Origin of the sequence: Streptomyces sp. GbtcB7 (assembly GCF_019091445.1) — a bacterium.
GTDB lineage: Bacteria > Actinomycetota > Actinomycetes > Streptomycetales > Streptomycetaceae > Streptomyces > Streptomyces mirabilis.
In genome coordinates this window covers 92,170-207,512 of the sequence record NZ_JAGXJM010000002.1, presented here as the reverse complement: position 1 = coordinate 207,512, position 115,343 = coordinate 92,170, and the positions used below count along the sequence as shown (strand labels likewise).

Below are 115,343 nucleotides of genomic sequence, written 5' to 3'. Positions count from 1 at the left end.
TGCCCTTCACCGGTCAGCGCGGTGTGCAACGCGTGGTGGAAGTCGTCGTTCCACTGCGCGTGCAGCCCAAGACCGCCCTCCGCGCGCGCGGTGACGAGCCGCGGGTCGTTCAGATCCGACTCCGCGATCAGGAACAGCGGCCGACCCAGGTCGTCGGCGAGGGCGTCCACGGCCGTCGACAACTCCTCCAGGAAGTGCATCGCGCGGGTGTCCCGCAACGCGTGTACCGCGTCCAGGCGCAGCCCGTCCAGCCGGAAGTCCCGCAGCCAGGCCAGGGCGCTGTCGACGAGATACGCGCGCACCTCGTCCGAACCCGGTGCGTCCAGGTTCACCGCGGAGCCCCAGGGCGTCTGATGGGTGTCCGTGAAGTACGGCCCGAACGCGGGGAGGTGGTTCCCGGACGGGCCGAGGTGGTTGTGCACGACGTCGAGGACCACACCCAGGCCGAGTTCGTGCGCCCGGTCGACAAAACGCTTCAGTGCCTCCGGGCCCCCGTACGGCTCGTGCACGGCCCACAGGGAGACCCCCTCGTACCCCCAGCCGTGCCGCCCGGGGAACGGACACAGTGGCATCAACTCGACGTGGGTGACGCCCAGTTCCGCGAGGTGCTCCAGCCGCCCGGCGGCCGCGTCGAGCGTTCCTTCGGGGGTGTACGTCCCCACGTGCAGCTCGTAGAGGACCGCGCCCGGCAGCGGGCGCTCCGCCCACTCGGTGCGCCAGCCGTACCGGGCCTGGTCGACCACCGCGCTCAGTCCGTCCGGGCCGTCCGGCTGCCGCCGCGAACGAGGATCGGGCAGCACGGGGCCGTCGTCCACCGCGAACCCGTACCGCGTGCCGTCCTGCGCGTCCGCGTCGCCCGTCCACCATCCGGCGCGCTCCGGATCGCGCTCCAGCGCGCGTGTGGCGCCCGCGCAGTGGAGCGTCATCCGGTCGGCCTCCGGTGCCCACACCTCGAACCGCACAGACGGTTCCCCCTTGTCCGCTCTCCGTTGCCCGTTGCCCATTGCCTGTTGTCCGTTGTCCGCTCTTCGTGACAGAGCGCGACGTGAGTGACGCAACATGTCGTGACGTAGCACGTCCATGGTGCTTCACACGAGATCAATTCGCTTTCGAATCCACCCTTTTGCCGCGTGTTTGCCACGTGATGGACGCGTGGAACCCACCTGTCGGCGGCAGCGGCCCTTTCCGGGTCTTCTGGACACCCCGCTCCTACTGACCGACAATCACCTCCGTGACGTCGTCTTTCGAGTTCCACACGTACCCCGCGCGGCTGTCGGACGCGGAGCGCGACCGGGCGCTGAAGGCGCTCAGTGACGGCGTCGCCCTCGGGCGCCTCTCCCACGACACGTTCGTCCGCCGGATGGAACTGGCGCTCGCCGCCCGCCGCTCCGACGAGCTCGCCGTGCTCATCGCCGACCTGCCCACCGAGGGACGCTGGTCGAAACTGGTGTTCGGCACCGTCGAGGCGATCTCCGGCTTCACCGTACGACTGCGCAGGGCCTGGCAGGCCGAGCGGCTCCCCAAACTGCTGCTGCCCCACCCGGGCAACAACTACCCCCTGCGGATCGGCCGCGACCCCGCGAGCGGACTGCGGCTCAACCACGAGACGGTCTCCCGCGTCCACGCCGAACTGAGCCGCCAGGGCGGCCTGTGGGTGCTGCGCGACCTCGGCTCGACCAACGGGACGACCGTCAACGGACGGCGGGTGATCAGCGCCGCCGTCGTCAAAGAGGGTGACCAGATCAGCTTCGGACGCATGTCCTTCCGCCTCTCTTCCTCCTGAGCGACCGACCCGCACCCGCATGAGCCTTGGCCTCGGTTTCACTCAGCGATTTCCTTAAATTCCCTTACGTTCGACGGTGTTGACGTACCTCCACAGCCGTGACTGACTGTGCGTACACCATGTACATCAGGTGAATCGACGGCACCACATTTGTGGAGGTGTGCCCTGCCGCCACTCCTCCGCTACCCGACCGTGGACGAGCTGGGCGCCCGTGCGGCCGCGCTCGTCGCCCGCCGGCCGCGCGACGCCCGACTGCGCCGTGTGGGCACCTCACGGGCGGGTACCCCGCTGTGGCTGCTGTCCGTCGGACACGGCGGCCGCCAGGCCCTCGTCGTCGCGGGACCCCACGCCAACGAACCCGTGGGCGGTGCCACGGCCCTGCGCCTGGCCGAACGGGCGCTCGCCGACCCCCGGCTCCGCGAGGGCGCCGACGCCACCTGGAACCTGCTGCTCTGCCTCGACCCCGACGGCGCCCGCCGCAACGAGGCCTGGCTGTCCGGCCCGTACACCCTCGGCCACTACTTCCGGAACTTCTTTCGCCCCGGCTTCCTCGAACAGCCCGAGTGGCTGCCCGAGGGCGCGGCGGGCGTCACCCTCCCCGAGACCCGCGCCCTCCTCGACCTCCAGGACGAACTGCGGCCGGTCTTCCAGTGCTCCCTGCACGGCGTCGACGTCGGCGGCGCCTTCGTCGAACTGACCCGCGAGCTGCCCGGACTCGCCCAGCGCGTCGCCCACACCGCGGCCCGCCTCGGCATCCCGCGCGAACTCGGGCCCTACGACACCCTGTACTGGCCGAGGCTCGGCCCCGCCGTCTACCGCATCCCGCCGCCGCACCCCGGCGACCTGGCCGCCGCCATCACCGAGGCCGCCGTCGAGTCCACCTGGTTCCACCCGCACCGCTACGGCACCGTCACCGCCGTCGTCGAGGCCCCCATGTGGGGCGTGGCGGCCGTGGAGGACGCCACCCGGCCCACCGACGCCGACGCCGTGCTGCGCTCCGTCAGCCACACGCTGCGCCACGACACACGGCTCCTGGAAGGCATCCTCGGGCGGATCCGCCCCGGCCTCGACACCTCCCCGGACGCGGCCTGCCTCCTCGCACCCGTCGACGACTATTTACTCGTCGGCCCCGGCCTCGCCGACTCCTGGGACCCCGACGTGCACGACGCCGGGGCGCGCCCCCTGCCACCGCTCGACACGGCCCGCCTGACCGCCCTGCGCCTCGCCGGACGCCGGGTCGCCCTGCGCACGGCCGGGCTGCTGCACCAGCTCGTGACCGGCTCCGGGCGCGACCCGAGCGGGGCGCTGCCGGAGCTCGACCGGCTGATCGACGCATGGTGCGCCGACTACCGCGAGGGCTGCGGGGCGCGCTGGATCCCGGTCGCCCGCCAGGTCGAGTACCAGGCGCGCGTGGTGATCGCCGCGTTCGAACTCGCCGGGCGGTACTCGCCCGTGCGCTCCCATTCGGGTGAGACGGGGTGGGGTTCGCAGGCCGCGCTGCCGATGCACCGGGAATGACGAGAAACATCCACGCGGTACGCAACGCTCTCCTCGCGACCGTCGCCCTGCTCACCCTGGGCGCGACCCCGGCCCAGGCGACGTCCCACCAGGCGATCCCCGGCAACTGGCTCTACCTCACCCTCACCACCGGTGACGCCCACACCAGCAGCATCCGCGGCACGCTCCTGCTCTGCGACCCGCCCCAGGGGCACGCCCACGCGGCCGAGGCCTGCGCCGAACTCGCCACCGCCGGGGGAGACATCTCCCGGATCCCGCCCAGGCCCGACACCATCTGCTCGATGATCTACGGCCCGGTCACCGCCTCCGCGCGCGGGGAGTGGGAGGGGCGGCAGGTGACGTACTCGCACACATTCTCGAACTCGTGTGTGATGGGGGCTGAGACGGGGGCGGTGTTTGCGTTGTCGGGCTGAGGTGACGTCAGATGACAGATGACGATATCTGTCATCTGAAATCTGTCATCTGAAATCTGCCATCCGTCACGTGGGATCCGTCAGACGCGATCTGTCAGGCGCGATCCGTCATCCGACATCTGCTATCTGTCATCTGTCATCTGTCATCTGTCAGACGTCAAGCCGCGCCGTCCCGCGCATGCCGCGCCGCCGCGACCACCGTGCGGGACTGGTGCTCGACCTGGTGCTCCAGGGGAACCCAGCGGGCCCGGAAGCGTTCGGCGAAGGCGTCGCTCCACGCGGCGACCAGGCGCTCGAGGCGCGGCGCCGCCCGGTCGTCGGCCTCCTGGAGGACCCGCAGCAGCATCGCGGCGGCCCGCAAGGGGAGCCGGCGCCCGAACGCGTCGACACTGCCGACGTACGCCATCGTCGGATCGGCGGGCGGCGTCCGCACCCAGTCGTGGGCCAGGCCCGGCACCAGCTCCAGTGCCCACTTCGCGGCGCGCAGGAGGGGCCCGTCGGGGCCGGGGAGTCTCGGCAGGACCTCCGTGAGCACCGTCTGCACCTGGAGCGCGTCGCGCAGCAGCCGGTGTGCCAGGCGTCGCATCGCCGCATCCGGTGCGGGATGCGGCGCCGGGTCGTCCACGAGGTCGCTGGCCCACATCGGCACCTCGACGACCGCGGTCAGACCGCCGTACCGGTGAGTGTGGTACCAGGTGCTGTGCCGGGCGTCGTCGGGCATGCTCGGGTACGCCGCGTCCGAGCCCGGCGCCGGCATCACATGCACCCCGGGTCCGGAAGCGGGCCAGCCGGCGGCGTCGGAGGCGCCCGTCTCCACGGGGATGTGCAGTTCCGCCGCGGACTTGGCGAAGGGTTCGGCGAGGCCCGGGATGTCCTTGGTCAGCTGCACCCAGCTGCCGCCGAGATCGGTGCCGTGCAGGGTCACCTGGAGGTAGGGCCGCAGCTCGTCGATGACCCGGGTGAGGGCGCGGGTCTCCGGGGGCAGCCGGTCGGGCGGCAGGACGGAGGGCGACCACTCGGGCTGCTCGGGGCCGGCCGGACGGAAGAACCCGAGGTGGTAGTCGAACAGCGTGCGCGGGGCCGGTGTCACATGGAGGCTCGCGCCGTCCGGGTCCGCGCAGAGGAGGAAGTGCCAGGAGGTGTCGGCCCGCAACTCCCGCTCGTGCAGTACACGTTCGGCCAGGGCCTGGAGCGTCGAGCCGCCGGTCGGCTCGTTCGCGTGGGCGCCCGCTACGACGAGGACCGCGCGCTCGGCGTGACCGACGGACAGCAGATGGAGGGGTCTGCCCGCGCGCGAGACGCCGATCTGTCTGAGGGCGCACAGCCCGGGACGGTGAGCCGCCAACGTCCGAGCGGACGAGACGATTTCGGTCACACTGGGGTAGCGCAACTCCGGCAGGAGACTCACCCCCGACTTGTCCGCCCTGCGTCGCTTTCCGCAGTACTCCACGGTCTGGGGGAACTGTCAAGGAGAAGGAGGGGCAGCACCCCCGGGCGCCAGGTGGCAATGATCTCCGCCAGGACGGGCGGACGGCGCCCGAAGAGGCGTACGCGGCGCCGCTCGTGCAGGTCCGAGGGCCGGAGCCGACCTCGGGAGTCCCGGCGCGGCCCGCTCGTCGTCGCCCACCCCACACACCGTCGTCCGTCCGGTGCGAGCCCTGGGAGCGTGCGCGGTCGCCAGCCGGTCCCAGGGGCGAGCCTCGGCGTCACCCGTACGGGGGTACGAGGACTGCGGTCCGGGGGCCGCGGTGGTCCGCTGGGAACAACCACGTGCCGCTCCTCGGCGCGCAGACCCGAGGTGGGAGGCCCGCGGTGTTGTGTCCTCATGGCCTTCCCGCAGAAGGCGCTTCGATCGCGCCCACCGCTACGGTCCCGCCCGTCGCCCCCGTCGCCCCCGTCGCCCCCGTCGCCCCCGTCGCCCCCGTCGCCCCCGTCGCGCCGCTCGCGACCTCGACAGGCCCGCCCGTCGTACGACGGCTGCCCGACCCCCCGAGCCTGCTCACCCCCGGCATCGAACGCGACCCGTACCCCCTGTACCGCACCCTGCGCCAGAAGTTCCCGCTCGTGTACGACCGGCCGTTCGGCGCGTGGCTGGTCAGCCGGTACGCCGATGTACGCGCCGCCCTCGCCGACCCCCGGCTCGTCGCCGCGCCGCCCGGACGCACCCTGGCCCACCTGGAGGGCGGCACGCACAGCACGCACCGGGCGCTCGTCTCACCGGCGTTCCGCGGGCACGCCCTGACCGCGCTGACCGCCGGGGTCGAACGGACGGCGTACGTCCTCGCCCGCCGCCTCGCCGACCGCCAGGAGGCCGACCTCGTCGCCGAGTTCTGCCACTGGCTGCCCACCGCGGCGGCCGTCGCCGCGCTCGGACTGCCGTACGAGGACACCGCGCGCGTGCACGCCTGGTGCCGCACGGGCCTCGACCACCTCGGCGGCCACCACCCCGAGCTCGACGCCTTCCTGCTCCCGTACATCGCCCGTCGGCGCGCCCACCCGGGCGACGATCTGCTCTCCGCGCTGTGCACGGCGCGGGCGGACGGGCGCCCGCTGTCCGACGAGACCGTGGCGGGGATCGCCGGGACGCTCCTCGGCGCGGGCGGCGAGGCGACCGCGCACGCGCTGGCGTCGTTCCTCGCCAACCTCCTCGACCACCCCGGCCAGCTGGCGCTGGTCCGCGCCCGCCCCGAGCTGACGGCCGGGGCCTGGGCCGAGTCGCTGCGCCGCGATCCCCCGCTGCACATCGTGCTGCGCCGGGCCGTCGAGCCGATCGGCGCGGTACCCGTGGGCGCCACCGTGGCGTGTCTGCTGGGAGCCGCGGGCCGCGACCCGGCCCGGTTCGCCGACCCGGACCGCTACGACGTCTTCCGGCCCGACCCCGGGCAGCTCGCGTACGGTTCCGGACGGCACTTCTGCCCGGGCGCGTTGCTCGCCCGGCTCACCGCGGAACACGGCCTGCGCGCCCTGTTCGCAGCCCTCCCGGAGCTGCGCAGGTCCCCGGGCTTCCGCCCCGTCGCGGAGGGCCTGATCAGCCGCTCGCCCCGGAGCCTGCTGGTCCGTCTGCGCTGACCCGCTCCAGAAGGACCACCGGCAACGGCTCGAAAAGCTCCGCCACACGTGTGTGCCCCGCGAATTCCCGCTCCGGGGCGAGCACGTCCACCCACCGCCCCGCCGGGAGCCCGAGCCGGGTGTCGCGCCAGCCGCCCGCCTCCGCCAGGCGCAGCGAAAGCCGGGTGACGGCGGAAATCACCTCCCCGGAGCGGACGAACGCCGTGCAGTGCGCGGCGCCCGGCCCCTCCGCCGCCAGCGGCACGTACGTCGCCGCGTCGCCGAAGACCTCGGGGCGCCGCCCGCGCAGCCGCAGCGCCGCCGTGGTGAGCGCGGCCTTCGTCGAAGCCTGCTCCAGGGGCGCGAACGGCTCCCGGTTGTCCGGGTCCACCAGCGCCAGGTACTCGCCCTCGGTGCCCTGGTAGACGTCGGGCACCCCGGGCATCGTCAGCTGGACCAGAGCGGCCCCCAGGACGTTCGCCCGGACGTGCGGGGCGAGCGAGGCCCGGAAGTCCGCCACGTGCCGCCCGGGCGGCCCGCAGGGGCCCGCCGCGACGAAGGACGCCACCGACTCCTCGTACGCGGGGTTCTGCTCGGTCCAGGAGGTGTGCAGCCCTGCTTCCCGGACGTGCTTGAGCAGTGCCCCCTGGACGCGTTCCGCGTCGGCCGGACCCAGCCCGAACACCGTCTGCCACGCGGCCCACGCCGGCTGGGGGTCGGGTACGCCCGTCGTCCCCTCGCGGGTCACCTCGGCCAGCACGTCCGCCCACCGCTCGGGGCACTGGGTGAGCACCGAGAGGGCGGCGCGGACATCGGCGCTGCGTTTGGTGTCGTGGGTGGACAGGGCGGTGCCGGTGGCGGGCCAGTCGCGCTGCACGCGCGCGCAGTAGGCGTGGAAGTCCTCCGGGGACACGGCCGGAGCGCCCGGGTTGCCGCCCACCTCGTTGGCCGACAGCAGGGGCACATAGCGGTAGAACGCGGTGTCCTCCACGGACTTCGCCCGCAGCGCGGACGAGGTCTGCGCGAACCGGGCCCGGAACTCCGCGTGCTCGGGTCCGTCGCCGGCCCGCCCGAGCAGCAGGTCCCGCACGACGTCCACGGCGTGCGCCTCCTCCGGCACCGTGAAGACCGCCCGGGCCTCTTCGGCGGCCTCCTCCGTCACGACCAGGGAGGCGTCCGTGGACGGATACGGCCGGTACACCTCGACGCGTACCAGGAGCTCCCGCAGCGCGGTGCCCAGGGCCCACGGGGCGTGGTCGCGCGGTTCCGGGTCGGGGGAGGCGGCGCACAGCCGGCTCGCCACGCGCGTGAGGCGGTCGAACTCCGTGGCCAGCTCGTGCGTGATCACCTTGTACGCCGCCCGGCGCACCGTCGCCTCCCAGCGGCCGCCCCGATCGGCCTGGGGGGCCGCGAACCGCCGGTACTGGCCGAGGAGTTCCCCCGCGCCCGCCGGGTCCGTGAAGAGGCCGTCGACGTGCCGCAGGGCGTCGTAGCCCGTGGTGCCCGCGACGGGCCAGGCGGCGGGCAGCGGCTCGCCGTCCGCGAGGATCTTCTCGACCACAGTCCAGCGCCCGCCTGTCGCCTCGTGGAGGCGGCGCAGATAGGCGTCCGGGTCCGCCAGGCCGTCCGGGTGGTCGATGCGCAGTCCCTCGACCACACCCTCGTCCAGCAGCTCCAGGATCTTCGCGTGGGTCGCCGTGAACACCTCCGGGTCCTCGACGCGCACTCCGATGAGCTCCGAAATGCTGAAGAAGCGACGGTAGTTGAGGTCGGTGCGGGCCAGCCGCCACCAGGCCGGGCGGTACCACTGGGCGTCGAGGAGCTCCGGCAGCGGCAGCCCCGCGGTGCCCTCGCGCAGCGGAAACACGTGGTCGTAGTAGCGCAGTACGTCGCCGTCCACCTTCAGGTGGTCGATTTCCGCGCCGAGCCGGCCCCCGAGCACCGGCAGCAGCAGTCGGCCGCCCCCGGCGTCCCAGTCGATGTCGAACCAGCGCGCGTACGGCGACTCGGGGCCCTCGCGCAGCACCTCCCACAGGGCGTGGTTGTGGCGGGGGGCCATCGCCATGTGGTTCGGCACGATGTCCACGACCAGGCCGAGCCCGTGTTCCCGTGCCGTGCGGGCGAGGGCGCGCAGCCCGTCCTCGCCGCCCAGTTCACCCCGTACACGCGCGTGGTCCACCACGTCGTAGCCGTGCGTCGAGCCGGGGACCGACTCCAGGACCGGGGACAGGTGCAGATGGGAGACGCCGAGCGAGGCCAGGTACGGCACGGCGGCCTCGGCGGCCCCGAAGGGGAACTCCGGCTGCAGCTGGAGCCGGTAGGTGGCGGTGGGCGCAGCGGGTACCACCGGGGCCGGGATCTCCCGTTCGGGACGCTCAGGTGTCATGGAAACCTACGTACCCGCCTCGCCCTCTTTCGTGTCATCGACGTACGTCCGAATGACCGGCTACGCGGGCCGTTGCAGCACGGTCAGGCTCCGGTCGAGCAGGGTCAGCCGGTCGCCGGCCTGGACCTTCGCGCCCGTGCCCGCCGCCACCCCGTCCGGGAGAGCCGTGTCGACGACCACCTGCCATTGCCGCCCGTGGTTGACCGGAACCACGAACTCCAGGGGCTTGGGCGAGGCGTTGAACATCAGCAGGAAGGAGTCGTCGGCGATGTGCTCACCGCGCGGGCCCGGCTCGGAGATCGCGTTGCCGTTGAGGAAGACCGACAGCGCCTGCGCCTGCGTGGACCCCCAGTCGCGCTGGGTCATCTCGGTGCCCGCCGGGGTGAACCACGCGATGTCGGACAGCTCGTCGTGGGTGCCCTGGACGGGTCGGCCGTGGAAGAACCGGCGCCGTCGGAAGACCGGGTGGTCGCGGCGCAGCCACACCATCGCGCGCGTGAATGCCAGCAGCTCGCCGTCGTCCTCGGGCCACGGCACCCAGGCCAGCTCGCTGTCCTGGCAGTAGGCGTTGTTGTTGCCGTTCTGGGTGCGCGCGAACTCGTCGCCGTGGCTGAGCATAGGCACGCCCTGGGAGAGCATCAGCGTCGCGATGAAGTTGCGCTTCTGACGGGCCCGCAGCGCGAGTACGGCCGCGTCGTCGGTGTCGCCCTCGGCGCCGCAGTTCCAGGACCGGTTGTGGCTCTCGCCGTCGCGGTTGTCCTCGCCGTTGGCCTGGTTGTGCTTGTTGTTGTAGGAGACGAGGTCGTTGAGCGTGAACCCGTCGTGGCAGGTGACGAAGTTGATCGAGGCGAGCGGACGGCGGCCGTCGTCCTGGTAGAGGTCGGAGGAGCCGGTCAGCCGGGAGGCGAACTCCGCCAGCGTGCGCGGCTCGCCGCGCCACAGGTCCCGTACGGTGTCGCGGTACTTGCCGTTCCACTCGGTCCACAGTGGCGGGAAGTTGCCCACCTGGTAGCCGCCCTCGCCGACGTCCCAGGGCTCGGCGATCAGCTTCACCTGGGAGACCACCGGATCCTGTTGGACCAGATCGAAGAACGACGACAGCCGGTCCACCTCGTGGAACTGGCGGGCCAGCGTGGCCGCGAGGTCGAAGCGGAAGCCGTCGACGTGCATCTCGGTGACCCAGTAGCGCAGCGAGTCCATGATCAGCTGGAGCACGTGCGGGGAGCGCATGAGGAGCGAGTTGCCGGTCCCCGTGGTGTCCATGTAGTAGCGGGGGTCGTCCGCGAGGCGGTAGTACGAGGCGTTGTCGAGGCCCCTGAAGGACAGCGTCGGGCCCAGATGGTTGCCCTCGGCGGTGTGGTTGTAGACCACGTCCAGGATGACCTCGATCCCGGCCTCGTGCAGCGCCCGGACCGCGGACTTGAACTCCAGGACCTGCTGGCCGCGGTCGCCCCAGGACGCGTAGGTGTTGTGCGGGGCGAAGAAGCCGATCGTGTTGTAGCCCCAGTAGTTGTTGAGGCCCATCTCCACCAGCCGGTGGTCGTTCACGAACTGGTGTACGGGCATCAGCTCCAGCGCCGTGACACCCAGCTCCGTCAGGTGTTCGATGATCGCCGGGTGGGCGAGTGCCGCGTAGGTGCCGCGCAGTTCCTCGGGCAGCGCCGGATGCTGCATCGTCAGGCCCTTCACATGGGCCTCGTAGATCACCGTGTGGTGGTACTCGGTGCGCGGGCGCCGGTCGTCGCCCCAGTCGAAGTAGGGGTTGACCACGACCGAGGTCATGGTGTGCGGCGCCGAGTCCAGGTCGTTGCGCTTGTCGGGCGCCCCGAACGGATAGCCGTACACCTCCTCGCCCCACTTGACCGAGCCACTGATCGCACGCGCGTACGGATCAAGCAGCAGCTTCGCGGAGTTGACGCGCTGTCCGCGCTCGGGCGCGTACCGTCCGTGCACCCGGAAGCCGTACCGCTGCCCGGGCATGATCCCCGGCAGATACGCGTGCCGTACGAACGCGTCGCTCTCGCGCAGTTCCACCGCCGTCTCCGAGCCGTCGTCCTGCAGCAGACACAGCTCGATCCGGTCGGCGGCCTCCGAGAAGACCGCGAAATTGGTACCGGCGCCGTCGTACGTGGCACCGAGTGGATATGCCTCTCCAGGCCAGACCTGCATGGATATGACTCTTCCAGTAGTGCCGCGCCCCTGGGGGCAACTCGGAGTCGAGTCTCCCCGAAACTGAGGGAACCTCCTATGACTTATGTCCCTCTTACCCGCTGACCAGGCATACGTCGTATGCCGAACCAGTGGGGCTCAGATCACTCCTGGAGAAACAGAGGGAGTAGGGGGAAATGTGCGCAAGATAGTGCACCGCCATCTGGGAAAGGTGGTGGCGGGTGCGGCCGTCGCGGTGGCCGGGACGGCCGTGATGGTCGGGATCACCCTTCCGGGCTCGGCGGGGGCCGATGAGAGCTCGGGCGGCCTGCGCGGCGGCAGCCAGGCCGCACAGCAGGCGGGACAGGGACAGGGGCAGACGGCCGTCGAGCCCGGTGTCGTCGAGCGGGCCCCGGCCGAGGGCGACAAGGGCACCGGTCGTGACCCGCTGACCGACGACGAGACCAAGCGGGTCGAACAGATCGCGCTGAACCGGCAGTTGTTGACCTTCGGTGAGAACGTCGAGGGGCAGCGCGGCCCGCAGCGCATCGGTGTCGACCTCGCCGACCCGGAGGAGAACGAACTCGACGACCCGAACGCGCCGCGCCGCGCCGACGTCACGTTCTACGACTACAAGGACGACACGCTCGTCACCAAGACGGTCAACCTCGGCAGCGGGAAGGTCGAGCGGACGGACACCCAGCACGGTGTCCAGCCGCCCATCAGCCGCGACGAGATGGTCGAGGCCGCGAAACTGCTGATCGCCGACCCGCTCGGCGCGGGCCTGCGGGCCGACTACAAGGACGCCACCGGCAAGGAACTCACCTCGCCCGACCAGCTGACGCTGAACAGCATGGTCTACCGGGCGACCTCGGGCGCCCAGCCCGCCCTCCTCGCGAAGTGCGGCGAGCACCGCTGCGTGAGGCTGTTCCCGAAGGTCAGGAACGGGTCCTGGATCGATGCCCGTCAACTGGTGATCGATCTGAGCGCTCGCAAGGTCGGCAAGCTCGGCTGAGCCGCGACCGACGCGCTCCCGGCGGCTGAGCCGCCTCCGTTCACTTTTCCAACTCACCTCCTTCTTTCGCATGCTTTCGCAAGGAGTCTCTTCGTCATGCGCGTGAACAGAATCAGTCGTGCCCGCAGCCGGACGGCGGTCGGTCTCTCGGTGGCCGCACTCGCCGTCGGCGCGACGACGGCCGCGGGTCCGGCCGTCGCCCAGCCCAAGGCCGCGCCCGCGGCGGCCCCGAGCTGCAGCGCGGCGTACAAGATCGAGCAGAAGCTCTCCACCGGCACCACCTGGCGCATGTGCTGGCACTACGAGAGCGAGGCCGGGCTCGTCCTGGAGAACATCTCGTACCAGCCCAAGGGCGAGGCCCAGCCGATCAAGGTCCTCACCAGTGCCAAGCTCGGCCAGATCCACGTCCCCTACGACGACGGCAAGGCCGAGTACGACGACCTCACGGGCGCCGGCTTCGGCCAGGGCCTGATGAAGATGGCGCCCGGCGAGTGTCCCGGCGGCACCATCAAGACCGTGAAGATCCCCAACGCCTGGGACCCGCAGCACCCGAACGTCAACGGCCTGTGCACCACCACCCGTTCGCGCGGCCACGCCTACCGCATGGAGGCCGACACCGGCAACAAGGTCTTCCAGACCCAGGGCAAGGACCTGCTGATCTACACCGTCAACAAGGTCGGCTGGTACGAGTACATCAGCGAGTGGCGCTTCCAGGACGACGGCACCATCAGCATGAACATCGGGGCCACCGGCAGCCTCTCGCCCGGCGACTACGACGCGGGCGACGGCCGCGGCTGGCCCATCGGCAAGGGCGCCAAGGCCTACGCCACCAGCCACAGCCACAACGTCTTCTGGCGGCTGGACTTCGGCCTCGACGGCTCCTCCAAGAACAAGGTCGAGCAGTACGACTCCGTGGTCAGCCCGCCCCGCAACGGCAACGAGGGCCCGACCAACAAGACCACCCTCACCAAGGTCACCAAGGAACTCGCGGGCGACGCCCAGAACATGCGCTGGTGGCGCGTCGTCAGCGACACCGGCAAGAACAAGGACAACCACGCCCGCAGCTACGAGATCGTCCCGGGTGCCACCACCAAGTACCTCGGCCGCCCCTTCACCAAGCACGACGTGTACTTCACCGAGTACAAGAAGTGCGAGCAGTTCGCCACCAACAACCTGCTCAACTGCGGCGTCGGAGCGGGCAAGTCCGTCGACAAGTACGTCAACGGACAGACGCTCACCCACCCCATCGTGTGGGTCAACGTGGGCTTCCACCACATAGCGCGCGACGAGGACCAGCAGCCCATGCCCGTCCACTGGCAGGGCTTTTCCATCGCCCCGCGCGACGTCACCGCTATGAATCCGCTCACTCCGCCGGAGCTCGCCGACCAGAACGGACATGTGGAAAACGGTAGTTGAGAAACGACCTGTCCATCGGGCTGCACCGCCCGCCGCTCCCGGAGTACCCTTCCTTGATCGTTGAGTGGGGCTGACCCACGGAAGAGCTCGGGGGAGCGGAAGGCGGTGCGCGGGTGGGCTCGGGAGGGCTGGAGTTGCCTCCTGGTGACGAGGGTCACGAGGGGAACTCCACAGATGTCCCACCCGGCGCGGTGTCCCTGGCACGGCCGATGGAGATGGGATCCATTGGACCGGAACTGGACTGGGGCGCCGACGCCTGGCGTGAGGTGCGTACGCGCGCCCAGCGAGCCGGCCGTGCCTACATCTGGCTGAACCTGGTCGAACAGCGGCTGCGCGCGGTCGTGGCCGCTGTTCTGCGTCCCATCTACGAACCCGTCCACGGCGACGACTGGGTGGTCGCCGCCGCCGGCCCCGCCGGGCAGGAGTGGGTGCAGCGCGCGGTCGCCGTCCGCGAAGTCAGCCGCCGCAAGGGCTACCTGCTCGACCCGGCGGACGACAACGTGCTCAGCTTCCTCACCCTGCCGCAGCTGCGCGAGCTGATGGTGCAGCACTGGCCGTGCTTCGAGCCCTACTTCGACGAGCGCCGGGACGTCGAACTCGCGCTGGACGAACTGGAAGTCACCCGGAACGTGGTCTCCCGCAACCGCGCCCTGTCCGAGGCGGTCCTGGGACAGGCCGAGCGCGCCGCGGCCAAGCTCCTGGAGATCCTCGGCGCCGGCAGCGACGTGCCCTCCGCGCGCCGGCTGCCCGTCGACGCCGTCGAGGACCTGGTCGGCGACCGGTACGCGGACGTGGTCGGCGTGCACTCCGACCGGGTGCGGCTGCTGCGCCAGTTCCCCGCCGAGGACCTCTTCGGCGGCGCCCGCCGCCTCGACGCCATCGGCATCGGCCTGAACCTGCTGGTGCAGAACTTCTCCGGGCGGCGGCTCGTACGCCTCGCCGAGACGGGCTGCCGGGTGCGGCTGCTCTTCCTGAACCCGGCATCCAGCGCGGTCAAGCGGCGCGAGCGCGAACTCGGCCTCAAGCGGGGCGAGTTGAGCCGGGCCGTGGAGATGAACATCCTGCACATGCGGCGGGTGCGGGCCCGGCTGCGCGACCCCGGCGCGTTCGAGATCCAGGTGTACGACGAGACGCCGCGCTTCACGGCGTACCTCGTCGACGGGGACGGCTCCGACGGCATCGCGATCGTGCAGTCGTATCTGCGCCGCGCCCGCGGCATGGAGGCACCAGTGCTGGTCCTGCGCGGCGGCGGCCGGGTGGTCAAACCAGACGAGATCGGCGAAGAGGGCCTCTTTCCGACATATCGCGAGGAGTTCGAGGTGGCCTGGGCGGATTCGCGCCCGGTGTCCTGAAGTGTCGCCCCGACCGGGGTCGTGACGTGGTGTCCGGCGCGGGAAGCGGAACGCGGTCCTCGGACTGTCAGTGGCTCGTGCGATCGTGGAGACCACTGGGGGAAAGCACCACGAAGAAGGGGGGCCGCCCATGGGCTGGCACCGGGAGCTGCTGATCGGCTTCGACCTGGAGACGACCGGGACCGATCCGCGCGAGGCGCGCATCGTCACGGGTGCCGTGATCGAGGTCAAGGACGGAGAGCCGATAGGGCGCCGTGAGTGGCTGGCCGATCCGGGCGTGGAGATTCCGGCGGACGCGGTGGCGGTGCACGGGATTTCGAACGAGCGGGCGGCAGCGGAGGGCAGGCCCGCCGACCAGGTCGCCGACGCGATCGCCGGCGTCCTCACCGGGTACTGGAAGAGCGGCGTCCCGGTCGTGGCGTACAACGCGGCCTTCGACCTGACCCTGCTCTCCGCCGAACTGCGCAGGTACGGGCTGCCGTCGTTGCGCGAGCGGCTCGGCGGGACCGACCCCGCCCCGGTCGTCGACCCGTACACGATCGACCGCTCCGTCGACCGCTACCGCCGAGGCAAGCGCAACCTCGAAGCGGTCTGCACGGAGTACGGCGTGTCGCTGGACTCCGCCCACGACGCCTCGGCCGACGCCCTCGCCGCGGCCCGGCTCGCCCGTGCGATAGCCGACCGCCACCCGAAGGTCGCGGGCCTCGGCCCGGCGGAGCTGCACCGCCGGCAGATCGAGTGGTACGCCGAGTGGGCGGCCGACTTCCAGAGCTTCCTGCGCCGCAAGGGGGAGACGGACGCGGTGGTCGACGGGACATGGCCGATGCGGGATCTGGCGGACCAGAAGGTCTGACCGGACCCGCGCCGGACCGGACCCGCGCCGGACGGCCCCGCACTGCCCGGGGAGCCCGGAAAGGTCAGCCGGGAAGCGTCAGAACGGGTACCAGCGCACGGTCTCGTCCCCGTCCCGCAGCGACGCCACCCGTCGCTCGAACTCGGCCAGGGCCTTCGGGTTGCTCGGCGCGTGCTGGGCCACCCAGGCGCAGCTGGCGGTCTCGCGGGCGCCCCGGAGCACGGAGCAGCCCTCCCACGCGCGCACATCCCAGCCGTAGGCCTCGGTGAAGGAGTCGTACGCCTCGGCGGGCAGCCCGTAGCGGTCGCGGGAGAGGGCCATGACCACCAGGTCGTGCTCGCGCAGATCGGCGGAGAACGTCTCCAGGTCGACCAGGACCGGGCCGTCGGGACCCACGTGCACATTGCGGGGCAGCGCGTCGCCATGGATCGGGCCCGGCGCGAGACGCGGGGTGAGCGCGGCCGCGGCGTCCGCGAAGCCGTCGCGCCGCGCCCGCAGAAATGCCGCGTCCGCGGGGTCGATCGCCTCGCCCGCGAGCCGCAGCCAGCGCTCCACCCCGCCCAGCAGCTCGCGGGGCGGCAGGGGGAAGGAGGGGGAGGGCAGCGCGTGCACCACCCGTAGCAGTTCGGCCAAATCCCGCGGCTCGGCGGGGCGTACGGGATCGGGCAGCCGGTGCCACACCGTCACCGGGTGGCCGTCCACCAGCAGAGCCTCGGTCTCGGCCGCCCGCACCGCGGGAACGCCCGCCTCGGCGAGCCACGCGGCGATGTCCAGTTCCCGCCGGGCGCGGTCGAGGAGTTCGGCATCGCGTCCCACCTTGACCACCAGGTCACCGGCGGCGAACACCGCGTTCTCGCCCAGGGCGAGGAGCGTCGCGTCCCGCGCCGGCCCGGGCAGCACCTCGGCCGCGGCCAGTACGTCCCGCGCCCGTGCCTCGTCCATCCTTCGCCTCCGTGTCCTCGCGCACAGCCCGTGCACGACCCTCGTGTACGGCCTTCGGGTAAGGCGTCGCGTTCCCGCCATCCGTCGGCCAGTGTCGCATTCGCACAGGTCGGACCGCGTGCGCGGTGTCTTGACGACCTCCGTCTCCGTCAGGACCATGACGGGGGCCGCCGGGACGGCCAGACCGCCACGAGTCGCGCAAAGGAGCCGATTCCATGACATTGGCGAGCGCGACCAGGCGGCCGGCGACGCGCACCCCCGACGCGGGCGGGAGGCGGCGCCCCGTCGATCACGGGGCCTGGTTCCTGGTGCTGCCCGCGCTGATCCCGATCCTGGTGCTCAGCGTCGGACCGCTGCTCTACGGGATCGCGCTGGCGTTCACCGACGCGCAGTCGGGCCGGACCGCGCCCACACAGTGGATCGGGGCGCTCAACTTCCAGGACCTGCTGCACGACACCCTGTTCTGGGACTCGTTCCGGATCGGACTGCTGTGGGCGGTCGGAGTGACCGTGCCGCAGTTCCTCCTCGCCCTGGGCCTCGCGCTTCTTCTCGACCAGGACCTCCGCCTCCGTCCGCTCGCCCGCGCCCTCGCGATCATTCCCTGGGCCATGCCCGAGGTCGTCGTCGGCATCATGTGGCGGCTCGTCTACAACCCCGACGCGGGCATCCTCAACGAGACCCTGCGCGACCTCGGCCTCGGCGACGGCCACGACTGGCTGAGCGGTCTCGGCACCGCCCTGCCCGCGGTGATCGTCGTCGGCGTCTGGGCGGGCATGCCGCAGACCACGGTCGCGCTCCTGGCAGGGCTGCAGAACACCCCGCGCGAACTCCACGAGGCGGCCGCGATGGACGGCGCGGGCGCCTGGCGCCGCTTCCTGACCGTCACCTGGCCCGCCCTGAGACCGATCGCCCTGGCCATCACGGCGCTGAACTTTATTTGGAACTTCAATTCCTTCGCCCTGGTCTATGTGCTGACCAACGGCGGACCCGGCGGCCGGACCCGGCTCCCCATGCTCTTCGCCTACGAAGAGGCCTTCCGCTACGGGCAGTTCGGCTACGCGGCGGCCATGGGCTGCGTGATGGTCGCGGTCATCTCGGTGCTGCTCGCGATCCGGCTGGCAGGCCGGCTGAAGGGAGACGAGGACGCGTGAAGACCCGCAAAGGGGCCCGCGCGGGCCAGTACCTCGCCCTGCTCGGCTATCTCGTCTTCCTGGCCTTCCCCTTCCTCTGGCTGATCTCCACCGCGTTCAAACCGGCCCGCGAGCTGGCCAGTCTCCACCCCACCTGGATCCCCCGGAGCCCCACCCTCGCCAACTTCCGCCAGGCCTTCGACGAGCAGCCCCTGCTGCACGCCGCGCTCAACTCGCTGCTCGCGGCCCTCGGAGCGGCGGTCGTCGCCGTACTGATCGCGACCCCCATGGCCTACGTCATGGCGCGCCACCGCACCCCGATAGCGAAGGCCGCCACGGGGTGGGTCGTGGTCAGCCAGGCGTTCCCGTTCGTGCTCGTGATCATCCCGCTGTTCCTGGTCCTGAAGAACCTGCGGCTGATCGACTCCTTGCCCGGGCTGATCATGGTGTACGTGGTGTGGGCGCTGCCGTTCGCGCTGTGGATGCTGGTGGGGTACGTACGGGCCGTGCCCGCCGAGCTGGAGGAGGCCGCGGCGGTCGACGGCGCGGGAAGGACGCGGACGCTCGTCTCCGTCACCGCTCCGCTGCTCGCGCCCGGCATCGTGGCGACGGCGCTGTTCGCGTTCATCAGCGCGTGGAACGAGTTCTTCTTCGCGCTCGTGCTGCTCAAGACCCCGGAGAAGCAGACCCTCCCGGTCGTCCTCACGCACTTCATCGGGGCGGAGGGGGTCGCGGACCTCGGCCCGCTCGCCGCGGCGGCGACCCTCGCGACGCTGCCGTCCCTGGTCGTCTTCGCGATCATCCAGAAGCGGATCACGGGCGGCATGCTCGCCGGGGCGGTGAAGAGCTGATGCGCGGGAAACCGATCCGCAGGAAGCCGATCTGCAGGAAGCCAATGCGCAGGAAACCAATGCGCAGGAAGCCGATGCGTGGGAAGCCGGTGCGCGCGAGAGGATGCGTCGCGCTGGTCATGGGGCTGCTGCTCCTGCTGGGCACGGGCTGCTCCGGTGGCGGCGGCGGATCGCAGGGCGGCCGGATCACCCTGCGCTTCCAGTCGCTGGCCTGGCAGCAGGAGTCCGTCGCCGCGAACAAGGCGCTGGTGAAGGAGTGGAACGCCACCCATCCGGACGTCAAGGTCGAGTACGTCCAGGGCAGTTGGGACAGCGTCCACGACCAGCTGCTCACCTCCTTCGAGGGCGGCGAGGCGCCGGACATCATCCACGACGCCTCGGACGACCTCGCGGACTTCGCCTACGGCGGCTATCTCGCCGATCTGCGCACGCTGCTGCCCGCGCGGCTCAAGTCCGACATCCCGCAGCACAGTTGGGACACCACGACCTTCGGGGACGGGGTCTACGGCGTGCCCTTCCTCCAGGAGCCACGCGTCCTGATCGCCAACGCGGGATGGCTGAAGGCCTCCGGCGCCCGCATTCCGACGCCCGAACGGCCGTGGACCTGGGACGAGTTCCGTGCGATCGCGAAGCGGCTGAGCGGCAAGGGCAGGTACGGCGTCGCCTGGCCGCTCAGGGAACCCGTCTCGGCGACGCTCAACCTCTCCCTCTCCACCGGCGGACAGCTGTTCCACCGGGGCGCCGACGGCAAGGTGACCGTCCGCTTCGACGCGGCCGACGCGGTGGTGCCGCGGACCGTGCACGACGAGGTGAACACGGACCGGAGCGCCTCCAGCGCCACGCTCGGCATGGGCGGCTCCGACACGCTGCCCGGCTTCTTCGGCGGGAAGTACGCGATGGTGCCGCTCGGGTTCTCCTACCGCCAGCAGATCGTGCAGCAGGCGCCGAAGGGCTTCGACTGGCAGGTGCTGCCCGCCCCGGCCGGTGCGGACGGGCTCACCCAGGGCGTCAGCCCGCAGACCCTGTCCATCGCCGCCGACAGCCCGCACAAGAAGGAGGCCGCCGCGTTCATCGACTTCCTGCTCCGGTCAAAGAACATGGTCCGCCTCGCCCTCGGCGACTGGATGCTGCCCACGGGGACCGAGGCGCTCAAGGACCCCGCCCTGCACACCGCCAAGGACGGCTGGGCGACCGGCGCCGCCCTCGCCTCCCACCTCCGCCCGGCCCCCGCCCAGTCGGTGCGCGGCTATCCCGAGTGGAAGGACAAGGTGGCGACCCCCGCGTTCCAGGAGTACTACAGCGGGGCGATCGGGTTCGCCGAGCTGAGAAAGCGGCTGGTGAGGGACGGGAACCTGGTACTGGCCCGCTATCAGAGGTGACAAAAACAGGTTGGACGAGACGTCTCGTCTTGTCTAGGGTCGTCGCATGACCACCCGCCCCGCCCACATCGCCATGTTCTCCATCGCCGCCCACGGGCACGTGAACCCGAGCATCGAGGTGATCCGCGAGCTCGTGGCGCGCGGTCACCGTGTGACGTACGCGATTCCGCCCGCCTTCGCCGAGAAGGTCGCCGAGACGGGGGCCGAGCCGAGGCTGTGGCACTCGACCCTGCCCACGGACGACGACCCGGAGGCATGGGGGACCGAGCTGATCGACAACATCGAGCCGTTCCTGACGGACGCCCTGCAGGCCGAGCCGCAACTCGCGGCGGCCTACGAGGGTGACGAACCGGACCTTGTGCTCTACGACATCACCGCGTACCCGGCCCGGGTGCTCGCCCACCGCTGGGGCGTCCCGATCGTGCAGCTCTCCCCGAACCTCGTCGCCTGGGAAGGGTACGACGAGGAGGTCGGCAAGCCGCTGTTCGAGCCGCTCAAGCGGACCCCGCGCGGCAAGGCGTTCTACGACACCTTCGCGCGCTGGATCGCGGAGAACGGCATGGACCTGAGCGTCGAGGACTTCATGGGCCGCCCCGACCGGTGCCTCGTCCTCATCCCCAAGGCCCTCCAGCCGAACGCCGACCGCGTCGACGAGAAGCGGTACACCTTCGTCGGCGCCTGCCAGGGCGACCGCGCCGCGCAGGGGGACTGGCGGCGGCCCGCGGACGCCGAGAAGGTGCTGCTCGTGTCGCTGGGTTCCACCTTCACCAGGCAGCCCGCCTTCTACCGCACGTGCGTCGAGGCCTTCGGCGGGCTGCCGGGCTGGCACGTCGTGCTGCAGATCGGCCGCTTCGTCGACCCCGCGGAGCTGGGGGAGGTGCCCGGCAACGTGGAGGTCCACCCATGGGTGCCCCAGCTGGCGATCCTCCGCCAGGCCGACGCGTTCATCACACACGCCGGTGCGGGCGGCAGCCAGGAGGGGCTGGCCACCGGCACCCCGATGGTCGCCGTACCGCAGGCCGTCGACCAGTTCGGCAACGCCGACATGCTCCAGGCGCTGGGCGTGGCCCGCCACCTGCCGATGACGGAGGCCACGGCCGAGACCCTGCGGGAGGCGGTCCTCGCCCTGGTCGAGGACCCGGAGGTGGCGCGTCGCCTACGGGAGATCCAGGAGCGCTCGGCGGGAGAGGGCGGCACCGGGCGGGCGGCCGACCTCATCGAGGCGGAACTGCGCCTGCGCCAGGCGTAGACCGACGCACGGCAACGTGGCCGAGGCATGTGCGCCCCGGCCACGTACGACCTCACCGTGCGGAGATCAGACGCCCACCTTCTCGCCCTCGACCGCCGGCGGTCCGGACGCGGCCTCCGGCGACTCGTCGTGGGTGAAGTCCGGCAGCCGGTTCAGCCACTTCGGCAGGTACCAGTTGCGCTCGCCGAGCAGCGCCATCACGGCCGGCAGCAGCACCCCGCGGATGATCGTCGCGTCGATGAGCACCGCGGCCGCCAGGCCCACACCCATCTGCTTCATGGACTGCATGGACAGCGTCCCGAAGATCGCGAAGACGGCGACCATGATGACGGCGGCGCTGGTGACGACACCGGCCGTCGTGACCACCCCGTGCCGGATCGCGTCCTTGGTGTCCCGGCCCCGCAGCCGTGCCTCACGGATCCGCGAGACCACGAACACGTGGTAGTCCATCGAGAGCCCGAAGAGGATCACGAAGAGGAACAGCGGCAGCCAGGTGATGATGGCGCCCACGCCCTCCGCGCCGACCAGCGAGGCGACCCAGCCGTGCTGGAAGACGGCGACCAGGATGCCGTAGGCCGCCGCGACCGACAGGAGGTTGAGCACGATCGAGGTGATCGCGATCGTCAGCGAGCGGAACGAGAGCAGCATCAGCAGGAAGGCGAAGACGACCACGAACGCGAAGACCGGAGCCACCGAGCCCAGCAACTGGTCGCTGAAGTCGTGCGATCCGGCGACCTGTCCGGTGATCGGCGCCTGGACGCCGTCGACCTTGCCGAGCGTGTCGGGCCGCACCTTGTCGCGCAGCAGCTGAAGGCTCTTCTCCGCCTTGTCCTGGTCGGAGCCGCCCACGAGGGGCACGTACACGAAGGCGACGTTCTGCGCCGCGTGCACCTTGATGTCGACCGGGCCGCGCGAGGCACCCGAACTGATGGCCTGCGTACGGAAGTCGGCGAGCGCGGACTTCACGTCGGCGGCGTTGATGTCGTGCGCCTTGACGACCACCTCGGCCGGCTCGGAGCCGCCCGGGAAGGCGTCGTTGACCCGGTTGTACGTCCCCACGATCGGCAGCGAGTTGCCGAACTCCTTGTCCAGTGTCAGCTGTTGTGTCTTCATGCCGAGGGCGGGAGCGGCGATGGCCAGCAGCGTACCGGCCGCGACGACCAGCGAGACGGCGGGCTTGGCGAGTACGACCCGCAGCACCGCGCTCCAGAACCGGCTGCCCTCCTCGGCGGACCGGACGCGCTTGCCCCTGGCCCGCCGCTTGTCCGGGTGCAGGAACGGCAGGCGGCCCTTCTCGACCCGCTCGCCGAGCAGCGAGAGCAGCGCGGGCAGCACGGTGACCGAGCCGACCATGGCGACCGCCACGACCATCAGCGAGGCCAGCCCCATCGCCTCGAACTCGGCGAGCCCGGTGAAGAGCATGCCGGCCATCGCCACGCACACCGTGACACCGGAGACGACGATGGCGCGGCCACTGGTGGCGGCGGCGATCCGCAGCGCGGCACCGGCGTCCCGGCCGGCCTCGCGCTCCTCGCGCTCACGGCGCAGATAGAACAGGCAGTAGTCGACGCCGACGGCCAGACCCACCAGGAGCATCACGGAGTTGGCGGTGTCGCTCATCGGCTGGAGGTGGCTGACGATGCCCATCAGGCCCATCGTCGCCATGATCGCGGTGAGCGCGAGCGCCACCGGGAGCAGCGCCGCCACCAGGGCGCCGAAGGCGATCAGCAGAATACCGAGGGCCACGGGCACCGCGGAGTACTCGGCCTTCTTGAAGTCGTCGCCGAACGCGTCCGAGAAGGTCTTCTGCATGCTGGCGCCGCCGATCTCCTCGATCCGCAGCCCCGCATGGTCCTTCTGGACGCCCTTGACGGCGTTCAGCACCGGCTCGACTCGGTCGCCCGCGGTGTCCGCGTCGCCCCGGATGTCGAACTGCACGAGCGCGCTGCGCCCGTCCCTGGAGATCGTCTTCGTGTCGTACGGGGAGGTCACGTCCGTGACCTTGCCGGTCCCCTCGACGGCCTTGACGACGGCGGTGACGGCGGCGCGGAAGTCGGCGTCCGTCGCCTTGACGCTGGCGTCCTTCCCCTGGATCAGGACGCTCTCACCGGCCGGGGCCTTGATCCCCGAGTCCTCGATGATCTTCGCGGCGGTGTGTGTCTCGCCCTTGAGCTGATCGCTCTCCTTGACGTCGACGCGGCCCGCCGCCGAGCCGAGCCCCATCGCCAGGACGACGAACAGCACCCAGATTCCCACGGCGGCCCATCGGTGCCGGGCGCTCCAGCCGCCTGCCCGCGCGGCGATGCCCCGCACCCGTATGTCTCCGTTCCCCATGACGGGCCAGCCCCCTTGTGCACGGTGACAGCCCCCTGCCGTCACCTCTGCTTATGAAGGTAGGGGCCGGATAAGAACGTCTCCTCGTGCTGCCCGGTGAACCCCGGGACCTCCGGCTCCTCCCCGCGGACCCCGTCGCCTCCGCACTGGGGAGGACAGGGGCCCCTTACACCTATCCGGGCCTCTCGGGGATTCGGATCAGGGTGCGGTCGCCGATCGGGCCCGGGGTGCGGGTGTTGATCCGCCTGGGCCCGACGGCCGTCCTATGGTGTGCGGATGACGACGACGTACGCGGCACTGCTGCGCGGGATCAACGTGGGCGGCAACAAGAAGGTGCCGATGGCCGAGCTCCGCACACTGATCGAGGAACTCGGCCACGGGGACGTACAGACGTATCTCCAGAGCGGCAACGCCGTCTTCTCCACCGACCGCGGGGACGAGGACTCCCTGGGCGCCGAGTTGGCCGAGGCCATGGAGAAGCACTTCGGCTTCGGCGTCGGCGTACTGGTCCGCGACCACGCCTATCTGAGGGCCGTACGGGAGGCGTGCCCGTTCCCGGCCGCCGAACTGGAGGCCAAACAGCTGCACGTCACCTACTTCTCGGGCCCCGTCGACGCCGAGCGCTTCGCCTCCGTCGACCCGGCGGTGTTCCTGCCGGAGGAGTTCCGCCTCGGCGACCGGGCGCTCTATCTGTACGCACCCGACGGCCTGGGACGCTCCAAGCTGGCCGAGTCACTGTCGAAGCCGCGGCTCCTCAAGGGGGTCACCGCCACCACCCGCAACTGGAACACGGTCGTCAAACTCGAGGAGCTGACCGGTGCCTGAGCACAACCCCGCCGTGGAGGCCGCCATCATGGGGGAACTGAGGCTGCTCGACGCGGAGGTCCGCCGCTCGCCGGAGCGGCTCGGAGCACTGCTCCACCCCGACTTCTACGAGTTCGGCAGTTCCGGGCGGCTGTGGGACCGCGCCTCCGTCCTCGCCGAACTGACCGGCAAGGCCGTGCCCGGGTCGCGGCCCCTCACCACCTCACGGATGAAGGGCGTCCAGCTCGCACCGGACCTGGTCCACCTCACCTTCGACACGGAGGAGGACAACGGCCGCCGGGTGCACCGGAGTTCGCTGTGGCGGCGGACGGAGGACGGCTGGCGCCTGTACTTCCACCAGGGCACACCGTTCACGTCCGACCCAGAGTGACCTTTCGTACGCCGCCATAGGTGGTGTACGAGACGATCTCGTCCGGGACCGTCAGCCTCGGGTCCCGGTACAGGCGTCGCAGCTCGTCCTCGCCGCCGGCCGCGGCGACTGAGTCGATCAGGGCGAGCTCGTCCGCGTCGAGCGCGGCGTCGTCGAGGATCTCCGGGCCCCAGGCGTCCCAGGGCAGTAGTTCGACGCCGTTGAGGGCGGCCAGGTCGCGCAGGACGTCGGCGCGGACGAACCACAGGCCGTGATACGACAGGCCCTCGATCCCGTTGAGGTCGAGCACGCCGAACCTCCGGGGGTCGGCTCCTCCCTCGCGGCACGCCCGCCAGGCGTCCGTGGCCACCAGGAACTGGTCGCGGGGCACGTCCATCGGGTCGAAGTCGATGTCGTACTCGTGGTGGACCTGCGGGTCGGCCAGCCGCCAACTGCCGTCCGGCAGGCGGTATTCGGTGACCCAGTGGTCGGCGTAGTACGCGTCGAAGTACCGGGCGAAGCCACAACGGAGCCGGGCGGCCGTCCCCGTGGCCCGCAGGAGGGAGCAGTGCAGCAGCGCGAAGTCCCGGCACGTGCCCACGAACCGCTCCGCGGGCGCCCGCCGTTCGGTGAGCGGCGCGTCCCCGCGCTCCGCGAGGATCCGCAACAGCCGCGCCGCGTACCGCGACTCCGCGTCCTCGTGCACCCGCTCCTCGGGGATGGCGTAGGCGAAGCGGGGGCCCTCGCCCCGATGGATGATCAGATCTCTGACGACACGGGCGAGTTGCCCCGGATCACGGGGCAGTCCGCCGAGGTCCAGGGCGTCGCCCGGATCGCTGTACGGCGTCTGCTTCAGGTACTGGTCCATGCCCGGGATCCTCGTCCTTGCCCCAGGGGCAGGGTCAACCCAGCGCCGCCATGTCCTCGGCGGTGAGCCGCACCGCGCCCGCGTCGAGGTTCTCCTCCAGATGAGCGAGGGATCCCGTGCCCGGGGTCGGGCACAGCACCGGGGAGCGGTGCAGCAGCCAGGCCAGGGCGATCTGCCCCGGTGTCGCCCCGTGCGCGGCGGCGATCCGGGCGCACTCCGGGTCGGCGGTGAGGGAGCCGTTGCCCAGCGGGAACCAGGGCAGGAAGGCGATGCCGCGCGCCTCACACAGCTTCAGCAGCGGCTCCGAGTCACGGTCGAGCAGGTTGAAGCGGTTCTGGACCGAGGCGATGTCCGTCAACCCCAGTGCCTCTTCCAGTTGTTCGACGGTGACGGAGTCGAGCCCGATGTGCCGGATCTTGCCCTCCGCGCGCAACTCGTCGAGGGCGCCCAGCTGTTCGGCCATCGGCACGGCCGGGTCGAGCCGGTGCAACTGGTACAGGCCGATCGCCTCGAGCCGCAGCCGCCGCAGGCTCGCCTCGCACATCGCCCGCAACCGCTCGGGCCGCCCGTCGATGTGCCAGGCGCGGTCGCTGGTGCGCACGACACCGCCCTTGGTCGCGATCAACAGGCCCTCTGCGTACGGGTACAGGGACTCGGCGACCAACTCCTCGGCGATCGAGGGACCGTAGTTGTCGGCGGTGTCGACGAGGGTGACCCCGCGCTCGACGGCCCGCCGCAGCACGGCCACCGCGTCCCGGGCGTCCCCGCGCGGCCCCCAGTAGCCGGGACCGGTCAACTGGGCGGTGCCGTAGCCGAGCCGCCGCCCCGGCGGCTCCCCGCCGAGTGCAAAGTCCGGCGAGAAGCCTGCCGCGGAGTCGGTGGCAGATCTTCCCGGAACCATTTCATGGAGGGTACACGCGACTGTGCGAGGCTCGTTTCAGGCGCTACCTGGATTCATCCGCAGCGTACCGGTCTTGAGGCGGGTGGTGAAGCGGATCACGTGATTGCGGTGCGCAGCGCCGCGGAAGTGTCTCGGCGGAGTTGGGGGAGCGCTCCGTCCAGGCTAGCGAATCGTTGCGGCAGATCCGGATTCGACCGATCGGGTACTGAGTGTCGGTGGTGGGTGTTAGCGTCCGGATCATGCAGCTGCGGTATGCCTTCCGTCTCGACCCGGGTCCGCGCCAGCGCGTCGCGCTGGCGCGGGCGTTCGGGTGTGCGCGGGTGGTGTACAACGACGCGGTCGACGCCCGTGAGCGGGCCCGGCGGGAGGGCGCCGCGTACCCGGGTGCGGGTGAACTGTCGAAGGCGCTGATCACCCGGGCGAAGACCATGCCGGAGCGGGCTTGGCTGTCCGAGGTGTTGGCGGTGGTGTTGCAGCAGGCATTGCGGGATGTCGAGCGTGCTTACACCAACTTCTTCTCCTCCCTCAAAGGCGCGCGGCAGGGGGCGCGGGTGGGGGCGCCGCGTTTCAAGTCGAAGCGCGATGCCCGACAGACGATCCGGTTCACTGCCAATGCCCGCTGGAAGATCACCGAGGCGGGGCGGCTGCTCCTGCCGAAGATCGGCGAGGTGCGGGTGAAATGGTCCCGCACTCTGCCGTCCGTTCCTTCGAGCGTGACGGTGATCCGCGATGCGGCTGGGCGGTTCTTCGCATCCTTTGTGGTGGCGACCGACCCGAACGCGGATCTGGCGCGGATGCCCGGGGCCGATGACCTGCCGAGTGTCGGGATCGACCTGGGACTGACCCACTTTGCGGTCTTGTCCGACGGGACGAAGATCGACAGCCCGCGATTTCTGCGGCGGGCGGAGAAGAAGTTGAAGAAGACCCAGAAAGAGCTGTCCCGCAAGCAGAAGGGCAGCAGGAACCGGGAGAAGGCCCGCCTCCGAGTTGCCCGCGCGCATGCGCAGGTGGTCGATGCCCGCCGGGAGTTCCACCACCAGCTCTCCACCCAGTTGATCCGCGAGAACCAAGCGGTCGCGGTGGAGGACCTGGCGGTCAAGGGGCTCGCGCGCAGCCGGCTCGGCAAGTCCGTCCATGACGCCGGATGGGCGTCTTTCCTGGCGATGCTGGAGTACAAGGCGCAGCGGTACGGGCGCGCGTTCGTGAAGGTCGGCCGGTTCGAGCCGACCAGTCAGGTGTGCTCGGTCTGCGGCATCAAGGACGGGCCCAAACCTCTACACGTACGGGAGTGGACCTGCACGTACTGCGGTGCCCGGCACGACCGGGACCACAACGCCGCCAAGAACGTCAAACAGGCCGCCGGACTGGCGGTGACAGCCTGTCGAGCGCAGGTAAGACCAGAACCTAAGGTTCCGGCGCAGCGCGAAGAAGCAGGAAGCCACGGAATCCGGTCCGGTGCCGTGCCGCTATGTGGCACGGCACCGGACCGGAAGGCCGGAATCCTTGGGCTTTAGCCCGAGGAGCAGGTCAAATCATCATCGGAGCGGGAGTGGTCGGTGGCGCCATCGAGGCCGACTACCTCAACGGCGAGATCGCCCTCCTCGGCCGGCTGCACGGTGTGCCGACCCCGCTCAACGAGCTGCTCCAGCGGCTCGCGAACACCTTCGCGCGCGAGCGCAGGGCGGCGGGGTCGCTGCCGGTCGCGGAGCTCGTACGCCTGGTCGACGACGCTGTCGCGTTTGTTCAAGAGGAGCGCGCGCCGCGTCCCTAGCGTGGAGCGCATGAGCAATCCGTACAAGAACGTGCACCCGTACATGGTGGAATGCGCCGCCGAGGCCGCCCGGGTGGCCGGCGGTGTCACGGCGGCGCAGCTGGCGGAGCCCGGTCCCACGCACTGCCCGGACTGGGACCTGCGCGCCCTGGTGAACCACTGGGTCCTCTACACCTCGCACGGCCTGGAGCACCGTGCGCTGCGCAAGCAGCTCTCCGAGGAGCTGACCAGCCGCGACTTCACGGCGGATCCCGGCTGGGCGCGGGCGTACGGCGAGCAGCTCGACCGTGCCGTGGCCGCTTGGGACGACCCCGAGGTGTGGGAGGGCGAGGTCGACCTCGGGATGGCGAAGATGCCCGCCGCCGACATCGCCTCGATGATCGTCAAAGAGATGGCGGTGCACGGCTGGGACGTGGCGACGGCCACCGGCCAGGAGTTCCGGATCTCGGACGGCGCGGCCCCGTTCGTCCTGGACGTCGTCGACACGCACGCCGAGCTCTACCGTCAGTACGACGGCTTCGCCGACCCGGTCCCCGTACCCGACGACGCACCCGCGTTCGAGCGGGCGCTGGCGCACAGCGGCCGGGACCCACGCCTGGCCCGACGGTAGGGCTCGCCGTACAGGGACCCGGGGGAATTGGACCAGTGAATTACCGTCGGATTGGATCCAGATTCTGTGCCACTGTCTGGCTAGCCTCGACGGTATGACGAACCCGAGCACGGACGACTCACCCACCCGCGTCGACTTCTACTTCGACCCGGCCTGCCCCTTCGCCTGGATCACCTCACGCTGGATGCTGGAGGTCGAGCGCGCACGCCCGCTCGACCTCCGCTTCCGTGTGATGAGCCTCTACCTGCATAACCTCGGCAATGAACTACCCGACTGGTACCGGGAGTTGGTCGACAAGTCCGTCGGACCCGTACGGGTCGCGGTGGCCGCCGCCGAACAGCACGGCGCGAAGGTGCTGCGCGACCTCTACACCGCCTTCGGTACCCGCATCCACGACCGTGGTGTCGAGGACTTCGACGCCGTGGTCGCCGACTCCCTCGCCGAACTGGGACTCCCGGCCGAGTTGGCCGCCGCGGCCCACGACTCCGCGTACGACGAGGCGGTACGCCGCAGCCACGAGGCGGGCCGGGAGCCCGGCTCGGACGGCTATGTGGGGACCCCCACCCTCCATGTGGACGGAACGGTGTGGTTCGGCCCCGTCCTGCGGGCCGTCCCGCGAGGCGAGCGCGCGGCGGAGCTCTTCGACAGCTTCCGTGTTCTGGCCGCCCACCCGGACTTCTTCGAGCTCAAGCGGACGAGGACCGGAGGGCTGTCTTTCGACTGAACAGCGGTCTGGAATATGAACGCTGCTCGGATGTATAGGTGTCCAGTAGAAGGGAGTTACGCCGTTCTCTGTCGCCTTCATTGACGGTGACGCGCCATAGATCCTACCTTTCTCGGCGTTGGGTACAGGCTGATCCCACGGGAGGGGAACATGCCCATGCGCCGAAGAGCCGCCCTAGTCACCCTGATCTCCACGGTCCTGGCCCTCGGAATTCCGGGTGCCGTGTCCTCCGCCCAGCCCGCGACCTCCGACCTCTACGTCTCCCCGAGCGGGAACGATCACGCGAACGGCACCGCCCGCCACCCCGTACGCACCCTGGAACGCGCCCGCGACCTCGTCCGCGAGCGCGTCACGGGGATGAAGGGCGACCTGACGGTCCACCTCGCCTCGGGTACGTACCGGCAGACCGCACCCCTCACCCTCGACGCCCGGGACTCGGGCACCGGCGGCCACCAGGTGATCTGGCAGGGCACCGGGAACACCGTCGTCAGCGGTGGCCGGCAGGTCCAGGGCTGGCGCCCGGTCGCCGGGAGGGCGGGCCTGTGGTCAGCGCCCGCTCCCCAAGGCCTCACCGACACCCGGCAGTTGTACGTCGACGGGGTGCGCGCCCAGCGCGCCCGCGGGGCCGTGCCGGTGACCCTCACCCAGACCGCCACCGGATACACGGCGTCCTCCGACACCCTCGCGCACTGGAAACACCCCTCCGACGCCGAGTTCGTCTACACCAGCGGCGAGTCCCTGTGGAACGTCGAGCGCAACGGCCTGGGCCAGTGGACCGAGCCGCGCTGCCGCATCGCCGCCGCCGAGGGCACCACGATCACGATGGTCCAGCCGTGCTGGGACAACTCCAACAAGCGGGTCGAGTTCCCGGACATCCCCGGCCGCACGGTCAGCATGGTCGGGCCCGGCCACCTCACCAACGGCGGCAGGGCGACCTACGTCGAGAACGCCTACGAACTCCTGGACCAGCCCGGCGAGTGGTACCTCGACCGCACCGCGCACCGGGTCTACTACCTGCCCCGCAAGGGCGAGAACCTCGCGCGCGCCGACGTCGAGGCGGCACAGGCCGAGAAGCTGATCGACGGACGGGGCACGGCCGCCGCGCCCGTCCACGACCTCGCCTTCCGCGGCCTGCAGTTCAGCTACGCCACCTGGCTCACCCCCTCGGGGCCCGAGGGCTTCTCCGAGATCCAGGCGGGCTACACCATCACCGGCGACAAGGGCTGGGCGACCCAGGGCCTGTGCCAGTACGTCGAGGGCGGCACCTGCCCCTTCGCGTCCTGGACCAAGATGCCGGGCAACGTCTCCTTCACCCACGGGCAGCGCATCGCGTTCAGCGACGACGTCTTCGCCCATCTCGGCGCGTCCGGCCTCGACCTGGGCACCGGCTCGAAGGACTCCACGGTCAGCGCCAGCGTCTTCACCGACATCTCCGGCAACGGACTGGAGATCGGCGGAGTGGACGGGCAAACCCCGGCCTCCGGAGTCCAGGTGACGGACAATCACCTCTACGGACTGCCCCGCGAGTACCACGGCGGCGTGGCGATCCTCGACGGCTGGACCCAGAGCACCACGATCGCCCACAACCAGATCGACCACGTCGGCTACAGCGCCGTCTCCCTCGGATGGGGCGGCTGGCCCGACAAGATCGGCGACCCGGCGACCCCCAACCCCAGCCACGACAACACGGTCCGCGACAACCTGATCTTCGACTACATGCAGATGCTCGACGACGGCGGCGGCATCTACACCCAAGGACTGACGGGCACCTCCCTGGCCGACGGCGAGAAGGTCACCGGCAACGTCATCCACGACCAGTGGGGCCTGGGCAAGAACGTCTACACCGACAACGGCTGCACCTACGAGACGGTCGAGGGCAACGTCCTCTACAACGCCTCGTACGCCAACGTCGCCTCCCGCCACACCGACTACCGCGACACCCTCGGCAACAACGACCCGACCCTCGTCAAGGACAACTGGTGGGAGGAGGGAACCGCCGACGGCGACAACAAGGGCCTGGTGACGACCGGCAACAAGATCATGGCGGCCCCGTCCGACGTACCGTCGGAGGTCATCGGCAACGCGGGACTCGAACCCGCCCACCGCGGACTGCTGAACCGCCGCGTCGGCGCCGCCTCCACCCCGGAGGCACCCTCTCGCGTCGGTACGAGCACGGCGGGAGTCGACGCCCTGTACGTCACCTTCAACCCGAGCTTCGTGGACGGCGGTTCACCGGTGACCGGCTACACGGCGCGGGCGTACGACGCGTCCGGACGCCAGGTGGGCGAACAGGCCATCGGCGCGGGCGAGTTCAAGCGCACGGCGATCGTACGGATCGGTGGACTGCCCGCGTCGGCGGGCCCGCTCACGGTCACCGTCACCGCGAGCAACGCCCACGGCACCAGCGCCCCGTCGCTCGCCTCGCTCCCGCTGACCCCGACCGCCGTGACCGCGCTGCCGGGCGCGCCGACCGGCCCCAAGCTGCGTACGGCGGCCACCGCGGCCACCGTGGCCTGGACCCCGCCGACGGCGACCGGCGACGCCAAGGTCGTCGGCTACCGCGTCACCGTCTCCGACGGCCGCGCCCCGATCGACGTCACGGGCCGGGACGTGCTGGTCGGCCAGCCCTCCGCGAAGGGCATGTTCCGGGTGATCGGAGGCCTCAGGCCGGGCACCTCGTACACCGTCACGATCGCGACGGTGACGGCGGCGGGCACGGGACCGGCGGCCACGGTGACGGCCACCACCAAGGCGTGAGCGTTCAGGCGCCGAGCGCCGCCGGCACCGGGACGCGTGCCTCGTCGTACCGCTCCAGCAGGACCCGTGCCACCTCCGGTGCCGGGCCCAGTACGTCGGCCAGTACGTCCGCCTCGGCGGAGCCCCGGGCGATGCGGTCCGGGAGGAAGCCGGGGGCGAGGACGTAGGGGGCGACGGCGACACGTGCGCAGCCGAGGGCGCGCAGTTCGCGCACCGCGTCCTCGGTGCGCGGAAGGGATGCGGAGGCGAACGCGGGCCGCACGGCGCACCAACCGGTGTGCCGCCACTCCCGCGCGATTTCTGCGATCACCGCGATCGCCTCCGGGTCGGTGGACCCCGCGGAGGCCAGCACGACCCCCGTCGAGGACTTGTCGGCGGGGGTCAGCCCCGCCTCGTACAGCCGGCGTTCGAGCGCCGCCGTCAGCAGGGGGGAGGGGCCGAGCACCTCCGCCTGGTGGATGCGCAGGCGCGCCGGGGCCTCCCGCAGGACCGCCGGGATGTCCGCCTTCGCGTGGAAGGCGCGGGTGAGCAGGAGGGGGAGGGCGACCACATCGCGTACGCCCTCCGCCGCCAGGGACTCCAGCACCCCCGGCACCGAGGGGATGTTGAAGTCGAGGAAGCCGGTCTCCACGCGCAGGCCCGGACGCCGGGCCCGCACACGCCGTACGAGGGCGTGCACCGTCGCGGCATGACGCGGATCGCGGCTGCCGTGGGCGATGACCAGGAGGACCGGACGACTCGTCATGACGGGTTCAGCTCTTCACCAGGAGACCGCGGCTGCGCAGCACCCACCGCTCCAGCGGGCTGAAGATCAGCAGGTCGATGGCGATACCGACGAACAGGATGAGGAAGATGGCGAGGAAGACCATCGACATGGAACTGGCGGTGCGGCCGTTCTCCAGCAGCTGACCGAGGCCGATGCCCAGGTCGGGGGAGGAGGCGATGATCTCCGCCGCCATCAGGGAGCGCCAGGAGAACGCCCAGCCCTGCTTCAGACCGGCCAGATAGCCGGGCAGCGCGGCCGGCATCACGATGTGCCAGGTCCCGCGCAGGCCCGTCGCGCCCATCGTGCGGCCCGCCCGCAGGAACAGCGGCGGCACCTGGTCCACGCCCGACACCAGGCCGTTGGCGATGGAGGGGACGGCGCCGAGCAGGATCACCGCGAACATCATCGAGTTGTTCAGGCCCAGCCAGATGACGGCCGGCGGCACCCAGGCCACGGAGGGCAGCGACTGGAGCCCGGAGAGGATGGGGCCGATCGCGGCGCGGACGAACTTCACCCGGGCCACCAGCAGACCCAGCGGGGTGCCGATCGCCAGGGCGAAGAGGAACCCGAGCAGACCGCGCGAGACACTCGTCCAGATGTAGCCGAGCAGCGTGCCCTGCAGCCAGGCGTCCTTGACCTCGCCCCAGACGTCGGACGGTGAGGGCAGCTTGCTCGGGTCGGTGACGACCTTGAACGAGATCAGCGCCTGCCACACCACCAGCACCAGCGCGATGGCGACGAGCGGCGGCAGTATCTTCTCGACGAAGGTCTGACGGAAGGCCGGCCGGCCCGAATGCGCGGTCGTCTCCAGGGCGTCGAGGCCCGCTTCCAGACCCGCCATGTCGTTGCCGGGGCTGTCCTTGACGGGCCGGTCGGCCGCGTCGGCCTTCGTCTCAGTGCTGGCCATGGCGGCGGATCTCCCCACGCAGTTGTTCGGTGATCTCGACGGACAGCTCCGCCACGGCCGCGTCCTCGATACGACGCGGCTGCGGGATGTCGACCCGCCACTCGTGGGCCACCCGGCCGGGGCGCGAGGACAGCAGGACGACCCGCTCGGCCAGCCGCACCGCCTCACGCACGTTGTGGGTGACGAAGAGGACGGACAGCTGGGTCTCGCGCCAGATCCGGGTCAGTTCGTCGTGCAGGACGTCCCGTGTGATGGCGTCCAGCGCCGCGAACGGCTCGTCCATCAGCAGGATCTGGCTGTCCTGGGCGAGCGCGCGGGCCATCGCGACGCGCTGGCGCATACCGCCGGACAGCTCGTGCACCCGCTTCCCGTACGCGCCCTTCAGCCGGACGAGTTCGAGCAGCTCCTCCGCCCGGTCGCGGCGCTCGGACTTCGCGACGCCGCGCAGCCGCAGGGCGAGTTCGATGTTCTTGCCCGCGGTCAGCCACGGGAAGAGGGCGTGCTCCTGGAACATCAGGGCCGGGCGCCCGTTGGTCGTGATGCTGCCCGCGGTCGGGGCGTCGAGGCCCGCGACCAGGTTGAGCAGCGTCGACTTCCCACACCCCGAGGCCCCCAGGAGGGTGACGAACTCGCCCGGTGCGACATCGAGGGTGATGTCGTCGAGGACGAGCTGCTGCCCTGCCGGTCCGGCGAAGGACTTCGAGACATGCTCGATCCGGGCGGCGTGCTCCACCACTTCGGCGCCGTCGGCGGCCTTGGCGAGGGTCGTGGCCATGGTCGTCACCTCCTGGGAACTCATCGGTGTGGGTTCTTACTTGACGCCGAGACCGGCGTCGGCGACCGTGCTCTCGCCCGCGGCCCCCAGGACCTTGTTCAGGAGCGTGAGGTCGTAGATCCCGTTCAGGTCCGGCTTCTCCAGCAGGCCCGCCTTGACCGCGTGCTCCGCCTCGGTGTTGAGGGTGGAGGCCAGCGGGTCATTGGTGATCTGGATGGACTTCCAGGCCGGGTCGAGCACCTTCGCCGGGAGCTCCTTGCCGGAGTCGACCTTCAGCTGGGCGTTGGCCGCGGCCTTCGCCTGGTCGGGGTTGGCGTTGATCCACTTGTTGGTGTCGACCGAGCCCTTCAGCACGGCCTCGACGACCTTCGGGTGCTCCTTGAGGAACTTCTGCGACACGATGATGTTCGTGATCACGAACTTCTTGTCGGGCCACAGGGAGGCCTCGTCGAGCAGGACCTTGCCGCCCTCGGCGACCAGCTTGGACGCGGTCGGCTCCGGCACCCAGGCGCCGTCGATGGAGCCGGACTTGTAGGCGTCCGGGGTGATCTTGTTGTCCGTACGGACGACCGAGACGTCGCCCTTGCCGCTCTGCGCGTCGACCTTCCAGCCCTGGTCCGCGATCCAGTTGAGGAACGCCACGTCCTGCGTGTTGCCGAGCTGCGGGGTCGCGATCTTCTTGCCCTTGACGTCCTTCAGGGACTTGATCTTCTTCGGGTTCACCACGAGCTTCACGCCACCGGACGCCGAACCGCCGATGATGCGCAGGCTCTTGCCCTGGGACTTGGTGAAGCCGTTGATCGACGGCGAGGGGCCGATCCAGCCGATGTCGATCGAGCCCGAGTTCAGGGCCTCGATCTCGGAGGGGCCCGCGTTGAAGATGGAGTACTCCGCCTTCGTGCCGCCCAGTGCCTTCTGGAAGAGGCCTTCCTGGCGGCCGACCAGCGCGGTCGCGTGGGTGAGGTTGCCGAAGTAGCCGATCTTCACGGTGTCGACACCGTCGATCTTCGAGGATCCGGCGGCGACCTTCTCCTTCGAGGAGGAGGAGTCCTTGGAGTCGGAGCCGTAGCTGCACGCGGCGAGCGCGAGCAGGGGGAGTGCGACGGCGGCGGCTATGCCGCGGCGTACGAGGTTCGAGCGGATGGCAGGCACGGGAGGGGTTCCTCTCGTTGGCCCGGCGGTCACGTTTTCAGGTCGTGGCCGGGAGGTCGGCAGGTCTTCGTCGTCGCAACCGGGACGTCGGGTGGGGGGACGGGGCGCGCAGGCAGTGCGCGTACGTCATTCCGCACATCGCGCCACTCCGCCCTGCCCGCTGCCGAGGGCGCCGCTGCCGACGCGGCCGCCCTCCTTGGCGAACGTGGAGTAGAAGTCGGTGGGTGTCATGTCAGAAGTCCCACCCGTCGTCGTCGCCCTCGTCCTTGACCGGCTGCGGCGCGGCGAACGACTCGCCGACCATGCCCGCGGTCAGCGTGGTGCCGTCCGCCGGATCGATCAGGATGAACGCGCCGGTGCGCCGGGAGTCGGCGTACGAGTCGAGCGGAAGCGGTTCGGCGGCACGGATCTTGACGCGGCCGATGTCGTTGGCGACCAGCTGACCCGGGTGCGGGTGCAGCGACAGGTCGTCGAGCGTCAGCCGGGACGGGATGTCCTTGACGATCGCCTTCACCGTGCGGGTGCCGTGCTTGAGCAGCACCCGGTGGCCGACGGTGAGCGGCTGGTCGGCCACGTGGCAGACGGTCGCCTCGACGTCCTGCGTGGTCGGGGGCGCGTCCTTGCTCGGCACGATCAGGTCGCCGCGCGAGACGTCGATGTCGTCCTCCAGCAGGAGGGTCACCGACTGCGGGGTCCACGCCACGTCGACCTGCTTGCCCAGCAGATCGATCCCGGCGACCTTCGTGGTGCGCCCGGAGGGCAGCACGGTCACACTCTCGCCGACCCGGAAGCTACCGGCGGCGATCTGACCGGCGTACCCCCGGTAGTCGGGGTGCTCGGCGGTCTGCGGGCGGATCACGTACTGCACGGGCAGACGGGCGTGGCAGTGCCCCAGGTCGTGGCTGACCGGGACCGTCTCCAGGTGCTCCAGGACCGTCGGGCCGCCGTACCAGTCCATGTTCGCGGAGGCGTCCACCACGTTGTCACCGGCGAGCGCCGAGATCGGGATCGCGGTGATCTCGGGAACGCCCAGCTCGGAGGCGTACGCCGTGAACTCCTCGGCGATCGCGGCGAAGACGGACTCCTTGTACTCGACGAGGTCCATCTTGTTGACGGCGAGGACCACGTGCGGGACACGCAGCAGCGCGGCGACGGCCGCGTGCCGGCGGGTCTGTTCGATGACGCCGTTGCGGGCGTCGACGAGGACGACGGCCAGGTCGGCGGTCGAGGCGCCGGTGACCATGTTCCGGGTGTACTGCACATGCCCGGGGGTGTCGGCGAGGATGAACCGGCGGCGCGCCGTCGCGAAGTAGCGGTAGGCGACGTCGATGGTGATGCCCTGCTCGCGCTCGGCGCGCAGGCCGTCGGTGAGGAGGGCGAGGTCGGGGGCGTCCTGGCCCCGGCTCGCCGAGACACGCTCCACGGCCTCCAACTGGTCCGTCAGGACCGACTTGGAGTCGTGCAGAAGACGTCCGACCAGCGTGGACTTGCCGTCGTCGACGGAGCCGGCGGTCGCGAAGCGCAGGAGCGTGGTCGCCGACAACTGCTCGACCGACAGCGGCTCGGTGGGTTCGGTGGTGCTGGTCATGTCTAGAAGTACCCCTCGCGCTTGCGGTCTTCCATCGCGGCCTCGGACATCTTGTCGTCGGCGCGGGTGGCGCCCCGCTCGGTGAGCCGGGAGGCGGCGATCTCGGCGATCACGGCGTCCAGCGTGGTCGCGTCGGAGTCGACGGCGCCGGTGCAGGACATGTCGCCGACGGTCCGGTAGCGGACGAGCCGCTTCTCGACCGTCTCGCCGTCCTTCGGCCCGCCCCACTCACCGGCGGTCAGCCACATGTTCGACCGCTGGAAGACCTCGCGCTCGTGCGCGAAGTAGATGTCGGGCAGTTCGATGCCTTCGCGGGCGATGTACTGCCAGACGTCCAGTTCGGTCCAGTTGGAGAGGGGGAAGACGCGGACGTGTTCGCCGGGTGCGTGGCGGCCGTTGTAGAGCTGCCACAGTTCGGGGCGCTGGCGTCGGGGGTCCCACTGGGAGAACTCGTCGCGCAGGGAGAAGACGCGTTCTTTCGCGCGGGCTTTCTCCTCGTCGCGGCGTCCGCCGCCGAAGACGGCGTCGAAGCGTTCGGACTGGATCTTCTCGGTGAGGGGCACAGTCTGCAGGGGGTTGCGGGTGCCGTCGGGGCGTTCGCGCAGGACTCCGCGGTCGATGTAGTCCTGTACGGAGGCGATGTGCAGCCGAAGTCCGTGCTTTTCCACGGTCCGGTCGCGGTATTCGAGGACTTCGGGGAAGTTGTGTCCGGTGTCGACGTGCAGCAGGGTGAAGGGGATCGTGGCGGGGGCGAAGGCCTTCAGGGCGAGGTGCAGCATGACGATGGAGTCCTTGCCGCCGGAGAAGAGGATCACCGGCCGTTCGAACTCGCCCGCGACCTCACGGAAGATGTGGACGGCCTCCGACTCCAGGGCGTCCAGGTGCGAGAGCGCGTACGGGCTGCTGTCCGTCTCCTCGGAGACACTGGCGACGGTCGTCATGCGAGACCCCTTTCGGTGAGCAGCGCATGGAGCGCGGCCGCGGACTCCTGCACGGACTGGGTGTGCGACTCGATGCGCAGATCGGGCGACGCGGGCTCCTCGTACGGGTCGTCGACGCCGGTCAGCCCCGAGATCTCCCCCGCGGCCTGCTTGGCGTAGAGGCCCTTCACATCGCGTACGGAGCAGACCTCGACCGGCGTCGCCACGTGCACCTCCAGGTACGGCGTGCCGCCGCTCTGGTGACGCCCCCGGACCGCCTCGCGGCTGTCGGCGTACGGCGCGATCACCGGGACGAGCGCCTTGACGCCGTTGCGGGCGAGCAGCTCGGCGAGGAAACCGATCCGCTGCACGTTCGTGTCGCGGTCCTCGCGCGAGAAGCCGAGACCCGACGAGAGGAACTCGCGGATCTCGTCGCCGTCGAGCACCTCGACGCGGTGGCCCTCGTCGCGCAGCCGGCCGGCCAGCTCGTACGCGATGGTGGTCTTGCCGGCGCTCGGCAGACCCGTGAGCCAGATGGTGGCTCCGGTCGTCACTTGCTGCTCCTGGGAGATCTGGGTGGTCGTGGTCATCCGTGCAGCCCGCACTCGGTCTTGGACCGTCCCGCCCAGCGGCCGGCGCGGGCGTCCTCGCCCTCCAGCACACGGCGGGTGCAGGGCGCGCAGCCTACGGAGGCGTAGCCGTCCATCAGCAGCGGGTTGGTGAGGACGCCGTGCTCGGAGACGTACGCGTCCACGTCGTCCTGCGTCCAGCGGGCGATCGGCGAGATCTTGACCTTCTGCCGCTTCTCGTCCCAGCCGACGACCGGGGTGTTCGCCCGGGTCGGGGACTCGTCGCGGCGCAGTCCGGTCGCCCAGGCGTCGTACCTGGTCAGGCCCTCTTCCAGGGGCTTGACCTTGCGCAGGGCGCAGCACAGGTCGGGGTCGCGGTCGTGCAGCTTGGGGCCGTACTCGGCGTCCTGCTCGGCGACGGTCTGGCGCGGGGTGAGGGTGATGACGTTGACGTCCATCACGGCCTCGACCGCGTCCCGGGTGCCGATGGTCTCGGGGAAGTGGTAGCCGGTGTCGAGGAAGACTACGTCGACTTGGCTGTCGCCCGGCTGAGCGCGGGAGGCGAGGTGCGCGACGACCGCGTCCTCCATGGAGGAGGTCACGCAGAACGCCTTGCCGAAGGTCTCGACGGCCCACTGGAGGATCTCCAGGGCCGAGGCGTCCTCGAGGTCGCGCCCCGCCTGCTCGGCGAGGCGCTTCAGGTCTTCGGCCGTACGGCCTTCCCGGTCTTCCCGCTCTTCCTGGTCTTCCTGGTCTTTCTGAATCGTCGTCATATCTCGTCCCCTCCACCTTCGTTGCGCCGAACCCCACGGGCGAGCAGCCCGAGGAACTTCAACTGGAAGGCTCGGTTGCACGCCGCGCATTCCCACGCGCCGTGGCCCTGCTCGCTCGGACGGAGGTCTTCGTCGCCGCAGTAGGGGCAGTAGAAGGGAGCCGCTCGCTCGCTCACGACAGCGACTCCTCGCTGGCACGGGCGGCCCAGGTGGCGAAGCGCTCGTCGTCCTCGCGCTCCGCCTGGAAGCGCTTGAGGACCCGCTCGATGTAGTCGGGAAGCTCGTCCGAGGTGACCTTCAGGCCACGGACCTTGCGGCCGAAGCCGGCCTCCAGGCCGAGCGCGCCGCCCAGGTGCACCTGGAAGCCCTCGACCTGCTCGCCCTGGTCGTTCAGGACCAGCTGGCCCTTGAGACCGATGTCCGCGACCTGGATACGGGCGCAGGCGTTCGGGCAGCCGTTGATGTTGATGGTGATGGGCTCTTCGAACTCGGGGATGCGGCGCTCGAGTTCGTCGATCAGGGAAGCACCGCGCGCCTTGGTCTCGACGATCGCGAGCTTGCAGTACTCGATGCCGGTGCAGGCCATCGTGCCGCGCCGGAAGGTGGAGGGCCTGACGGTCAGGTCGAGGGCTTCGAGGCCCTCCACCAGCGAGTCGACCTGGTCCTCCGTCACGTCGAGCACGACCATCTTCTGCTCGACGGTGGTGCGCAGCCGACCCGAGCCGTGTGCCGCGGCCAGCTCGGCGATCTTCGTGAGGGTGGTGCCGTCCACGCGGCCGACGCGCGGCGCGAAGCCGACGTAGAAGCGGCCGTCCTGCTGGCGGTGCACACCGACGTGGTCGCGCCAGCGGGCGACCGGCTGGTCGGGGGCCGGGCCGTCGACGAGCTTCCGCTCGAGGTACTCGTCCTCCAGGATCTGGCGGAACTTCTCCACGCCCCAGTCGGCGACCAGGAACTTCAGACGGGCGCGGGTGCGCAGGCGCCGGTAGCCGTAGTCGCGGAAGATCGAGATGACGCCCTCGTAGACGTCCGGGACCTCGTCCAGCGGGACCCAGGCGCCGAGGCGCTGGCCGATCTTCGGGTTGGTGGAGAGGCCGCCGCCGACCCAGAGGTCGAAGCCGGGGCCGTGCTCGGGGTGGTTCACGCCGACGAAGGCGATGTCGTTGATCTCGTGCGCCACGTCGAGCAGCGGCGAGCCGGAGATCGCGGACTTGAACTTGCGGGGCAGGTTCGAGAAGTCCTTGTTGCCGATGATCCGGCGGTGGATCTCGTCGATGGCCGGGGTGCCGTCGATGATCTCGTCCTCGGCGATGCCGGCGACGGGCGAGCCGAGGATGACGCGGGGCGTGTCACCGCAGGCCTCGGTGGTGGACAGCCCGACGGCTTCGAGCCGGTTCCAGATCTCGGGGACGTCCTCGATGCGGATCCAGTGGTACTGCACGTTCTGGCGGTCGGTGAGGTCGGCGGTGCCGCGCGCGAACTCCTGCGAGATCTCGCCGATGACGCGCAGCTGGTCGGTGGTCAGCCGGCCGCCGTCGATGCGGACGCGCAGCATGAAGTACTTGTCGTCCAGCTCCTCCGGCTCCAGGATCGCGGTCTTGCCGCCGTCGATCCCGGGCTTGCGCTGGGTGTACAGCCCCCACCAGCGCATACGTCCACGAAGGTCGTTGGGGTCGATCGAGTCGAAGCCGCGCTTCGAGTAGATCGTCTCAATGCGTGTCCGCACATTGAGACCGTCGTCGTCCTTCTTGAACTGTTCGTTTCCGTTGAGCGGGGTGAAGTGACCCACGGCCCACTGACCCTCGCCGCGGTGACGACTCACCTTGCGGCGGGGCGCGGCGGCGGGATTCTGCGGGGTGGCGGCCATGGTTGATACGTCCTTCGGGACTGCGGGACAGGAAGGAGAGCGGCTCTCGACTGCGCATATGGGCGCATACGGAAAGTACGCGCGCGTCATTGCGCAGAGCGAGGCAAAAGGGAGAATGTCGGCTGGGCCGGGGCTGTCAGCTCGCCGGACAGATGGCGCTGGACATGCGGCCGAGGTCGACGTGCCGCCGACTCACCAAGGCAATTCCAGTTCCAGACATGACGGAAGCGTGTCACGGGGATCTCGGGCCAGTCCACCGTCATCCATCATGTGGACACCCTTGTCCCGAATGGCGAGACGAAAGTGTTGTCGGTCACACGGCTGGGCAGGAATGGACGATCCGGCGGCCCGGTGACCGCCCGATGGCGGGCCGAGGGCCGGCCCGCGGCAGGTCAGACCGCTCGTGCGCCCGGCCAGGGCCCGGGCGCGGCGACCTCCGGCTCCTCCTCCACCTTGGTGTCGAAGAGCTTGAAGCCGCGGCGCAGGTAGTTGTCCATCGCGTGCTCCCCGTCCTTGCTGCATGTATGCAGCCAGACACGCTTCGTCTCGGACCGCCCCGGCCAGCGCTCCGCCAGGTCCCAGGCTCGCGCCACCCCGTACGAGAGCAGGTGCCCGCCGATTCGGCGGCCCCGGAAGGCGGGGATCAGCCCGAAGTACATGACCTCGACAACGCCGTCGTCCTGTGGGTCCAGCTCGACATAGCCCGCGGGCGTTCCCCGGTCGTAGGCGACCCAGGTCTCCACGCCGGGGCGGTCCAGGACCTCCTGCCACTGCGCGTACGTCCAGCTCAGGCGGTCGGTCCAGCGGATGTCTCCGCCCACGGAGGCGTACAGGAAGCGGTTGAACTCGGGCGAGGGGACTTCGGAGCGCACGATCCGGACGTCGCCGTCGGGCGTGATCGCGGGGAGCAGGTCGCTCGACGCGGTCTGCTCCAGGGACCAGGTGGTCACAGTGACGGTGCTCATGGGGGCCAGGGAACCACGGGCTCGCGGCCCGCTCCAAAGCGGGCCAGTGTTTTCGCCCCCGCCGCCCCTACCCGTCCCATCCCCGGGGGCTCCGCCCCCAGACCCCCGGGGTGTGTTCTTCGACTGCGGGTGGGTGGGGGCCGTTCGCGCAGTTCCTCGCGCCCCTGAAGACCCCCTGCGGGGGTCCAGGGGGCGCAGCGCCCCTGGCGGGGTCTGGGGCGGAGCCCCAGAAGGGTGGGACGGGTAGGGGCGGCGGGGGCGAAGAACCCCCGGGGTCCCTAGCCCAGGGACTTGTTCACCGCGGTCAAAGGGACCGCGTACAGGACGCGCTCCGGTGTCGTGTCCGGGTCGGCGCCGGTGAGGGTCCACAGTTCGCCGGTCTCCTGCCAGTAGGACAGGGAGGCGGTGTGCTGGCCCCAGCAGGCGTAGGACTGGTCCCCCGTGCACTGCACCGCCTCGGCGGTGTGCCCGCTCTGCCGCCACAGCGTGCCGTGCCGGCCACCGCTGGCCGGTGCGTGGCCGACGTACCAGTCGGCCCTGCGCGCCCCGGCCGGCGTATAGGAGAGGACGCCCGAGAGCGCGGCGGCCTTGGTCGTGTAGGCCTCACGCGCGTCGACCCGCCCCAGGGAGTCGCTGCCGAGCAACCCCGCCCGGCCGGCGACGGTGCTGTACGAGTACCGCCAGATCCGGGTCCGCTCCGTGCCGTCGGCCGGCGCCGCCTCGGTGGCGACCAGGCTGTCCGGCGTCGAGGTGCGGTCCAGCGACAGGGAACCGAAACAGGGGTTCGCCCGGGCCTCGCCCGAGCCGCACGTGCCGCCCGCCGGGCTGTACGAGCCGACGGCCGGCAGCACGTACTGGTAGCCGTGCGCGGAGTAGCCGCCGCGCACCTTGCCGATCGCCCCGCTGTCCACGCCCGCCTTCAGGAGGTGGTGCAGGTCGAAGACGAGCAGGGAGTCGTCCTGCCCCGCGCCGTTCTGCGCGGTGACGATCAGCTTGCCCTGGTACCAGACCATGCCGCCCATCCGGGAGCGGACCGCGCCGAAGTCCTTGCCGCCGTCGCGCGGCGCGACCAGCAGCACCCAGCGGTACCTGAGCGCCGCCGGGTCGCTCGCGTCGATGAAGGCGACCCGGGCCAGACCCCGGTCGGTGGCGGAGGCGCCCGCGGCCCGGTCGTCGTGGTTCCAGCCCGCCAGGATGACCCGCCGATCGCCCCACCGGCCGTCCTGGTCGGCGTCACCGGAGGTGGTGACGGAGGCGGGCGCCCACTGCTGGGTCCGCGCGTCGTCCGAGGCCCAGCAGTACGCGCGGGTGGCGACCGGTTCGAGCGGCAGCGCGGCCCGCTCGGTCCCGGAGCAGTCGGCCTCGTCGCGCATCGTGTGGTCGGCGCTCGCCAGGACGCCGGAGACCCCGACGTTCCCGCCCATGTTCCGGCTGAGCGTGCTGAGAGTGTCCCCGGCGACCAGGTTCTCGTGCAGTTGGAGCCTGCTGGTCTCGGCGGCCGAGGTGAGCGGGGTCAGCGCGCCCGGACTGTTGCTGCCCGTGGCCTGGGAGGTGCTGATCAGCGTGGCGGCCGCGGTGAGCGCGAGAGCGGTTCCGGCCAGTGTGGCGCGCAGCGCCTGTCCCCTTCGCCTACGACGGTGTCTGCCGCGGTGCTTCATGCGTCCTCCCGAGGAAGGCCAACTGCCCCTCATGATCAGAACGTTGACGGAGAGACGGGTGGGGTGGCCTGTGGAGGGATGCTACGTCAGAGAGCCACGTGCCTGGTCAAGGACCCCGGAAGACGGTCCCGAAATACGCTCCTTGCCTCTCGCAGGGGGCATATTCGGCCGGTCGGGTGACGCGTCGGGCCCCGGTGCGGTACAAGGGGGCCCGGGATTCCGCGCCCTGCGCACCGCCGGCGCCGTCGAGTGGGGGAGGAGGTCCCGGGGGTCCTCCGGGAGCACCAACTCGACCTCCGCGGCCTCGCAGAAACGATACGGCCGGTGTTCCAGAAAAGCCCCGAGATACCGCCGTACGCGCGACATCTCGGCCCGCACCGTCACCGTACGACCGGGGTCGTCGAACAGGTCGTCGGCGAGCCCGGAGGCGCTGCGCCCGACGGGTCGGACGGCCAGCAGGTACAGCAACTCGGCATGGCGGGGGCTCAGTTCGTGGCACCAGGAGCCCGCTTCGGACGAGACGGTCACCGAGGAGCGCCGCGGGTGCGCCAGATCCAGGACGATCCGCGCGGCCCGCCGGGGCCCCGGCTCGTCGGCGGCCCGCAGCAGCCAGCCGCCGGGCAGCGGCTCCACCACGCACAGCCCGAGCGTCGGCAGCCAACTCCGCCCGGGAGCGAGCGCCTTGGGCAGCGCGAGCCGTCCGGTGTACGGCATCCCGGTGACCGCGGCCGTCCAGCCGTCCTGGTCCACGGCGAGGGCGCGCCCGCCGAGCCGGGCGAGCACCGGCGCCGCCACCGCGCGCAGCCCCTCCAGCGAGGTCAGGTGCAGCTCGCGCAGGTGCGCCTCGGCGAGTTTGGCCACCGAGCCGACCAGGGCGAGCGTCGCCGGGTGCAGGGTGTCCAGCGGCCCGCTCACGTCCACGACGCCGATCAGACTGCCGTCGCGCGGGTCGGTGATCGGGGCGCCGGTGCAGGTCCACGAGTGGTGGGTGCGCACGAAGTGCTCGGCGGAGAAGACCTGGACGGGGCGCCGGGCGACCAGCGGGGTGCCCACACCGTTCGTACCGACCACACCCTCGCGCCAGTCCGCCCCGAGCTCGAAGCCGAACCCGTCGGCCTTGCGCAGCACGGACGCGCTGCCCTCCCGCCACAGCACCCGGCCGTCCGCGTCCGCGACCACCATGATGTGGTGCGCGACGTCCGCGACCGAGAGCAGGCCCTCGCGCAGCACCGGCAGGACATGCCGCATCTGTGAGGTCTGGCGCCGCCGCTCGACCTCGTCACGGACCAGCAGCCCGGCCCGGAAGTCGTGGTCGGGGTCGACTCCGCTGCGCAGCATGCGCTCCCAGGACTGCTCGATCACCGGGCGTGGCGCGAGGCGGGCGGGCTGTCCGGAGAGCGTGGCGTCGCGCACCTCGCGCAGGACACGGGCCGCCTGGGCGGCGTCCAGGGCGGCGAGCCGCGTCACGTCGATCGGCGTGTGCGCCACGGAATCCTCCCCATCCTCCCCGGACGGACCGACGGACCGACGGGTTCAGGGCGTGTGTGGCCCACCACTGCCCGGCCCTTTTCGGCCACGGTCGCCCGGGCCCGTACTGACTGCTGTTCTCATAGTGCCGCTCGGCGCCGACGGAGGGACACAGTCCGGCCACAGAGGCCGGAAAAGTTGCAACCCCCTGCAACCCTGGCGAACAGCCGTACGGGGTCGGAAACTTGAGCAACGCCGCCCGTGCGGCGTTCGCGCTCCTCACAACGGGGCCAGAGAGCGGGGGTGGTGCCGTGTCGGCGCAGCACCACCCCCGCGCCCGGTGCGGAGACCGGATCAGGAAACAGCTCAGGAAGCAGCTCAGGAAACCGGTCGGGCCCGTTCCACCACCGTGGCCAGATCGAGACTGTGCGGCAGGGTGCCGAAGGCCGAGCCCCAGTCGCCACCCAGCCGTGAGGCGCAGAACGCGTCGGCGACCTCCGGGGGCGCGTACTGCACGAGCAGTGACCCCTGCAGCACCAGCGCGACACGCTCCGCGAGCCTGCGCCCGCGACCCTCGATACCGTCCAGGTCGGCGAGTTCGCCCAGCAGGTTCTTGATCGCGCCGTCGAGCCGGTGGTCGGCGCCTCGGGCCCGGCCCACCTCCTGCAGGAACGCGTTCAGCGCCTGCGGCTCCCGCTGGATCGCGCGCAGCAGGTCGAGGGCCTGCACATTGCCCGCTCCCTCCCAGATGGAGTTGAGCGGTGACTCGCGCAGCAGCCTCGGCATGCCGGACTCCTCGACGTACCCGTTGCCGCCCAGGCACTCCAGCGCCTCCACCGCCACCGGGGTGCAGCGCTTGGTCACCCAGTACTTGGCGGCCGGCACCGCGAGCCGCAGGAAGGCCCGCTCGTCCTCGCCGCCGTCGTCGTACGCCGCCGCCAGACGCATCGCCAGCGTCGTCGCCGCCTCCGACTCCAGCGCCAGGTCCGCCAGCACGTTGCGCATCAGCGGCTTGTCGATCAGCTTGCCGCCGAAGGCCTCCCGGTAGGTGCAGTGGTGCACGGCCTGCGCCACGGCCTGCCGCATGACGGCGGCGGCGCCGAGCACACAGTCCAGCCGGGTCACCGCGACCATCTCGATGATGGTGCGCACCCCGCGCCCCTCGTCCCCGACCCGGCGCGCCCAGGTCCCGTCGAACTCGACCTCGCTCGACGCGTTCGACTTGTTGCCGAGCTTGTCCTTGAGCCGCTGGATGCGGAACACGTTGCGGGTCCCGTCCTCCAGCACCCTCGGCACCAGAAAACAGGTGAGCCCGCCCGGCGCCTGCGCCAGCACCAGGAACCCGTCCGACATCGGCGCCGAACAGAACCACTTGTGCCCGGTCAGCTCGTAGGTCCCGTCCTCGGCGAGCGGCCGCGCCTCGGTCCTGTTCGCCCGTACGTCACTGCCGCCCTGCTTCTCCGTCATGCCCATCCCGAAGAGCACACCGGCCTTCTGGGAGGCGGGCCGCAGCCCCTGGTCGTAGACGGTGGACGTGAGCAGTGGTTCCCAGAGGGCGGCGAGCGCCGGGTCGGTGCGCAGGGCGGGCACCGCCGCGTGGGTCATCGAGAGCGGGCAGCCGTGGCCCGCCTCGGCCTGCGACCACACGACGAAGCCGGCCGCGCGCCTGAGGTGACCGCCGGGACGGCTCCAGGCCGCCGTCAGCCCCGCCGAGACCCCCTTGCCGAGCAGTCGGTGCCAGGCGGGATGGAAATCGACCTCGTCGACGCGGTTGCCGTAGCGGTCGTGGGTGCGCAGCTTCGGCGGGTTCTCGTTGGCCAGCACCCCCCACTCCTGCACCTGCGCGGAGCCCGTCGTACGCCCGAGCAGCGACAGCTCCTCGTGTGCCTCGTCGAGAAGTCCTGGATCCAGGTGCCGCTCGACCGCCTCCACGAGGGCCCGGTCGGCGGCAAAGACGTCATATCCGACCAGGGGCGGAGCCTGGTTGGTCACGGTGTGGGTGCTGGCTGCCATACGGATACGGTAAGGACGTGCACCAGGCAAAAGAAACACCTGAACGGTCTCCCGTGGGCCGCTTTCACCGCGCTCGCGCGCTGTACAGGAACGTGTCGAAGCGCAGGACCGCCTGGCTGCTGCTCAAGGACACCGTCAACTCCTGCATGGAGTACCGGATCCTGGGGCTGGCGGCCGAGGCCGCCTTCTTCACACTCCTGTCCGTGCCGCCCCTGCTGCTGAGCCTCATCGGGCTGCTCGGGTACGTGGACGACTGGACCGGCGCGCACTCGATCGCGAGCCTGGAGTCCAACATCATGGAGGCCTCCCGCACGGTCCTCACGGACAAGGGCGTCCACCAGATCGCCGAACCGATCCTTCACGACGTGATGAAGGGCGGCAGGCCCGACATCATCTCCCTCGGCTTCCTCTTCGCCCTGTGGTCGGGCTCGCGCGCGGTGAACGTCTTCGTCGACACCATCACCGTGATGTACGGCCTCGACGGCACCCGGGGGATCGTGGCGACGCGCGTGATGTCGTTCCTGCTGTTCATCGTGGCGCTGCTGATCGGCTCGATCGCGCTGCCGCTGATGGTCGCGGGCCCGGACGCGGTGGTGCAGATCGTGCCGTGGTCGGCGACGCTCGTGCAGGTCCTGTACTGGCCTGTCGTCATCGTGCTCTCGGTCGTCTTCCTGACCACGCTGTACCACGTGTCGGTGCCCGTCCGCTCACCCTGGGTGGAGGACGTGCCCGGCGCCCTGGTCGCCCTCGCCATGTGGGTCTTCGGCAGCTTCCTGCTCCGTATCTACCTGACCAGCACGGTCGAGGGCCCGACGATCTACGGCTCACTCGCCGCCCCCGTGGCCGTCCTGCTGTGGATCGGTGTGTCCGCGTTCGCCGTCCTCGTCGGCGCCGCCGTCAACGCGGCCATCGACCGGGTCTGGCCGGCCGCCGCCACGGCCGCGGCCCGCGCCGCGAACGAGCGCCTGCGTCAGGAGCAGGCCGCCGAGTACGTCGCCCGCGCCGCCGCCCACCGCGCCGCCGACCCCGACCCCGACGACCCGGACATGCCCTCCGAGTTCCCGGAACGCTGGTCCCGCTTCCTCCCCCCGGAGGACGTGACCTCCCGCCTCCGCACCCACGTCAAGAGCCCCCACCACCCCCGCAAGCACAACGACGACGACCACTGCGCGGACGAGTAGCACGGGATGCGGGGCGGAGCCCTCGCCCGAGGGGCGCGGGGAACTGCGCGCCCAGCCCCCACCACCCGCACCCGAAGAACGCACCGCGGGGGGTCAGGGGGCGGAGCCTCACCCCTTCCAGACACCCGCCCCCGCCGCCTCCCGAGCGAACGCAGTGAAATCGCGCGGCTCCCGCCCCAGAACCTCCCGCACACCCTCCGAGAGGTAGGAGTTGCGCCCGTCGAGCAGGCTCTCGAAGAGCTCGACGAGGAACTCGACCTCCTCCGTCGGCACCCCGAACCCGGCCAGCTGATCGCCGTACTGGCGCGCCGTCACCGGGAGATACGTCAGCTCACCCCCCGTCGCCGCCGCGATCTCCCCGACCGCCTCCCGGAAACTCAGCAGCCGGGGCCCGGAGACGGCGAGCTCCTGCCCGGCATACCGGTCGCCCCCCGTGAGCACGGCCACCACGACGTCCGCGATGTCCCGCACATCGACGAACGGCTCCCGCACCTCACCGGCGGGAAACACCAGTTCCCCGCGGAGCAGCCCCTCCACCAACGGCCCCTCGCTGAAGTTCTGCGCGAACCACGCGGCCCGTACGACCGTCCAGTCCGCGCCCGACGCCCTCAGCGCCTCCTCGGTCGGCCGCGCCCGCTCCTCACCCCGCGAGGACAGCAGCACCAGCCGCCGCACCCCGAGCCCGACCGCCTCCCGTGCCAGACCCCCGACCACCTCGGCCGCGTCGGGCGAGCCGACGTCCGTGGGGTGGACGAGATACGCCGCGTCGGCACCCCGCAGGGTGTCCGCCCACGTCGACCGGTCCGTCCAGTCGAACCCCGTCGCACGGGACGCGGCCCGCACCCTCAGCCCCGCCGCCCGCGCGGCCTCGGCCACCCGCCGTCCGGTACGCCCCGTGGCGCCCGTCACCAGCACCGTCATGTCCCGTACGTGCTCTTCGCCTGCCCTGTTCTGCGTCATACCGACAGTGAATCGCCGCCCGCGCAGGACTCCCATCGCCGAGGGGCTCATTCCCATAAGCGGACGTCTACGTCCCTTCCCCTCGGACGTCTACGCTGACGCCATGGACGCACTCGCCGGTCTGCTGGAGGGCCCCCGGGCACGCGGCGCCTTCATGATCCGTGCGTGCTTCGACCCGCCCTGGTGCGTGCGCGTCGAGGACCGCGCCCCCCTCACGATCATGCTCGTGGTGCGCGGCGAGGCCTGGGTCGTGCCGGACGCGGGGGAGCGTGTGTTCCTGCGGGCCGGTGACCTCGCGATCGCCCGCGGCCCTGACCCGTACACCTGCGCGGACGACCCGGGGACCCCGCCGCAGGCGGTGATCCTGCCGGGCGGCGAGTGCACCTACCCCGACGGGCGGTCCCTGAAGGGCCAGTGGGACCTGGACGTCCGCACCTGGGGCGACCGGCTCGACGGCTCCACGGTGCTGCTGATCGGGACGTACATGATGCGGGGCGAGATCAACGGCAGGCTGCTCGACGCCCTGCCGCCGCTGCTCTCCCTGACCCAGGACGTGTGGGACTGCCCGCTCACCGCGATCCTCACCGAGGAGATCGTCCGTGACGAGCCAGGCCAGGAGGTGGTCCTGGACCGGCTCCTCGACCTCCTCATGATCGCCGCGCTGCGCGCCTGGTTCTCCCGTCCGGAGGCCGCCGCCCCCGCCTGGTACCGGGCGCTCGCGGACCCCGTCGTCGGCCGGGTGCTGCGGCTCGTCCAGGACGACCCGGCACACCCCTGGACGGTGGCGACGCTCGCCGCGAAGGCCGGGGTGTCCCGGGCCGCGCTGGCCCGCCGCTTCACCGAACTCGTGGGCGAGCCCCCGATGACGTACCTCACCGGCTGGCGCCTCGCCCTGGCCGCCGACCGGCTGCGCGAAACGGACGACACCCTCGAGGCGATCGCCCGCCACGTCGGCTACGGCAGCGCGTTCGCCCTGTCCAGCGCCTTCAAACGGGTGTACGGGGTGAGCCCGCAGGAGCACCGGACGCGGGCGGCGTAGCCTGACGTACATGTACGTGGAGCGGCCTTCCCGGTTGGCGGGCGCCGTCGTGTGGTCCCGTGGAACGTCCGGTTCGACGGTGGGGGCTGTGCTTCCCGACGGCTGTATGGACCTGCTCTGGCACGAGGGGCGACTGTTCGTCGCCGGGCCCGACACCCGGGCGTACGTTCCCGAGGACGCGGCTGGACACTGGGCGGGCGTCCGCTTCTACCCCGGCACGGGGCCGACGTTCCTCGGCGTACCCGCCCACGAACTCCGCGACCTGCGCGTCGACTTGGCGGACCTGTGGCCGGCCGCGGAGGTCCGGCGCCGCACCGCGCGGCTCGCCGCGGCCGCCGACCCGGTGACCGCGCTGGAGCAGGTGGCACTGGAACGGGCGGCTGCGACCGATCCCCCCGACCCGCTGCTGCGGGAGGTCGTGACGGCCCTGGACGCGGGCCGGTCGATCGCGGCGACGGCCGATCGACTCGGCCTGAGCGCACGCCAGTTGCACCGCCGCTCACTGACCGCCTTCGGCTACGGCCCCAAGACCCTCGCCCGCGTCCTGCGCCTGCAACGCGCGCTCGCCCTCGCCCGCGCCGGGGTCCCCTTCGCGGAGACGGCGGCCCGCTCCGGTTTCGCCGACCAGGCCCATCTGGCCCGGGAGGTACGGGAGTTGGCGGGCATGCCGCTGGGGGAACTACTCGGGCGCGGGTAGCGCCGCGAACAGGTCGACGCCATTGCCGTCCGGGTCGTGCACGACCGCGTAGCGCATCCCCCAGAAGGCGTCCCACGGCTTGAGCTCGCCGTGGTACCCGGCGCCGACCAGGTCCTCGTAGACGGAGTCGACCTCCGCCGGGCCGTCGCAGCCGAAGGCGAGCGACATCCGGCCGCCCCCGTCGGCCGGCGGCCGCCACCCCGCATGGAACGAACGGACCGTCTCCTCGGTGTCGATCGCCAGCCGGGCCCCGCCAGGCAGTTCGGCCTCGACGTGCGGCTGGTCCTCGGCGCCCTCGGGGAAGACGAGCCCGAGGCGGCGGTAGAAGGCGAGCGTGGCGGCCATGTCGGAGGCGACCAGGCCGATCACGGCGAATCGTGGAGTCATGGGGACACCGTAGGCAGGGCGCGGGAAGCGGGTCTTGAACGAATCGGACAGAGTCCCCCCGCGGGCGGAGCGACGGGAACCGAACTCACGGAGGAGCACGTCTCCTGTGGCCGGGACGGATCAAGTACGGGTTACCGGTGCGGAGGGAAGGCGAAGGCATGTCAGGCACACTCGGGGGCGTCCTGTGCGGGGGAGTCGGCGTGTTCCTCCTCGGCTGCGCGCTCTCGGAAGGCGTCCAGATGCGCCGGTTGCGCCGTCACGGGCTCCACACCCACGGCGTGGTGGTCGACAACGTCCGCGTCCGCAGTGACGACGGTCCGGAATGGGTGCCGGTCATCGAGTTCCTCGACCAACGGGGCCACCGAGTGGAGTTCAAGCCCCGGATGCGCGGATCCGGAATGGGGCTCGCCACCGGGCTGACCGTGCCCGTGATCTACCCGCCGCACAACCCGCAGCGGGCCAGGGTGCGGATGTGGCGGCACATGACGGGACCGGTGGTCGTCATGGCGTTCGCGGCAGCGGCCTTCCTCGCGGTGGGCGTCTTCATCGCCGTGAACTGACGTTTATCTGTACTGAGGCAGATCTGTGGAACACCTGTGCGGCAGGATGGGTGCCATGATCCGACCTGTGCGCGTGCTGTTGCTCACGGTGGTGCTGCTGTGTCCCGTGCTGCTCACGGGGTGCGGTACGGAGAAGGCGGGGGCCGGGACCGGGGTGGACTCGACGGCGTCGGTCGCCGTGCCGAGCCGGGCCGAACTCGACGCACGTGCCCGGGCGTTGCAGATCGCACCGGAACTCGTGTACGTCACGAAGGCTCCCGGCTTCACCCTCGCCCAGCAGTCGGTCGGCGTGTACGGCGACGACGGCTTCTCCGGCGTGTACTGGGCGCAGGAGACCAACGCCCAGATCCAACTGTCCGTGGAGCGGGGCACGATGACGGCGCGGTCCTGCCCGAAGCAGCCGGTCGGCGGCATGGCGGGCGAGCGGACGGTGTGTGAGCGGGACGGCGACGCGTGGTACCGCGTCGGTGGGGGTCGGCACGAGTACGCGCTCGTCGAGAAGGGCCATGTGCTGAAAGTGAGCGGTGACTCGACGAAGGTGACGCGGGCCGTCCTGCGCTCCGCCCTCCACTCCGCCCACCGCCCGAGCGACGCCGAACTCGCCGCCGTCCTGCCACCGGCTCGGACGGCCACGGCGCCCGTGGAGCGGGGTGACCTGCCGTCGACGGGAGACGGGGCACCCGACAACGAGGTGGGAACCTCGGGTTGAGGCGATCACCAGACATAGGCTCGCGTCCATGACCACCCGCGTTCTCGTCTACACCCGCACCACCGACTACCGGCACGACTCCATCCCGGCCGCCGTCGCCGCCGTACGCTCCCTGGGCGCGGCCCACGGCTTCGACGTCGACGCCACCGAGGACCCGGCCGCGTTCGAGACGCCCCTCGACCCGTACGCGGCGGTCGTCTTCCTCTCCACCAGCGGGGACGTGCTGACCCCGCCCGGACGGACCCGGCTCGCGGCGTACGTCGAGGGCGGCGGCGGGTTCGTCGGAGTGCACGCCGCCGCCTGCACCGAGTACGACTGGCCGTACTACGGCGAACTCCTCGGCGCGCGCTTCGACCGGCACCCGGAGTACCAGCCGGGCAAGGCCGTCGTCGAGGACCGCGGGCATCCCGCGACCGAACACCTGTCGACCGTCTGGGAGTTCACCGACGAGTGGTACGACTTCCGCGCAAACCCGCGCGGCGCGGTCCGCGTCCTCGCCTCCGCCGACGAATCCTCGTACGAGGGCGGTGGCATGGGCCGGGACCATCCCCTCGTCTGGTGCCGGGAACAGGGCGCGGGCCGGGTCTTCTACACCGCGCTCGGGCACGCCTCGGAGGCGTACGAGGACCCCGACTTCCGTGCGCATCTGCTCGGCGGCATCACCTGGGCGGCCGCCCTCTGAGCGATTCGGCCGCTCTCCAACTGCTCGGTACCGGCCCCGTACTCGCCCGTTCCACCAGACGCGTCGACAACTCCGTACGCGTGCCCTCGGGTTGCTCGCCCGCCATCATCCGCACGAGCAGGCGCAGTGCCGTCGCGGCCATCTCGGAGAGCGGCTGGCGCACGGTGGTGAGGGCCGGGGTGGCCCAGCGCGACTCGGGAAGGTCGTCGAAGCCGACCACACTGAAGTCGTCCGGGACGCTCAACTCCCGTTCGGACAGGGCCTGGTAGGCGCCAAGGGCCATCCGGTCGGAGCAGACGAAGACGGCGGTGGGCGGCTCGGGGAGGTCGAGGAGTTCCCGCATGCGGCGGTGGGCGCCGGTCTCGCTGAAGCCGCCGTAACGGACGTACTCGGGGCGGTGCCCGATCCCGGCCGAGGCGAGGGCCGAGCGGTAGCCGGCGACCCGGGCGCCGCCCCACATCCTGCGGCGGAAGCCGCCGATGACGCCGATGCGTTCGTGGCCGAGGGAGAGGAGATGTTCCGTCGCCAGCACCCCGCCCTGCCAGTTGGCCGCGCCCACCGACACCACACCGGGCGGCGGTTCGAGCACCGGGTCGATCATCACGAACGGGATGCGGTGCTGCTCCAGCCAGGCGTACTGGGACGGGGTGAGCTCGGCCAGGTTGAACAGCACGCCCGCCGAGCCCCGCGTGGTGAGCTTGTCCAGCCAGTCGCGCTCCGGGCGCCCGCCCCCGGTCCGGGTCAGGCCGGCCGAGACGACCACCTCCAGGCCCGCGTCGTGCGCCGCGCCCTCCACCCCGTGCAGCACCGCGCCCGACCAGGAACTCTCCAGCGAGTGCACCACGAGGTCGACCAGCCCCGGCGGCTTTGCCGCCTCGAAGCGGGGTCTGCGGACGTAGCCGAGCCGGTCGAGCGCCTCGGTGACCCGGCGGCGGGTCTCCGGTGCCACGTCCTCCCGGCCGTTGACCACCTTCGACGCCGTCGGCACCGAGACCCCCGCCGCACGGGCGACGACCGCCAGCGTCGGCCCGGCCACGCTTCCCGTACGCACCATGAGAGCCCGCCTCCCCGGCCCGCCCGAGGGCCCGTCGAAAGTTTCGAACAGCACTGCTCGCGCGACCGGCACGGCGACCGCGTAGCAACCGCTTTCTACACTAAGCCCGCCTCAACACGGCGTGAAGGGGAAAGGATTGACGGAAGTCCACAGGACTCCTCGCGGGCCGAAACTTTCGAAATACCGAACGTGCGCCGGGTCGTGCCGGCCATGCGACCGGGCACGGTCAGGCGATCAGGACGGCGTCTCCCAGCGCCGTGGTGAAGTAGGAGTTGCCCTCCGAGCCGGTCTTCGTCATGACGCAGGTGATCTTTACCTGGTCCTGCCCGGAGATGTCGACCGAGAGCTTCGTGACGGAGCTGGAACGGGTCTCCACGGGGCGACCGATCTGGTTCCCGGAGGCGCTGGTCACGGAGACGGAGCCGACCGACCCGATGGCGTTGTACGAATCGGAGGCGATGCCCACCGAGGCCTGGAGGGTCTTGTAGCCGCTGACGTTGTACACGGCGCTCTGGCCGTTCTCGTCGCAGTTGAGCCGGACGGCCTTCGGATAGCTGTGACCGAGCAGCGTGGCGGGGGAGGCGTTCACCGAGCCGCCGCCGTCCACCACGCCCAGGTCCGCGAGGAAGGTCCGTCGGCCCGGGGCGGGGCTCCCGGAAGGGTCGCTCGGGTCGTCGGTGGGTGTCTCGCCCCCGGCGAGAGTGGTCTCGGAGGGGCTCGCCGTGACGGTCGAGGTGGCTGTCACGGTCGCGGTCACGGTGGCCTCCGCCGACGGCTTCGCGTCGCCCCCGGAATCCTTGTTGATCACGACCACCTGCCCGCCGAAGAAGCCGCCCACGGCCGTCGCGGCGAGGACGAGCAGTTCGACCCACCGCGGAATGCCCCGCTGGCGGCGTGGAGCGGGTGGCGGCTCGGTGGCGTCCCGTTGTTGCTTGTCGAGATTCACAGTTGTCCTCTGTGGGGCGACGGACCGGCGGACCGGCCGGGACCGGTCGCGTCCCGGTTCGTGTGCTGGTGACATGCGTCCGGGCAGGCCAGGTCGGCCCGCCCGGACAACAAATGTGACGGTCACGCTAGTCAGCTGAGAGGCGGCGTGTGGGCACGCTCGGCACTTCCCATGCGGCAATCGGAGTGCGTTTCACCAGGGGCGCGTTCTGGGGAGGACGTGTGCCACCGCGCGCCCCCTTCGGAGGCCGTTCCGGCACGTCCCGGTGTTCCCTTCGGGGCCGTTCCCGCACGTCTACGTGCCTCCGGTCGGCGTCACGTCTCCCACACGTCGAGCCGGCCCGTGGTGTCGAGCGTCGCGATCCGCCGTCCGTCACGCGTGGCGGCGAAGTCGTTGTAGTAGCCCGACTGTTGAAGCTGGGTCCCGGCCGGTCCGACGGTGGGGCACACGAGCCGGCCGCGCTTGAGCCAGAGCAGGGTGCCCGTGTCCGTACACACCAGACGCATCTGTGCCGCACCGAGTCCTTCGAGGCTCTCCCGGTCTCCCAGCGGTCTGCGGTAGACCTCCTTGTCGTCGTCGACGCTCCACACCACGACCTCCGCGAAGGTCACGCACCCCACGTGGCTGCCGGACGGGGAGACCGCCAGCCAGCACCCGGGGTCGGGCAGCGCCGCGCGCAGGAGCCAGTTCCTGGCGTACGGCAGGCTGTTCTCGGTCTCCTTCACCAGTGGCTCGCCGCCCCTCCGGTGAATGTGGACCCTCCTCGAACTCGCCATGGCGATCACGGAACCGTCGGTGCTGACAGCGCTCGCCGCCAGGGCCGGCGGGCACACGACGGACTCGATCGGCGTCCCGTCGTCGAACCTCCGTACCGTCAGCCGATTCCTGTCGTGTGTCGCCAGGACGTCGCCGCCGCTGGTCACCAGGAAGTGATCGGTACCGAGGCGGACCGGGGCCGCGCGCCGTACGCCGCCGTCCCGGGGGAAGTGTGTGATGTCCAGTTCCTCCGGACGGGCCGCGACGACGCTGTGGGTCAGGGAGGCCACCAGGGCCTGGTGCCCGAGCCGCAGTGCCGGTGACCGGCCCCCGACGCCGGGCAGTTCCTCACCCGAGACGGTCCACCGCCTGACGCCTCCGCGCCCGTCGACGACCACGACCGTGTCGTCCGGTCCGAACCCGACCACGGCCTCCTTGTCCCGCACCCCCGATTCCGCACCCCACAGCTTCCGGCGGGGCGCCTGGTCCGGTACGAAGGCGGGGGCGGCCGACGCGCGCGGCCCGGTCAGTCCGGGCATCTCGAACGAATCCCTGGCGGGCCGCTCGGACGGCCGATCCGCCGTCCCGCCCGCGCCGGTACGCCCCAGCAGTTCTCCGGCCGCGTGCGCGGCGAGCCGCGCGCACCACGTACGACCGGTGTCGCCGAGGTCGGTGTACGAGGTGAACAGCAGCGCCTGGGCCTGGAGCGAGAGCAGGAACTGCAGTTCCCAGGACTCGCTCCAGTGCCGCTCGCGCATGATCCGCAGCGCCGTGTCCCGGACGGCGGCCACCCGCGCCGCCGCCTTCGGCACGATCTCGGCGCGGTGCGTGGCGGCCGGGTCGACCACGAACCGGAGCAGGGCGTGGCGCTGGTCCGGCGGCAGGGGGTGCCGAATGTGGGGGACCAGGGCGGACAGCAGCAGGGTCGCGAGATCGCGGCCGAGCGCGGCCCGGTCGCGGAAGGTGCACAGATCGATCAGGTGGTACTCGTCCGCGCGGACCTCCTTCTCCCAGCGGGACACGATGATGTTGTCCAGGTGCAGATCGCCGTGGGCCCGGCCGCGCAGCACGCGTACGGAGGGATCGGGCAGCGCGGCGGAGCCGCCGGTCACCATCAGGTAGGGGTTGGGCAGACGCAGTCCGTCGCTGTAGACCCAGGGCGGCGAGGGTTCCAGGACGCCCAGACCGCGACCCCAGGCCCGGACCGAACCACCGCCCTCCCAGGCGTCGCCCAGTTCGGCGCGCAGGAACTCCGAGGCGGTCACCGGTTCCGGGACGGCGGCCTGTGCCCGCTCCTCGGCGGGACCGTTCCACTCGGTCAGCAACCCGCGTACGACCTCCACGAGCACGCGGTCGGTCTCCTCGCCGTCGAGCGAACCCAACGGCGTGCTGTCCCGCAGGCTGTCGCCCGCCGCTTCCTGGAACATGAGGGTCCGACCGTCCGGAAGGTCCCGGGCGGGGAACGGCTGTCCCACCAGGTGGCGCCGGGCGAAGTCCGGGGCCGCGTCCAGCGCCGCGCTCAGCGCCTCGGGTTCGCGGGCGGACGCGCCGGCGGGGAGGACCTTGACGACGAGCATCCGGGCCGGAGGCGCGCATTCCACCGCGAGGAGCGAGGCGCCCGTGTAGCTCCTGCCGGGCACACTCCACAGGGGGCGCCGCACATACAGTGCCGTCAGCCTCTCCTCCCGCGCCCAGTCGGTGAGTTCCTCGACGACCCCGGGACCGCAGTCCCGTCGGATGATCTCGGCGTCTTCCTTCGCGATGCGCACCAAAGAGAGCTCCTCGGACGGCTCTGACCGGACGGATCAGCCTTCCACGAAGCCATGGACGACACGGAGAAAGTCCTGAAATCTGCCGACCGTCCGTCCCGTCGACGGGAGCCGACGTAGCGTCAGGCGGCTTCCCGAAAAGCCTCCTTGGGCTCACCGGGGTTTTGGTCGGCCGTCGTCCGGCGACGTGCCGTCAGCAGTGCCGTGCCCAACAGCAGGCCCAGCGCGGGCAGGACGGGGAACCGGCCGTCGGGGGCGAAGCCCCGGGTGGCGAAGCGGGTCAGGGCGGTGACGCTCGCCGCCAGACCGAGCCAGGGCAGCCACGAGCGGTAGGAGCGGGAGGAACGGTAGGATCGGGAGAAGCCGGGGTCCGGGCGCGTCCGTTCGTGGAGGAGGCTCAGCCCGCGCTCCAGGGGACGCAGCGCCCGCACGACACCGGTCAGGACGACGCCGAGCACGAGGAGCCACGGCAGCCGGAGTCCCCACCAGGCCGCGGACCCGAGGGCGGGTTCGGGCGCGAGGCCGGTCAGATAGAACGCGGCGGCGACGATCAGCACCGGCAGCATGTGCCACAGATACAGCGTCATGCTGGCGCCGCCCACGGGGCCCACCGCCCGCCACACCCGCTCGCGGTCCAGCAGCCGTCGTACCGCGGGCGCGGCCAGCAGGCACAGGCCGACCTGGGCCACCGCCCACGCCAGCATCGCCGCCGACGGCGGATCGGTGTTGCTGGGGGTCTGCCCGGTCACCAGGATCAGACTGACCGGGAACGGCCCGAGGGTGATCAGCGCGGCGAAGGCCAGTGCGCCGCCCGCCGCCAGCGCGGCCGGGAGCGGCCGGCGCTCCGTCAGCAGGCCGTCCCGCCAGCAGAAACCCAGTTGGTAGGGCACGCCCCAGACGAGCACGTAGTCGAGCAGTCCGACGTACGGCGTGTGCGCCGTCACCACCAGGGTGTCGGCCACGAGGGCGACCGCGCCCATCGCCACCGGGACGAGGAGCCCCCAGCGCCGGTGCGCCGCGTGCAGCGGCGGGGTCAGAGCGCTGAGGAGCAGATACACCGGAAGGAACCAGAACTGCATCGCCATCGCCCAGCCCACCAGTTCAAGGGTGTTCGGGTCCACGCCGACCGCCGAGCAGATCCCTACGGCGGACAGCACCAGTCCGCTGTACACGGCGGCCGGAAGCAACAGCCGCAGCGCCCGCGCTCCGACCCATCCGGCGGCCGTACCGCCCGCCGCCCGGGCCCGCGCCCAACTGCCGCCCGCCGCGTGGCCCCCGGCGAGGAAGAACAGCGGCATGATCTGGAACCCCAGCGTCAGCCACTGGGTCCAGGGCACGGTCGCCAGCAGTTCCGGCGCGCGGATCTCCCCGCCGGGCTCCCGGACGAGGGCGGTGATCAGCCAGTGGCCGAGCACCACCAGGCCGATCGCCCACGCGCGCAGGAAGTCGACGTAGCGGTCTCTGCTCATGGGTTGTCATGCTGCCGCAGTGCCGTCACCGGCCGCCGCGGGGAGCTCGGGCCGCAACCAATTCGTGCCCGGTACGACATCCCCCGCAGGCAGGAGCCCGAGCAGGCAGGAGCCCGACAGCTCCGGTCCGTGGTCGGCCCTGGTCCGCGTTGCCCTCGCCCTTCTCGCCGTCCCTCCGCGGCCCGGGACAGCCCCTCCCCGCCCCGTCCGACTTCGGCGATCGCGGTGGTCGTGCGGGACGCGGCCTCACCCGAACGCACGTACGTGTCGGCGGGGCATCGGCAGACGAGCGTGGTGATCACTGGAGGCGGTGTGATGCTCTGCTGTGGAAGGACACGACGCGTCGGGTGAGGAGCTGGTGGGCGGATGGCGGTGGACGCGGTGGACTCGGTTTCACGGACGCACGACCCGGTGGTCACCACTCCCTACGGAGCGGTGCGCGGCCGGTACGAGGACGGGATCGCCGTCTTCCGCGGCATCCCCTACGCGGCCCCGCCGTTCGGCGCCCGCCGCTTCCGGCCACCCGTCCCGCCCGAGCCCTGGGACGGTGCGCGTGACGCGGGGGAGTTCGGGCCGACGCCGCCCAAGCCCCCGTACTCCGAGGCGTTCGCGCGGCTCCTCGCCGACCCCGTGGTGCCCGGCGACGACTGCCTCAACCTGAACGTCTGGACACCGGAGCCCGGCCCCGGGGCCCGGCTGCCCGTCATGGTGTGGATCCACGGCGGCGCCCTGACCCGCGGCTCGTCGGCCGTTCCCGTCTACGACGGCCACGCCTTCGCACGCGACGGTGTCGTCCTCGTCTCGATCAACTACCGGCTGGGTGTGGAGGGTTACGGGCTCTTCCCGGACGCGCCGCCCAACGCCGGGCTGCGCGACCAGCTCGCCGCGCTGGAGTGGGTGCGGGAGTCGATCGCGCGGTTCGGCGGCGACCCGGAGCGGGTGACCGTGTTCGGTGAGTCGGCCGGGGCCATCAGCATCGGGGCGCTGCTGGCGAGCCCGCGCGCCCAGGGGCTGTTCCGGCGGGCAGTCCTGCAGAGCGGACCGCCGGAGGCGAGCGAGCGCGACAAGGTGCGGCGCATGGTGCGCAGGATGGCCACCCGGCTGAAGGTCCCGGCGACGGCGCGGGCGTTCGCCGCCGTGGACCGCGCCCTGCTGCTGCGCACCCAGGCCGACGTGGCCAGGCTCAGCAGCCCGGTCCTCGGCGGGCCCGCCTTCGGGATCGTCGTCGACGGCGACCTCGTCCCGCGCGACCCGATGGAGGCACTCCTCGCGGGCGGCGCGCCCGACGTCGAACTGCTGCTGGGCTGGACCAGCGAGGAGTACCGGTTGTGGCTGGCCCCGGGAGGCCTGCTGGAGCGTGTCGACCGGCTCGGTCCCGTCGCCCTGGCCGGTGCCATGGCCCGCTGCCGCTGCGGCCACGAGGTGCCCCGCGGCTATCGGGCGATCCATCCTGGGGCGGGCACCGCGGACCTCGTCGGGCAGATGGTCACCGACCATCTGCTGCGGGTCCCGCTGCACCGGCTCGCCGATGCCCGTCCGCCGCGGACACCCGCGTACGTCTACGAGTTCGCCTGGCCCTCCAACGTGCCGGGCCTCGGCGCCTGCCACGCCCTGGAGCTCGGCTTCGTGTTCGACACCGTGGAGGTGCCCCAGGCGGCGCAGCTCGCGGGCCCGGGCGCCCCGCAGGAACTCGCCGACGCGATGCACGCGGCGTGGGTGCGGTTCGCGGTCGAGGGCGACCCGGGCTGGCAGGCCTGGGACGCCTCGCACCCGGTCCGGATCTTCGGCGCGGGCGCACCGCACACCGTACTCGGACCGCGCGACCGTGAACTGGCGCTGTGGGACGCCGAGTCGGGGCGGCCCGGTGCCCCGCTCAGCTCCCCGGAGTCCGCCCCCTCGTCGCGCCCGCGCCGACCCCGCCGGGTCATGGCCGTCAGGCCGAGCTCGTGGCCACCTCTTCCGCCGAGAGCCGGGGGCGGGCGATCGCTGCCCTGAGGCGCGCGGCGGCCGGGACCGGGTCGGCGGGCCGCCGCGTGTGCCAGTCGGTGACCGCCTGATACGCGGCGGCGACCTCCAGCAGCCGGTCCTCCTCGTAGGGCTGCCCGCCGAGGATCGCCCCCACCGGCACCCCGCCCGCGTCGAAGCCGATGGGGAAGGCGATCTCGGGCAGCCCGAGGATGTCGAAGGGGACGGGCCCGGTCTGCAGGAGCACGTCGCAGCGGTTCATGAGCCCGTCCAGGACCTCCCGCAGCAGATGGTTCTTGGCACGCTGGGCCGTGATCCACTCGTCGCCCGAGAGCATCAGCCCCTGGAGCCAACTGAGCAGCGAGACACCGAACTTGGCCGGGTCCTCGCGCAGCCAGTGCCGGAACGGCTCGGTGCGCTCGGCGAGCCGGGCCGCGTTGAAGGTGCCGGTCAGCAGGGTCCAGTCGGCGGGATAGGCGATGTCGACGAGGGTGACGCCGGGAATCGCGTCCAGCTGGTTCAGGAGGGCGGTGCGCAGCTCCTTCTGCGCGACCAGGAAGTCCGACGGCACCCCGATCCGGGTGGCTCGGCGCATCCGCAGGGCTCCGCCGCGCGAGAGAACGGGCGTGGCGGCCCGTACGAGATCGGGCACGGCCGGAAGTCCCAGCGTGCGCGGGTCCTTCGCGTCGGGACCGGCCATGACCTGGAGCATGAGCGCCGCGTCCATGGCGTCGCGGGCGAGCGGACCCGAGTGGTCGCGGGTGAAGGACAGCGGGATGACGCCGTGGATGGACACCCGGCCCATGGTCGGCTTCAGACCGGTCAGGTTCTGCTGGTTGGAGGGCAGCACGATGGAGCCGCCGGTCTGGGTGCCGATCGAGGACGCCGCCATGCGCCCGGCGACCGAACAGGCCGGTCCGGTCGAGGAGCCGCCCGGGTCGACGCCCGGGTCCCCGGGCGTCCAGGCGTTGACCGTGGTCACCGTCCCGTTGGGCTTCGTCGCCCGGGTGGTGGCGAGCGGACCCATCTGCCCCTTGCCGAGCACGATCCCGCCGGCCGCCTTCAGCCGGGCCACGGCCGTCGCGTCCTCGTCCGGCACGAAGTCCTCGAAGATGGAGGAGTTGCAGCGCGTCGGCACGCCCCGGGTGAAGTAGTTGTCCTTGATGCAGAGCGGGATCCCGCGCAGTACGCCCCGGGCGCCCTGCCCCCGGTCCGCCTTGCGCGCCGCCGCGAGTGCCGCGTCCGCGGTCACCTCCGCGTACGCCTGATACGTCCCGTCGTACCGTTCGATCCGGTCGAGGTAGGCCTCGGTGAGGGTCGTCGAGGTCAGCTTCCCGCGCCGCATGAGCACGACGGCCTCGGTGAGTGTGGCCTCGGTGGGGTCGTCGAGGGCCGCCTCGCGTACGTGGATGTCGGGGACACGGGGAGTCGTCGAGGCCTGCGCCGCGGTGGCCGTGCGCAAGGCGACCCCGCTCGCCACGGCCGTCGAACTCGCCAGGAACACCCGGCGGTTGAGGGATCTGCTCATCGGGCGTCCGCCTTCCCCGTCCAGGCCTCCGTGATGGAGGGGTAGATGAGGGGCGGCGAGGCCTGCTGCGCGTACGCGGGGGCATCGGCGGGCGGTGCCCAGCCGGATATCGCGCCGGGGGTGGAGGCCACGAACGACCGCAGGTTGGCCAGTACCTGGTCCCGTGTGGGCACCCCCGTCGCCGCGTCGAACACCTCGGGCAGCAGGGAGAGGTCGAACCCCGCGAGCGCGAGGCGGGTCCGTACGTAGGCGTCCAGTTGCTCGGTGGTGGGCACGCTCAAGAGGGCCTCCATGATCGGCTGACGAGTACGGGGACTCCATCACCCGTCCGTGAAGCCCTCATTGAGCGCGTGCTTCACGGGAGTTACTGCACGGGCGTCAGCACCCGATCACCGCACAGGTGTCGGCACGCGCTCACCGAACCGCCGTCAGCACCCGCTCACCGCACCGGCGTCAGCGCCCGGGTGATCCCCGCGATCGCTCCCGGTCCCACCCGGCAGCACCCCCCGATCAGCCGTGCCCCGCCCCGCCGCCAGCCGGTCACCTGCTCGGCCGTGAAGGTCGACAGCCCGTTCCAGGCCCGCGCCTCGGCGTCCCACACCTCGCCGCTGTTCGGGTACACCACCACCGGCTTCCCGGTCACCCGCGCCGCCGTCTCCACCGCGCCGTCCACGTCCTCGGGGGCGCAGCAGTTCACGCCGACCGCGATGATCTCGTCCGCGTCGGCGGCCGGGGCGAAGGCCTCCTCCAGGGGCTGCCCGGCCCGCGTACGGTCCCCGGCGACGGTGTACGACAGCCACGCCGGTACGCCAAGACCGCGTACCGCCCGCAGCAGCGCCTCGGCCTCGTCGGCGTCCGGCACGGTCTCCAGGGCCAGTACGTCGGGCGCGGCGGCGGCCAGCACCTCCAGGCGGGGGCGGTGGAACCGCTCCAGCTCGGCGACGCTCAGCCCGTACCGCCCCCGGTACTCCGAACCGTCCGCGAGCATCGCCCCGTACGGGCCGACCGAAGCGGCCACCCACAGCGGCCGGGTCGCACCCTTCGCGTGCGCGCGACGGGCCGCCTCCCGCGCCAGCTCCACGCTGAGGCCGAGGAGTTCGGCCGCCCGCCCGTGCGGGATGCCGCGCTTCGCGAAGCCCTCGAAGGTGGCCTGGTAGCTGGAGGTGATCGCCACGTCCGCGCCCGCCTCGAAGTACGCGAGGTGCGCCTCGGTGATCGCCTCGGGCCGCTCGGCGAGCAGCCGCGCCGACCACAGCTCGTCGCTCAGGTCGTGCCCGGCCGACTCCAGCTGGTTGGACATGCCGCCGTCCAGGACGACCGTTCCGGAGGCGAGGGCGTCGGCGAGGGAGGGGGAGGAAGCGCTGCGGGGGGTGTCGCTGGTCATGTCACGACGCTAGTCGATGGGGACGGCCGCGACCTGTTATGTCCATCTGGTGAGTAGAAGGGGCCCTAGCCTGGGGGCATGCGTGAAGTCGATCAACTCGACGCCGAAGGTGGTGAGATCCTCCGCGCCGAAGTGCGGGAGATCCTCGGGGCCCCGGCGGACCGGGCCGTTTTCGAACCTCTCGTCCACAACCTCAAGAACGGCGTCACCGGCGGCGTGTGGCGTGTCACGGTCGGTGATCGCTCCGTCGTCGTGAAGGTGCTCACCCGCGGCAAGGACACCGGCGGCGCCTGGGACGCGTCCGACGACCCGAGGCACTGGAACTTCTGGCGCCGCGAGGCCCATGTGTACGAGTCCGGGCTCGCCCGGAGCTGGCAGCCGTGGGGCATCACCGCCCCCCGGCTGCTCGCCTCCGTCGACCGCCCGGACGGCGACGTGGCGCTGTGGCTGGAGGACGTGCGGGGGGAGTCCGGCAGGACGTGGTCGATCGCCCGCCATGCCGAGCACGCGCGGCGACTGGGCGCCGCACACGGAGCGGCGCTCACGCACGGCGCGGACGGCTCCGACAGCGCGGACGACACCCACGGCGTGGATGCCGTCCACGGCGCGGACGGCACCCGCGGCGCCGCCCCCGGCCGGGACCGGCCCTGGCTCTCCCGTCGCTTCCTCCGCGACTACATCTGCGCGCAGACCGTCGGCCAGGAGCTGCTGGACGACGACACGGCGTGGCGGCATCCGCTGGTGCGCGACCACTTCCCGGCCGGGGTGCGGGAGGCGATGGTACGGCTGCGGCAGGACCGGGAGTGGTTCCTCGGGATCATGGAGACCTTGCCGCGCGTCTTCAGCCACCTCGACCAGTGGCCCGCCAACGTCGTGTCCCACGGACCGGACAGCGCGCTCATCGACTGGGCGTTCGCCGGGGACGGCGCGCTCGGCGAGGATCTCGGCAACTACATCCCCGACACCGTCTGGGACCTGTTCCTCCCCGCGGCCCGACTGCCCGAGCTGGCGGCGGCCGCGTACGAGGCCCATGTGCACGGGCTGCGCGAGAGCGGCTGGCGCGGCGACGAACGCCTCGTACGCCTGGGCATGTGCGCCTCGGCGGTGAAGTACGACTGGCTCGCGCCCCTGATGCTCGCCCGCGCCGACGAGGCGCGGCAGCCCGACTACGGCGGCCAAGGGGAGGTGGCCGCCGAACGGCGTTACCGGGAGCGGGGGTTGGCCTTCGCCTTCCTCGCCGGCTGGGCGGCCGAGGCACGTGAACTCGCCCCGCTCCTGGGCTTCCCACCGGCACCGACCGGCCGTTGACCAAGGGGGCGGGGTCGTTGTCGGACCCTGCCCCTACAGTCCCGTTCATGAATTCGGACCACGGCAACGGCGCCGCACCCCAACTCGACTCGCTGCGCGCCCTCTTGGAGAGCGCCAAACCGGCCCAGGCCCGCAAGGCCGTCCGGGAACTCGTCATGCTCGCCGACGACGGGGAGGCGCTCGACCTGGCCGTCCGCTTCAACCGGATCGCCGACTACTCCTCGGAGCTGCTCTTACGACTGTGGCCGACGGCCGCCGACCCCGACGGCTTCTGCGAGGCCCTGCTCGCCCCGGCCTTCCGCCGCGAGGGCCGCACCGAGCTGCGGCTGCGGCGCACGGACTCGCTCCGCGGACTGCGGCACCTCACCATGCTCCGCGGCCTCCACCTCGACCGCCTCAAGGAGATCACGGACCTCACCGAGGTCGGCGCGCTCGGCGAGCTGAGGGATCTCGATCTCAACGGGTGCGCGGGCGTCGAGGACCTCACGCCCCTCGGCGGCCTCACCGAGCTGACCCGGCTCAATCTGCACCGCTGCCGGGCCGTCGCGGACACGACCCCGCTGCTGACCCTGGGCAGACTGCGCGAGCTGGACCTGAGCATGACCAAGGTGCGTGCCACACACGGCTTCGGAGCGGCCTTCCCCGCCCTGGAGACCCTGACGCTGCGCGGCTGCCGGGCCTTCAAGGACGCCGGTCAGCTGTCCGGCCTGCGCCGGCTCACCCACCTCGACCTCGGCTGGACCGGCATCCGCGACCTGACCGGCCTGCGCGACGTACCCGCCGTCACCCACCTCGACCTGCGCAGCTGCGGCCAACTCCGCGACCTGCGGGGCATCGACGCGCTGTCCGACCTGACCGAGCTGACCCTCGACGAATGTCCCCGCCTGAAGAGCGTCGACGGATTCGGGGTCCATCCCCGTCTGACCAAGGTCGGCATCCATGGGTGCCCTGAACTGGCCGACCTGAGCGGACTGTCGACACTGACGAACCTCACCCGCCTGTACCTCCGGGGGAGCGAGCGGCTCACCTCCCTGCGGGACATCGCGTCACTGCGCCTCCTGAAATCGGTCGGCGTCCTCGACTGCCCGTCCCTGCGGGACTTCTCCGCGCTCGGCGCCCTTCCGTTGCTGGAAGGGCTGTCCATGATCGGGCTGGACCAGCTCCGCGATCTGTCCCCACTCGGCCTCGTGGGCCACGACCGACTGGCCGATCTGTCGGTCACCGGTTGCCGCAACCTGCGCACCTTCGGAGAACTCTCCGGTCTGACGGCGCTGAGCAGCCTCTGGGTCCACGACTGTCCGTCCCTGACCGACCTCGACGGTCTCGGCGGCCTGCCCGCGCTGAGCAAGCTGACCGTCCTGGACTGCCCCCTGCTCACGGACGCCGACGGCCTCGCCGGCTCCCCGCTGCGCGAGGCGGTCTTCTCCCGCAACCGCGTCCTGGACTCGCTGCGCGGCCTGGAGGAGTGCCCTGACCTGCGGAGTCTGAGTCTGATCAGCTGCCCCCTGGCGCAGGACATACCCGCCGGGGGAATCGAGACGCTCCGCCTGTCCGGCCTGGAATGGAAGGACGTGTCCCGCCTGGCCGACCACACGCGCCTCCGCGAACTCGACATCCGGGGCCTGGCCGAGCTGCGGGACCTCGGCGCGCTGACGGGACTGCCCGCACTCACGGAGATCAACCTGGGCCACTGCCGCGACCTGGAGGACTGCCGCCCGCTGCTCGACCTGCCGTCCCTGAAGCACGTCACCATGCCCTACCGCATGTGGTACCGCGAGTACCAAGGAGATCCCGATCCCGTCATGACGAAGCTCGCGGAACGCGGGGTGACCGTCGTCCACCCATGAGTCACTCGTCCATCCATGACTCACCGGGAGGCAGCGTGCCGCCGTCCACCGCGTCGCCGTGACCGGCCCCGCCGGACCACCGGTACGGCGAGCGCGGCCAGCAGTGGCGCGAGCAGCAGCGGCCACCACGAGCTCGCGTTCTCACTGTCGCCGACGGCGGTGGAGTTCTTCACGGACGCGGCGCCGGACGAGGCGGGGGACGGGGCCGCGGTCCGGTGCTTCGGTACGGCCTTCAGGGTGACGTCGTTGCCGTCGCCCCCGCGATAGCTGATCCGGTACGTGGTGTCGGCGAGCTCGACCGTGGCGCCCTCGCGCAGGCCGGAGAAGACGCCGGCCGTCCTCGCGCGGCCGGTGTGGTCGAGCACCCTGATCTCGCCGGCGGGGCCGGTCCCGGCGGCCGACAGATCGAGGTCCCCGGCCAGCCGGACCGCGCCCGTCACCTTCAGGGGCTTGTCGCGCAGGACCAGCGTGCCCTTCGCGCCCTGCGTGTAGTCGCCGGTCACCGTGAGAGCGCCCGCGACCTCGCCGTCGTTGACGACCGCGCCCCGTACAGTGCCCTTGCCGCTGAGGGACGTGGACACCCGAAGTCCCGTCGTCCGCACGTCCAGCCGCGCACCGGCCGAGGTGAGCCGAATCGCCTTGCTGTGCGCGAGCGTGGCGCCGGAGGCGAGGGCGAGCGTGCCCTTGGTGATGGTCGTCGGGCCCGTGTACGACACCTCGCCGCCCGTCAGGGTCGTCGTCGCGGCGCCCGACTGGGTGAGCCCGCCGACGCCGTCGACACGGGCCAGCGACACAGGAGTCGCGGTGTTGCGGACGATCAGCGTGCCGTCGTCGACGATCCGTCTGCGCTCGGTGCCGGTCATCAGCGAGCCGTCACCGCCCCGCGCGCCCGAGCCCAGCCGCAGCACGGCGCCCTTCTCGATGGTCGTCGACCCGTCGTAGTACTGCTCCGCCGCGAAGGTGACGTCGTTGCCGGGCGTCCCCTTGATCACGACGTCCCCGGCGCCGGGCGCGGCGAGTGTGTCGTGGTACCGGCCGCCGCCGATGGGCGCGCCCAGGGTGACGGGACCGTCGTAGGCGAAGGTCAGCCGGGACCGGACGCCGCTCGCCATGTGCAGGTTGATGTAGACGGTGTCCTTCGTCCCCGGCATGAAGATCTTGTGGGTGGTCCCGTCGCCCCACTGGACGTCCGCCCCCTCGATGTTGGTGCCGCGCTTGTTCAACTGATGAGCAATGGGCCGCCAGTTGATGCCCGGGTCGCTCAACGACGGGTCGGTGTCCCCGCCCTGGTCGCTGTAGCCGTACTGGCCGGTGAGCACGACCTTGCTGCCGGGCCGCGAGTGGACGTTGACGTCGCTGCCGTACGCGCGCTGGTAGAAGTTCTGGCGCAGGGTGATCGTCTGGTGCAGCGGGGTGTCGATGATCCAGGAGCCCTGGTTGAGGATGGCGCGGGCGTTCGGGAGCGCCACCGGGTACTCGGGACGGCCCACCGCCATGCCGGTGCCGTTGTCGATCACTCCGGAGAAGGGGTGGGTGCCCGCCAGGTCGAGGGTGCCCCACATGTTGCGCGGCTGGGTGACCAGGCCCGAGCCGCTGATGGTGCCGATGTTGAAGGTGCGGGTGAGGGAGAGGCGCAGGGTGCCGTCGACGCGCACGTTGAGCTGGTTCAGCTGGTAACCGGGCGTGTTGTAGGGGAAGTGGCCGATCAGACCGGTGCCGCCGCCGGTGCCGTACTGGAGGGTGGCGCCCCGCTCGACGGTGATCGCGGGCGGGTCGGGGTTGCTCACGGTGGTATACGGGTGGTTGCCGCCCTGGGTGGTCACCTTCTGCCGCTGCCGGGCCGCCGGGAGCGTGAAGTCGCTGTCCTTGGTGAGGATCAGCGTGCCGCCGCCGCGCACGGTGAGGGTGCCCTGGCCGCGGAACACCCCGTCGTACGTCGTCGTACCGGACGGCACGGTGACCACCGTGTCGCCGGTGAGCGTGACGTCCCGGTCCGCGAGGACGTCGGCGGTGGCGTCACGGCCGCCGACGGCCGAGGCCGCCGCGCGAACGGAGCCGAAAGAGGGAGGCGCGGTGACCAGGAAGGCGACGGTCGCGAGGGCGCCAACGGCGGCTGCTGTCTTGTGGGTATGGCTGCGCACGTCATCGGAGACGTACGCGGACGGCGGCGATAACAGAAATCTCGCGTCCATCTTTGTCACGCGCGACCCGTTGACCTTCCCGTAACACACCCTTACCTTTTCGGCGTTCGTAATGACAGATGCCGTACGAAATCTCGAACCCCCTCCGAGAGGCGTCAGATGAGACGTGTGTACGCAATCCTTGTCGCCCTGTGCTGTGCGTTCGCCGCGGCACTGGTGACCGCCGGACCGGCCCAGGCGGCGGCCCAGACCATCACCAACGGCACCCAGTTCACCGACACTTCGGGCAACGCCGTGCACGCACACGGCGGCGGGGTGATCAAGGTCGGCAGCTACTACTACTGGTTCGGCGAGGACCGCAACGCCGACAACACCTTCAAGTACGTGGACGCCTACCGCTCCACCGACCTGAAGAACTGGGAGTTCCGCAATCACGTACTGACCCAGTCCAGCGCCTCCGAGCTGGGCACCGCCTACATCGAGCGGCCGAAGGTCATCTACAACGCGTCCACCGGCAAGTTCGTGATGTGGATGCACAAGGAGAACGGCGTCGACTACAGCGAGGCGCGCGCCGCCGTCGCCGTCTCGGACACGGTCGACGGGAACTACACCTACCAGGGCAGCTTCCAGCCGCTCGGCCAGTACATGTCCCGTGACATCACGACCTTCGTCGACACGGACGGCACCGGCTACATGGTGTCGGCGGCCCGCGAGAACTACGACCTGCAGATCTACAAGCTCACCGCCGACTACACGGGCATCGACAGCCTGGTCGCCAACCCGTGGGTGGGCGGCCACCGCGAGGCACCGGCGCTGTTCAAGCGCAACGGCGTCTACTTCATGCTGACCTCGGCAGCCACGGGCTGGAACGCCAACCAGCAGCAGTACGCCACCGCGACCAGCATCGCCGGCCCCTGGACCGCGATGACCAACGTCGGCGACTCGACGACGTACAACTCGCAGACCGCGTACGTCCTTCCGGTCCAGGGGACTTCGGGCACCTCGTATCTGTACATGGGTGACCGGTGGGGCAACTCCTTCGGCGGCACCGTCAACGACTCGCGTTACGTCTGGCTGCCGTTGACCTTCCCGACCTCCACCTCGATGTCCATGTCCTGGTACCCGGAGGTCTCGCTCGACACCACCGCCGGGACGATCGCCGGGACGAGCGCCACCTACAACACGCTCGTCGGGCGGTCCAGCGCCAAGTGCGCGGACGTTCCCAGCCAGTCGCTGTGGCAGGGCGTCGCGATCAGCCAGTACACCTGCAACAGCGGCACCAACCAGAAGTGGTGGTTCAAGGACCTGGGGACCGGTTACTACGAACTCATGGGCCGGGGCAGCTCCCTGTGCCTCCAGGAGAACTCCGCCAGTGTCACCCAGGAGAACTGCACCGGCGCCACCGCCCAGCAGTGGAGCCTGACCACGTCCGGCAGCTATGTGCTCGTCAAGGCCCGGGCGAGCGGCAAGTGCCTGGACGTGTCCGGCGCGTCCACCGCCAACTCCGCCGCGATCATCACGTACACCTGCAACGGAGGAACCAACCAGCAGTGGACACGCGGAACATGACGTCAAGTCAGTAGATCCACGGCGTCGATGGAGGTACCCGCGCTGAGGAAGGACGTCGACCCCGAGCCGCTCGCCACGGAGATCTTCAGCGTGTTGTACGCACTGGTGTCCGTCAGCCAGGCGGACGCGGGAACGCTGTAGGTGAACGTGTAGTTGTTGCCCCGGTAGGAGCCCACAGTCAGCGACCGGGTGCTCGGCTGGGTGGGCGGTGAGGGGACGGCCGAGGTCCAGGTGTCGTTGACCACGATCTGCGGACGGCCGTTGGCGTAGGCCGTGGTCACGCCGATGCGCAGGGTGTGCGCGGCGGCGGCCTGGGCGGCGGTCAGCTTGAAGTACACGACGATGCCGCTGTTGACGTCCTTCCACAGATAGCAGGGGAACGCCGAGGTCTCGCTGCCGCTGCCGACGACCACGTTGCCGGTCCAGGACGCGGCCCGGACGTCCGACGGATGCGCGTACGTCATCAGGTCCGCGTTCTTGAACCCGCTCGGCGTGCCGTCCCAGGTGCCGATCCGCCAGATCGCGCTCGCGTTGGACGGGTCGTTGGAGGAGGGGATCGCGATGCTGTTCAGCGTCGTGGTCCCGCCCGCCGTCACCGTCACCGACGACGTGTACACGGCGAGTTCGCCCTTGAAGACCGTGAGGGTGTACGACCCCGGCAGCACGCCCGCGATCGAGAAGTAGCCGTCCGAGGCCCGCGCCGAACCCCAGTACTGCGCGGCCGAGTTGGCGAGCCCGACCGTGTACGCGTACGCCGTGTCGCGCCCCGAGATGCCCACGCCCGCGACCCGGCCCCGGCCGCTCGCGGCCGTGTACCCGAAGATGCCGAGCGAGTCCGCCCAGGAGGTGGTGAGATTCCCCGCGTACAGCGAGGAGGAGGGCGCGCCGCCGTCCGTGAAGGCGATGACGTACGGACCCTGGAGGCCGAAGCGCTCCGACTCGGTCTGGTTCTCGCCGTAGTACAGGATCTCGTACAGCCCGCCGCCGTCCGCGCTCTGGTGCCGCAGCAGGGAGCGGTAGAACGGGCCGCCCGAGGCCTTCTCGTGGTTGCTGCGCACGATCCACAGGCCGACGCTTCCGGTGGTCCAGCCGAGGTAGTTGTAGTCGATGACCCGGAGCTTCGAGTAGTGCTTGGAGCGGGTCTGGCCGTCGGACTTCGCGAAGACGTCCGCGGACTCGATGGTGGTGGGCGCGTACGTGTAGGAGTCCGGCTCGTCGTTGAGGAACAGGCCCGCCTTGACGCGCACGATGTACCGGGTGGCGCTGACCGACGTGTCGGCCTTGTTGGTCCACAGATAGACGTCGTTCTCGCCGCTGCGGGCCGCGTAGTAGTGCTTGAGCGTGCCGTACGCGACGGAGACGAGGATCGTCGAACCGGACTGCGCGATGGTCACGGTGGAGGTGCCGAGGCCGGACTCGACGTGCGAGTTCTTGCCGCCGTAGCCCTGGTACTCGGTGCCGCGGTAGACGAGCGAGGTCAGGTCGCCGTTGGTCTTGCTGACCTTGAAGACCAGGTTCGCGCCGGTGTCGACGACGTAGTTCGAGCCGTCGTCCGTGTAGCCGAAGCTCGCGGCGGCGGCCGTCGGGGTGAGGGCCGTCGCGCTCACGGCCGCCGCGGTCGTACCGAGGACGAAGGTGCGGCGTCCGAGGGATCTGTCGGTGGATCCGGACATGGGGGTGCCTCCTTCGGAGGTGGGGGTGTGCGGGTGTCCGGAAGACTGACAGTTGAATCGATTTCGCGAAAGGGCTTTCGCTGCTTGAGAGTTGGCAATCATGTGAAAGCGCACCGCACTCTAGAAAGCGCTTGCGGAGAGCGGTACGGTCCTGCCGCCAGGTCTTGTCGTCCTGTTGGAGGAGCCGCAATGAGACGTTTCATCGCTGCCGGGGTGGCCGTGCTGGCCGCAGCCACCGCGCTGACGGCCACGCCCGCCCAAGCACATGGAGGGCCCGGCGCCCTCGGCCTGGAGAACTGCACCGCGACCGCCTGCCACTTCGACGTCGCGCCGGGCACGTACGACGTGCGCGTACGGCTCGGCGGGGAGACCGCGGCGAGCACGAGCGTCAGCGGTGAGACGCGCCGCGCGCTGCTGCCCGAGACCGCCACGGCGGCCGGGAAGCCCGTGACCCGCAGCTTCACGGTGAACGTCCGCACCCCCGAGGGCGAGCCGACCGGCCCCGACGGCACCCCCGGCCTGGACCTGGTCCTCGGCGGCTCCGCGCCCGCGCTGGCCGACATCCGGGTGACCCCGGCCGTCCCCCACACCCGTCAGATCTTCCTGGTCGGCGACTCCACCGTCTGCGACCAGCCCGGCGACCCCTACACCGGCTGGGGCCAGCAACTGCCCCAGTACCTCCGCAAGGGCGTCTCGGTCGCCAACTACGCGGACTCCGGGGAGAGCACGGTCACCTACCTCGAGAACCCCGCGCTCTTCCCGACCGTCCAGCCGCTCGTCCGGCGCCACGACCTGGTCCTCATCCAGCTCGCCCACAACGACAAGACGACCGATGAGCCGACGTACCGCGCGAACCTGGAGACGCTGGTCGCCGGGGTCCGCGCGCGGGGCGGCGACCCGGTCCTTGTCACCCCCATCGTCCGCCGCTGGTTCAACGCGGACGGCACCCTGAACAACGACACCGCGCTGCTGGTCAACGGCCTCGGTGTGAACCACCCGGCCGTCATCCGCTCGGTCGCCGCCGCCGAGCACGTGCCCCTCATCGACCTGACGGCCAAGACCAAGGCCCTCGTCGAGTCGCTGGGCGTCGAGGGCTCCAAGGCGATCTACCTCTACAACGAGAAGCGGGACAACACGCACACCTCCGTGCACGGCGCCACGGTCTACGCGGGCCTCGTCCGCGACGAACTCCTCGCCCAGCATCTGGTGCCCGAGCGCCAGGTGAGGGTGGGATGAACTCCTGGGGCGTCCCGTCCGGAACCGGGGCGCCCCAGGTACCACCCGACCGAGCCGCCGAACCACGGAGCGCCACTGATGCCCGACGAGGACCGCACCCTCAGCCCGTACACCGGCTACACCCGCGCCCACTGGGAGGCGGCGGCCGACTCCCTGCTCGCCGCGGTCGCCCCGTACGCGACCGAGAACGGCGCCCTCTACCACCTCCCCGGTGCGCACACGAGCTGGTCGGGCCGACTCTCCGACGGCCTGGAGGGCTACGCCCGCACCCTGCTCCTGGCCGCCTTCCGCCGCGACGAGAAGGCCCTGGAGCGGTACGCCGACGGACTCGCCGCCGGTACGGCCGGCGTCTGGCCGCGCGTCGAGGACCGCAGCCAGCCCCTCGTCGAGGCCGCCTCGATCGCCCTCGCGCTGCGGCTCACCCGGCCACTGCTGTGGGACCGCCTGGACGACGGTGTGCGGCAACGGGCCGCGGCCTGGCTCGGTGACGCGCTCACGGCCGAACCCTGGGCCTGCAACTGGGAGTTGTTCCCGGTGACGGTCGGCGGCTTCCTGGCGGAGGTAGGCCACGAGCCCGAGGCGTCGCGGGCCGCGATCGACCGGGGTCTGGAGCGGATCGAGGAGTGGTACGTCGGCGACGGCTGGTACACCGACGGCCCCGGCCGCGCCTTCGACTACTACAACGGCTGGGCGATGCACCTGTACCCGGTGCTGCACGCGTGGCTCGCGGACGACACCCGGCTCCTCGACCTGTACGGCGGCCGGCTCTCCCGCCATCTCGCCGACTACGCCCGGCTGTTTGGCGGCGACGGCGCCCCGATGCGGCAGGGCCGCTCCCTCACCTACCGCTTCGCGACGACCGCCCCGCTGTGGCTCGGCGCCCTCACCGGCCGTACGCCGCTGTCGCCGGGCGAGACCCGACGCCTGGCGTCCGGCGCCCTGCGCCACTTCCTCGACCGGGGCGCGGTCGACGACCGTGGCCTGCTCACCCTCGGCTGGCACGGCCCCGACGAGACGGTCCTGCAGGGCTATTCGGGCCCGGCCTCCCCGTACTGGGCGAGCAAGGCCTTCGTCGGCCTCCTCCTCCCACCGGACCACGAGGTGTGGACAGCGCGGGAGGAGCCGGGCCCGACGGACCGCGCCGACGCCGTCACCCCCGTCGGACCGCCCAACTGGCTGCTCCAGACCACGACTTCGGACGGCCTGGTCCGCCTCCACAACCACGGCAGCGAGGACGTCCGCTACGACCCCTACTACACGCGGCTCGGGTACTCGACCGCGACCGCGCCCTCGGCGTCGTACGACAACAGCGTGATCGTCGGTGACGATCCGAGCCGGACGGACATCGAGCCGCTGGGCGCCGGGGACGGCTGGGTGGCGTCCCGGCACACGGCGGGTGGGGGAGCGCGGGTCGTGAGCCTGGTCGTCGCGCGGGGAGCGGTGGAGGTGCGGGCCCACCTGGTGGCGGGAGCGGACCCGGGGACGCCGGTGCGCGTCACGGGGTGGCCGGACGACGACGGCGTGCACGCCGAACTCCTCTCCGTGTACGGGCTGTCGGACTCGGCGGGTGTCACGGGACCCGGCGCCACCCTCTTCGTCGCCCTCGCCCGGCTCACCGGCGAGCCGGACCCCCTGCCCCTCACGGAGTCGGTGTCCGTGAAGGTGGAGGGGGAGGCGGAGGAGGGGCAGGGGGAGTACGACGTCCGCGTGAGCTGGCCCTCGGGCCCCTCGACGTGCTTCCGGTTCAGGGCTTCAGACGGGCGACCTTCAGCGTCGTCGTGGTCGGTGAAGCCCCGGTGAGGGCGCTCGCGTAGGACGGGGTGACGGGGGCGTACACCCAGGTCAGGGAGCCGTCCTTGAGGGTCGCGATATCACCGGAGATACGCGCCTGGACGACCTTGTCCGGCGTCTTGAGGGCGCCGTTCCAGTCGATCAGGCGCAGGTGGGTGCCGGTGAAGGTGCCCGTGCAGGTGCCGGACGAGCACTTGGCGTTCTTCAGGGACTCCCAGGAGACGAGGAGCCGGTCCTTGCCGTAGGGGGCTATGTGGACGTTGACGTTCTCGGTGCCGGCGGCGCTGGTGAGGTATACCGGCTTGCCCGCCGGGGTGTTGCGGTTCTTGAGGAAGGCGACGGCCACCTGGTGGGTCGACGTCTTCGGCTTCACCGTCCAGCCGCGCCCGCTCGCGTCGTCCGGGTTCTTGGCCGCGGAGGCGGCGCCCCGGGAGGCGAAGGCGGTGGCGTACCGGCCCGTCGAGGACTTCACCAGGTCGCCGGTGCGGCCCGCGAACGTGCCTCCGCAGTAGCCCGCCCAGCACTGCTCGCGCCGCACGGCGGGCGCGTTGTCGGGGGCGCCGATCCCCGTCGAGACGAACAGGCCCGAGCGCCAGTCGTCGAAGCACAGGGAGGTGAACGCGCCCGTCGTCTCCGCGTGCAGCGCGATGCCCTCGTTGTGGCTGCACCCCCAGCTCCAGCCGCCCGTCAGCTTCGCGCCCTTGGCGCTCACGTAGCTCAGCTTGTCGCCGAAGTGGCCGTCCGCGAAGCCGCCCGCGCCGTGCACGACGAAGTACGTGCCGTACTTGGTGCCGTTCCAGGTGAGCTGGCCGTCCAGCAGCGGAGCCGTGTCGTGCGAGGCGGTCCCCGTGAGCTTCGTACGGAAGGCCTGCGTGCCGTTCTTGTAGCGGATGAGGGCCGCCGCCGTCTCCTTCCACTTGTTGGTGTCGGAGACGCGGGTCAGCAGCGCGAAGCCGTCGTTGTGCGCGACCAGGCCGCCGACCTCCTTGGCGCCCTTGACGACCGTGTCCGCGCCGGAGCGCTTCCCGGCCGCCGTCAGCGGGGTGACGTGGACGCCGTCGGACGCGGGCCAGGCCACGCGGAGGGTGCCGTTCGGGGCGACGGCGGTCGTGGTGCGCGTCCACTCGCGGGTGTTGTTGTAGCCCGCGGACAGGTACGGGAACCTGGCGGCCAGGTTCACCGCGGTGTTCGTGACGGCCGCGAGCCGCGGGGCGGCGGCCGTCGTGGTCGTCGTCGGAGTGGCGGTCGCGTACCAGGCACCGGCCAGGACACCGACGGCCCCGAGTCCGGCCGCCAGGGGCTTACGGGCCACGTGACGGCGGCGGTGCGATGTGGTGGGTCTTGCGTTGGTCATGCCGGGTGGTCGCCACCGCGGGGCGAAAGGTTGCCGCGCTTCTCAGGGCGCGACGGCGGATACGGTTCGGCGGGCGCCGAAGGATCGCGCGTCTAGCGTTCGCGGTATGGACAACTCCTCACCCCGGAAACCGGCCGAAGGCGTCGTCGCCATGGTGGACCACGTCCTCGACCTGGCGGCGACCTGGACCGCCTGGGACGGCAGGCCCACCCACGTCGACGACCGTGTCTACACCCCGCACAAGGCGATCCGCCGTGTCGCCGACCATCTCCTCGACCACTTGGCCGAGTTGGAGGCCCGGCTCGTGGGCGAGGAGCCACTGCCCGACCACTGGCACGCGTCGGCGAGCACGACGCAGGCGGACCTCGCGCCCTTCACCCGCGAGGACCTGGACGAGGCGCGTAGTCGCCTCACCCGCCTCGCCCGTATCTGGGCGAACCGGCTCGACACGCTGACCGAGGACCAGCTCGACGACTCCCCCGGAGAGGGGTGGAGCTTCCGTCAACTGGCCGAACACCTCAAGGGATCGACCTACTACGCCGATGCTGTCGGCAAGCTGACGTGATCGCCCGCCGCCCCCGCACCGGAAGGTCGACATGACTCCCTTCGCCGCGCTCCACCACGCCGACGCGCCCCTCCTGCTGCCCAACGCCTGGGACCACGCCTCGGCCGCGCTCCTTGCCGCTCAGGGCTTCGCGGCGATCGGTACGACGAGCCTGGGTGTCGCCGCGGCGGCCGGACTGCCGGACGGGGCAGCGGCGACCCGGGACCTGACCGTGCGGCTCGCGCGGCAGCTCGGCGCCGGCCCGTACCTGCTGTCCGTCGACGCCGAGGACGGTTTCACCCAGGACCCGTCCGAGGTGGCGGAGTTGGCGAGCGAACTGGCTGCCGCCGGGGCGGTGGGCATCAACCTGGAAGACGGCCTCGGCCCCGCCGACCTGCACGCGGCGAAGATCGCGGCGGTCAAGGCGGCCGTACCAGACCTCTTCGTCAACGCCCGCACCGACACCCACTGGCTCGGCGACGGCGCCGACGAACGGGAGACCGTCCGCCGCCTCGACGCCTACCAACAGGCTGGCGCCGACGGCGTGTTCGTCCCCGGACTGACCGACCCGACCCGCGTCACCGCCCTGCTCAAGACCCTCGACGTACCGTTGAACATCCTCTACTCACCCGCGGGCCCGCCCGTCTCCCACCTCGCCGACCTAGGCGTACACAGGATCAGCCTGGGCTCGTACCTCTACCGGCGGGCCCTGGGCGCGGCGCTGGACGCGATGGCGGACATCCGCTCCGGCCGCCCGCCGCGGGGCACCGCGCCGACGTACGACGAGGTACAGGCCCTCAGCGCGCAGGACCGGTAGGCGCGGCTGTGCCGGCCGCGCCGGGGGCTCTTCGGCTGCTACCGAGTGAGGCGGGTCCGAGTCCTCAGGCCGCCACGATGCGACGACTGCCCGCGGTGCTTCGGAAGCGGGCGCGGTACACGGTGGGAGAGACGCCGAAGGTGTGCTGAAAGATCCGACGCAGGGACTCCGAGGAACCGAATCCGGCCTGCTGCGCCACTTCCTCCACTGTGCCGCTGCCCCTTTCGAGAAGAGCCTGAGCGGCTTCGACCCTGCTGGATTCGACATATTGGCCAGGAGACATGCCGATCTCGGTACGGAAGAGCCGCCCCAGGTGCCGGGCGCTCACCCCGCTCACAGCGGCCAGGGAGTCGAGGGTGTGCTCGGCCGAAGGGTCCGCACTGACGTGATCCAGTACGCGTCTCACCGCCGGGTGCTGAGGCTCACATGGAACCAGTCGAGTGCTGAACTGCGCCTGACCGCCGGGCCTGGCCATGAAGACGACCAGTTGCCTGGCCACGCTGCGCGCCACCTCGGCTCCCCAGTCCTCTTCGACCAGGGACAGCGCGAGGTCGATGCCTGCCGTGACGCCGGCCGACGTGACGACGTGGCCGTCCCGGACGAAGAGAGGATCGCTTTCCACCCGAATCCCTGGGAAGGCGAGCGCCAGGTCCGGGGCGAGCTCCCAGTGCGTGGCGGCACGCCGACCGTCCAGGACACCGGTCGCGGCGAGAACGAACGCCCCCGCGCACACGGAGGTCACCCGCTCGGCCCGATCGGTCAGGTGCCTGACCGACTCCACCAGGTCCGTGTCGCTGACGGCCGCCCGCCAGTCCCTCCTCCCCGGTACCAGCAGGGTGCCGATCCGGCGGGGAAGCGAGGAAACCGAGCCGTTGACGCCGAGCACCAGTCCCGATGAGGTGACGACGCCGGCACCGGTGGGCGAGACGACTCGGACGTCGTAGTCCGCACCGTAGCGATTGGCGGTCGTGAAGACCTCGACCGGGCCGGTGACATCGAGGAGCTGGACCGCGTCGAAGGCGACTACCGCGACCGTGTGACGGTGGCGGGACACCGGCGGGACTACTCCTTCCACGGTGAATCGAGGATCGTACGGACGAAGTCACCGCGCTGGAAGTCCGGGTCGAAGTGCACGAGAACGTCGGCCTTCACGTTGCCGAACGTCGTCTCCGGCTTGCGGCAGACACCGTCGTGGAACGCCTGCAGAATCCCTTGCTTGAAGTCGGGGCGGGGGTGCAGGGCCACGACCTCGGCCCGGTCCGCCTCCTGGATCGCGTCGTATCCGATGCCCAGTACGTCGTACTCCACCCCGGCGGTGACCAGGGCCACCTCCGGCTCCATGAACTCCGGTATCCCGGGAGTCGTGTGCAGGGCGATCGCCGTCCACACGCGGCGGACACTGTCCTCCGGAATCCCGTGCGCCTGCAGGAACCGCCTCGCTTCGTCGGCGCTGTCCACTTCGAAGCGGCGGCCGCTGTCACGGAAGGCGTCACCCAGGCCCACGTCGTGGAACATGGCGGCGATGTAGAGGAGCTCCGGGTCGAAACTCAGGTCGCGGTCGCGTCCCTGCAGACTGCCGAAGAAGTACACCCGGCGCGAGTGGTGGTAGATGAGCTCACTCGTGGTGTCACGGATCAGCTCCGTCGCCTCTCGAGCCGGCTTTGTCGCAGGCACGTCCACGTTCGCCGCCGCAGCATGATCGATTCCCATGGTGTCCGCCTATCCTGGGTGTATGTCGCCGTTCAGTCGGCGATGCCCTCTCCAGGTTGGCACCGGCGGTGTCTGCCTCGCCATGGCGATCATGACGTCTAACCCACAGATACAGACATGGGCCCCTGATCCCAGTGCCCCGATCGAAGTACCACGGTGACCGGCACGCACAGGGCGGTCGACAGGGAGGCCTTCGCATCGGGGTCGCCACCGCTGCCGCCGTCCCGGTATTCGTCACACATACGCGATTGTCCGGCTTCTCAACACGCGGGCGGAGAAGGCGTGTTGGTCCCCTGGTGTCGCCGGGGGACCGCCCGAGTCGTGAGCGCGCGTGGTCGGGCTTACGGTGGATTTGTACGAGGAGGCGTTGTCATGCCCCTCACCCGAGCGGCGAAAGAGGCCGCGGGCTGGTGACGGCCAAGGGCGGGGAGGGTGCCGTCACGTTCCTCGCGTCGCGTCGCACGCGATGTCGGGGAGCTGCCGACCGCCCCTGACGAAAGGGAATCCCGTGCGAACCAAGAGCAATCGAATACGTCGTGTCTGCGTTGCCGCGTGTGCGGCCCCTCTGCTGGTGCTCTCCGGAGCGGCCGCCGCAGGCGCCGCGGCGACGGTCACCGTCCCCGCCGCCGTGCCGCGCGCCCTGCAGACCTCGCCCGGCGAGGTCCTGCAACTGGTCAACGCCGAACGCGAAAAGGCCAACTGCCCCGCCCTCCATGAGAACGCGCAGCTGACCCACGCCGCCAAGGTCTTCGCGGACGACGCCGACAAGAACAACATCACCACGCACACAGGCTCCGACGGCTCCTCGCCCCAACAGCGCATCAAGGACGCCGGCTACAACGCGGGGCCGTCAGCGGAGAACATGTCCTGGGGAGACACCAGCGCCAAGCAGGTCGTCGACGGCTGGATGAACAGCACAAAGGGCCACAAGGGCAACATCCTCAACTGCTCGTTCACGGACACCGGCGTTGCCGTCAGCGGAAAGTACACAGTGCAGCTCTTCGCGGCGCCAGGTTGATCCCTCCCTCTGCCGGGCGACTCAGAGCGACTCGGTCAGCCGGTCCGCGAAGGCGACCGGGTGCTGGAGGACGCCGAGGTGACCCCCAGGGAACTCGACGAAGTCGCTGCCGCTGAGTTCAGCGAGCAACGAGGCCGTGCGGAAGGGGAGTTGACCCCGCGAGTCGCTTCCGGCACCGAGCGTGAGCCGGGAGGACAGACCCTTCAGGGCGTCCAGGTCCAGGGCGTGGGAGGTGAAGGGGCGCAGGACGTGGCCGAGGAAGATGTCCATGGGCGTGTTCTGCGCCTCTCGGGAGTCCGGCGTGTTCTGCCCGCTCTGCGTGTTCTCGCCGCCGTCGGCGGCAGCCGGCGCGGGGCGTGGACCGGGCTCCCAACTCCGGCCCTCCAGACCGGCACTGAGCCGGACCGTCGCCGCCGCCACCCCCTCCGTACGGTGGATCTCGTACACCTCTGTGATCATCGCGTGCTGCCGGACCGCGTCCGGCAGCACTCCGATGCTCGGCGGCTCGTGCGCGACCACGCGCCGCAGCCGTTCCGGGTACCGGGCCAGCAGGTCGAGGGCGACGATCCCACCGGAGCTGCTCCCGAAGACGCGGGCGGACTCGCCGTCCGGGAGGAGGGAGTCGAGCAGCTGGTGGGCGCGGTCGCTCCACGTTTCCACCCGCTGGTCCCCGACCGGCCCGTCGAGCGGGCCGCGGGACAGCCCGAGCGGGTCGTACGTCACCACGGTGAACCGCGCGGAAAGGCGCGCGACGGCACCCTCAAGGCCCATGGGATGACCGGCCCCGCCGGGAATGATCAGCAGCAGGGGCCCGCTGCCCCGCACGTCGTAGTGCCCGTCGTAGTGCCCGTCACGCATGATCCGCTTCCTTCCGCTCGCTCCGTGGCCAGTGCTCCAGGGCCGTGTGCAGGCCGTCGAGGGCCCGCTCCCACGAGGTCTGTACGTCCCTGGCTGCGTGAAAGCCGCCGATCGCCTCCAGGGCGCAGAAACCGTGGAAGGCGCTGCGCAACAGCCGTACGGCGTCGGTGAGGTCGGGCTCGGACAGGCCGTACGCGTGGAGCATGCCGTAGGTGATCTCGGCGGTACGCCGGAACGCGTCGGACGCGGCGCCGACGGCGGGGGCGACCGGGGCGTGCGTGGCGGCGTAGCGGCCGGGGTGCGCGAGCGCGTACGTCCGGTAGGCGCCCGCGAAGGCGACGAGCGCGTCCCTGCCGGCCCGCCCGGCGACCGCGATCGCGATCCCGTCGATCATCTCGCCCGCTGCCAGCAGCGCGACCCGCGTCCGCAGGTCCTGCAGGTTCTTGACGTGCGAGTACAGGCTCGCGTCCTTCACCCCGAACCGGCGCGCCAACGCGGACAGGGTGACGTTCTCGAACCCGACCTCGTCGGCGAGATCGGCCGCGGCCTCGACGACACGGTCGGCCGTGAGCCCGGCACGGGCCATGGGGGACCACCTCTCGGCACTGGTTTGTCTGGATTGCCTTGCTGGTTGCCTAGGGTTCCTAGGTTGGGGCCTAATATACACAGGCATGTGGGGGGTGGGAGGCTGTACCGGAGTGATGAGGCTGTAGCGATGCGGGGAGGACGTAGTGGTGCGGGGAGGACGTAGTGATGCTGAGCAACTGCCCGAAGGGCTTGTCACGCCCGCGCTGGTCGTGGACGCCGACGTACTGGACCGGAACATCGCCCGCATGGCCGAGGCCGCCAGAACCGGCGGCTTCGCTCTCCGGCCGCACGCCAAGAGCCACAAGTGCGCGGAGATCGCGGGGCGGCAGCTCCGGGCGGGTGCGCGCGGACTGTCGGTGGCGACCCTGAGCGAGGCGGAGGCGTTCGCGGCGGCGGGCGTGGACGACCTGTTCATCGCGTATCCGCTCTGGCCGGACGAGAGCAGGGCGCGGCGCCTGCGCCGACTGGCCGACGTGGTCGCGCTGCGGGTCGGCGTCGACTCGGTGGAGGCGGCGCGACGGCTGGGGGACGCGGTGCGGGGGAGCGACCGCGCGGTGGAGGTCCTGGTCGAGGTGGACTGCGGGACGGCACGGACCGGGGTGCCGGCCGCGGACGCGGGTCGGGTGGCCCGCGCCGCGTCGGACGCCGGGCTGGGCGTGCTCGGCGCGTTCACCTTCCCCGGACACGGGTACGGCCATGACCCCGAGGCCCGGGAGCGGGCGGCCCGCGACGAGGAACGGGCCCTGTCCGAGGCGGCGGAGGCCCTGCGCGAACTCGGCCTGGAACCACGGGTGTTGAGCGGCGGCTCGACTCCGACGGCGGGTCGCTGGCGCCCCGGCCCGGTCGACGAACTCCGCCCCGGCGTCTACGTCTTCAACGACGCCCAGCAACTGGCCATGGGCTGCTGCGGTGTCGACGACCTGGCCCTCGCGGCCGCCTCGACGGTCATCAGTGTCCCCGCCCCGGACCGCTTCGTCCTCGACGCGGGCAGCAAGGTCCTCGGCGCGGACCGCTCCGCGTGGGTGACCGGCCACGGCTACCTCCCGCGGTACCCCGAGGCCACGATCACCGCCCTCTGGGAGCACCACGCGGTGGTCCACCTCCCGGAAGGCGTACCCGCCCCCCGCCTCGGCGCGGTACTCGCCGTCGTCCCCAACCACGTCTGCCAGCCAGTGAACCTCGCGGACGAGCTGGTGATCGCCCGCCAGGGCGTGGAAGTGGACCGCTGGCGGGTGGCGGCACGCGGCGCCAACACCTGATCACCAGATCGCCAAATAAATTCTGCAAAAATACTTTTGGAAAGTGTCCGGTGCGCTCTAGGCTCCCGGCATGGTCAGCGACGAGCATAAACGCGTACTCGATCCCGAGCGGGACGCCGGGGCCCTGAAGGCCCTCACCCACCCTCTGCGTATCCGGCTGCTCGGGATGTTGCGGCAGGACGGTCCGGCCACCGCGAGTGAACTCGCGGTCAGGACCGGGGAGTCGTCCGCCTCCACCAGCTATCACCTGCGCGTTCTGGCGAAGTACGCGTTCGTCGCCGAAGCCGCTCACCGGGACGGGCGGGAGCGCCGCTGGCAGGCGGTGCACTCCGTGACCTCCTGGAGCAACAAGGCCATGGAGGACTCCCCGGCCAGCCGCGACTTCGTGAGCCTGTCGCGCAGGCGCCAGATCGAGCACCTGGAGGCGTCGCTCGTACGGTACGAGGCGGACGTCGCCGAAGGGCGGTTGGGCCAGGAGTGGGTCGAGCCGTCCGGGATCACCGACCTGATGCCCCGTCTGACTCCCGAGTCGCTCTCCGAACTCTGGGAGATGATCGACCGGAAGCTGGAGGAACTGACCGCGCGCGACGCGGAGGATCCGCGGGCCGAGCGGGTCGTGTTCGTCGCCGCGGGGCTGCCGCTGGCGCCGCGCGAGCCGGACGCGGAGCCGGGAAGAGAGGAGCCGGGAAGAGAGGAGCCGGGAAGAGAGGAGCCGGGAAGAGAGGAGCCGGGTACGGCGGGGGCGGGGACCGAGGGTGGTTCCGGGTCATGACCACGTCGCTGGACTTACACACCGCCCGCCGCCGCTACGTCACGGCCTGCGCCCTCTTCTGGCTGCCCGCGGGGCTGACCATCGCTCCCCTCATCCTGCTCTTCACCGAGCGGGGCATGACCATGGCCGCCATCGCGGGCTTCTTCGCCGCCCACTCCCTCACCGCCGCCGCGCTCGAACTGCCCACCGGAGGACTCTCCGACGTACTCGGCCGCCGTGCCGTCCTGGCCGCCGCCGGGCTGCTGAACCTGACCGCCCTGACCCTCCAGGCCCTGGGCACCACCGCCTGGGTCCTCACCCTCGGCATGGTCCTGATGGGCACGGCCCGCGCCCTGTCCAGCGGCCCAGCCGAAGCCTGGTACGTCGACACCGTCCACGCCCACGCCGGCCCCGACGCCGAACTCCGTACGGGACTCGCCCGCGGCGGCTCCGCGACCTCCGCCGCGCTCGCCATGGGCACGCTCCTCGGCGGCGCCCTGCCCTGGCTCCTCGGACTCGGCCCCGACCTCGGGGCGGGTCTCTCGGGCGCGACCTCCGGGCTCGTACTGCCCCTCTCCGTTCCGCTGCTCCTCGGCGCGGTGGTGGAGGTCGTCTTCGTGCTGTACGTCCTGGCCGCCCTGCGTGAGCCGCCCCGTGCGAAGACCACCCTCCGCGACATCCTTCAGGGCATCCCGGCCACCGTCGTGGGCGGACTGCGGCTGGGCGCACGGGACGCGCTCGTCCGGCGCGTGTTCCTCAGCGCCGGGGCCGTGGGCTGCGCCCTGGCCGCGCTCGAACTCCTCACCCCCGGCCGCGCCGCCGCCCTCACCGGCGCCTCGGAGTCCGGTGCCGTCCTCTACGCCGTCATCGCCTGCCTCGGCTTCGTCAGTTCCGGTGTCGGCAGCCACCTCGCTCCGCTCACGGCCCGGCTCGCGGGCAGCGGCGAGCGCGCGGTCCTGGTGAGCCTCGGCGCCGGGGCGAGCGGGCTGCTTCTGCTCGGCGCCACGGCGGTGTCCACGGCGCCGTTCGCCATGGTCCTTGCCGCCGGGGGTTACGCCCTCGTCTACCTCGGCATCGGCGCGGCGGCGCCCAGCGAGAACGAGCTCCTGCACCGCCGTGTCCCCAGCGCCGGGCGCGCCACGGCGTTGTCCGTCCAGTCCCTGTCCCTGCAACTCGTGGGGGCGCTCAGTGGTCTGGTCGTCGGGGTGCTTCCGGCGGGGCCGCTGCCGTGGCTACTTGGGGGCACTTCGCTGGCGGCGGGCGCGGTGCTGTGGATTCAGCGGGACCCGTCCACGCCCTCGCGTGCGGCGAACTCCACGAACTCGGTCCAGGTGGTGGGGGAGAGGGCGAGTTGAGGGCCGGGGGTGTGCTTGGAGTCGCGGATGTGGATGGTGGTGGGGCAGGTGGCGACCTCGACGCAGTCGCCCTGGCTGCCGCTGCTGTAGGTCGACTTGCGCCAGGAGAGGGCCACTTCGACGCAGTCGTCGCCTTGGGAGCCGCTGTATGTGCTCTTGAACCAGGCGAGTTCGGTTGTGGTGGTACTCATAGCGCTCCTCGCATCTCCCGGAGCAGGCTCGCTGAATCTTCGGGCGTGAGAGCCTGTGAGCGCATCTTGGCATACCGCTGCTGGATCAAGCTGATGTCTTTCCGGTCGGAGATGAGAACCCCGGTTTGCTGGCCCTCCGAGTAAGCGAACCACTCGTTCTCCGGGGTCTCCAGCAGCTGTACAGGGCCGTCGAGCCCCGCGTGCGTTGTCTGCTGGAGGGGCATCAGCTGCAACTCGACGTTCCAGTGGCGGTTGTTGACCTCCAGCAGGTGGTCAATCAGCTCCCGCGTGACGTCGCCCCCGCCAGTGCGGCGATCCAGCACAGCCTGCTCGATGATGAAGCTGAACGCAGTCGGGGGCTCGCTGCGCGCGCTGAGTAACTCCTGACGGGCCAGCCGCGCGGCCACACGTTGCTCGACCTGTTCCTCGGTGGGCAGCGGCGGCACGCTCCAGATCACCGCCCGGGCGTACGCATCGGTCTGCAACAGGCCCGGAACAACGCGGCATTCGTACGTGTGCAGAGTGACCGCTTGCTCCTCCAGGTCTGCCCACTTACGGAACCAGGACGCCAAACCCGGCTGCCGCGTCGCATACTTCGCCGCTGCCCGCAGTACACCGAACGCATCCAACACCTCCTCCGCCCGCTCCACATACGCCCGCGGCGGCAGTCGTCTCCCCTGTTCGATCGACGCGACCGTGGACGGCTGGTACCCCACCAGGGGAGCGAACTCCTCCTGCGTCAGCCCCGCCCGCTTGCGGCAGGCCTTGTGGACCAGGCCGAACGTCTTCAGGCTGTCCGACGGTTCGGGCTCGTTCGTGGTGCTGTTGGTCATGCCGGGTATGGTCACGGAAAGTGACTCGTACTGTCCATAGCGTGAACTCCTACAGAACCCGGCGTACGAGTGGCGTCGCTGGTCGACGCCCGTGATCCCCGGGACCGTTGGGCCATGCAAGGAGACATCCGGGCCCAAGAACCGGTCACCGTACGTACGTTCACGCAACTCTTCAGCTCCACGCCGCGAGGCGCCCGGCTCGCGCGGCGGCTGGTCGCGAACCGGATGGACGTGTGGGGATTCGCCTACGACAGCGAGGCCAGCGAAGACGTGAGCCTGGTCGTGGCCGAGCTGGCCGCGAACGCCGTACGGCACGGGAGCGTGCGCGGGCGCAGCTTCCGCGTACGGCTGGTGCTGCGCGACGGCGTCGTACGTGTGGAGGTCGCCGACGGGCGGACCGAGCAGATGCCGGTGCTGCGGGAGCCGGACGGCGAAGGCGGGCGCGGGCTGGTGCTCGTCGCGGCGCTGGCCGAGCGGTGGGGTGTGGAGCCCCGGATCGGGATGGCCTACAAGGTGGTGTGGGCGGAGCTATGGGTGGGCCTGGATGGGTAGTTGGGGCGCAGGTGGTGAGTCGACTTACCCCCATCGCCCGCCGATCACGCGCCCGCCGTCCCGCGTTCACGTTCCGCACCGAATCTCCTCGTGGCGCGCTCTCGCACTCGCGGCGCACGACTCAGGAGGCAAGCATGGGGCACGGGCATCACCACCACGGTCACCAGCACGACCACAGCCACGGTCATGGTCACGACCACGAGAGTGAGTCGCTTCCCGCCGCGTTCGACCCCTCCGTGCCCGACGAGGCCCTGACCCCCGAGCAGCAGTCGCGCCGCTCGCTGCTGCGCCGCGCGGGGCTGCTCGGCGCGGGACTCGCCGCCGGTGGCGTCCTCGCGCAGGGGGCGGCGGCACCGGCGTACGCCTCCAGCGCCACGAGCGGTCGGAGACGGAACGGGTTCCTCTGGCTGTCCGGTGACCACCACATCCACACCCAGTACAGCAGCGACGGCAAGTACCGCGTCGGCGACCAGGTCCGGCAGGGCGCCCGGCACGGTCTGGACTGGATGGTCATCACCGACCACGGCAGCGAGACGCACGCCAAGATCGGTGTCGACAAGGTCAACCCGGACATCAAGGAGGCCCGGGAGAAGTACGAGGACACGCTCGTCTTCCAGGGGCTGGAGTGGAACATACCCGGCGCCGAGCACGGCACCGTGTTCGTTCACCCCGGCAACAACGAGGTCAGCGTCCTGAAGGCGTTCGAGACGTCCTACGACGGCAGCGTGACGGGTACCAGCGGGTCCTCGCCCGCCAACGAGGCGCTCGCCGTCGCGGGCCTCAACTTCCTCGCGGAGCAGGTGCAGCGGCGCAAGGTCAAGGACGCGCTGATGCTCGCCAACCACCCGGCGCGGCGCGGTGTCGACTCGCCGCACGAGATCCGCGGCTGGCGCGACGCGACCGGCTCGGGCCGCCAGATCGCCGTCGGCTTCGAGGGCGCCCCGGGCCACCAGGCGGCGGGCATCGCCACGCCGCTGGGCATGGGGCGCGCCCGGGGCATCTACGACAACAACCCGAGCGCCGACTCCTTCGCCGGCTACCCGTTGGAGAGCTACCGCACCTGGGGCGGCTTCGACTGGATGACCGCCACGGTCGGCGGCCTGTGGGACAGCCTCCTCGCCGAGGGCAAGCCCTGGTGGATCACCGCCAACTCCGACTCCCACCAGGTGTACACGGACACCGCCGTCCGCGGCGGCCCGGACAGTGACTTCACCGCCAACGGCAAGCACACCGACCCGGTCTACGGCGGCAAGATCGACGTCACCCAGGGCGACTACTGGCCCGGCCAGTACAGCCGTACCCACGTCGGTGCCGACGGCTTCTCGTACGCCGCCGTCATGGACGGCATCCGCGCCGGGCGCGTGTGGGTCGACCACGGGCAGCTCATCAGCGGCCTCGACGCGCGCGTGGCGGGCGGCAGCCGCTGGGCGACCCTCGGCGGCGCGCTGCACGTCAAGAAGGGGCAGAAGGTCACGCTGACGGTCGACATCGCGCTTGCCGACGGGCCCAACTGGGCCGGGTTCGTACCGAAGTTGGCCCGCGTGGACGTCATCCAGGGCGATGTCACGGGTGCCGTCGCGGACAAGGACACCTTCACCGCGCCGACCGCGAAGGTCGTCCAGTCGTACGAGGTGAACAAGTCCACGGGCGTGGTGCGTCTGTCGTACTCCCTCGGCGCGGTCGACCGCCCGGTGTACGTCCGGCTGCGCGGCACCGACGGCAACCGTTCCGCCACCGGTCTGATGGGCGCGGCGGTCGACCCGGCGGGCCCGGCCGTGGACGTCGTCGGCGACGCGGACCCGTGGAAGGACCTGTGGTTCTACTCCAACCCGGTGTGGGTCCTGCCGTCGTGACCGAACGGTACGTCGTCGGGGTCGACACCGGCCTGTCCGGAACCCTGCGGGCGGCCGACCACCTCCTCCTCGACCTCGCCGCCGAACTCGGCCTGGACGACGGGGTGGTGGGCTGCACGCACCATGTGCGGGAGGGGCGGCGGCACACCGCGCTGTCCTTCTCCACGCCGTCGGAGCGGGTGGCCCGCGCGGCCTGGCGGGCGCTCACGGAACGGGAGTTCGGCGCCGCTCTGGGCGCCGAGCGGCACGGTCCGGACGAGCTGGCCGCCGGTGCCGCGCACGCCGCCGCGGAGCACCTCGCGCGCACCGGGGGCCGTGCCGTCCGGTACGCCGGGGCCGACGCCCTCACCGGCACGGTGACCGTCGCCCGGCTGCTGGCCGTCTCCGCGGTCGAGCGGATCGTCGTCCTCGGGGCGCCCGACGACCCCGACCCGGACCAGCGGATCGTCACCCGCGATCACGTACGACCGGAGTGGCGCGATGGACGACTGGTCCTGGCCGCGATGCCGGCCGCGGGCGGGACACTGGTCCCGTTCGAGGTCCCGGACCCGACACCGTGCTGCGCGGACCACTGACCCGACGAGGACGATCGAGGGCAGTCGGCTGGAACCGTGGTGACGGTTCCAGCCGACGTTGCTTCCCCTGCCACCACGCTACGGAGGTCACGGCGCCACGAGTCTCCACATCGCGCCCGAACCCTCACCTGTTCGCGCCCAGGAACCGGCAAACTCATGTCGTACGTCACTCGATTCACCGGTCCGGGCACCAGGTCGCGCCGGGGCGTCATTGCAGAAGGACACACCATTTCTCACGGCCGGTTGACCGGCACTGCCGTTGCCCCGTGCCTCAGCGGCCCATGGCGACCACAAGAAGCGTCGGCACGGAACCTGCCCACGCTCTCCTCGTCATCTCCTCGGCCGTTCACCGCAGTCCTGTTCCGCGGGGCTGCTCCAACCGGCACGATGACGTTCAGGTGACCACGCCCGACCGCAGACGGAGACAAGACGGAGACAAGGGGGGATACCCGTGGTTGTGCTCATCGGGCGCGACGAGTGGCCTGCGCGCAGTCTGCTGGGGGTGCTGTCACCCCCGGCGCGGCGGGACCTGCTCGGCCTGGGAACCGAGGTCCGGTTCGACGTGGGCGCCGTGCTGCTGAGAGAAGGGATGAACGACCGGCACCTCCTCCTTCTGTTGTCCGGTTTCGCCAAGGTCACCGCGACCGTGGAGAACGGCGAGACTTCACTCCTCGCGGTCAGGGCCGCCGGAGACACAGTGGGTGAGATGGCGGCCATGGACGGAGCCCCGCGCTCGGCGACGGTCACCGCCTCCGGTCCGGTGACCGCCCGGTCGGTGCAGGCCGGCGCGCTGCGGGAGCTGCTGCTGCGTCGGCCCGAGGTCTCCATGGCCCTGACCGGCATGGTCGCCAACCGCTTGCGCTGGGCGAACCAGCGGCGGCTGGACTTCCGCGGGTACCCGGCGAAGGTGCGGCTGGCCCGGCTGCTGGTGGAGCTCGCCGCCACCTACGGATCCCCCCGGGCCGATGGAGTGGTGATCGGCTGCCGGCTGACGCAGCCGGAACTGGCCACGCTGATCGGCGCAGCCGTGACGACGATCCAGAAGGTCCTGCACGAACTGCGCTCCGAGGGCCTGCTGGAGACCGGCTACCGCTCCACCGCCATCCGGGACCTGCCCAGGCTCAGGCGCCTCGCGGACCTGCCGGACGAAGGGCCGTAGCGCGCAAGCACAGGACAGGTTTCGGCCGGTCTCCACCGGGTTCAGACCAGCACATGCTGCAAGGTCACGCCCAGCCCCGCGCTCACGCCCATGACCGCCGTACACACCACGGCCCTCGCAAGCCAGCGATATTTGTGTACAGCGACGCGGGCGAGGAAGCGTACGGCCTGCGACAACTCCCTGTGATCCGAGGCCTCGTCCACGGACGCGCCCTCGGAGGGCAGGATGTCGGCGCCCGACGCGATCTGGACGAAGCTGTATCGGTTGACGGACGGGTCCTTCAGTATCCGGGGGATCAACGTCATCGCCAGGCTCACCGTGCCACCGACCAGGCCGCAGACGAACAGGACCAGCAGTGTCCCGGCGAACCATCCGGCCACGCCCCCCCGTTCGCAGGCGAGCACGGCCCGGCCACTCCACGTCCCTGCGGTGCCGGCCAGCGCCGCCTGCACCGCCGCCAGGATGCCGGCCTTCGCGTCCGCGTGCTGGTGGGTCGTGTGCAGGGCGGTGAACATGTACTGCGCGGGGCGGTCGCCGGCCGCGTGGTCGGTCGGTGCCATGGACGTCTCCTCCGGTCGGCACGGGTGTGCTCCGTCCAGTAAGCGCGCGGTCGCCCGGAGCGAACCAGTCACTTCCGTGGGTTCTCGCGACTTGAGAGCGCCCGGATCTCGGCATTCCGTACTTCCACGGGGTTCACAACAGCGGACGGAGGTACGACTTGAGTGCTGGCGCCCACAGGGGGGAGCGGGCGCCAGCACCCTTTCGGGAGGCTCCGCGGCGACACCGAGCATCTGCGCCGTCGTGTGGTAACTCCGTTGATTGTCAGGGGGATTTGAGTGAAACGACAACTTCCCTTGCGCGGTTCGTGTAGTCCGTCGGATGTCGTGGCGAGGAACAGTTCGGATGAACGAGGCGGCATGGAAGAATTCGAACGCAGACTGCTGCTGTCCGTCGACGCAGAGGGGTACGGCCGCGCCGACGAGGTGACGCAACGAGAATTCCAGGAGGCGATCCCGCGGCTGCTGGGCGTAGCGGCCGACATCGCCCGACTGGACCGCGGGCGATGGCTGACGCAGGAGGGCGGGGACTCGCTGTTCGCGGTGCTGCCCCCGGACGCCTCCGAGCCTGCCCTCGTAGACGCGTTCATGAGCGGCCTGGACGCCGGTCTGAGAACCTTCAACCACAACCGGAAGCGCGAGGCATGGCTCCGGCTCAGGGCAGCCGTCCACTTCGGCCCGGCCTCGCTGGGCGCCAACGGTTTCGTCGGCCCGGCCCCGGTCGAGCTCGGCCGCATCCGCGACTGCGCGGCCCTGCGTGCCGCCCTCGGGAAGGCGTCGGACGCCTGCCTGGCCGTCGGAGTGTCGGAGCGTGTCTTCCACGACGTCGTGAAGGCGGCGGCGTACACCAGTGTTCGGGCGGACGAGTTCCGGCACGTGCGGGTCGAGGAGAAGGAGTACCGGGGGAGCGCTTGGATCTTGGTGCCGGGTACCGACGTACGGCTACTCGACCTGGGGCCGGAGCCGGATACAGGTACGGACAGGACGGCGCCCTGCGATGCGCCGATCTCCAGTCGTCCCGGGGACAATGAGAAGGGCTGCGCCGGCGGGGAAGCGGCGCGGGGGGACGTCTACAGCCTGCATGTGTCGTCCGGCGGCGCGGCCGCTCAGGGCCCGGGGGCCAACGCGACCGTCAACAACTACAACGGCGGCCGATCGTGACCGAGAATCCCCGACACTACTACGAGGGGCGCGCGTCGTACGGCGGTGCGATCGCCCAAGGCCCGGGCGCGACAGCCACGGTCAACAACGTCTACGGTTCGCGCCTCCCCACGATCGAGGCGTTTCCCGCTCCGGTGTCCCCGGACCTCACCTGGCTGATGGCGCAGCCCAGCCGCCTGCTGGACGCACGCAGCCAGGTCGTGCCCTTCGTCGGCCGGGAGGCCGAGCTGGAGCTGTTGCGGCAATGGCGGGATGCCCGGGACGCCCGCTTGTCGGTCCTGTTGCTGCACGCTCCCGGCGGGCAGGGCAAGACCCGGCTCGCCACGGAGTTCGCCGAACAGACCCGGAGCCTGCGGGAAGCGGAGCGATGGCACGTCCTGCACGCGGGACTCCAGGGTGTCTTCCCCGGCCCCTCCCTCCCGCGCGACGGCATCACCCCGCCCGGTGACGCGGCCCGCGTGCTCCTCGTCGTCGACTACGCGGACCGATGGGCGCACAGCGAGCTGGAACGCCTGCTGTCCTACGCCGTTCTCCACGATCAGCGGCCCATCCGTGTGCTGCTGATCGGGCGCACCGTCCGCTGGTTCGCGGCTCTCCGGGCCGAACTGGCCGACCGCCGCGCCGCCGCCGACGACCTGCTGCTTCCCTCGCTGGCCGAGGACCGGCTGCGGATGTTCACCGCCGCCCGTGACCGCTATGCCGAGTCCGACCTGTACGGCCTGTCGGACACCGCCGGCATCCGGCCGCCCGCCTCCCTCGACCACCGTGACTTCGGCCTGCCGCTGAACCTGCACATGGCCGCCCTGGTCGCTGTCGACGCCCGAAAGCGGGGTGCGCAGATGGCCTCCACCGAGCCGCACCAGCTGTCGGCGTACCTCCTCGACCGCGAACGCCTGGCATGGCAGAAGCTCGTCGAGGCCGGACAGGAGGGGCAGGACTACCGGACCGGCCCGTCCATCATGGCCAAGACCGTCTTCACCGCCGTACTCACCGGACCGATCGGCCAGAGAACCGCGAAGCGTGCCTTGCGGAAGCTGGACCTGCCCCAGCCGCACGACCACCTCTTGGATGATCACCGGTTCTGCTATCCGCCCGCCGACCGCGGAACGGTGCTCGAACCCCTCTGTCCCGACCGGCTCGCGGAGGACTTCCTCGGTCTGCTCACCCCCGGGCATGACATCAGCTCCTACGAACCCGACCCCTGGGCGAGCGATGCCCCCGAGACTCTGACGGCCGAGTCCGCCGAGGAGTTCGAGGAGGAGGACCTCCGGGCGGCCATCGCCCCGCGCGCGGTGACCTTCCTGGCGTCCGCCGCCGACCGCTGGGCGCATATCGGCAAGGATGTCCTGTACCCCCTGTTGCGCCGCGATCCCGGCCTTGCGGTCGCCGCAGGCAGCCCCGCGCTGACCGCGCTCGCCGCCCTCGGCGACACGAGCGGCCCGGACGACGGATCCATCGACCCCGAGCTGCTGGCCGTACTGGAGGCAGTCGAGTCCCGCCTACCCAAAGGCCGCGACGTCGACTTGGACATCGGCATCCTCGCGGTCATGGAAGTCCTGATCGCCCACCGGCTGGCCGCCACGGAAGACCTCGGCGAACGCGCCTGGCTGTGCGGCACCCTGGCGCGGCGCCGCGCCAACGCCGGCCGCCGGGAGGAGGCGATCGCCCCTGCCGAAGAGGCCGTCCGCCTGCACCGGCAGCTCGTCGAGGCCGCCTCCGACGACACCGATCGCCTTGACCAACTCAGCCGCTTGGCGGACTCGCTGGGCCGTCTCTCGGAGAAGCTGTCCGACGTGGGCCGCGCGGAGGAGGCGCTGTTCCTCTCCGAGGAGTCCGTGGCGATCTGCCGCCGCCTGACCGAGACCGACCCCGCCGCCTTCCGGCCCGCCTTGCTCGGGGGGCTGACGAGCATCAGTCTCCGGCTTGCCGATCACGGCCGTGGTGAGGAGGCCCTGGCCGCTCTGCAGGAGGCCACGGACCTGTATCGGAAGCTGGTCGCAGACCACCCCGCCAGCCGTCGGAGCGACTTCGCAATCCAGCTGGGCAACCTCAGCGCGCTGCTGTCCGCCATGGGCCGAGGTGAGGAGGCCCTGGCCGCTCTACAGGAAGTCGTCGGCCTCTACCGCGAACTGGCCGCGGACAACCCCGCCGCCGAGATCCCTCACCTGGCCACGGGACTGATCAACCTCGGGGGCGCGTTGCTCCATGTGGACCGCACTGAGGAGGCCTTGGCCATCACTCAGGAGGCCGTCGGCCTCTACCGGGAACTGGTCGCCGCGAACCCGGCCGCCCACCAGCCGCACCTGACGCGCGCGCTGCTCAACCTCGGCCTGATCCTCGCACGGATGGGCCGCAGGAGAGAGGCCCTGGCACCGGTCGAGGAAGCCGTGGCCATCCAGCGGCAGTTGAACGAGACCGACTTCGCCGCCCATCACCTGGGTCTCGCCCAGTCGTTGCAGACCCTCGGCGACCGATTGCTGGACCTGGGTCGCCGGGAGCAGGCCAGGGCTCCCTACCAGGAAGCCGCCGATCTGTACCGGCAGTTGATCGGGGCCCACCCCGCCATCGGCCTGTCCGAGAGCGCAATGGACCTGACCCGCGTGTCCTTCGCCCCGCAGGGGCACAGGAAGGAGGAAATCCTGGCGGTGCGGAGGGAGGCCGCCGACCTGAACCGCCGACTGGCCGAGGCCGGCCCCGGCGTCGACCTCTCCGGCCTCGCCACGTCGCTGGCCGACGTCGCCAAGACACTTGCCGAGCTGCGGCAGTACGAGGAGGCTGTCACCGCCTTCGAACGAGCCACCGGCGTCCGTCTCGACACCGGCGACCGCTACGGCGCGGCGAACCTGCTCAATGACTTCGCCATCGCCCTGGAGGCGATGGGGCGGCTCACGGCGGCGGCCGCGACGGGCGAGCGGGCCGCCGCCCTCTTCGGGGAGATCGGCGAGCACCGCAGCAAAGCCATGGCACTGGTCAATCTCAGCAGAACCTTGTCCCGGCTGGGCAGAGCCGGCGAGGCCGCCGACGCCTGCGGGCGGGCCGCGGCCGTCTACCGGGAAACAGGTGAGCGGCACCTCGAATCCGCCGCATTGACCAACCAGAGCTACGCGCTGGCGGCGGCGGAGCGGCACGAGGAGGCCGTCACCGTCAGCCGGCGAGCCCTTGACCTCTTCGAGGAGAACAGTGCCACTCGTAACGCCTCGAAGGGACCTCCCCTGCACAACCTCGGCAACGCCCTCGTGACGGTGGGACGGTTCGAGGAGTCCCTCGCCCCCCTTCAGCAGGCCGCCACCGTCTATAGGGAGAGGGGCAACCTCGGTCGTGAGGCCGAATCCCTGACCAGGCTCGGCTACGCCTTGTACCGATTGAAGCGATACGAGGAGTCGGCCACCGCCTTCGAACGGTCCGCCGCCCTCCTGGGTGAGACAGGCCACCGTGAGCGGCAGGGGCGGCTGCTGGGCAATCTCGCCGGCGCTCTCGTGAACCTGGAGCGGTTCGAGGAAGCCGCCCACGTCTGCGGGCAGGCCGTCGTCCTCCTGCGCGAGACCGGTGACCGCGTCGGCGAGGCCGGGGCCCTGGTCAATCTCGCCGGCGCCTGTGCCAACGCGGGCCGGTTCGCGGAAGCCGCGGCCGCGTCCGGGAAGGCCGCCGTCTTCTTCCGCGAGGCGGGCGACCACAGCCGCGAAGCCGATGCGCTGTCCAACCGGAGCGAGGCTCTGATGAATGCGGAACGGTATGAGGAGGCCATACCCGTCTGTGAGCAGACCGCCGCTCTCTACCGCGCGGTGGGCAACCGTCCGCGTGAACGCGTCATGTTGCGCAGACTCGGCGACAGCTTCTCCTCAATGCGCCGGTACGAGGAGGCCCTCATGGCATACGAACGGGAGAGCACGATCTGCCAGGAGACCGGCGATCGCTCGTCCGCGGGCAAGGCGCTCCTCGGCATCGGCCTCACCCTCCAGCGCCTGAAGCGGTTCGAGCAGGCGGTCCCCGTCTGGGAGCGGGCCGTCGGCGTCTACCGCGCAACCGGTGACCGCAACGGTGAGGGAGCTGCGTGGGCGGGCCTCGGAGCCGTGTTGGCGGAGCTGGAACGCACCGACGAAGCCATCGCCGCCCGCCAACAGGCCGTCGCGGCGTTCCGCGACGCGGGCAACCTCAGTAGCGAAGCCGCGTTCTCGGCCGAACTCGGCTCCGTCCTGGTCCGGGCGGGCCGGCACGCCGAGTCCGTCACCGTCCACATGCGTGAAGCCGAACTCCACCAGCGCCTCGGTGACCGGTTCAAAGAGGGCCAGGCCCTGTGCAACGTGGGCCTCGGTTTGGAGAGCGAAGGGCAGTACGAGGAGGCGGTCACCTGGTTTTCGCGAGCCGCGGCGATCTTCCGTGAGAACGGCGGCCACCAAGCCGAAGCCTACGCCCTGCGTCATGCGGCCGACGCCCTGAAGTCGGCGGGGCGGGCGGACGAGTCCATTGCCACCTGGCGGCGGTCCGTGGCCTGCTGCCAGGAGCCGGGTGACGAGCGCAACGAAGCCGTGGGCCAGTACGGCCTCGGCCAGGCCCTCCTGGACGAGGCGCGCTACGACGAGGCCGCCACCGCCTTAGAGCGAGCGGCCGACATCCTGCGGCGGATGGGTTTCCCCTCGCCCGAAGCCTCCGCGCTCCTCGACCTCTCCCGCGCTCACCTGGCATTGAACCGGCTCAAGGAAGCCGTCGCCACCCTCACCCGAGCCGCCACGATCTACGACGAAGCCGGCGACCGCGAAGGTGAAGGTAAGGCCAACCTCCGCCTGGGTCACGTGCTCCTGAAGGCGGGCCGGACCCAGGATGCCGTCACGGCCTACACGCGGTCCGTCACCGCATACGGCGACACCGACGCCGACAGCGACCAGGGGACGGCTCTGTTCCACCTCGGCAAGGCGCTGGTGGTGGCGGGCCGGTACGAGCAGGCCGCCGCCGTCGCTCTGCGGGCCGCCGCCCTCTACCAAGGGGTGCGCAGACACGACCTCGAGCAGCGGACACTGTTCGAACTCGGCGGCGACATCGCGGAGTCGGGGCGGTCCGAAGAGTCCCTCCCCTTGCTCCGGCGGCTTCAAGAGGTCTACGCAGAGACCGGAGACAGGATCGGGGAAAGCTGGGGCCTGGTCCTGCTGGCCGGTGTCCTGGTGGACGCACGGCACTACCCGGAGGCGTTCGTTGCCAACCAGCGGGCCGCCGACTTCTGCCGTGAGGTGGGCAACTCTGCCGGCCTGCACTTGGCCCTGACCCAACTGGAGAAGGCCGAACTCGGCCTGAGACGGGGCGACCATCGCCTGCCCTGACCCACGCCCTGATCCCGAGGAAGCCCCTGCCGCTGAACCCGTGCACCCGGGCGGGTCAGCAGGTGGGCACCGGGCGGCGTCGGTCGGATCCGGGGCGGGGACGCGGTGGTGCTTCCCGGACCGTGCGGCTCTGCTCAGGGCCGTGGCGGCGCGCCGTCCGTTCGTATTGCCGTCAGTACTGCCGTTGGCGCGGCTGCCGTGTTCAAGTCGGTGCAGAGCCTTCGCCTCGGCCGACCGTCTACTTCTCCGCGATGTCAGGCCGACGCGTTCACGAGGTTGTTCCTAGTAATCACGTGATCCGCTGGACAGGCCCTAGGCTGGTCGACGAGTGGATCGGGTGACGGGGGCCGACACGGTGACGTACAGGGCGCGGCGCGGGAGAGAGCCCAGGCCTTCGGAGCGGGCCGCAGAAGGCACTGTGGACGAAGGACCCCCACAACCGCTGCGGCGGGACCGTGACTTCGGTGTCTTCTGGGTCGCGCAGACTCTTTCGGTCCTCGGGGACTCCTTCGCCCTGATCGCGTTGCCGCTGCTCGTGCTGCACGCGACCGGATCCGTCGCGCAGATGGGCCTGTTGACGGCCGTCGGCGGGGCGGCCTCGGTCGTGGCCGGGGTCTTCGCCGGGGTCGTCGTCGACCGGGTGGACCGCAGGAAACTGCTGGTGACCTGCGATCTGGTCCGTATGGCGCTGTACGCGGTGATTCCGCTGGTCTGGGTCTTCGGACCACGGATCTGGCTGCTCTACGTGGTCCTGCCGCTGTGCGAGGCCGTCGGCATGCTGTTCTCCGTCGCCTACGTCACCGTCGTCCGCAACCTCGTCGGCGTCGAGCGGATCACGGAGGCGAACGGCAGGCTGAACGCGACCGCGGCGGCGGCCGGGGTGGCCGGTCCGGTGTGCGCGGGGCTGGTGGCGGCGTGGCTCGGGCCGGCCGCCGCCGTCGGCGTGGACGCGGCGAGCTTCGGCGTGTCGGCCGCCTGCGTCGGCTTCGTACGGTTCAAGGGCACCACACGCCCCGCACCGGGACCCGTGGCCGGAACGGGAGCGGTCCGGCGGCTGTGGACGGATCTGCTCGCCGGGGTGTCCTTCCTGGTCCGGCATCCGGTGCTGCGCGTGCTGACCGTCCTGCTGTCCTTCTTCAGTTTCCTGACACTCGGACTGAACGACCTGCTGATCTACCACCTCAAGCACGATCTCGGCCGCGCCGACGCCGCGGTCGGCACCGTGTTCGCGGTCGGCGCGCTCGGCACGATCGCCGGGGCGCTCCTGGTGGCCCGGGTGCGCCGACGCCTGGGCTTCGGCCCGACCTGGATCGGTTCGGTGGCGGTGTGCGGATGCGCGCTGGCGGGTCTGGGCTGGGCCCGTGGCGTGCCGGCCGTCGCCGCCCTGACCGCGGTCTTTCTGGGCTTCGGGAGTGTGGCGGGCACGTGCTCCATGTCGCTGCGGCAGGAGGTGACTCCGGAGCATCTGCTCGGTCGGGTCACCTCGGCGTTCTGGACTTTGCACTACTCGGCGGCCCCGGCCGGCGCGGCCGTCCTCACCTGGGCCGCGGGGCGCCACGGCACGGCGGCGGTGGGCGTGGTCGCGGGCGCCTGCTGCGTGCTCGTCGCCGTACTGGCCCTGCTCACCCCGGTGCGCCGGCCCCGTAAGGACGGGGCCGGCGCACCGGTCGTCAGCCGTTGACCCCGGAGTAGTGGCCGAGGCTCCAGCGCCACAGCAGCCGCGCGCCCAGATAGGCGAGCAGCCCCACCAGCGGTGAGGCCGCCGCCAGCCAGTACGGCACCCCCGAGTCACCGCCGTGTCCGGTCAGTACGGCGGCCGGGAAGTAGGCGACGAAGGCCAGCGGCAGCCCGAAGGTGAGGAAACCGCCGACCGCGCGCGGCAGCACGTTGAGCGGATAGCTGCCGAACGTGCCGAGCAGTTCCTCCAGCCAGCGCCCCCAGTAGTCGGCGGCCGGGAAGCGCAGCGAGGCGCAGGCCACCGCCGTGAACAGGGCCGCCTCCAGGAGCATCCCGCCCAGCACACAGACGACGAGATACGAGATCCGGGCCGCGTTCCAGTCCAGCTGGCTGCGGGTCAGCGCCCCCACCATCAGCCCGGTCGCCACCGTCAGGTCGCCGATCGCGTTCGTGGGGAAGACGGAGAGCTGGAGTTGCCGGTGGACCGGCATCGGGCGGACGAGATATGTGTCGATCACGCCCTCCTGGATGTGCCGGGCCAGTCCGTGCACCCGGCCCAGGAAGAGCACGAACAGACCGTGCGCCAGCATCCGCGTCGCCGCGATCAGCAGCACGTCCTGGCTCGCCCAGCCGCCCATCCCGGTGAACCGGGTGAGCAGCACCGTCGCGAACACGATCACCGACACCTGCCAGATCGCGCCGATCGCGATCATCAGCAAGAACTCGGAGCGGTACTCCAGCTGTGCGCGGAAGTTGAGACGCGTGATGCGCCACACGATCCGCAGGGATTGCAGTGATGTGCGGAGCCTGTTCGTTGTGTTCGGCTTGTCCGTCGTGTTCGGCCTGTCCGTCATGCTCAGTCTGTCCGTCAACGCTCAGCCTCCCTGCGAGATCACGCGCCGGGCGGCCCGGTGCCACAGCAGCCGGGTGAACAGGGCGAGGGTCACCACCCACGCGGCCTGCAGGGCGAGTTGGGGGCCCGCCTGCGAGACCGGGATCCGGCCGACGTACAGCGACAGCGGCACACTCAGCGTCGCCTGGAAAGGGAGGAAGCGGCTGAGCGTGATGAACCAGTCGGGGAAGAACCACAGCGGCGCGTACACCCCGGACAGCAGGTTCTGCGCGAAGACCAGGATCAGGATCGCGGCGCCGTTGCGGAGCGTCCAGAAGCACAGCTGGTCGATGACCAGCATCACGTAGTACAGGACCCACTGGCCGAGCAGCACACTCAGCCCGAACACCGCCGCCACGGCGGCCGACCCGGGCGGCTGGACGAACCCGACGGCCAGACACACCACGTACCCGGTCAACGCCCAGACGAATCCGTAGACTTGCTCGCCGAGCGCCCGCAACGCGTAGTAGCGCTGCGGGGGCAGCGGGCGCAGATACCAGTACACGATGGTGCCGAAGTGCATGTGCTGCTGGACGGTGTCCCGGCCCGAGTACTGGTCCAACGCCCTGATCCGGGTGGCCAGTACGGCGAGCACGGCGTAGGTGACGGCCTGGTCGCGGGTGAGGCCCGCGGTGGTGCCGGTCGTCGCGTACAGGCCGCGCCACAGCGAGGCCACCAGCACCACCTGCACGACGAGGCGCAGCAGCGCGGCGGTCATCCGGGGCGGGGTGTGCAGCTCGCCGAGCGGGGTGACCCGGGCGGCCCGCCAGCCGCCGGGGACGGTCGCGCTCACGCGGCCTTCGCCTGGACGTACGCCGCCCGCATCACGTCCTCCAGGTCCGCCTCGTCGATCGCGAGGTCGGTCACCTCGTACCGCTCGACGACCTGCTTGAGCGCCTGGTGGACCGTCGGGGCGCCGGGCCCGTCCGGTCCGAACACCACATGGGGGCCCTCGCGTCGCAGCAGTGCGATGCCCGGCGGCGGGGCGATCGGCGTCTGTGGATCGGCGAGCGTGGCCCGCACCTGCCAGGTCGAGCCGAACCTGCGCCTGATCTCGTCCAGGGTGCCGTCGAGGACGAGCCGCCCGTGGTTGATGAGCACGACCCGCTCGGCGAGCCGCTCGACCTCCGTCATGTCGTGCGTGGTCAGCAGCACGGTCCGGCCGCGCTCCTCCACCTGGTGCTTGAGGAAGCCGCGCACCTGTTCCTTGACCACCACGTCCATGCCGATGGTGGGTTCGTCGAGGAACACCACGGGCGGGTCGTGCAGCAGCGCGGCGGCGAGGTCGCAGCGCACCCGCTGGCCGAGGGAGAGATGGCGTACGCGGGTGTCCCAGAAGGAGGAGAGGGCGAGCAGCTCGTCGAACTCGCCGAGGCGGACGCGGTGTTCACGCTCCGGCACCCCGTAGATGTCCCGCAGGATCGCGAAGGACTCACGCACCGGCAGGTCCCACCACAGCTGGGTGCGCTGCCCGAACACCGCCCCGATGTTGCGCGCGTTGCGCTCGCGCTCCCGGTACGGGACGACGCCCGCGACGCGCGCCTCGCCGGAGGTCGGGGTGAGGATGCCGGTGAGCATCTTGATGGTGGTGGACTTGCCGGCGCCGTTCGGGCCGAGCAGCGCGAGCAGTTCGCCGGGCGCCACCTCGAAGGTGACGTCGCAGACGGCCTCCTTCGCGACCCGCTCGGGCTTGACGAGAGACTTGAGCGCGCCCGAGAAACCCGGGCGGCGCACGGTGGTGTGAAAGGTCCGGGACAGCCCCCGGACCTGGATGCTGCCGCTCATACGGACGCCTTCCGGGTCAGTGCGATCAGCCACAGGGTGGCCACGAGCGAGGCCGCGGACAGGGCGGTCAGCAGCCAGGGGACGGCGTGGATCCCCGACGCCTCGATGCCCACGCCGAGCAGCGGAGGAGCCGCCACCCCGCCGATCATCGACGCCGCGATCACCCAGGCCCCGGCCCTCTTCGCCTGGGGGAGGGCCCTGTTGAGCCACGGCAGGCCGGTCGGGAAGACAGGCGCGATGAACAGACCCACACCGGCGTACGCCACCGGCGCCGCCCCGGGGATCAGCGCCAGCAGCAGGCACGCGGTCATCCCGGCCGCGCAGACCGCGAGGATGCGCTCGGGCGCGTACCGCAGGGTGAGCGGGACGACGAGGAAGCGGCCCGCGGTCATCATCAGCCAGTAGACGGAGGTGGCGGAGGCGGCGACCGTCGCGCTGTAGCCGACGGTCTCCAGGTGGGTGGGTTCCCAGCCGCCGACGCCCGCCTCGACGCCGACGTTCAGGATGTAGAGGAGCAGGAAGCCCACCAGGACGCGGGAGAGCAGGCCGCCGGAAGCGGCGGGCCGCTCGGCCGGGGACACGGGCGGCGCCTCGCTGCGGACCCCTCCCGTGCACAGGATCAGCGCCCCCGCGAGCACCGCGCACGCACCGAAGGCGTACGGGTAGTCGCCGGGCCCCAGCCACGCGACCAGCGCCGGGCCGAGGACCGCGCCGATGCCGAAGTGTGCGTTGAGGACGTTCAGCATGGCCGTCGAACGGTCGCCGAAGCCGACCGCGAACAGCTGGTTGAGGCCGTAGTCGATACCGCCGAAACCGAGGCCGCCGAGGAAGGCGGCGGCGAGCGCGAGCGGCCAGTTCGGGGCGAGTGCGAAGCCGGCGCCGCCCGCCGCCATCAGCGCGTAACTTGCGGACAGGAGCGCCCTGTTGGAGATCCGGGAGTGGATGGCGTTGAAGGCGAGGACGCCCGCGACACCGCCGGTGAAGTGCAGGCTCAGACCGAGGCCCGCCGCCGAGGGGGAGAGGCCGTACTGCGCGCGCAGGCCCGGGACCGCCGGGCCGTAGAGCGCCTGCAGCATGCCGATGAGGACGAATCCGATACACGACGCGACCGCGGCCGGTCGGCTGAAGAGCCGACCGGCCGCGGTCCTCGTGAGGGTGTCAGCCATGGATCTCCGAGAAGAGAAACGTGAATTCGGCGGGGGCGGGCCGCAGTTGGTACTGCGGAAGCGCGCCCGGACCGCACGACTGCGAGCCGATGCCCTGCTGCCCGTGGTCGAGATTGACCCAGACCGTGTCACCGGCCTTCAGATCGGTCGGATGCTCGGCCGCGTCGAGCTGCTCCGACGTCCAGCGACGCGCGGTGAACCAGAACTCCGGCTCGCCCTCGACCCGAAGCCCGCCGATCTCCACCCAGCGGACGTCGGACCGAGCGCCGTTCTCCTGCGGACGGACGTACGGCGTCTGGAGTCCGTCGATGGTCGACTCCCAACGCCCCACCATGGAGGCCGACTTGGTGTCCGGATAGGCCTCGCCGGGACCGCCGCCGAACCACCTCGCCCCGTGCACCGAGCCAGCGAGCCCCAGCCGGATCCCGAGCCGGGGCAGCGGCAGCCTCCAGTCGCCCTCGGGCGCCACGGACACGGTCAGCCGCAGCCGCGTTCCGTCGGACGTCCACCGGTAGACCGTGCGCAGGGCCACCTCGCGGGCGGCGGGCGCCACCCGGGTCCGTACGGTCAGCGCGTCGTCACCCAACTCCACCGAGTCCAGCCGGTGTTGCATCCGGTGCAGGCCCAGCTCCCGCCACAGCGGGCCGTAACGCAGATCCGGCTGCCAGGCCGCCCCGTTGTCGTTGTCGGTCGGCGCACGCCACACGTCCAGACGCAGCCCCCTGACATCGACCCCGCCGATGGACCGCAGCGCGCCCGTACGGGCGTCGAAGGCCGCCGGGCCCAGGGTGATCTGCCCCTTGCCGAGGACCGGACCGTCGCTCTGCGCCACGACGGTCAACGGCCGCGGCGAGAGCGGGAACTGCGCCCAGGCCACCAGGTGGCCCTTTTGCCCCCACACGGTGTCGGCCGCGAGCGTCGCCCGTACCGTCCACCGGGTCTCCCCGCCCCGTGAGTCGGCCGGCGGATCCGGCAGCTTCACGTCCGCCGATTCGCCCGGGGCGAGCTCCGGCACCGGCAGGACGCCCGCCTCGACGCTCTCCCCGTCGACCTGGTAGGACCACTCGAAGGCCAGCGCGGACAGATCGGCGAAGTCGTAGCCGTTGGTGACCCGCACGGTCCCGTCCGCCCCGTCGCCGACGATCCGGACCGGCTCGATCACCTTCTTGTACTCGACGAGGCCCGGGGACGGGGTCCGGTCGGGGAAGAGCAGCCCGTCGCAGACGAAGTTCCCGTCGTGCAGTTCCTCGCCGAAGTCGCCGCCGTACGCGAACCCGTACCGCTCGTCCTTGATGCCGTGGTCGATCCACTCCCAGATGAAGCCGCCCTGGATGCGGTCGTACGACTCGAACAGGTGCTGGTAGTCCGCGATCCCGCCGGGACCGTTGCCCATGGCGTGCCCGTACTCGCAGAGGATGAAGGGGAGTCCGCGACGCTTGTGGGTGCCGCCGTCAAGGCCGCGGCCTATCCTCTCGACCTCGGCGTGGTCGGCGTACATCCGCGAGTAGACGTCCGTGTCACGGCAGTCGATGTCACCCTCGTAGTGGATGAGGCGTGAGCCGTCCCGGCCGCGGATCCACTCGGCCATGGCGGTCAGCCCGCGTCCGGTGCCGGCCTCGTTGCCGAGGGACCAGATGACGACGGAGGGGTGGTTCTTGTCGCGCTCGACCATGCGGGCCGCGCGGTCGAGCAGGGCCGGGGTCCAGCGGTCGTCGTCGACGGGGTTGTCGCGCCAGGCCTGCTCGGTGAATCCGTGCGTCTCGAGGTCACACTCGTCGACGACCCACAGGCCGTACTCGTCGCACAGGTCGAGGAAGGCGGGGTGCGGCGGGTAGTGCGAGGTGCGCACCGCGTTGATGTTGTGCCGCTTCATGAGCAGCACGTCCTCGCGCATGGTCTCCAGGTCCAGGGCGCGGCCCCGCTCCGGGTGCCACTCGTGCCGGTTGACGCCCTTGAAGAGGAGCGGTGTGCCGTTGACCTTGATCAGGCCGTCCTCCAGGGCGACCGTGCGGAAGCCGACGCGCAGCGGGACGCGCTCGCCCTCGGTCGCGAGCACACCGTCGTACAGCTGGGGTGTCTCGGCCGTCCACGGCCGCACCGGGACGGTGACCGACTCGCCGGTCGCGACATCGATGTCGAGGCCGGGCACGGTGACCCGGCCGTCGACATCGGAGTCGACGCGCAGGGTCCCGAGGCCTTCGACATGGTCGTAGGAGGCGTGCACGAAGAAGTCGAGGACGCCGCCCGCCGGGCGGTGCAGGAGCGTGACGTCCCGGAAGATGCCCGGCAGCCACCACTGGTCCTGGTCCTCCAGGTACGAGCCCGCCGACCACTGGTGGACACGGACCGCCAGCACATTGCCGCCCGGCTCGAGCAGATGGCCGACCGCGAACTCGTGCGGCAGCCGCGACCCCTTGAACTCCCCGATGTCGGTGCCGTTCAGCCAGACCCGGGCACAGGACTCGACCCCGTCGAAGCGCAGCACCGCCCCGCCGTCCGAGGGCCAGTCGGACGGCAGGTCGAAGGTGTGCAGATGATCGCCGGTCGGGTTCCCGGTCGGCACGCGCGGCGGGTCGACCGGGAACGGGTAGAGGTGGTTGGTGTAGATCGGTGAGCCGTGCCCCTGGAGGACCCAGTGGCCGGGGACGGACACCTCGGCCCAGTCCCCGGCATCGAACCCCTCCGCCGCGAAGGAGTCGTCCTCGGCGTCGGCGGTGGGGGACAGACGGAAGCGCCAACTGCCGTTCAATGACAAGGACCGCGCGTCCGAGGACGCGTACCGGGCGCGTGGCGGGAGCGCCCCACTGCCCGGTGAGACGTCCTCGACGTAGTCAATGGCGGAAGTCGTGCGGAAAGACATCGGTCTCCTAGATCGTCCCTTGGTGCCCGTCGAGCTTGTCGATCAGCCCTTGATGCCCGTCTGCGCGACCCCCTGCACCAGCCAGCGCTGGAGGAAGAGGAACACGAACACCAGGGGCAGGATGGAGATGGCGGTGGCCATGAAGATCAGGTGGTAGTTGACGGTCTGGTTGGTCATGTACGAGGAGAGCGCGATCTGCACCGTCCAGGCGCTCGGGTCCTGGCCGATGACCAGCGGCCACAGGAAGGCGTTCCAGCCGCTGATGAAGGTGATGGTCGCGATCGCGGCGAAGAAGTTCAGCGAGTTCGGTACGACGATGCGCCAGTACGCGCCCCAGTAGCCGAGCCCGTCCACGCGCGCCGCCTCCTCCAACTCCTTGGGGAACCCCAGGAAGTACTGCCGGAAGAGGAAGCAGGCGAAACCACTGAAGAGCACCGGAATGACGAGACCCCGGTAACTGTCCACCCAGCCCAGCGAGGAGACCAGCACGAAGCTCGGCACGAAGGTGACGGCGGGCGGCACCATCAGGGTCCCCAGGACCATGTAGAAGATCTTGTTGGCGTGCTTGTACGGGATACGGGCCAGGCCGTAACCGGCGAGCGAGCAGACCAGCAGGGTGCCGGCGGTGATCAGGACGGCGACGACCGCGGAGTTGAACAGGGACCGGCCGAAGTCGACCGTCGTGTCGTGGAACAGCTCGGTGAAGTTGCTCCACTGGGGGTTCGAGGGGAAGAACTTCCAGTTCTCGCCGGTGATTTCGGGGTCCGTCGACAGCGCGTTGCGGACGATCAGATAGAAGGGGACCAGGAAGAGCAGGGCGGCGACGCCGATGGAGACGTACAGGCCGGTGTTGCCGATGACGCTGCCGCGCTTGATACGGCGTGGCTTGTCGACCGGAGCGACCGGAGGCACGGTGGTGGTCACTTGTCGTCACCCCTTCCGAAGCCCAGGAACTTGCCCTGTGCCAGTGTCACGATGAGGATCAGCAGGGTGAGGATCACCGCGCCCGCGCTGCCCTCGCCGTAGTCCTGGCTCTCGCCGAGCGCGGTGTAGTACAGCTCGACGAGCGGCGGACGGCCCCAGGTCGTCTTCGCCAGCAGGTTGTAGAACTCGTCGAAGGCCTGGTAGGCGGCGATGACCAGCAGCAGGATCACCGCGGTCGAGGTGGCCCGCAGTTGCGGCAGGGTGATGTAACGGAAGGTCTGCCAGCCGGGCTTGGCGCCGTCGATGGCGGCGGCCTCGTACAGCTCGGGCGGGATGTTCTGCAGCGCCGCGAGGAACAGGATCATGTAGAAACCGGCCTGCAGCCACAGCCGCAGCGTCACGATGACCAGCCAGTACCAGGGCGGATCGGGGTTGGCCAGCCAGGCGATGTTCTCGACGCCGAACCAGCCGAGGATCGTGTTCATCAGGCCGAAGCGGACCCCGCTGAACATCGACATCTTCCAGATCAGCGCGGCGGCGACATAACTGCACGCGGTCGGCAGGAAGAAGACGGACCGGAAGAACGCCTTCATGAAACGCAGCCGGTTCACCAGCAGGGCGAGACCCAGCGACAGCGCCCAGGTGGCGGGCACGATGAAGGCGGCGAACACGGTGAAGGTGACGAGCGAACCGGTGAATTTGCTGTCCTGCAGCATCTGCCAGTAGTTGTCGAAACCGACGAACTTGCTCGGCGTCACCGTGAAGCGCGCCTCGAAGAAGCTCAGCCAGAGGCTCCAGCCGATCGGCACATAGACGAAGACCGTCAGGCCGATGAGGAAAGGGCTCGTGAAGAGCCAGAAGTTGAAGGTGCTGCTGCCCCGCAGCCCCCGCCGCGGCCTGGCCGGCGAGGCCTTGGCCGAGGCGGGGCGCGCGACACCGCGTGTGGTGGTGGTCGACATGTCGCTACCCGTCCGTCTGTCTCCGTCCCGGCCTATCCGAAGAGCTTCTTGAGCTCGCGGTTGACGGTGGTGTCGGCCTTGGAGAGCTCGGCCTCCGGGTCACCGTTCTTGCGGACGCAGTTGGCGAAGACGTCCTCCAGCGCGGTGATCATGGCCTGGGTCCAGCCGATGTTGTCGAAGTGCCCGAAGTCGTTGAAGAGCTTGACGCCCTCGGCGGGCAGGCCCGTCTTGAGCTTGGTGGCGGACGCGGCGATCGAGGCGCGCGGCGGGATGTGGAAGCCGTACGACAGCGCGAAGTCCTCCTGGTACTTCTTCTGGTCGATCCACAGCCACTTCACGTACTCCTTGGCCAGGTCGACGTTCTTGCCCTTGGCGTTGACGAACATCGACCAGCCGCCGTTGACGACCGACTGCTTGCCGGAGTCGGTGACCTTCGGGAAGGGGAAGATCCCGAGGTCGTCGCCGAGCGCCTTCTGCATGACCGGCATGGCCCACATACCGCAGAACTGGATGGGGGTCAGACCCTGCACGATGGCGGAGGGGTCCCAGTAGTCGGTCGGGGCGTCGAGGAGAAGGTGGCCGCTGGTGAACAGCTGGCGCATCTTCTTGATGCCCTCCTTGACGCCCTCCGTGTGGTACGCGATCTGGTTCTTCGCGTCGAGGGTGTCGGCGCCGGACGACCAGATCAGCGGGTTGATGACGGCGTGCAGGTCGTTGCCGATGAACAGGCCCTTGACCTTGCCGGTGGTGAGCTTCGCCGCGGCCTCGATCAGCTCGTCGAGGGTGGTCGGCGGTTGGATCTTCGCCTTCTCCAGCACGGACTTGCGGTAGAAGAAGAACTGCGGGTCGTCGATCATCCGGACGCCGTATATCTTCCCGTCCACCGTGTGCGAGGCGATGTCGGCCGGGTTGAAGTCGGACTTGACCGGATCGATGATGTCGCTCAGGTCCGTCACCTGACCGCTCTTGATGAGCTGGATCTGCGGGTGGAACTCGAACACGTCGGGGGCGTTGTCGGTGAGCAGTGCGGAGAAGAGCTTGCTCTCGTAGTCCGCGCTGGTGATCCACTGCGTGTTCACCGCGGCCTTGTCGTAGCCCTTCGCGTACCGCTTGAGGGCGTCCTCGACGCCGGCCTCCCCGTACGCGTGGAAGTACTGCTTGATGGACTTGCCCGAACTCCCGCCCCCGGAACGCCCGTTGTTGCTTCCGCACGCGGCCAGCGGCCCCAGCGCGGCCAGCCCCGCTGCGGCCCGCAGGACGGATCGACGGTCCCAGTTGCTGCTCATTGCCGACATGGTGACGTCCTTGTCTCTTGTACGGCTGCGGCTCGAAATCGCTGTGCGGTGCGGGACGCTAACCTTCTGTTAAGGCTTCGGCAAGGGGTTGGACGAAGTCTGTTCGAAGCGTTGTCTGCGGTTCGGTGGATCGAACAGGGGTGTCGGCAGGGCGAGTTGGCGGGCCGCCGGCCCGGCGGCCCACGGCCCCCTAGAGAGCGGTGCGGCGCGGGACGGCCCTGCCGCCGGCGGGCTTCTGGCCCACCGGGTTCAGGGCGCCCTCCAGGGCGAAGGTCGCGGCGCCCAGGCAGACCGGGTCGGTGGGGATGGGGGAGAGGACGATCTCGGTGGCGGCCAGCGGTCGCCGCAGCGCGTGCCGGGCGACGGCCTGGCGCACCTCACGCAGCAGCGGCTCGCCGAGCGTGGCGGCCACCCAGCTGCTGAGCACGACGACTTCGGGGTTGAGGAGGTTGATCAGGTCCGCGATGCTCGCGCCGAGATAGCGGGCGGTGTCCCGGACGACCTGGAGCGCCACCGGGTCGCCGGCGGCGACCCCGCGGGACAGGGCGTCGATGGTGGCGGTCTGGTCGTCGGGATGCAACAGCGGGCTCTCCGGGCTCGACTCCCGCAGGTTCCGCATGATTCCGGGCGCCCCGACGTACGTCTCCACGCAGCCGTGGTTGCCGCAGTGGCACGGCCGCCCGTCGAGGACCAGCGTCGTATGGCCCCACTCGCCCGCGCTGTTGCTCACCCCGCGGTGCAGGCCGCCGCCGAGCGCGAGCCCGGCACCGACCCCCGTGCCCAGGTTGACGACGACGGCGTCCCCGCGACCGCGGGCCGCGCCGAACCACAGCTCGGCGACCGCGCAGGCGCGCAGCGGGTTGTCGAGGTGGAGGGGGTAGGCGATGTGCTCGGCCAGCAGGTCGAGCAGCGGCACGTCGTGCCAGTCCCAGTTCGGCGCGTACTCGGAGATGCCGGTGTCGCGGTCCACCTGGCCCGGCACGCTGACCCCGACGCCCAGGACGCGCGCGCCCTCGACCCCGGCCTGCGCGACCACCGAGCCGACGGCCGCGGCGACATGCCCGACGACCTGCTCCGGGCGGCTCTCGCCGGGGCGCATGTCCTCGGCGGCGCGGGCGAGCACGTTCAGCGCGAGGTCGAACAGCTCCACGCGGACGTACGTCTCCGCGATGTCGACGCCGATCAACGCGCCCCCCGACGCGTTGACGGCCACGAGTCCCCGAGGGCGGCCCCCCGCGGAGTCCTCGAACCCGACCTCGGTCAGCATCCCGAGGTCGAGCAGTTCACCGACGAGCGTGGCGACCGTGGCCAGGCTCAGCCCGGTGGCCGCCGCCAACTCCTGTCGTGAGGTGGGGGACGCGGCGATGATCTCACGCAGCACCTCGTAGCGGTTCGCGGTGCGGATGTCGCGCGATGTCCGCTTCACCTGCTTTGCCACCTCGGTCCTCCGTACCGCACAGCGGGGCTAGGGCCTGTCCGGCGGATCATGCCGCAGACGCGGGGCTTGGCACGCACATCTGCGGCGTTGTCGTCGGTTGCCGACGCTCCGCGTCGACGCCCTCCTCCGCCTTGCAGCTGCACGCACCAAGCCCCACTCGCCAGCGTCGATGAGGCACCGCCCGTTTCCTGCGACCTGATCCGCCGGACAGGCCCTAGGCGGTCCCGGCGCGGCGCAAGGCTATGGCCTGGCAAGGAGGTTCGACAAGGGGTTAGGAAAGGGGCTGAACAAAGTCCCGCACGAAGGGGTTGGTGAACTTGCCCGCCGGGTCCATGGTTTCGGCCAGGGTCCTGAAGTCGTCCAGTCGCGGGTAGCGCCCGCGCAGCACCTCCCCGGGCGTGGTGAACACCTTGCCCCAGTGCGGCCGGGGGTCGAACGGCTCCAGCGCCTCCTCGACCCGACGCACCACTGGCAGGACGGCCGCCGTGTCCTCGACCCAGGTGAAGTGCAGGGCCACGGTGTCCCGGCCGTAGGCGGGGCTCAGCCACTGCCGGTCGGCGGCCACGGTGCGCACCTCGCAGATCTGGAGCAGCGGCGCGATGTGCTCGCGGATCGCGTCGAGGGCGCCCAGCGCCGCGAGCGCTTGCGGGCGCGGCAGCAGGTACTCGGACTGCAGCTCGGCCCCGCTGCTCGGGGTGAACTCCGCCCGGAAGTGCGGCAGCCGCTCGTGCCACGGTCCGGGCACTCCGAACTGCTGGGTGCAGTTCTCGGCGGGCATGCCCGGCACGGGATGCATCGCCTCGGTTGCGGGCGCGGCCCAGGGGAAGTCGGGCAGCGGCTGGTCGGTACGGCGCTTGAGCCACACCTGCCGGAAGCCCGGACGCCCCCAGTCGGTGAAGAGACTCACGCTGTACGCCGTTGCCGCCACCGTCTCGAAGTCGAGCCCGGCGAGGGGAAGTTCGGTGAAGACGTGCTGGCTCACCTCGAAGTCCGGTTCCAGGTCGAGGGTGAGGGCGGTGACGACACCGAGTGCGCCGAGGGAGGTCACGGCGCCGTCGAAGCGTGCGTCGTCGCGGCCGATCGTGACGGTCGAGCCGTCCGCCGTGACGATCTCGACCTCGCGCACGGCGGAGGCGAGGGAGCCGTTGGTGACGCCCGAGCCGTGGGTGCCGGTCGCCACCGAGCCCGCCACGGAGATGTGCGGGAGGGAGGCCATGTTGTGCAGGGCGAACCCGTGCTCGTGCACTCGGCGTGCCAGTTCGGCGTACCGGACGCCGCCGGCGACCCGTACCGTACGGGCGGTCGAGTCGACGTCCACGGTCGGGGGCAGCGCGGTGAGCGAGACCAGTACGCCGTCGTCGCCGGGCTCGGCGATCTGGTTGAACGAGTGCCCGCTGCCGAGGACGCGGACGCCTGCGCTCTCCGCGACGAGCGCCGCGAGGGCGTCGTGCGTGTGCGGGCGGTGCAGTTCCTTGGCGGTGTACGTGATGTTGCCGGCCCAGTTGGTCAGGGTTTCTGTCATCCCTGTCGTGCCTCCCCGGGAAGTCGCCGTGCGCGGCCGTGCGGTGGCCACTGCTGGAAACTACCCCGGGGCCGGTCGGTCCGGTGTCCCGGCCCCGTCCCCTGTCGCGCGTGGCGGGCTGCGGTTACGGTAAAGGCGGTAGAGAGCGCTTGCTGTGTCGCCCTGTCCCGTAGTCGCCCCGTCCCGTAGTCACCGAGCCGGAGGGTTGACTCCTTGCCCGAGCGTCCCGTGGCGATGTTCGCCATGTCCGCCGAGAACGTGCCGCAGATCTTTCCGTCCGAGGTCATGGCCCGACTGCGTGAGGTCGTGGACATCGATCCCGCGCTGGTGGCCGAGGACTTCTCGGAGCCTCGTGTGCGCGAGGCGCTCGCCGGGACCGAGATCCTGATCAGCGGGTGGGGCTGCCCGCGGCTGGACGCGGCCACGCTGGACGCGGCGCCGAAGCTGCGTGCCGTGCTGCACTCCGCGGGCTCGGTGAAGGGCTTCACCACCCCGGCGGTCTGGGACCGCGGCCTCGTGGTGTCCTCGGCCGCCGTCGCCAACGCGCTGCCCGTCGCCGAATACACCCTTGCCATGATCCTTCTCGCCGGCAAGGACCTCTTCGCCCACCGCGACCGGTTGCGCGCGCGGCGCTCCGTGCCCGGGTGGGCCCTCGTTCCCGGCATCGGCAACTACGGGCGCCGTGTGGGTGTCGTCGGAGCGTCCCGTATCGGCCGCCGTGTGATCGAACTGCTGCGCCCCTTCGATCTGAGGGTGAGCCTCACCGACCCGTACGTCGACGAGGGCGGGGCGGCCGAACTGGGGGTTCCTCTCCTCCCGCTCGACGACCTGCTCGCCACCAGCGACATCGTCACCGTCCACGCCCCCCAGACCCCCGAGACCCGGCACCTGATCGGTCGCCGTGAACTCGGTCTGATGCCGGCCGGGTCGGTCCTCATCAACACCGCGCGGGGGTCGCTCGTCGACCACGATGCGCTGATCGACGCACTGCGGGCCGAGCGGTTGAGCGCGATCCTCGACGTCACCGACCCCGAGCCGCTGCCGGCCGACTCCCCCCTCTACGACTTCCCCAACGCCTTCATCACCCCCCACCTCGCCGGCTCCCAGGGCAACGAACTCACCCGCCTGGGTCTGACGGTTCTCTCGGAGGCGGAGCGGGTCGTCGCGGGGGAGGGGGTGGAGTTCGGGGTGGATGTGGGGGTGTTGGAACGGGGGGCGTGACGCGGCCCCAGACTTTCCTCGCCCCCGCCGCCCCTACCCATCCCATCCCCGGGGGCTGCGCCCCCGGCCCCCTGCCCGGGGCTGCGCCCCCGGTCCCCTTTCCGGGGCTGCGCCCTTGGGAACCCCACTCGGGGCTGTGCCCCTGATCCTCTTTCCGGGGCTGCGTCCCGGGTGTCCCCACTTGGGGCTGCGCTCCGGAGCCGCTCTCGGGGCTGTGCCCCTGGGCCCCTTTCCGGGGCCGTGCCCCTGGGATCCCCAATTGGGGCTGTGTCCCGGGCTCGTCCTGGGGGCTGTACCCCTGGGACTCGCACTTGGGGCTGCGCCCCGGAGCTGCTCTCGGGGCTGTGCCCCTGGGCCCCTGTTCGGGCCTGCGCCCGGCCCCTCACCCGGGCCTGCGCCCGGCCCCTCACCCGGGCCTGCGCCCGGCCCCTCACCCGGGCCTGCGCCCGGCCCCTCACCCGGGC

General features: G+C 71.0%; 97 protein-coding genes and 1 pseudogene (1 of these 98 running past the window's edge). 45 read left to right on the top strand and 53 right to left on the bottom strand.

What is annotated here, in order from left to right; translation table 11 throughout:
* Positions 1–962: the 5' portion of a malto-oligosyltrehalose trehalohydrolase gene (treZ, locus tag KVT44_RS03845; RefSeq protein ID WP_217566095.1), read on the bottom strand. It extends 784 nt beyond the left edge of the window; 962 of the gene's 1,746 nt are visible here — the first part of the coding sequence; it begins with the start codon at positions 960–962; the stop codon falls past the left edge of the window.
* A gap of 269 nt (positions 963–1,231) precedes the next feature.
* Here treZ and KVT44_RS03840 point away from each other — a divergent pair, with 269 nt between their 5' ends.
* The 3 genes from KVT44_RS03840 (at position 1,232) to KVT44_RS03830 (ending at position 3,714) form a co-directional block, all read left to right on the top strand.
* A complete protein-coding gene (locus KVT44_RS03840) occupies positions 1,232–1,783 on the top strand; it encodes a DUF1707 and FHA domain-containing protein (protein ID WP_054236796.1) in 552 nt (183 codons plus the stop codon).
* Positions 1,784–1,933: 150 nt separating this feature from the next.
* Complete coding sequence (locus KVT44_RS03835; RefSeq protein WP_217566094.1) at positions 1,934–3,301, top strand: M14 family zinc carboxypeptidase; 1,368 nt, start codon at positions 1,934–1,936, stop codon at positions 3,299–3,301.
* The gene (locus KVT44_RS03830) at positions 3,298–3,714 is read left to right on the top strand and encodes an SSI family serine proteinase inhibitor (protein ID WP_099920145.1); all 417 of its coding nucleotides are present in this window, start codon (positions 3,298–3,300) and stop codon (positions 3,712–3,714) included. The genes KVT44_RS03835 and KVT44_RS03830 overlap by 4 nt, the downstream gene beginning before the upstream one ends.
* Positions 3,715–3,871: 157 nt before the next feature.
* Here KVT44_RS03830 and KVT44_RS03825 read toward each other — a convergent pair whose 3' ends face one another.
* Positions 3,872–5,122 (bottom strand): M14 family zinc carboxypeptidase, encoded by a 1,251-nt coding sequence (locus tag KVT44_RS03825; RefSeq protein ID WP_099920144.1) that lies wholly within the window; start codon positions 5,120–5,122, stop codon positions 3,872–3,874.
* Positions 5,123–5,526: 404 nt separating this feature from the next.
* Between KVT44_RS03825 and KVT44_RS03820 the strand changes: the two genes are divergently transcribed.
* Entirely contained in the window at positions 5,527–6,783 is a 1,257-nt protein-coding gene (locus KVT44_RS03820) for a cytochrome P450 (RefSeq protein ID WP_308313904.1), read from the top strand.
* Here the strand turns inward: KVT44_RS03820 and treY are convergent.
* Together treY and glgX are read right to left on the bottom strand one after the other, a co-directional pair.
* Positions 6,743–9,148 carry a malto-oligosyltrehalose synthase gene (gene treY, locus KVT44_RS03815; RefSeq protein ID WP_217566093.1) on the bottom strand — a complete coding sequence of 802 codons (2,406 nt, stop codon included), beginning with the start codon at positions 9,146–9,148 and terminating at the stop codon, positions 6,743–6,745. The two genes, KVT44_RS03820 and treY, sit on opposite strands and share 41 nt — an antisense overlap.
* Positions 9,149–9,208: 60 nt before the next feature.
* On the bottom strand, positions 9,209–11,317 hold the full coding sequence (gene glgX, locus KVT44_RS03810) for a glycogen debranching protein GlgX (protein ID WP_190173011.1): 2,109 nt from the start codon (positions 11,315–11,317) through the stop codon (positions 9,209–9,211).
* A gap of 178 nt (positions 11,318–11,495) precedes the next feature.
* On the opposite strand from glgX, the gene KVT44_RS03805 reads away from it, so the two are divergent.
* The 4 genes from KVT44_RS03805 (at position 11,496) to KVT44_RS03790 (ending at position 15,932) form a co-directional block, all read left to right on the top strand.
* Positions 11,496–12,311 carry a Tat pathway signal sequence domain protein gene (locus KVT44_RS03805; protein WP_217566092.1) on the top strand — a complete coding sequence of 272 codons (816 nt, stop codon included), beginning with the start codon at positions 11,496–11,498 and terminating at the stop codon, positions 12,309–12,311.
* Positions 12,312–12,407: 96 nt separating this feature from the next.
* Positions 12,408–13,727 (top strand): copper amine oxidase, encoded by a 1,320-nt coding sequence (locus KVT44_RS03800; RefSeq protein ID WP_217566091.1) that lies wholly within the window; start codon positions 12,408–12,410, stop codon positions 13,725–13,727.
* A 113-nt stretch (positions 13,728–13,840) separates the two neighbouring features.
* A complete protein-coding gene (locus KVT44_RS03795; RefSeq protein WP_190173009.1) occupies positions 13,841–15,079 on the top strand; it encodes an SAV2148 family HEPN domain-containing protein in 1,239 nt (412 codons plus the stop codon).
* Positions 15,080–15,209: 130 nt separating this feature from the next.
* The gene (locus tag KVT44_RS03790) at positions 15,210–15,932 is read left to right on the top strand and encodes a 3'-5' exonuclease (protein ID WP_217566090.1); all 723 of its coding nucleotides are present in this window, start codon (positions 15,210–15,212) and stop codon (positions 15,930–15,932) included.
* 78 nt (positions 15,933–16,010) lie between these two features.
* On the opposite strand, the gene KVT44_RS03785 is transcribed toward KVT44_RS03790, so the two are convergent.
* A complete protein-coding gene (locus KVT44_RS03785; RefSeq protein WP_217566089.1) occupies positions 16,011–16,874 on the bottom strand; it encodes a phosphotransferase enzyme family protein in 864 nt (287 codons plus the stop codon).
* Between the two features lie 215 nt (positions 16,875–17,089).
* Here KVT44_RS03785 and KVT44_RS03780 point away from each other — a divergent pair, with 215 nt between their 5' ends.
* Positions 17,090–18,025, top strand: a complete 936-nt coding sequence (locus tag KVT44_RS03780) for a carbohydrate ABC transporter permease (protein WP_217566088.1) — start codon at positions 17,090–17,092, stop codon at positions 18,023–18,025.
* Positions 18,022–18,855, top strand: a complete 834-nt coding sequence (locus tag KVT44_RS03775) for a carbohydrate ABC transporter permease (protein WP_217566087.1) — start codon at positions 18,022–18,024, stop codon at positions 18,853–18,855. The genes KVT44_RS03780 and KVT44_RS03775 overlap by 4 nt, the downstream gene beginning before the upstream one ends.
* Here the strand turns inward: KVT44_RS03775 and KVT44_RS03770 are convergent.
* A complete protein-coding gene (locus KVT44_RS03770; protein WP_217566277.1) occupies positions 18,818–18,976 on the bottom strand; it encodes a hypothetical protein in 159 nt (52 codons plus the stop codon). The two genes, KVT44_RS03775 and KVT44_RS03770, sit on opposite strands and share 38 nt — an antisense overlap.
* On the opposite strand from KVT44_RS03770, the gene KVT44_RS03765 reads away from it, so the two are divergent.
* Both KVT44_RS03765 and mgt read left to right on the top strand, forming a co-directional pair.
* On the top strand, positions 18,930–20,234 hold the full coding sequence (locus KVT44_RS03765; protein WP_217566086.1) for a sugar ABC transporter substrate-binding protein: 1,305 nt from the start codon (positions 18,930–18,932) through the stop codon (positions 20,232–20,234). The two genes, KVT44_RS03770 and KVT44_RS03765, sit on opposite strands and share 47 nt — an antisense overlap.
* Before the next feature lie 46 nt (positions 20,235–20,280).
* Complete coding sequence (gene mgt / locus KVT44_RS03760) at positions 20,281–21,483, top strand: macrolide-inactivating glycosyltransferase (RefSeq protein ID WP_217566085.1); 1,203 nt, start codon at positions 20,281–20,283, stop codon at positions 21,481–21,483.
* A 66-nt stretch (positions 21,484–21,549) separates the two neighbouring features.
* On the opposite strand, the gene KVT44_RS03755 is transcribed toward mgt, so the two are convergent.
* The gene (locus KVT44_RS03755; RefSeq protein ID WP_217566084.1) at positions 21,550–23,817 is read right to left on the bottom strand and encodes an MMPL family transporter; all 2,268 of its coding nucleotides are present in this window, start codon (positions 23,815–23,817) and stop codon (positions 21,550–21,552) included.
* 276 nt (positions 23,818–24,093) lie between these two features.
* On the opposite strand from KVT44_RS03755, the gene KVT44_RS03750 reads away from it, so the two are divergent.
* Positions 24,094–24,642 (top strand): DUF1697 domain-containing protein, encoded by a 549-nt coding sequence (locus tag KVT44_RS03750; RefSeq protein WP_217566083.1) that lies wholly within the window; start codon positions 24,094–24,096, stop codon positions 24,640–24,642.
* Positions 24,635–25,012, top strand: coding sequence for a DUF4440 domain-containing protein (locus tag KVT44_RS03745; protein ID WP_217566082.1), 378 nt, complete (start codon positions 24,635–24,637; stop codon positions 25,010–25,012). Before KVT44_RS03750 ends, KVT44_RS03745 begins: the two co-directional genes overlap by 8 nt.
* On the opposite strand, the gene KVT44_RS03740 is transcribed toward KVT44_RS03745, so the two are convergent.
* Together KVT44_RS03740 and KVT44_RS03735 are read right to left on the bottom strand one after the other, a co-directional pair.
* On the bottom strand, positions 24,993–25,859 hold the full coding sequence (locus KVT44_RS03740) for a transglutaminase-like domain-containing protein (protein ID WP_217566081.1): 867 nt from the start codon (positions 25,857–25,859) through the stop codon (positions 24,993–24,995). The two genes, KVT44_RS03745 and KVT44_RS03740, sit on opposite strands and share 20 nt — an antisense overlap.
* A 34-nt stretch (positions 25,860–25,893) precedes the next feature.
* Positions 25,894–26,760 (bottom strand): aldo/keto reductase, encoded by an 867-nt coding sequence (locus KVT44_RS03735; RefSeq protein WP_217566080.1) that lies wholly within the window; start codon positions 26,758–26,760, stop codon positions 25,894–25,896.
* 239 nt (positions 26,761–26,999) lie between these two features.
* Here KVT44_RS03735 and KVT44_RS03730 point away from each other — a divergent pair, with 239 nt between their 5' ends.
* The 5 genes and pseudogenes from KVT44_RS03730 (at position 27,000) to KVT44_RS03710 (ending at position 32,622) form a co-directional block, all read left to right on the top strand.
* Complete coding sequence (locus tag KVT44_RS03730) at positions 27,000–28,274, top strand: RNA-guided endonuclease TnpB family protein (RefSeq protein ID WP_217566079.1); 1,275 nt, start codon at positions 27,000–27,002, stop codon at positions 28,272–28,274.
* Between the two features lie 50 nt (positions 28,275–28,324).
* Positions 28,325–28,531: pseudogene (locus KVT44_RS03725) on the top strand (ketopantoate reductase C-terminal domain-containing protein); the annotation flags it as partial.
* 10 nt (positions 28,532–28,541) lie between these two features.
* Complete coding sequence (locus tag KVT44_RS03720; RefSeq protein WP_217566078.1) at positions 28,542–29,141, top strand: TIGR03086 family metal-binding protein; 600 nt, start codon at positions 28,542–28,544, stop codon at positions 29,139–29,141.
* A 94-nt stretch (positions 29,142–29,235) separates the two neighbouring features.
* Positions 29,236–29,865 (top strand): DsbA family protein, encoded by a 630-nt coding sequence (locus tag KVT44_RS03715; protein ID WP_190172855.1) that lies wholly within the window; start codon positions 29,236–29,238, stop codon positions 29,863–29,865.
* A 150-nt stretch (positions 29,866–30,015) separates the two neighbouring features.
* A complete protein-coding gene (locus KVT44_RS03710) occupies positions 30,016–32,622 on the top strand; it encodes a fibronectin type III domain-containing protein (RefSeq protein WP_217566077.1) in 2,607 nt (868 codons plus the stop codon).
* Between the two features lie 4 nt (positions 32,623–32,626).
* Here KVT44_RS03710 and KVT44_RS03705 read toward each other — a convergent pair whose 3' ends face one another.
* From KVT44_RS03705 to KVT44_RS03635, 15 genes are all read right to left on the bottom strand, one after another.
* Positions 32,627–33,367, bottom strand: a complete 741-nt coding sequence (locus KVT44_RS03705) for a sirohydrochlorin chelatase (RefSeq protein ID WP_217566076.1) — start codon at positions 33,365–33,367, stop codon at positions 32,627–32,629.
* A 7-nt stretch (positions 33,368–33,374) separates the two neighbouring features.
* On the bottom strand, positions 33,375–34,295 hold the full coding sequence (locus KVT44_RS03700) for an ABC transporter permease (protein ID WP_099920123.1): 921 nt from the start codon (positions 34,293–34,295) through the stop codon (positions 33,375–33,377).
* Positions 34,282–35,070 carry an ABC transporter ATP-binding protein gene (locus tag KVT44_RS03695; protein ID WP_099925332.1) on the bottom strand — a complete coding sequence of 263 codons (789 nt, stop codon included), beginning with the start codon at positions 35,068–35,070 and terminating at the stop codon, positions 34,282–34,284. The genes KVT44_RS03700 and KVT44_RS03695 overlap by 14 nt, the downstream gene beginning before the upstream one ends.
* A gap of 36 nt (positions 35,071–35,106) precedes the next feature.
* The gene (locus KVT44_RS03690) at positions 35,107–36,222 is read right to left on the bottom strand and encodes an aliphatic sulfonate ABC transporter substrate-binding protein (RefSeq protein ID WP_217566075.1); all 1,116 of its coding nucleotides are present in this window, start codon (positions 36,220–36,222) and stop codon (positions 35,107–35,109) included.
* A gap of 232 nt (positions 36,223–36,454) precedes the next feature.
* Positions 36,455–37,810, bottom strand: a complete 1,356-nt coding sequence (locus tag KVT44_RS03680; protein ID WP_054234103.1) for a sulfate adenylyltransferase subunit 1 — start codon at positions 37,808–37,810, stop codon at positions 36,455–36,457.
* Between the two features lie 2 nt (positions 37,811–37,812).
* On the bottom strand, positions 37,813–38,751 hold the full coding sequence (gene cysD, locus KVT44_RS03675; protein ID WP_217566074.1) for a sulfate adenylyltransferase subunit CysD: 939 nt from the start codon (positions 38,749–38,751) through the stop codon (positions 37,813–37,815).
* On the bottom strand, positions 38,748–39,320 hold the full coding sequence (cysC, locus tag KVT44_RS03670; RefSeq protein WP_168496790.1) for an adenylyl-sulfate kinase: 573 nt from the start codon (positions 39,318–39,320) through the stop codon (positions 38,748–38,750). Before cysC ends, cysD begins: the two co-directional genes overlap by 4 nt.
* Positions 39,317–40,072, bottom strand: a complete 756-nt coding sequence (locus KVT44_RS03665; protein ID WP_254648920.1) for a phosphoadenylyl-sulfate reductase — start codon at positions 40,070–40,072, stop codon at positions 39,317–39,319. The genes cysC and KVT44_RS03665 overlap by 4 nt, the downstream gene beginning before the upstream one ends.
* Complete coding sequence (locus KVT44_RS03660) at positions 40,069–40,248, bottom strand: hypothetical protein (RefSeq protein ID WP_217566073.1); 180 nt, start codon at positions 40,246–40,248, stop codon at positions 40,069–40,071. Before KVT44_RS03660 ends, KVT44_RS03665 begins: the two co-directional genes overlap by 4 nt.
* Positions 40,245–41,939, bottom strand: coding sequence for a nitrite/sulfite reductase (locus KVT44_RS03655; RefSeq protein ID WP_190174467.1), 1,695 nt, complete (start codon positions 41,937–41,939; stop codon positions 40,245–40,247). Before KVT44_RS03655 ends, KVT44_RS03660 begins: the two co-directional genes overlap by 4 nt.
* Before the next feature lie 136 nt (positions 41,940–42,075).
* Entirely contained in the window at positions 42,076–42,159 is an 84-nt protein-coding gene (locus KVT44_RS61000; protein WP_309486338.1) for a putative leader peptide, read from the bottom strand.
* Between the two features lie 172 nt (positions 42,160–42,331).
* Complete coding sequence (locus KVT44_RS03650) at positions 42,332–42,904, bottom strand: GNAT family N-acetyltransferase (RefSeq protein WP_217566072.1); 573 nt, start codon at positions 42,902–42,904, stop codon at positions 42,332–42,334.
* Between the two features lie 278 nt (positions 42,905–43,182).
* Positions 43,183–44,562 (bottom strand): hypothetical protein, encoded by a 1,380-nt coding sequence (locus KVT44_RS03645; RefSeq protein WP_217566071.1) that lies wholly within the window; start codon positions 44,560–44,562, stop codon positions 43,183–43,185.
* Between the two features lie 81 nt (positions 44,563–44,643).
* Entirely contained in the window at positions 44,644–46,050 is a 1,407-nt protein-coding gene (locus KVT44_RS03640) for a GAF domain-containing protein (protein ID WP_217566070.1), read from the bottom strand.
* A 357-nt stretch (positions 46,051–46,407) separates the two neighbouring features.
* Positions 46,408–48,042 carry an acyl-CoA dehydrogenase family protein gene (locus KVT44_RS03635; RefSeq protein ID WP_075031033.1) on the bottom strand — a complete coding sequence of 545 codons (1,635 nt, stop codon included), beginning with the start codon at positions 48,040–48,042 and terminating at the stop codon, positions 46,408–46,410.
* 17 nt (positions 48,043–48,059) lie between these two features.
* Between KVT44_RS03635 and KVT44_RS03630 the strand changes: the two genes are divergently transcribed.
* Positions 48,060–49,223 carry a YihY/virulence factor BrkB family protein gene (locus tag KVT44_RS03630; RefSeq protein WP_217566069.1) on the top strand — a complete coding sequence of 388 codons (1,164 nt, stop codon included), beginning with the start codon at positions 48,060–48,062 and terminating at the stop codon, positions 49,221–49,223.
* Between the two features lie 108 nt (positions 49,224–49,331).
* Here the strand turns inward: KVT44_RS03630 and KVT44_RS03625 are convergent, their stop codons facing one another.
* A complete protein-coding gene (locus KVT44_RS03625; protein ID WP_217566068.1) occupies positions 49,332–50,183 on the bottom strand; it encodes an NAD(P)H-binding protein in 852 nt (283 codons plus the stop codon).
* 103 nt (positions 50,184–50,286) lie between these two features.
* Between KVT44_RS03625 and KVT44_RS03620 the strand changes: the two genes are divergently transcribed.
* The gene (locus tag KVT44_RS03620) at positions 50,287–51,222 is read left to right on the top strand and encodes an AraC family transcriptional regulator (protein WP_217566067.1); all 936 of its coding nucleotides are present in this window, start codon (positions 50,287–50,289) and stop codon (positions 51,220–51,222) included.
* A 10-nt stretch (positions 51,223–51,232) separates the two neighbouring features.
* The gene (locus KVT44_RS03615) at positions 51,233–51,919 is read left to right on the top strand and encodes a helix-turn-helix transcriptional regulator (protein ID WP_217566066.1); all 687 of its coding nucleotides are present in this window, start codon (positions 51,233–51,235) and stop codon (positions 51,917–51,919) included.
* Here KVT44_RS03615 and KVT44_RS03610 read toward each other — a convergent pair.
* Positions 51,902–52,306, bottom strand: coding sequence for a VOC family protein (locus KVT44_RS03610; RefSeq protein WP_190174459.1), 405 nt, complete (start codon positions 52,304–52,306; stop codon positions 51,902–51,904). The genes KVT44_RS03615 and KVT44_RS03610 overlap by 18 nt on opposite strands.
* A gap of 158 nt (positions 52,307–52,464) precedes the next feature.
* Between KVT44_RS03610 and KVT44_RS03605 the strand changes: the two genes are divergently transcribed.
* Genes KVT44_RS03605 through KVT44_RS03595 form a run of 3 tightly spaced genes read left to right on the top strand, consistent with a single transcriptional unit; the run spans position 52,465 to position 54,257 of the window.
* The gene (locus KVT44_RS03605; RefSeq protein WP_190174458.1) at positions 52,465–52,866 is read left to right on the top strand and encodes a DUF3592 domain-containing protein; all 402 of its coding nucleotides are present in this window, start codon (positions 52,465–52,467) and stop codon (positions 52,864–52,866) included.
* 55 nt (positions 52,867–52,921) lie between these two features.
* The gene (locus KVT44_RS03600) at positions 52,922–53,575 is read left to right on the top strand and encodes a hypothetical protein (RefSeq protein WP_217566065.1); all 654 of its coding nucleotides are present in this window, start codon (positions 52,922–52,924) and stop codon (positions 53,573–53,575) included.
* Positions 53,576–53,603: 28 nt separating this feature from the next.
* Positions 53,604–54,257, top strand: coding sequence for a ThuA domain-containing protein (locus KVT44_RS03595; protein ID WP_217566064.1), 654 nt, complete (start codon positions 53,604–53,606; stop codon positions 54,255–54,257).
* Here the strand turns inward: KVT44_RS03595 and KVT44_RS03590 are convergent.
* The 4 genes from KVT44_RS03590 to KVT44_RS03575 all read right to left on the bottom strand — a co-directional run bounded on the left by KVT44_RS03590 (position 54,235) and on the right by KVT44_RS03575 (position 60,251).
* Positions 54,235–55,311, bottom strand: a complete 1,077-nt coding sequence (locus KVT44_RS03590) for a LacI family DNA-binding transcriptional regulator (RefSeq protein ID WP_217566063.1) — start codon at positions 55,309–55,311, stop codon at positions 54,235–54,237. The genes KVT44_RS03595 and KVT44_RS03590 overlap by 23 nt on opposite strands.
* 226 nt (positions 55,312–55,537) lie before the next feature.
* Complete coding sequence (locus KVT44_RS03585) at positions 55,538–56,257, bottom strand: NPCBM/NEW2 domain-containing protein (RefSeq protein WP_190174455.1); 720 nt, start codon at positions 56,255–56,257, stop codon at positions 55,538–55,540.
* Between the two features lie 314 nt (positions 56,258–56,571).
* Positions 56,572–58,782: a hypothetical protein gene (locus KVT44_RS03580; protein WP_217566062.1), complete on the bottom strand. Its 2,211-nt coding sequence runs from the start codon at positions 58,780–58,782 to the stop codon at positions 56,572–56,574.
* A gap of 122 nt (positions 58,783–58,904) precedes the next feature.
* Complete coding sequence (locus KVT44_RS03575; RefSeq protein ID WP_217566061.1) at positions 58,905–60,251, bottom strand: acyltransferase; 1,347 nt, start codon at positions 60,249–60,251, stop codon at positions 58,905–58,907.
* A 366-nt stretch (positions 60,252–60,617) separates the two neighbouring features.
* On the opposite strand from KVT44_RS03575, the gene KVT44_RS03570 reads away from it, so the two are divergent.
* Positions 60,618–62,246, top strand: a complete 1,629-nt coding sequence (locus KVT44_RS03570) for a carboxylesterase/lipase family protein (RefSeq protein ID WP_217566060.1) — start codon at positions 60,618–60,620, stop codon at positions 62,244–62,246.
* Here KVT44_RS03570 and KVT44_RS03565 read toward each other — a convergent pair.
* From KVT44_RS03565 to mmuM, 3 genes are all read right to left on the bottom strand, one after another.
* The gene (locus KVT44_RS03565; RefSeq protein WP_217566059.1) at positions 62,185–63,744 is read right to left on the bottom strand and encodes an amidase; all 1,560 of its coding nucleotides are present in this window, start codon (positions 63,742–63,744) and stop codon (positions 62,185–62,187) included. The genes KVT44_RS03570 and KVT44_RS03565 overlap by 62 nt on opposite strands.
* Positions 63,741–64,025 (bottom strand): hypothetical protein, encoded by a 285-nt coding sequence (locus KVT44_RS03560; RefSeq protein ID WP_217566058.1) that lies wholly within the window; start codon positions 64,023–64,025, stop codon positions 63,741–63,743. The genes KVT44_RS03565 and KVT44_RS03560 overlap by 4 nt, the downstream gene beginning before the upstream one ends.
* A gap of 158 nt (positions 64,026–64,183) precedes the next feature.
* Positions 64,184–65,128 (bottom strand): homocysteine S-methyltransferase, encoded by a 945-nt coding sequence (mmuM, locus tag KVT44_RS03555; protein WP_217566057.1) that lies wholly within the window; start codon positions 65,126–65,128, stop codon positions 64,184–64,186.
* A gap of 78 nt (positions 65,129–65,206) precedes the next feature.
* Between mmuM and KVT44_RS03550 the strand changes: the two genes are divergently transcribed.
* Entirely contained in the window at positions 65,207–66,436 is a 1,230-nt protein-coding gene (locus tag KVT44_RS03550; protein WP_217566056.1) for an aminoglycoside phosphotransferase, read from the top strand.
* Between the two features lie 47 nt (positions 66,437–66,483).
* Complete coding sequence (locus tag KVT44_RS03545) at positions 66,484–68,283, top strand: leucine-rich repeat domain-containing protein (protein ID WP_217566055.1); 1,800 nt, start codon at positions 66,484–66,486, stop codon at positions 68,281–68,283.
* 20 nt (positions 68,284–68,303) lie between these two features.
* Here the strand turns inward: KVT44_RS03545 and KVT44_RS03540 are convergent, their stop codons facing one another.
* The gene (locus KVT44_RS03540; RefSeq protein ID WP_217566260.1) at positions 68,304–70,424 is read right to left on the bottom strand and encodes an autotransporter; all 2,121 of its coding nucleotides are present in this window, start codon (positions 70,422–70,424) and stop codon (positions 68,304–68,306) included.
* A gap of 159 nt (positions 70,425–70,583) precedes the next feature.
* Between KVT44_RS03540 and KVT44_RS03535 the strand changes: the two genes are divergently transcribed.
* Positions 70,584–71,993, top strand: coding sequence for an RICIN domain-containing protein (locus KVT44_RS03535; RefSeq protein WP_217566054.1), 1,410 nt, complete (start codon positions 70,584–70,586; stop codon positions 71,991–71,993).
* A gap of 2 nt (positions 71,994–71,995) precedes the next feature.
* Here KVT44_RS03535 and KVT44_RS03530 read toward each other — a convergent pair whose 3' ends face one another.
* Entirely contained in the window at positions 71,996–73,666 is a 1,671-nt protein-coding gene (locus KVT44_RS03530; RefSeq protein WP_217566053.1) for a rhamnogalacturonan lyase B N-terminal domain-containing protein, read from the bottom strand.
* Between the two features lie 189 nt (positions 73,667–73,855).
* On the opposite strand from KVT44_RS03530, the gene KVT44_RS03525 reads away from it, so the two are divergent.
* Both KVT44_RS03525 and KVT44_RS03520 read left to right on the top strand, forming a co-directional pair.
* Complete coding sequence (locus tag KVT44_RS03525) at positions 73,856–74,902, top strand: rhamnogalacturonan acetylesterase (RefSeq protein ID WP_217566052.1); 1,047 nt, start codon at positions 73,856–73,858, stop codon at positions 74,900–74,902.
* A 78-nt stretch (positions 74,903–74,980) separates the two neighbouring features.
* On the top strand, positions 74,981–76,702 hold the full coding sequence (locus KVT44_RS03520) for a DUF2264 domain-containing protein (protein WP_217566051.1): 1,722 nt from the start codon (positions 74,981–74,983) through the stop codon (positions 76,700–76,702).
* Here the strand turns inward: KVT44_RS03520 and KVT44_RS03515 are convergent.
* A complete protein-coding gene (locus tag KVT44_RS03515) occupies positions 76,647–78,047 on the bottom strand; it encodes a hypothetical protein (RefSeq protein ID WP_217566050.1) in 1,401 nt (466 codons plus the stop codon). The genes KVT44_RS03520 and KVT44_RS03515 overlap by 56 nt on opposite strands.
* A gap of 106 nt (positions 78,048–78,153) precedes the next feature.
* On the opposite strand from KVT44_RS03515, the gene KVT44_RS03510 reads away from it, so the two are divergent.
* The gene (locus KVT44_RS03510) at positions 78,154–78,612 is read left to right on the top strand and encodes a hypothetical protein (protein WP_099920090.1); all 459 of its coding nucleotides are present in this window, start codon (positions 78,154–78,156) and stop codon (positions 78,610–78,612) included.
* A 31-nt stretch (positions 78,613–78,643) separates the two neighbouring features.
* The gene (locus KVT44_RS03505) at positions 78,644–79,408 is read left to right on the top strand and encodes an isocitrate lyase/phosphoenolpyruvate mutase family protein (RefSeq protein ID WP_217566049.1); all 765 of its coding nucleotides are present in this window, start codon (positions 78,644–78,646) and stop codon (positions 79,406–79,408) included.
* A 64-nt stretch (positions 79,409–79,472) separates the two neighbouring features.
* Here the strand turns inward: KVT44_RS03505 and KVT44_RS03500 are convergent, their stop codons facing one another.
* Together KVT44_RS03500 and KVT44_RS03495 are read right to left on the bottom strand one after the other, a co-directional pair.
* Entirely contained in the window at positions 79,473–80,462 is a 990-nt protein-coding gene (locus KVT44_RS03500) for a GlxA family transcriptional regulator (protein WP_217566048.1), read from the bottom strand.
* A gap of 8 nt (positions 80,463–80,470) precedes the next feature.
* Positions 80,471–81,118 (bottom strand): HD domain-containing protein, encoded by a 648-nt coding sequence (locus tag KVT44_RS03495; RefSeq protein WP_217566047.1) that lies wholly within the window; start codon positions 81,116–81,118, stop codon positions 80,471–80,473.
* A gap of 571 nt (positions 81,119–81,689) precedes the next feature.
* Between KVT44_RS03495 and KVT44_RS03490 the strand changes: the two genes are divergently transcribed.
* On the top strand, positions 81,690–82,136 hold the full coding sequence (locus KVT44_RS03490) for a CAP domain-containing protein (RefSeq protein ID WP_217566046.1): 447 nt from the start codon (positions 81,690–81,692) through the stop codon (positions 82,134–82,136).
* 21 nt (positions 82,137–82,157) lie between these two features.
* On the opposite strand, the gene KVT44_RS03485 is transcribed toward KVT44_RS03490, so the two are convergent.
* Positions 82,158–82,994, bottom strand: coding sequence for an alpha/beta fold hydrolase (locus KVT44_RS03485; RefSeq protein ID WP_217566045.1), 837 nt, complete (start codon positions 82,992–82,994; stop codon positions 82,158–82,160).
* Positions 82,987–83,580: a TetR/AcrR family transcriptional regulator gene (locus tag KVT44_RS03480; RefSeq protein WP_217566044.1), complete on the bottom strand. Its 594-nt coding sequence runs from the start codon at positions 83,578–83,580 to the stop codon at positions 82,987–82,989. Before KVT44_RS03480 ends, KVT44_RS03485 begins: the two co-directional genes overlap by 8 nt.
* A gap of 148 nt (positions 83,581–83,728) precedes the next feature.
* Between KVT44_RS03480 and KVT44_RS03475 the strand changes: the two genes are divergently transcribed.
* From KVT44_RS03475 to KVT44_RS03465, 3 genes are all read left to right on the top strand, one after another.
* On the top strand, positions 83,729–84,841 hold the full coding sequence (locus KVT44_RS03475) for an alanine racemase (RefSeq protein ID WP_308313903.1): 1,113 nt from the start codon (positions 83,729–83,731) through the stop codon (positions 84,839–84,841).
* Between the two features lie 70 nt (positions 84,842–84,911).
* Positions 84,912–85,613 (top strand): helix-turn-helix transcriptional regulator, encoded by a 702-nt coding sequence (locus KVT44_RS03470; RefSeq protein ID WP_217566043.1) that lies wholly within the window; start codon positions 84,912–84,914, stop codon positions 85,611–85,613.
* Entirely contained in the window at positions 85,610–86,947 is a 1,338-nt protein-coding gene (locus tag KVT44_RS03465) for an MFS transporter (protein ID WP_217566042.1), read from the top strand. The genes KVT44_RS03470 and KVT44_RS03465 overlap by 4 nt, the downstream gene beginning before the upstream one ends.
* Here KVT44_RS03465 and KVT44_RS03460 read toward each other — a convergent pair.
* Together KVT44_RS03460 and KVT44_RS03455 are read right to left on the bottom strand one after the other, a co-directional pair.
* Positions 86,869–87,138, bottom strand: a complete 270-nt coding sequence (locus KVT44_RS03460; protein ID WP_217566041.1) for a DUF397 domain-containing protein — start codon at positions 87,136–87,138, stop codon at positions 86,869–86,871. The genes KVT44_RS03465 and KVT44_RS03460 overlap by 79 nt on opposite strands.
* Positions 87,135–87,971, bottom strand: coding sequence for a helix-turn-helix transcriptional regulator (locus KVT44_RS03455; RefSeq protein WP_217566040.1), 837 nt, complete (start codon positions 87,969–87,971; stop codon positions 87,135–87,137). Before KVT44_RS03455 ends, KVT44_RS03460 begins: the two co-directional genes overlap by 4 nt.
* Before the next feature lie 114 nt (positions 87,972–88,085).
* On the opposite strand from KVT44_RS03455, the gene KVT44_RS03450 reads away from it, so the two are divergent.
* The 4 genes from KVT44_RS03450 (at position 88,086) to KVT44_RS03435 (ending at position 92,110) form a co-directional block, all read left to right on the top strand.
* Positions 88,086–88,523 carry an ATP-binding protein gene (locus KVT44_RS03450; protein WP_217566039.1) on the top strand — a complete coding sequence of 146 codons (438 nt, stop codon included), beginning with the start codon at positions 88,086–88,088 and terminating at the stop codon, positions 88,521–88,523.
* Positions 88,524–88,657: 134 nt separating this feature from the next.
* A complete protein-coding gene (locus KVT44_RS03445; RefSeq protein WP_217566038.1) occupies positions 88,658–90,376 on the top strand; it encodes a PHP domain-containing protein in 1,719 nt (572 codons plus the stop codon).
* Positions 90,373–90,951 carry a hypothetical protein gene (locus KVT44_RS03440; protein ID WP_217566037.1) on the top strand — a complete coding sequence of 193 codons (579 nt, stop codon included), beginning with the start codon at positions 90,373–90,375 and terminating at the stop codon, positions 90,949–90,951. Before KVT44_RS03445 ends, KVT44_RS03440 begins: the two co-directional genes overlap by 4 nt.
* A gap of 451 nt (positions 90,952–91,402) precedes the next feature.
* Complete coding sequence (locus KVT44_RS03435; RefSeq protein WP_308313902.1) at positions 91,403–92,110, top strand: Crp/Fnr family transcriptional regulator; 708 nt, start codon at positions 91,403–91,405, stop codon at positions 92,108–92,110.
* A gap of 41 nt (positions 92,111–92,151) precedes the next feature.
* Here KVT44_RS03435 and KVT44_RS03430 read toward each other — a convergent pair whose 3' ends face one another.
* Positions 92,152–92,670 (bottom strand): Pycsar system effector family protein, encoded by a 519-nt coding sequence (locus KVT44_RS03430; RefSeq protein ID WP_217566036.1) that lies wholly within the window; start codon positions 92,668–92,670, stop codon positions 92,152–92,154.
* 357 nt (positions 92,671–93,027) lie between these two features.
* Here KVT44_RS03430 and KVT44_RS03425 point away from each other — a divergent pair, with 357 nt between their 5' ends.
* From KVT44_RS03425 to KVT44_RS03415, 3 genes are all read left to right on the top strand, one after another.
* Positions 93,028–93,828 carry a hypothetical protein gene (locus KVT44_RS03425; protein WP_217566035.1) on the top strand — a complete coding sequence of 267 codons (801 nt, stop codon included), beginning with the start codon at positions 93,028–93,030 and terminating at the stop codon, positions 93,826–93,828.
* Complete coding sequence (locus KVT44_RS57795; protein ID WP_217566034.1) at positions 93,825–99,140, top strand: tetratricopeptide repeat protein; 5,316 nt, start codon at positions 93,825–93,827, stop codon at positions 99,138–99,140. Before KVT44_RS03425 ends, KVT44_RS57795 begins: the two co-directional genes overlap by 4 nt.
* A 418-nt stretch (positions 99,141–99,558) precedes the next feature.
* The gene (locus tag KVT44_RS03415) at positions 99,559–100,821 is read left to right on the top strand and encodes an MFS transporter (RefSeq protein WP_217566033.1); all 1,263 of its coding nucleotides are present in this window, start codon (positions 99,559–99,561) and stop codon (positions 100,819–100,821) included.
* Here KVT44_RS03415 and KVT44_RS03410 read toward each other — a convergent pair.
* The 10 genes from KVT44_RS03410 to KVT44_RS03365 form a co-directional block, all read right to left on the bottom strand.
* Positions 100,811–101,611: an ABC transporter permease gene (locus tag KVT44_RS03410; protein ID WP_217566257.1), complete on the bottom strand. Its 801-nt coding sequence runs from the start codon at positions 101,609–101,611 to the stop codon at positions 100,811–100,813. The two genes, KVT44_RS03415 and KVT44_RS03410, sit on opposite strands and share 11 nt — an antisense overlap.
* An 81-nt stretch (positions 101,612–101,692) precedes the next feature.
* Entirely contained in the window at positions 101,693–102,427 is a 735-nt protein-coding gene (locus KVT44_RS03405) for an ABC-2 family transporter protein (RefSeq protein ID WP_217566256.1), read from the bottom strand.
* A gap of 71 nt (positions 102,428–102,498) precedes the next feature.
* A complete protein-coding gene (locus KVT44_RS03400; RefSeq protein WP_217566032.1) occupies positions 102,499–103,494 on the bottom strand; it encodes an ATP-binding cassette domain-containing protein in 996 nt (331 codons plus the stop codon).
* Positions 103,491–104,660, bottom strand: a complete 1,170-nt coding sequence (locus KVT44_RS03395) for a sugar MFS transporter (RefSeq protein ID WP_217566031.1) — start codon at positions 104,658–104,660, stop codon at positions 103,491–103,493. The genes KVT44_RS03400 and KVT44_RS03395 overlap by 4 nt, the downstream gene beginning before the upstream one ends.
* Entirely contained in the window at positions 104,653–107,520 is a 2,868-nt protein-coding gene (locus tag KVT44_RS03390; RefSeq protein ID WP_217566030.1) for a glycoside hydrolase family 2 TIM barrel-domain containing protein, read from the bottom strand. Before KVT44_RS03390 ends, KVT44_RS03395 begins: the two co-directional genes overlap by 8 nt.
* Before the next feature lie 42 nt (positions 107,521–107,562).
* The gene (locus tag KVT44_RS03385) at positions 107,563–108,444 is read right to left on the bottom strand and encodes a carbohydrate ABC transporter permease (protein WP_190171566.1); all 882 of its coding nucleotides are present in this window, start codon (positions 108,442–108,444) and stop codon (positions 107,563–107,565) included.
* On the bottom strand, positions 108,441–109,403 hold the full coding sequence (locus KVT44_RS03380; RefSeq protein ID WP_217566029.1) for a carbohydrate ABC transporter permease: 963 nt from the start codon (positions 109,401–109,403) through the stop codon (positions 108,441–108,443). Before KVT44_RS03380 ends, KVT44_RS03385 begins: the two co-directional genes overlap by 4 nt.
* Positions 109,404–109,435: 32 nt before the next feature.
* On the bottom strand, positions 109,436–110,698 hold the full coding sequence (locus KVT44_RS03375; RefSeq protein WP_190171564.1) for an ABC transporter substrate-binding protein: 1,263 nt from the start codon (positions 110,696–110,698) through the stop codon (positions 109,436–109,438).
* A gap of 190 nt (positions 110,699–110,888) precedes the next feature.
* Positions 110,889–112,124 carry an ROK family transcriptional regulator gene (locus tag KVT44_RS03370; RefSeq protein WP_217566255.1) on the bottom strand — a complete coding sequence of 412 codons (1,236 nt, stop codon included), beginning with the start codon at positions 112,122–112,124 and terminating at the stop codon, positions 110,889–110,891.
* 283 nt (positions 112,125–112,407) lie between these two features.
* The gene (locus KVT44_RS03365; RefSeq protein ID WP_217566028.1) at positions 112,408–113,658 is read right to left on the bottom strand and encodes an FAD-binding protein; all 1,251 of its coding nucleotides are present in this window, start codon (positions 113,656–113,658) and stop codon (positions 112,408–112,410) included.
* A 213-nt stretch (positions 113,659–113,871) separates the two neighbouring features.
* Here KVT44_RS03365 and KVT44_RS03360 point away from each other — a divergent pair, with 213 nt between their 5' ends.
* On the top strand, positions 113,872–114,879 hold the full coding sequence (locus KVT44_RS03360; RefSeq protein WP_217566027.1) for a hydroxyacid dehydrogenase: 1,008 nt from the start codon (positions 113,872–113,874) through the stop codon (positions 114,877–114,879).
* The last annotated feature ends 464 nt before the right edge of the window (positions 114,880–115,343 follow it).

Bases quoted from the DNA above. Each gene is read 5' to 3' on its own strand.
- KVT44_RS03830 (WP_099920145.1), top strand. From the start codon at position 3,298: ATGACGAGAAACATCCACGCGGTACGCAACGCTCTCCTCGCGACCGTC.
- treY (WP_217566093.1), bottom strand. From the start codon at position 9,148: ATGACACCTGAGCGTCCCGAACGGGAGATCCCGGCCCCGGTGGTACCC.
- glgX (WP_190173011.1), bottom strand. From the start codon at position 11,317: ATGCAGGTCTGGCCTGGAGAGGCATATCCACTCGGTGCCACGTACGAC.
- KVT44_RS03800 (WP_217566091.1), top strand. From the start codon at position 12,408: ATGCGCGTGAACAGAATCAGTCGTGCCCGCAGCCGGACGGCGGTCGGT.
- KVT44_RS03790 (WP_217566090.1), top strand. From the start codon at position 15,210: ATGGGCTGGCACCGGGAGCTGCTGATCGGCTTCGACCTGGAGACGACC.
- KVT44_RS03785 (WP_217566089.1), bottom strand. From the start codon at position 16,874: ATGGACGAGGCACGGGCGCGGGACGTACTGGCCGCGGCCGAGGTGCTG.
- KVT44_RS03780 (WP_217566088.1), top strand. From the start codon at position 17,090: ATGACATTGGCGAGCGCGACCAGGCGGCCGGCGACGCGCACCCCCGAC.
- KVT44_RS03765 (WP_217566086.1), top strand. From the start codon at position 18,930: ATGCGTGGGAAGCCGGTGCGCGCGAGAGGATGCGTCGCGCTGGTCATG.
- KVT44_RS03770 (WP_217566277.1), bottom strand. From the start codon at position 18,976: ATGACCAGCGCGACGCATCCTCTCGCGCGCACCGGCTTCCCACGCATC.
- mgt (WP_217566085.1), top strand. From the start codon at position 20,281: ATGACCACCCGCCCCGCCCACATCGCCATGTTCTCCATCGCCGCCCAC.
- KVT44_RS03755 (WP_217566084.1), bottom strand. From the start codon at position 23,817: ATGGGGAACGGAGACATACGGGTGCGGGGCATCGCCGCGCGGGCAGGC.
- KVT44_RS03750 (WP_217566083.1), top strand. From the start codon at position 24,094: ATGACGACGACGTACGCGGCACTGCTGCGCGGGATCAACGTGGGCGGC.
- KVT44_RS03740 (WP_217566081.1), bottom strand. From the start codon at position 25,859: ATGGACCAGTACCTGAAGCAGACGCCGTACAGCGATCCGGGCGACGCC.
- KVT44_RS03735 (WP_217566080.1), bottom strand. From the start codon at position 26,760: ATGGTTCCGGGAAGATCTGCCACCGACTCCGCGGCAGGCTTCTCGCCG.
- KVT44_RS03730 (WP_217566079.1), top strand. From the start codon at position 27,000: ATGCAGCTGCGGTATGCCTTCCGTCTCGACCCGGGTCCGCGCCAGCGC.
- KVT44_RS03720 (WP_217566078.1), top strand. From the start codon at position 28,542: ATGAGCAATCCGTACAAGAACGTGCACCCGTACATGGTGGAATGCGCC.
- KVT44_RS03715 (WP_190172855.1), top strand. From the start codon at position 29,236: ATGACGAACCCGAGCACGGACGACTCACCCACCCGCGTCGACTTCTAC.
- KVT44_RS03710 (WP_217566077.1), top strand. From the start codon at position 30,016: ATGCCCATGCGCCGAAGAGCCGCCCTAGTCACCCTGATCTCCACGGTC.
- KVT44_RS03705 (WP_217566076.1), bottom strand. From the start codon at position 33,367: ATGACGAGTCGTCCGGTCCTCCTGGTCATCGCCCACGGCAGCCGCGAT.
- KVT44_RS03700 (WP_099920123.1), bottom strand. From the start codon at position 34,295: ATGGCCAGCACTGAGACGAAGGCCGACGCGGCCGACCGGCCCGTCAAG.
- KVT44_RS03695 (WP_099925332.1), bottom strand. From the start codon at position 35,070: ATGGCCACGACCCTCGCCAAGGCCGCCGACGGCGCCGAAGTGGTGGAG.
- KVT44_RS03680 (WP_054234103.1), bottom strand. From the start codon at position 37,810: ATGACCAGCACCACCGAACCCACCGAGCCGCTGTCGGTCGAGCAGTTG.
- cysD (WP_217566074.1), bottom strand. From the start codon at position 38,751: ATGACGACCGTCGCCAGTGTCTCCGAGGAGACGGACAGCAGCCCGTAC.
- cysC (WP_168496790.1), bottom strand. From the start codon at position 39,320: ATGACCACGACCACCCAGATCTCCCAGGAGCAGCAAGTGACGACCGGA.
- KVT44_RS03665 (WP_254648920.1), bottom strand. From the start codon at position 40,072: ATGACGACGATTCAGAAAGACCAGGAAGACCAGGAAGAGCGGGAAGAC.
- KVT44_RS03655 (WP_190174467.1), bottom strand. From the start codon at position 41,939: ATGGCCGCCACCCCGCAGAATCCCGCCGCCGCGCCCCGCCGCAAGGTG.
- KVT44_RS61000 (WP_309486338.1), bottom strand. From the start codon at position 42,159: ATGTCTGGAACTGGAATTGCCTTGGTGAGTCGGCGGCACGTCGACCTC.
- KVT44_RS03650 (WP_217566072.1), bottom strand. From the start codon at position 42,904: ATGAGCACCGTCACTGTGACCACCTGGTCCCTGGAGCAGACCGCGTCG.
- KVT44_RS03645 (WP_217566071.1), bottom strand. From the start codon at position 44,562: ATGAAGCACCGCGGCAGACACCGTCGTAGGCGAAGGGGACAGGCGCTG.
- KVT44_RS03635 (WP_075031033.1), bottom strand. From the start codon at position 48,042: ATGGCAGCCAGCACCCACACCGTGACCAACCAGGCTCCGCCCCTGGTC.
- KVT44_RS03625 (WP_217566068.1), bottom strand. From the start codon at position 50,183: ATGACGCAGAACAGGGCAGGCGAAGAGCACGTACGGGACATGACGGTG.
- KVT44_RS03620 (WP_217566067.1), top strand. From the start codon at position 50,287: ATGGACGCACTCGCCGGTCTGCTGGAGGGCCCCCGGGCACGCGGCGCC.
- KVT44_RS03615 (WP_217566066.1), top strand. From the start codon at position 51,233: ATGTACGTGGAGCGGCCTTCCCGGTTGGCGGGCGCCGTCGTGTGGTCC.
- KVT44_RS03610 (WP_190174459.1), bottom strand. From the start codon at position 52,306: ATGACTCCACGATTCGCCGTGATCGGCCTGGTCGCCTCCGACATGGCC.
- KVT44_RS03605 (WP_190174458.1), top strand. From the start codon at position 52,465: ATGTCAGGCACACTCGGGGGCGTCCTGTGCGGGGGAGTCGGCGTGTTC.
- KVT44_RS03600 (WP_217566065.1), top strand. From the start codon at position 52,922: ATGATCCGACCTGTGCGCGTGCTGTTGCTCACGGTGGTGCTGCTGTGT.
- KVT44_RS03595 (WP_217566064.1), top strand. From the start codon at position 53,604: ATGACCACCCGCGTTCTCGTCTACACCCGCACCACCGACTACCGGCAC.
- KVT44_RS03590 (WP_217566063.1), bottom strand. From the start codon at position 55,311: ATGGTGCGTACGGGAAGCGTGGCCGGGCCGACGCTGGCGGTCGTCGCC.
- KVT44_RS03575 (WP_217566061.1), bottom strand. From the start codon at position 60,251: ATGAGCAGAGACCGCTACGTCGACTTCCTGCGCGCGTGGGCGATCGGC.
- KVT44_RS03570 (WP_217566060.1), top strand. From the start codon at position 60,618: ATGGCGGTGGACGCGGTGGACTCGGTTTCACGGACGCACGACCCGGTG.
- KVT44_RS03565 (WP_217566059.1), bottom strand. From the start codon at position 63,744: ATGAGCAGATCCCTCAACCGCCGGGTGTTCCTGGCGAGTTCGACGGCC.
- mmuM (WP_217566057.1), bottom strand. From the start codon at position 65,128: ATGACCAGCGACACCCCCCGCAGCGCTTCCTCCCCCTCCCTCGCCGAC.
- KVT44_RS03550 (WP_217566056.1), top strand. From the start codon at position 65,207: ATGCGTGAAGTCGATCAACTCGACGCCGAAGGTGGTGAGATCCTCCGC.
- KVT44_RS03545 (WP_217566055.1), top strand. From the start codon at position 66,484: ATGAATTCGGACCACGGCAACGGCGCCGCACCCCAACTCGACTCGCTG.
- KVT44_RS03535 (WP_217566054.1), top strand. From the start codon at position 70,584: ATGAGACGTGTGTACGCAATCCTTGTCGCCCTGTGCTGTGCGTTCGCC.
- KVT44_RS03530 (WP_217566053.1), bottom strand. From the start codon at position 73,666: ATGTCCGGATCCACCGACAGATCCCTCGGACGCCGCACCTTCGTCCTC.
- KVT44_RS03525 (WP_217566052.1), top strand. From the start codon at position 73,856: ATGAGACGTTTCATCGCTGCCGGGGTGGCCGTGCTGGCCGCAGCCACC.
- KVT44_RS03520 (WP_217566051.1), top strand. From the start codon at position 74,981: ATGCCCGACGAGGACCGCACCCTCAGCCCGTACACCGGCTACACCCGC.
- KVT44_RS03515 (WP_217566050.1), bottom strand. From the start codon at position 78,047: ATGACCAACGCAAGACCCACCACATCGCACCGCCGCCGTCACGTGGCC.
- KVT44_RS03510 (WP_099920090.1), top strand. From the start codon at position 78,154: ATGGACAACTCCTCACCCCGGAAACCGGCCGAAGGCGTCGTCGCCATG.
- KVT44_RS03505 (WP_217566049.1), top strand. From the start codon at position 78,644: ATGACTCCCTTCGCCGCGCTCCACCACGCCGACGCGCCCCTCCTGCTG.
- KVT44_RS03495 (WP_217566047.1), bottom strand. From the start codon at position 81,118: ATGGGAATCGATCATGCTGCGGCGGCGAACGTGGACGTGCCTGCGACA.
- KVT44_RS03485 (WP_217566045.1), bottom strand. From the start codon at position 82,994: ATGCGTGACGGGCACTACGACGGGCACTACGACGTGCGGGGCAGCGGG.
- KVT44_RS03480 (WP_217566044.1), bottom strand. From the start codon at position 83,580: ATGGCCCGTGCCGGGCTCACGGCCGACCGTGTCGTCGAGGCCGCGGCC.
- KVT44_RS03470 (WP_217566043.1), top strand. From the start codon at position 84,912: ATGGTCAGCGACGAGCATAAACGCGTACTCGATCCCGAGCGGGACGCC.
- KVT44_RS03465 (WP_217566042.1), top strand. From the start codon at position 85,610: ATGACCACGTCGCTGGACTTACACACCGCCCGCCGCCGCTACGTCACG.
- KVT44_RS03460 (WP_217566041.1), bottom strand. From the start codon at position 87,138: ATGAGTACCACCACAACCGAACTCGCCTGGTTCAAGAGCACATACAGC.
- KVT44_RS03455 (WP_217566040.1), bottom strand. From the start codon at position 87,971: ATGACCAACAGCACCACGAACGAGCCCGAACCGTCGGACAGCCTGAAG.
- KVT44_RS03450 (WP_217566039.1), top strand. From the start codon at position 88,086: ATGCAAGGAGACATCCGGGCCCAAGAACCGGTCACCGTACGTACGTTC.
- KVT44_RS03445 (WP_217566038.1), top strand. From the start codon at position 88,658: ATGGGGCACGGGCATCACCACCACGGTCACCAGCACGACCACAGCCAC.
- KVT44_RS03430 (WP_217566036.1), bottom strand. From the start codon at position 92,670: ATGGCACCGACCGACCACGCGGCCGGCGACCGCCCCGCGCAGTACATG.
- KVT44_RS03425 (WP_217566035.1), top strand. From the start codon at position 93,028: ATGGAAGAATTCGAACGCAGACTGCTGCTGTCCGTCGACGCAGAGGGG.
- KVT44_RS03405 (WP_217566256.1), bottom strand. From the start codon at position 102,427: ATGACCGCCGCGCTGCTGCGCCTCGTCGTGCAGGTGGTGCTGGTGGCC.
- KVT44_RS03400 (WP_217566032.1), bottom strand. From the start codon at position 103,494: ATGAGCGGCAGCATCCAGGTCCGGGGGCTGTCCCGGACCTTTCACACC.
- KVT44_RS03395 (WP_217566031.1), bottom strand. From the start codon at position 104,660: ATGGCTGACACCCTCACGAGGACCGCGGCCGGTCGGCTCTTCAGCCGA.
- KVT44_RS03390 (WP_217566030.1), bottom strand. From the start codon at position 107,520: ATGTCTTTCCGCACGACTTCCGCCATTGACTACGTCGAGGACGTCTCA.
- KVT44_RS03380 (WP_217566029.1), bottom strand. From the start codon at position 109,403: ATGTCGACCACCACCACACGCGGTGTCGCGCGCCCCGCCTCGGCCAAG.
- KVT44_RS03375 (WP_190171564.1), bottom strand. From the start codon at position 110,698: ATGTCGGCAATGAGCAGCAACTGGGACCGTCGATCCGTCCTGCGGGCC.
- KVT44_RS03365 (WP_217566028.1), bottom strand. From the start codon at position 113,658: ATGACAGAAACCCTGACCAACTGGGCCGGCAACATCACGTACACCGCC.